A 115,343-nucleotide genomic window follows, 5' to 3' on the forward strand; every position below is an offset into this window, starting at 1 on the left:
CCGCCTGTCGCGCAATCTGCTCTTGCCACGTACTCGCACCTACGGCCACACGAACTACCAGCGCGGCGCAATCGAAGCGCTGATCGACACGCCGCTCGGACCCATCCGCTTCTATTCCACCCATCTCGACCACCGCAGCCCCGAAGAACGGCTGGCGCAAATCCGCTTCCTGCGCGAGCGGATGCTGAACTACCCGCTGGAAGGCGGTGCGCTGAGCGGGCTCTCGGAAATGGGATTTCCCGAGCCGCCGCATGCCGAAGCGTTCGTCGCCATGGGCGACTTCAACATGCTTGCAGGCACACCCGAATATCTCGAGATGACCGGCCGCCCCGATCATGAATTCGGCATGCCGCTTCTCGCCACCCATCCCGCCGACGCGGCAGCGCGGGTCTGGGAAGGCGAGCCGGCGACGACCTGGGTCGACCCGAAGCGCCCGCAGGATGAGAGCCGCTGGAAGCGCATCGACTATGCCTTCGTCAGCGCCGGCCTGATGGCAGGCGTGCGCCGCAGCTGGGTGGACGCTGCTGCGACCGGTTCCGATCATCTGCCGCTTTGGATCGAGATGGAGTGAGCGGCCGGCGCGATCACGCCGGCCGTAACGCCGCTCACCGGCCCCACGTCCGCAGGCTGACCCAGGTCTTGCGGTCGAGCCGATAGCGCTCGACCGGCACCTGACCGGCGACGATCGAGTTCAGCATGCCCTGGCCGGAATACTGGAACCCGCATTTATGGATGACGCGGCGCGATGCCGGATTGATGACCCGGCACGAGACGTGCAGCACGTTGATCGGCGTGGCGCGGAAGGCGAGATCGACCAGCGCGTGCGCCGCCTCGGTCGCATAGCCGCGCTTCCAGTACGGCTCACCGATCCAGTAGCCGAGTTCGAGGCCGCGTTCGGTGCTGTTCAGGCCGGCGCAGCCGATGAACGCGCCGCTGTCGGCGAGCGTCACCGCATAGACGGCGCCCGCCGGCTGCTTCTCCCCGGACCTGGCGATGAAGGCGCGCGCCTCCGTCTCGCCATAGGGATGCGGCATGCGCCCCAGCATCTCGGCGATGCGGCGGTTGTCGGCGAGCACGGCGAGTTCGGCCGCGTCGTCGGCATGCGGCGGGCGCAGCACCAGCCTCTCGGTGACCAGGACAGGGCAGTCTATCGACAGACTTTCGCCTTCGAAGTCTTCACTTTCGGCAACCATTTCAGTCCTCCAGAAAAAACATAGAAAAAGGGGAGATGGCGGCCCATCTCCCCTGATCCTTTTTCTGGACTGTCCAGACACCGGTCCCCGAGATGGGTCGCCGGTGTTCTAGTCGCGGAACCGGCTACTCCGCTGCCTTGGTCATCGGGTTCACCGATACGTACGTACGGCCATTGGCTTTCTTTCGGAACGCGACTGCGCCTGCTTCGAGCGCAAAGAGGGTGTGGTCCGTGCCAATGCCGACATTCGTGCCGGGATGCCACTTGGTGCCGCGTTGACGAATAATGATGTTGCCCGGAATGACGGCTTCGCCACCGAACTTCTTCACGCCGAGGCGCTTGGATTCCAGAATCGCGACCGTTGCGCGACGAACCGCCAGCTTTCTTATGTGCCATTGCTGTTCTCCTTCAGTCCCGAGCTTATTCTTTTTCCGCCGAAGCTGCAGCCTTTTTCGGCGCAGCCTTCTTGGCGGGCTTTTCGGCGGCTTCCGTTTCCGGAGCCGCTTCCTTCTTGGCGGCGGCCTTCTTGGCCGGCTTGGCGCCACCGGTCAGGATCTCGGCGATCCGGATGGTGGTTTCATGCTGGCGATGGCCGTGCTTGCGGCGCGAATTCTGGCGGCGGCGCTTCTTGAAGGCGATGACGGTCTTGGCGCGGCCCTGCTCGACCACTTCCGCCGTGACAACAGCACCTTCGACGAACGGCGCGCCGAACGTCGCATTCTCGCCTTCGCCGAAAGCCAGGACTTCGCCGAATTCGATGATGTCGCCGGCATTGCCGGCAAGTTTCTCGACCTTGATAAGGTCGTTGGCGGCGACGCGATACTGCTTGCCGCCCGTTTTGATGACTGCGAACATTTTTTGCCTTTCGCTGTTCGGTCCGGCTTTTCGAGCGCGCAAAGGCGATCTGGCCGTCTTTTTGTCAGTCTGCGGGGTTCAAAGTACAACCGGCGCGGAGAGGTCCCCACGCCGGAATGTAAGTGTGCGTAACCGAAGGCTCCGGCGAAGTCAAGGCGAGCGGCAAATTTGCAACCGATTGGGCCTTGTATCGGCAGTCTCCAGCCGTTATCTAGTGCGCCGCGCCGGCAACGGCCGACCATCACCCGGAGAGGTGGCAGAGTGGTCGAATGCACCGCACTCGAAATGCGGCATGGGTGCAAGCCCATCGGGGGTTCGAATCCCTCCCTCTCCGCCAGTTTTTCGTTTGCCGGACCTTCCCCGAACCCGCCTGATCTCCCGCGTGCGCCGGTGAAGGGCGCCTGCAGCGAGAAGAAGGACACCATCTGCGAGACGGGTTAGAGCACCAAAGCGCAACCAGCCCGAACGCACACTTCTTCATCGCCACGCCCGGCTTTCGCCGTCTGGCCTCTGAGAAAAAACCTGCCCTTCCTTCGACCATTCGACACGCTCATGGCTCAGGATGATGGGCAGTCGGGAAGCGGGGCGCGAGGCCGAGCCTCCGAAACTAAAATACGTGGCGCAAACCCCGCGCCCCGCCGGCGATTTCTGTCCCCGCCCGTTCCGCTGCGCGTGACCGGCTGCAACGGCGCTCTGCCTTTCGGCTTCACCACCGCCGTCACCGGTCCCGCCTGTGTGCTCCTCCAGCACGCCGGGACCGTAGTGTCCCGAGGGGAACCCTTGGACGGAGCCTCCCCGGCCCCACGGCTTCGTCGGCCATGGAACGGAGGCGCCGGTTCCTCCCCGCTTTCGAACGACTCCGGAAGCGTTCCCGGCGGGAGAAACTGATGGGGATTATGCGGGAGGGGCAGAGGGTGGGGATAAAGAAAATTACTGGCATAGGCCAAGTTCTTGAATAAGCTCGATCGCAAGAACACAACAGCGCGGCTTATCCACGATCGGATGGGCCGCGCGACTGGGGGTATGTTGACTGTCAAGACAGTTGCCGGCGCCATATCGGCGTTTGGCGCGAGCCTCAAACCGAAACTATCGAACGCCGCTATCGTCGGAGCACCGGAAGACCAGCTTCGCGGGCCGCTCGAAACGCTCGTGCGGGACTTGGCAATAGGAGCGGCCGGCAGAATGCGTTCAGACTACCGATATGACATCGACGGGCTTCGCGCGGTCGCAGTCCTGCTCGTGGTGATCTTCCACATTGACGAAAGACTCGTCCCGGCGGGGTTCGTGGGGGTTGATATATTCTTCGTGATCTCTGGCTTCCTGATCACGGGGAACATCTTGCGCGACCGCGATGCGGGGACGTTCTCATATGCGGAATTCTATCGCCGACGGATCAAGCGCATCTTTCCGGCAATGTTCCTGGTGACGGGCGCTACCCTGCTGGCAGGTGCTGTTTTGATGCTTCCGTCAGATCTGGTGGCGCTTTCTGCCACGGCTTTGGCAACGTCCCTATCCGCAGCCAACATCTATTTCGCGTTGTTTCTCGATACCGGGTACTTTGCCGACGACAGCCGCATGGTGCCGCTGCTTCACATGTGGTCTCTGGGCGTCGAAGAGCAGTTCTATGTGATATGGCCTGCCATGCTCCTGCTCGTGGCAAAGTGGCCAAGAGCCGTGCTGCCTGCGCTGTTTTCGATAATTCTCGCCAGTATCCTGCTCGGGGAATGGTGGCTTCGGATCGGCTGGGATTCTGCCGCCTACTACCTGTTGCCGACTCGGGCATTCCAACTGGCCGCGGGCGGCGTGTGCGCGCTGCTCCTGGTTCGGTTGTCGGCTTCAATAGGCAGCAGCACCATAGCGGCGGCAGTAGGGGCAACTCTCGTCGGTGCGAGCGCTTTTTTCCTGGACGGCGTCAGCCTTTTCCCTGGGCTCCAGGCGATTCCTGTAACGGCAGGTGCAGCGCTGTTGCTGATGTCTGGGCAAACCGCCAATCCCGTTTCACGCATTCTTTATTTCGCGCCATTGCGTGCCATCGGCATCATTTCTTACTCGCTGTACCTATGGCATTGGCCGGTACTCGCCTTCGCGCGGTATTTTTATGGCGGTGAGCTTTCTCCGTCGCTTCAGGCAGGCACTGCCCTGACGATGTTCGTGCTGTCGGTACTGTCGTGGAAATACGTCGAAGTGCCGGCGAGGGTGACCAGGCTCGGTTTCGTTCCGGTGGCCATTCGAGCATTTGTCGCTCCGGTCGCCGTCTTATCCGTCGTCGCGTCAGTTCTGATCCTTTCAAGAGGCATGCTCTTCCATAATCCATCCTACGCGGCGGCAATCGCTCAGGCCAGCCGAAGGGATGCACCAAGCTTTCTGTTGCCGTTCGTGTGCCAAAAACCGGAAGTGGGAATTTCTGATATCCAAAACCCTGCTTGCATCATCGGATCGACAGAGGAGCCCGCGATCTTGTTATGGGGGGACCCCACGCCGCCCATTTCGTCGGAACGATCGGCGAGATCGCAGGAACGGTTGGTTTCGACTTCCGCAACATCGCACACTCGGCTTGCCCGCCGGTTTTCGACTCCCCGAAAAATATGTATCGGGGAAAGGAGAGGCCGAATGCAAAGCTTCGTCAGAAGCCGTGAAGGCGGAGATCGGGAAGTATTCAACGGTTATCATCGCCGCCTCGTGGGGGAACGAGGCATACCAAACGAGCGCGTTCAGGGCCGACTTGCGATCAACAGTAAGGCAGTTGACGTCTGCGGGGGCCAGCGTTGTTTTGGTCGCTGATATACCGCGGATTCCGAACTTTGACGCACGATGTGAGGCGAAAGCTATCAAGTTCCCATGGTGGGATTGCACCGACCGTCTGCGCCCCCGCTTGGCTATGGTGGACAAAGCAAACGCCTCTATCAGGTCTACCGCTGTAGAATTCGGTGCGGCATTTGTCGATTTTTCCAACTTCATTTGCACGAAGGGCCTCTGCTCCAATCGAATAGGCGGGGAACCCGCATATTATGACGGAAGGCATCTAAGCTTTGACGGATCTGTCGCCCTCGGCAAACTTGCCGCTCAAGACCCTGCGATTCAGGATGCATTCGCACAATTCCGGTCGTCGACAACGGCAACTTCGCAGCAGGCACTGCCATGGCGAACCGATCCGACCGGGGTGTTCGAACGCATGACATCGATATCGGAGATCGTTGCATCGGCTGACGCGATGCTCGTCGACAGATGGGTAGGTAGAACCAGGGCAACCCCTTCGGAAGCACGCTGTTGTTTAGCGATACCAATGATTCGGCATACGCCAGTTGGTCTCTCCAGCTGACGCAAGCGGAAATGGCGGCCCTAGTAGAAGGCGGCACTCATGTGGTGATCGAGTTCACTCTGCGCGCGGATGAGAACTCAATTCCCATGCTGAAGGTCACTGGCGGGACCGAAGCTTATCCAGTCAACTATGATATTCTCGCTTGGCCAACAGCTGGCGTTGCCCGGGTTGTGAACTCGACGAGGCAGCCAGCCCTCGACGTTACCCCCCAACTTGCAGGCGGCGCTCGCTATCGGGTCGCAATACCCATTGAAGGACTTAGCCTTCCTCGCATCATGCTCCTGCCAGCCGCGGGTCACTCTGAAAAATTGGTTGACTCAAAGGCGACAGGCTCCATGGAATTGCTGTCGATGCGCATCTTTTCAGCGACAATGGGGGGCGAGTTGGAAAGCGCCAAAGAAGAAGGGCCTTCCGATGGAGGCTAGTCCGCCTTCGCCACCTCATGCCGTTTCTGACGGCTAGTGACGCTCCGCATATGCTGCGGCCAACAATGCAAAGCCGTCCGGGTCGGACGCTCTGGCCTTAGCGAGATAGTAAAGCTCATCGCCTTGCGGTGGGCACTTCAAATCCGGTGCGCACACGATGAGGGCGCTTGGCGAGCCAGCACCCCCTCTGTCCTGCTGGACATCTCCCCCTCAGGTAGGGGATTGGCCTTCGCAACCGTCCGGCGCCCTCTTCGGTGTGCATCCTTCGACAAGCTCAGGATGAGGGCGGGTGCGGAGGATGAGGGCGCTTGGCGCGACCCTCACCCCGCCGTCAGCACGACCTTGACGCTCTGCGAGCGGTCGGCGGCGAGGCGGAAGGCGTCGGGCGCGGAGGACAGTGTGCGTTCGGCCGTCACCAGCCTTAGCACGTCCACCTTGCCACCGACGATGAGGTCGACCGCCTGGTCGAACTCGGCGCCGAAGCGGAAGGTGCCTTTGAGGTCGATCTCCTTGGCCATGACGGCATTGGCCGGAACCGGGATCTGGCCGCCCGGGAGGTTGCCGACCTGGACGACCGTGCCGCCGCGCCGGACACTGGCGATCGCGGCGGCGAGGCCTGCCGCCGTGCCGGAAATCTCGAAGGCGACATCGAGGGGTTTTTCGGCCGCGAGCGCCTTCAGTTCGGCGTCGCCGCCGGAGAGGTCGATCGTCCGGTCCGCGCCGAGTTTTTTCGCGAAGGCGAGCGGCGCGGCGGCGATGTCCGCCATGGTGATCTCGCCGCAGCCGGCAAGCCTTGCGGCGAGCATGGTCAGCAGCCCGATCGGACCCGCCCCGAACAGGATGACGCTGCGTCCCGCGATATCGCCGGCCCGCGCCGCCGCGTGCAGGCTGACGGCGAGCGGTTCGGCAAGCGCCACCGCCTGGTACGGCACGTGAGACGGAACCTTGACGCATTGCGCCGGCGTTGCGTCGAACACGCTGGCGAAACCGCCCTGCATGTGCGGCGTCTTGGAGGCCGAGCCCATGAAATAGATGTTTTCGCAGAGATTGGCGCGGCCTTCGACGCAGCGGGCGCAATGTCCGCACCAGCGCGACGGATTGACCGCGACGCGATCGCCGACGCTCAAGCCGGGCGCCTTCCCGTTGATCTCGACGATCTCGCCTGAAATCTCGTGGCCGAGGATCAGCGGCGAGGTGACGACGAAATCGCCGGTGCGGGCATGGCGGAAATAGTGCAGGTCGGAGCCGCAAATGCCCCCTGCGCCGAAGCGCACCCGCACCATGCCCGGCGCGAGCGGCCCGAGCGGATGCTCGACGATCCGAAGATCTTCAGGGCCGAACAGTGTTGCGGCGGTGGCGCTTTCGGTCATCGGATAAGTCCCATTTGCGTCGGCAGCCACAGCGTGATGGCCGGAATGAAGGTGATGAGGATCAGCGCGACGAGCAGCGGCACGAGCCAGGGCAGGATCGCCATGGTGGTGCGCTCGACCGACAGTTTTGCTACCCGCGACAGCACGAACAGCACCATGCCGAGCGGCGGGTGAAGCAGGCCGATCATCAGGTTGAGCGTCATGATCAGGCCGAAATGCACCGGGTCGATGTTGTAGAGGATGACGATGGGCAACAGTATCGGCACGAGGATGGTGATCGCCGCGATGGTGTCGAGGAAGCAGCCGACCACCAGCATCAGGATGTTCACCAAGATGAGAAAAACCCATTTGTTTTCGGTGAGCGAGGTGATGAAGGTGGAGAAAAGCTGCGCGGCCTGGCTGACGGTGAGCAGCCAGGCGAAGATCGACGCGGCGGTGACGATGAAGAGCACCGACGCCGTGGTCTCGATGGTGTCGAAGCTCGCCTTGGCGAGAGTGGCGAAGGTCATCGTGCGGTAGCGCACGAGGCCGAGGAACAGCGACCAGATGACGGCGGCCATGGCCGCTTCTGTCGGCGTGAACCAGCCCATTGTCATGCCGCCGATCAGGATGATCGGCGTCATCAGCGCCATGACGGCGGAGAAGTCGAAATACCAGTCGCAGGCGATCAGGATGATGAGGCAGATGCCGACCGCTATGTTGAGCGACAGGCCGGCGCCGACCAGGATATAGACGAGGACCGGAAAGCAGGCGACGACCAGAACCTCAAGCGACGCGGCGCCGAGCTTGCGCAATTCGAACGGCGTGTCCGAGCCCCAGCCGCGGCGGTAAGCGAAGATGGCGACCGTCACCATCATCAGCACCGTCATGACGACGCCAGGCAGGATGCCGGCCATGAACAGCGCGCCGATCGAGACGTTGGCCATCATGCCGTAGATGACGAAGGGCAGCGACGGCGGGAAGATCGGCCCGAGCGTCGAGGACGCCGCGGTGACGCCGACGGCCGCCTCGACGGGGTAGCCGTGGTCCTTCATCGCCTTGATCTCGATGGTGCCGATGCCGGCGGCGTCGGCAAGGGCCGCCCCCGACATGCCGGCGAAGACCACCGACCCGATGATGTTGACCTGCGCGAGGCCGCCCTTCATCCAGCCGACGAGCGCCAGCGCGAAGGAATAGATGCGCCCGGTGACGCCGGCGATGTTCATGAGATTGCCGGCGAAGATGAAGAACGGCACGGCGAGCAGCGGAAAGCTCTCGACACCGGCGATCATGCGCTGCGCCGCAATGATGTCGGGCGCGACACCGTAGAAGACGAGGTAGAGCAGCGAGGAAACCGCCATCGATACGGCGACTGGCACGCCGATCAGCATCAGGACGAGAAAGGCTCCGATCAGAAGCAGCATGGCCTACTCTCCCAGCCCGTCGAAGGCGGCGGGGCGCTCGAGCGCCGAGTACCCGCGGCGGACGTTACCGACGAATACCTGGATCTGGCGCAGCATCATCAGCACGAAACCAGCGAAGACTGCATAGAAGACGACGTTGCGCGGCAGGTCGATGGTGACCATGCGCTCGCGCGCGACGATCCCGACATAGCGCCACAGCAGCCAGGACATGTAGGCGAAGAAGCCGATGGTGATGAGGTTTACCGCGAGCGCCAGATAGCGCCCCACCCCGGCCGGGAGGTAGTGATAGAGCACGTCGACATGGATGTGGCGGGTCATGCGCGTGCACATGACCGATCCCAGGAAGACCACCACGACCAGGCAGTTGATCGCGATCTCCTCGGTCCAGGCGAGGCTGTTGTTCAGGACGTAGCGCGTGAAGAACTGCAGGAAGACGCAGAGCGACATGCCCCAGAACACCGCGAGTGTCACCCAATCCTCCACCGCGTAGCGCGACAGATCGACGGGCGCGACCTCTTCCTCGAAGGCATGCGTCAGTTCTTCGGCGGTAACCGGTGTGTGGATTTCCTGGATCATCGGCGTGGCTCCGGCAAGGGCAATGCGACAGCGGGTAAAGCAGGCCCGGCGCATCCACGCCGGGCCTGCACTCGATGCGGGTTACTTGACGGCGCGGATCGCCTCCCAGTCTTCCTTGCGGTAGCCGAATTCCTCGAACGTCACCTTCTCCATCACGTTCTTCTCGAAGTCGGCGCGGTCGACTTCGGTGACGGTGAGACCGCGTTCCTTGAAGGTTTCGACGAGCGCTTTTTCGCGGTCGACGATAATCTTGGTCGCGCGAGCGGCTGCTTCCTGCATCACCTCGGTGAAGATCGCCTTATCTTCGTCGGACAGTTGCGACCAGCGCGACTGCGACACGATCGTGTTGAGGTGGTCGACGATGTGTCCGGTCAGGACGATGTGCTTCTGCACCTCGTAGAACTTCTTGGCGTCGATCGTGGTCAGCGGGTTTTCCTGCGCCTCGACCGTTCCCTGCTGAAGGGCAAGATAGACTTCGGCAAAGGCAATCGGCGCTGTGTTGGCGCCGCACGCGCGCGGCATTGCAAGGTATGCCGGCACGTCGGGCACGCGGATCTTCAGGCCCTGCATGTCGGCGCATTTCTCGATCGGCCGGTTGGAAGTGGTGTGGCGCGTGCCGTAGTAGGTGGTCGCCGTGATGTGGTGGCCGGACGCCTCTTCGTAGCCGGCGGTCAGCTCCTTGTATTTGTCGCTCTTGGTGTAGGCCAGCAGATGGTCGGCGTCGCGGAAAGTGAACGGGAAATAGGTCACGCCGATCGGCGGGAATTCGCGCGCCGCGAAGCTCGATCCGGAGATGATGATGTCGACCGTGCCGAGGGTCAGCCCCTGGTTGATGTCGGCTTCCTTGCCGAGCTGCGAAGCCGGAAACACATCGATCGTGTAGCGGCCGTCGGTGCGTTTCTTGATCTCTTCCGCCGCCCAGATCGACTCCGTGTGGAAGGGCTCGGACGTTTCGTAGACATGCGCCCATTTCAGCGCGGTTTGCGCCGAGGCCGAAGCCATGGGCATGGCGATTGCGGCAATCGTGCCGAGCAGAACTGCGTATTTTCTCAACATCATAATACCTCCCAGTGGATGAACTTGACTTGATCCGGCCAGATCTCCTCCTGGCCGGCCGGCTTCTATTCCGCAACCTCCCTGGCTGCGGATCTCTCACCGAAATTACGTGAGAATCTCAATTGCGACAGCCGCAAATGCTCCTGCATTGCGGTTTTCGCCCGTTCGGCGTCGCGCGCCGCGATGGCATCGCGCACCGCGCGGTGTTCCGCGGCGGCGGCGCGCCAGGAGTCACGGTTCTCGAAATAGCTCGACAGGAGCTCGAAGTAGGGATTCATGCGCTGGTCGAACAATTCGCCGATGAAGCGTACCAGCACGGCGTTTCCGAGAATGCCGGCCACTGTCGTATGGAACTCGCGGTCGAGGGCAATTGTCACTTTGGTCGGATGGCTCGTGTCTTCCATCCGGCCAAGCACATCGTCGAGAAGTTCGATGTCGGCGGGCTGGACGTGGAGTGCGGCTTCGGCGGCGATCGCCCCTTCGATGAATTCGCGGGCGCGCAAAAGTTCGAACGGACCCTCGTCCGTATCAGTGGCCGTTGCGGCGGCGCGTGGCGGCTCGGTGACGTAGATGCCGGAGCCGACGCGGATGCGTATCCGCCCCTCCACCTCGAGCGCAATCAGTGCTTCGCGGACGGTCGGGCGGGAGATGCCAAGCTGGTCGGCCAGTTCGCGCTCGGTCGGCAGGCGGTCGCCGACGGCAAACTCGCCGGCGTCGATCAGCTGCCTGAGCTGATCGGCGATCTGGCGGTAAAGCCGGCGCGGTTCGACAGCCTGGATCGGCATGGCCGCTCTCTTCTCCCTTGGTAGATCATCGACCTCACCTTGGATCGGTAAATTGGTCTGACCTATTGGCTGAAAAGTTGCGGCAGAATGATTGGCGAGTCAAGCGTGAAAATTCCGCGTTGGTGTGCGGGTGCGGCAAAGCTGGGCGAGACAGCAAGTCCGCCTCGTGTCTGCGGGGTCAACCAACGGCCCGCGCGGTGGCCCGTTCCTCGCCCGGCATGTTCCGGGCATGGCCTGCGGCAAAGCGGCCGGCTTCATTCCGAACGCGATGCGCGCGAGAGGCGGCGCGGACCTTCGCGACTGACACGCCGGGCACGATATCGAAAGCTATGCCTTCCGCGCGCAGTCTTGAGATTTCCCCGTTCCCGAAATTCGCCTTGCTGGGCTTCAGCCGCACGACATGCCGGCCGGATCGCGCGAGCGATACCAGCGTGTCACCGGCCTTCTCCCGGCCGCCGCACGTTCCAGCGGCAACGCGTGTCGCCTCCCGGCGCGCAAGTTCGAGCACGTCGCCGGATACCTCGTCGTCGAAAAGGATGACGTCGGCGGCCTGAAGCGCGCGAACGGCCTTCAGCGTCAGCAGTTCGGCGTCGCCCGGACCGGCGTCGACGAACGTCACCCGCCCGCAAGCCAGGGCGGCATCGGCGGCGATCTCAGCCACCTGACTGGAAAGACGAAGTGCCTCGCCCGGCAACGGAGCTCTGCCGAAGGCGCGATCGGCGAACGTCTCCCAGAACGCCCTGCGGCGCGACGCGGCCGGCAGCAGCTTCATCACCGTCTCCCGCAGCCTTTGGGCGAGATCGGCCCATTCAGCGAGCGACGGCGGCAGCAGCGCCTCAACCCGCCGCCGGATCGCCTGAGCGAGGATAGGGGCGGCGCCGGAAGTGGATATTCCTATGACCACCGGCGAGCGGTTCACGATCGATCCGAACTGGAAGACGCAGTGATCCGGCCGGTCGATGACATTGCACGGCACTCCCGCGGAGCGGGCGGCGGCATGGAATGCCGTCGCCTCCTCGTTCGACCCGGCATCGGCCACCGCAAGCACAGCGCCGGCAAGGTTTTCCGCGCTCCACTCCTGATCGTGATGCACGTAGCTGGGCGAAGCACCGCCGGCTGCCAGTAGCAGCGCCATTTCATCGCTGATCGCTTCGCTTGGCGCATAAACGTGCACCCTGGCGCCGGCGGCCGCGAGAAGTTCGGCCTTCCAGGCCGCCGCGTCCGATCCGCCGGCCACCACGACCCTCTTTCCGTGTAGATCCAAAAACACCGGCAGAACGGAAAGCGGCGCAACGCGCGCCGGCGCACGGTTACTCGGCTGCCTGGAGACGATGCGCATCGACAATTCCCCTGATTTCGGCCCGGCAGGAGCCGCAATTCGTGCCGGCCTGCAACACCTTGCCGATAGCCTCGACCGTAGCGCAGCCGTTCGCGGCGGCGGCGGCGATCTGGTTTGCTCCGATGCCGAAGCAGGAGCACACGGTCGCACCGCGATCGACAACACCTTGGCCGGGGCGCGCGGCCATGATGGACAAGCGGGCGCGCCGGCCTTCATGTCTCGCCGCAAGCTGTTCGACCGCCCAGTTGCGCGGCGCTGCAACCGGTTCGCGGTCGAGGAAAAGAGCGCCGACGAGCCTGTCGCCTTCGAAGCAGGCATAGCGGCGCTGCCCGCCGGAAAGATCGTGATAGGAAAGCGATTCGGCGGAAGACGAGGCGCCAAACAGCGTGTCGGCGAAGAGCGTCCAGTCGCGGGCGGCGTCAGTGAAGGCGAGTTCCACCCGCCAGCCCTCGGCGCAGCGCGCCACCGCCCAATACTCCGCATCGATCGTTTCCGGGCGACTCGCGAGCACTGCGAAGCCGTAGGCCGCTGCTTGGAACCGCTCGATGGCCACCGGCACGTGCTTCGAGGCCGGTTGGCCGGATGACGGATCGGTCAGCGCCGGGACGAGGCGGTCGACACGCGCGCCGGATGCGAACTGGTCGGTCCAGTGCATCGGCACGAAGACGGCCCCTTCGCGCTGCCGCGACGACAGAAGCGCCCGCACCAGGATGTATCCTGCGGATGAGGCGACGCGCACGACGTCGGCGTCGCGGATACCGTGGCGGGCAGCGTCGGCGGGGTGAAGCTCGGCGAAGGGTTCGGCCAGATGCTGCGACAGCCTCTGGCTCCTGGCCGTGCGCGTCATCGTGTGCCAGTGGTCGCGCACGCGGCCGGTGTTGAGAACCAGCGGGAAGGCAGCGCCCGTGCGATCTGGAGCGACCGATCTGATCGCCACGAACCGCGCCTTGCGATCCGGCGTGAAGTAGCCTCCATCGCCGAAGAAGCGCGTGTCGCCCATGTCGCCGCCCGCGGGAGCCGGCCACTGGAACGGCTTCAAATTCTGATACGACTGCCGATCGAGATGTTCATGAGCGCCGATATCGAAGTCTCGCTCGCCGGCGTTTTCGAACGCCGACAGCGCAGCATGCTCAGCGAAGATCTCGGCCGGAGAATCATATGCGAATGCCGCGCCAAAACCCATCCGTTTCGCCACCTCGCCGATGATCCACCAGTCCGGCCGCGCCTCTCCCGGCGCCCTGAGGAAGGGCCTCTGGCGCGAGATCCGGCGTTCGGAATTGGTGACGGTGCCGTCCTTCTCGCCCCAGGCCGCTGCCGGCAGCTTCACATGGGCGTGGCGCAACGTGTCGGTTTCGCCTTCGACTTCGGAGACGACGACGAATGGACAGGCGGCGATCGCCGCCTCCACCGCATCCCCCTCCGGCAGCGAATCCACTGGGTTGGTCGCCATGATCCACAGCGCCTTGACGCGCCCGTCGGCGACGGCGCGGAACATGTCGACGGCCTTCAGGCCCGGGCGGATCGCGACGTTCGGCGCCTGCCAGAAGCGGCGCACACGGTCCCGATGCACCGGATTCTCAATATCCATATGCGCGGCGAGCATGTTGGCCAGGCCGCCGACCTCGCGGCCGCCCATCGCGTTGGGCTGGCCGGTGACGGAGAACGGCCCTATGCCCGGCCTGCCGATGCGGCCCGTTGCCAGATGGCAGTTTATGATCGCATTGACCTTGTCGGTGCCAACCGAGGACTGATTGACGCCCTGGCTGTAGACGGTGACCGTCCTTTCGGTCGCGGCAAACAGAGCGAAGAACTCCGCCAGCGCCGCTCCGTCGATGCCGGCGGCCTCGGCGATCGCCGCAAGGTCCGGCGCGCCCGCGGCGGCGATCGCCTCATCGAGGCCCGTCGTGTGCGTCTCGGCATAGGCGTGGTCGATCGCGCCCGCTTGCGCAAGGTGGGCCAGCAGGCCGTTGAACAGGGCGATGTCGCCGTCGGCCCTGACGGGCAGGTGAAGATCAGCGATGTCGGCCGTCATTGTGCGGCGCGGGTCGACCAGCACGACCCTCATGGCCGGACGCGCGGCTTTCGCCGCCGCGATGCGCTGGTAGAGCACAGGATGGCACCACGCGAGATTGGAGCCTACCAGCACGACGAGATCGGCCAGTTCCAGGTCCTCATAGGTGCCCGGCACAGTGTCGGAACCGAAGGCGCGGCGATGGCCGGCAACCGACGAGGCCATGCAGAGCCGCGAGTTCGTGTCGATGTTGGCCGACCCGACAAAACCCTTCATCAGCTTGTTGGCGACGTAATAATCCTCGGTGAGAAGCTGGCCCGACACGTAGAGGGCCACGGAGTCCGGGCCGTGCTCGGCAATCGTTTCGGAGAATTTCGAAGCGACGAGATCGAGCGCCTCGTCCCAATCCGCGCGGCGGCCATGGATCTCGGGATGGAGCAGCCGGCCTTCAGCGCCTATCGTTTCGGCGAGCGCCGAGCCCTTGGAGCAAAGCCGGCCGAAATTGGCCGGATGCTCCGGGTCGCCGCGAACCGATACGCTGCCGTCTGCCCCGATTTTGGCCAGTACGCCGCAACCCACGCCGCAATAGGGACAGGTGGTTTTCACCTCGCCGGCTTCGCGGACCATCTCCATGGTCAGGCGGCCTTCGACGCGAGCGCCTCGAGCGCGATGTACAGGCTCTCGCCCTCGACCTTGACCGGAATCGTCCGCACCGCTCCCTCGTCCGCGCCGAGCGCCTTGCCGGTTTCGAGCGAGATCACCCAGTTGTGCAGCGGGCAGGTCACCGCCGCGCCATGCACGATGCCCTGGCTCAGCGGTCCGCCCTTGTGCGGGCAATGATCGTCGATTGCAAAAACCTGGTCGTCTGCGGTGCGGAACACGGCGATCTTGCCCTGCGGAGTTTTCACGCAGCGCGCGCCACGGCGGGGAATGTCGGCGATGGAGCCGATTGCGATCCAGTTCATGGCGTTCACTCTGCTGCTTCCTTGAACCCGACCGTGGCCATCGGCCGGAACTCGTGCTTGTCCTTGCCCGAGACGCGCTCGGACCACGGATCGACCTGGGCGAATTTCTGGGAAAAGACGAAGCGGTCGAAATAGGCCCGGCGCTTGTCCGCATCGTCCATGATCTGGCGCTTGATCTCGGCGATGCCGACCCTCTTGGCCCATTTGTAGATGCGCTCGAGATAGCGGCCCTGCTCGCGATACATCTGGGTCAGCGCAACGATGTGCTCGAGTGCCTCGTCCTCCGTCTTCACGAGGCCGAGCACCTCGGTTCCCTTGATGTCGAGGCCGGCCGCGCCCGCGAAATGGATCTCGAAGCCGGAATCCACGCAGATCACGCCGACATCCTTGCAGGTCGCCTCGGCGCAGTTTCTTGGACATCCCGAGACTGCCATCTTGACCTTTGCCGGCGTCCACGAGCCCCACATGAACTTCTCGATGCGGATGCCCAGGCCGGTCAGATCCTGCGTGCCGAAGCGGCACCAGTCGGAGCCGACGCAGGTCTTCACCGTGCGCAAGCCCTTTGCGTAGGCATGCCCGGACACAAAGCCGGCCTTGCCGAGGTCGGCCCAGACGGCGGGCAAATCCTCCTTCCTGATGCCGAGCATGTCGATGCGCTGGCCACCGGTGACCTTGACCATCGGGATCTCGAACTTGTCGACCACGTCGGCGATGGCGCGCAGTTCGCCCGAAGACGTGACGCCGCCCCACATGCGCGGCACCACCGAATAGGTGCCGTCCTTCTGGATGTTGGCGTGGACGCGCTCGTTGATGAACCGTGACTGGTAGTCGTCGGCGTAAAGGTCCGGCCAGTCGGCCACGAGATAGTAGTTGAGCGCCGGGCGGCACTTGGCGCAGCCGCAGGAACTCTTCCACTCGAGTTCCTGCATGACCGCCGGAATGGTCTTGAGGCCCTTGGCCTTGATCAGGCGGCGAACGTCGTCGTGGCCGAGCCCGGTGCAGGAGCACATCGGCTGCACCGCCGTGGGATTGTAGGCGTCGCCGAGCGTCAGCGACATCAGTTGCTCGACCAGCCCGGTGCAGGAGCCGCAGGAGGCGGACGCCTTCGTGTGGGCGCGGACATCGTCGAGCGAAGTCAGCCCCTTTGCCGCAATGGCGCCGGTTATCTTTCCCTTGCATACGCCGTTGCAGCCGCAGATTTCTGCATCATCCGGCAAGGCTGCAACGGCCGCCATAGGGTCCAGCGGGGACCCTCCCTGGTAGGCCTGACCGAAGATGAGCGTGTCGCGCATCTCCGAAATGTCGATCTGCTTCTTCTTCAGGTCGTTGAACCACGCTCCGTCGGCCGTCTCGCCGTAGAGCACGGTGCCGATGATGCGGTTGTCCTTCAGCACCAGCCGCTTGTAGATGCCGGCGGATGCATCGCGCAGCACGATCTCCTGGCGGTCGTCGCCGTCGGCGAAGTCGCCGAGCGAGAACAGGTCGATGCCGGTGACCTTGAGCTTGGTCGGGGTGTCGTTGTGTACGAAGCGGGCGCTGTCGTCACCGGTAAGGTGCGCGGCCGCAACCCGCGCCATCTCGTAAAGCGGGGCGACGAGGCCGTAGACATGGCCGCCCACTTCGGCGCATTCGCCGAGCGCGTAGATCGCCGGATCGCTGGTGCGCATGCCGGCATCGACGACTATGCCCCTGTTGACCGCGAGGCCGGCATCCTTCGCCAGACCGGAATTCGGCCGGATGCCCACCGCCATGATGACCAGGGTGGCCGGAATGACGGTTCCATCGGCGAGTTCGACCGCCTCGACCCGGCCGTTGCCGGTGATCGCCTTGGTGTTCGCCTTCGTCATGACCTTGATGCCGCGCTCCTCGACGGCGCGCTGGAGCAGATAGCCGGCCGCGGGGTCGAGCTGGCGCTCCATCAGCGTCGGCATGACGTGAAGCACGGTCACGTCCATGTCGCGCATGCGCAGGCCAGCCGCCGCCTCCAGGCCCAGCAACCCGCCGCCGATGACCACTGCCTTCGCCCGGGACTGCGCCGCCAGCAGCATGGCGTTGACGTCGTCGAGATCGCGATAGGTCAGTACGCCCGGCATGTCATGGCCGGGCACCGGGATGATGAAGGGCGCGGAACCCGTGGCGACGACGAGCTTGTCGTAGGGTTCGGTGACGCCGTGATCGGACGTGACGGTCTTGGCCGCGCGGTCGATCGCGACGATCTTGTGACCCTTGTAGAGCGTTATGCCGTTCCTGATGTACCAGCCATCGCCGTGGATGACGATTTCCTCGAAATCCTTCTCACCGGAGAGAACCGGCGACAGCATGATGCGGTCGTAGTTCACGCGCGGCTCGGCGTTGAAGATGGTGACCTGGTAGCGGCCGGGCGCGGCTTCCAGCAGGTGCTCCAGCATCCTGCCAGGCGCCATGCCGTTGCCGATGATGACGAGTTTTTCGGTCATGCCGTTTGCCTTCCCTTCACTGCGCAGCGTATGCGAGTTGATCGGCGTCGCTCGCCTTGCGCTCCATCTTGCGGATGGCGAAATGCATCCAGGCAAGCGACACCACGACCAGCACGAAAAGCAGCATGAAGCAGCTCGTCCAAAGCCCGGTGAGATCGTTGAGCACGCCGAAGAGGATCGGCAGGATGAAACCGCCGAGCCCGCCAATCATGCCGACCAGGCCGCCCACGGCACCGACGTTCTGCGGGTAGTAGGCCGGAATGTGCTTGTACACGGCGGCCTTGCCGAGGCTCATGAAGAAGCCCAGCACGAACATGACCGCTATGAAGGCTACGGGGCCGACGGCAAGGTGAAAAACCATCCGGCCGTCGATGCCGTGCACGACATAATCGGTCGGCGGCAGCGACAGGATCAGCGTCGCGACAGCCGAGACGGCGAACGTCCAATACATGATCGTGCGCGCGCCGATGCGGTCGGACAGCACGCCGCCATAGGCTCGAAAGATGCTGGCGGGCACCGAATAGGCCGCGCCGATCATGCCGGCGGTGGCGATGTCGAAGCCGTAGACGCCGATCAGGTAGCGCGGCAGCCAGAGCGCCAGCGCCACAAAGGCACCGAAAGCGAAGAAATAGTAGAGCGCGAAGCGCCAGACCTGGACGTTCTTCAGCGGTGCGAATTCGTCGCGCAGGCTCTTTGGCTTGGCGCCGCCGACGCGGCGCTCGCGGATGACCGGGTCGTCGCCGGTGGTGAACCAGAACACCAGCGCCATGACGACGAGCGCGGCCGACCAGAGCAGCGCAACCGACTGCCAGCCCCAGGCGAGCAGGGCGAACGGCGCGATGAACTTGGTCACGGCGGCCCCAACGTTGCCGACGCCGAATATGCCGAGGGCGGTGCCCTGTCTTTCGGCCGGAAAGAAGCGCGAGACATAGGCGACGCCGACTGCGAAGGAGCCGCCAGCCAGCCCGACGCCGAGCGCCGCGACCAGCATCTGCACGTAGGTCTCGGCGAAGGCCAGCAGGAAGGTGGCGACGGCCGCCGCCAGCATGGTGGCGGTGTAGACCAGCCGGCCGCCATAGCGATCCGTCCAGATGCCGAGAGCGACACGGACGAGGGAGCCGGTGAGGATCGGGGTGCCGACCAGAAGCCCGAATTGGGTTTCGCTCAGGCCGAGCTCTTCCTTGATGCGCACGCCAATGATGGAAAATATCGTCCATACGGCGAAGCAGACCGTGAAGGCGATGGTGGACATGAGCAGCGCCCGCGCCGGTGCTTTATCCGGGCTGGCGTCTGCTGGCAGGATTTTGGTCATCGTCTGCTCCGTTGAGCGGCATGGGAGGCTGCCGCGCTGGTTCGCTAAAACAAAAAAGCTGCCGGCCAAGTTTTCGCGTCCGTTCATCCGGGATCGCGAATACCTGATCGGCAGCTTTGCCTGGGGCGCCCGTCACTGGACGCCTGTTTCGTGGCCCGAAGGCCCTGCTATTGGTAAAGCAGGAAGCGTGCCAACTTTGCGTCAGCAAGAAAAGTCAATTAGAAACAACCACTTGACGGCTCCCGTCCGGATCGGTCAAGTCTTGCCACTTGACCGGATATTGATTATTCCGAATCCATCGTCGCACAGTTTTTGTGCAGTGCACAAGAAATGCGCAGTGCCGGATCAGCCAATAAGCTCGGTCTTCTGGCTCGCGATATAGGCGTCGAGTTCGTCGGGATCGAACAGCGCGCCGCCGAAGAATCCGTCGGGTCCGAGGGTCAGGCTTGCGCCGGCCGAGCCGACCGGCGTGGCGATTTTGAGGGCGCCTTCGACCTTGGCGTTCGCGCCCGGAAGCGCGACGCCGAGCGGCTGCAGCGCTGCGCGGTAAAGGTCCGGCCGGTAGGTATCGCGCGCGATCGCCGCATTGGCGGCATTGTGCGGAACTTGGCCCCAACGCGCCATCTGGCTGTAGAACCAGAGTGCATGGCTTTTCCACGGAAAGGTCGCCGCCCTCGCCACGGGCACGAAGAAGTCCTCGACCACGACCGTTTCGCCCGGCGCGGCGCGCATCCGCCCTGAAAGGGCCGGCATCATCCAGCCTCGCGGCCGGCCGACATAGCCCGAATCCGACAGAAGCCCGGCGAGTTCCTCATGGTTTGCAGTATCCCCGCACCACTGCGCCGCGCGGTAGACGGCACGCAACAGGGCTGCGAGCACGTCCGGATTGGCTTCGGCCCAGCGCGCCTCGGCGCCCAGAACCTTTTCCGGGCTCGAGCGCCAGATAGCGGCTTTGACGGTCGCGATCCGCCCGCTGCCGAGTTCCACCGCCGCCGTGTTCCACGGCTCGCCGACGCAGTAGCCGTCGATCGCTCCCGATCCGAGCGCGTCCGCCATCAGCGGCGGCGGCACGATGACGATCTCGAAATCGCGGTCCGGATCCATGCCGCAGGCCGCCAGCCAGTAGCGAAGCTCGTAATTGTGCCCCGAGTGCGGATGGACCACCGCGAAGCGGAATGGCGCCAGCCCCTTCTTGCCGCGTTCGGCGACCATCGCCCTCAGCGCTTCCCCCGTCGACAGCGGGTCGAAGTCGGGCTTGGCGCCATGCGCCTCCATCGCCTTCCACAGCGCGTTGGACACGGTGACCGCGTTGCCGCCGAGACCGAGCGCCATCGGCGCGATGGTTCTCGCCGCCAGCGGCGTCAGCCCGAGATTGCAGGCGATCGGCATCGGCGCCAGCATATGCGCGACCTGGAAGTGGCCGACGGCGAGGCGGTCGCGGATGTTGGCCCAGGAGGTTTCGCGCGCGAGCGTCAGGTCCACGCCCTCCGCCTCCGCAAATCCCTTCTCCCTGGCCGCGACCAGCAGGGCGCTGTCGAGCAGCGGCATGAAGCCGACCGTGATCTGGTGACGATCGGCTCGGGTCATGGCTCCTCCTCCGGTCCCAGCAGCCCGGCCGCGGTGACCAGGCTTTGTGCGATGTCGGCGATCTTGCGGTTCTGGTTCATCGCCGTCTTGCGCAAGAGCGCGTAGGCGGCCTCTTCCGACAGGCCTTTCGACCTGACCAGTATGCCTTTTGCGCGTTCGATGACCTTGCGCCCTTCGAGTTCGCTGCGGGCCTCTTCCAGCTCGCGCGACAGCCGGGCGAACGCGTTGAAGCGGCTTACCGCCATGTCGAGGATCGGCTTCACCCGTTCCTGCTTCAGCCCGTCGACGACATAGGCCGACACGCCGGCGTCGACCGCGGCCTCGATCGATGCCTGGTCGGAGCGGTCGACGAACATGGCGATCGGCCGCTTCACCGCGCGCGAAAGCTGGAACATGTTCTCCAGCATGTCGCGGTTCGGGTTCTCCAGGTCGATGACGATCACGTCCGGATTTATCTCGGCGATCCGCCGCGCGATCCCGGCAACGCTGTGCACCAGCGTCACGTTTTCATGGCCCGCCGCACGCAATCCCGCCTCTATGATCGAGGCGCGGATGCGGTTTTCGTCGATAACCAGGATGGCTAGCGTCGTGGGGGCCATGGCGCACATATCGCGCGACGCCGCTCATTGTGCAATGCGGCAGCCGCATTCATCCAGACGCCCGAAGGCGAGTTGCCGAACTTCCGTGATCGATTTGAGAACGAATCATGTTACGCTGTCTTAAAAAAGGGCAATAAAAGGGCAATGGGTTGGGGAACGTCGTAATTCGGGATGCCGGATCACGTCCGGCTTTTACAATCAGGTGGCACTGGGGCGCGGCAAGACCTCCCCCCTGACGCCGGTCTCCTCGATGCGCCGATTCTGGGGCCTGATGCGGGCCTACTGGTTCTCGGATCGCTGGAAGGAAGCCTGGGGTCTGACTTTAGTCATCACCCTCCTAACCGCACTGTCCAGCAAGACCAGCGTCTGGATGGCCGAAGCTTCCGGTGAACTGGTCAACTCGATAGCCTTCTTCCACGACCCGGGAAATTCGACGCCGATGGCGTCTCTACTGGCAGCGGCGGGCGCGCTCCTTCTTCTCGTGCTCGTCAAGGACATCGGTTTCATCGGCGTCCGTCACTTTTTCTCCGCCACCTTGCACCGCAAGTGGCGCGGCTGGCTGAACAACCGGTTCAACGAAGCCCTGCTCGACGGCAACCACACACATTTGCATGTCCAGCACAGCGCCTCAGACGGCGCGGACCCCGGCACGGCCGCGCCCGACAATATCGATCAGCGCGTCCAGGAATCGATCAAGGGAATGACCGGAGGCGCCATCGGCCTCGCCATGGGCATAATGGGCGTCGTCGCCTCGCTTTATTTCGTCGGCCGGAAGCTCATCGAGACGTCGACCGAGGTGAGCGGGCTCGAATATCTGGGCAGCTACGGCAGCGCGGTCCTGGCTTTCGCCGCTGTCGCCATCTACGTCCCGCTCAACACCTATATCGCGGTCAAGGTCGGCGGCCTCTTGGAAAGGCTCACCGTACGCATGCAGCAGGCCGAAGGCAGCTATCGCGGCGAACTCACGACCCTGCTCCGCCGCAGCTTCCACGTCGCCGCGTCACATGGCGAGGGCGTCCAGAAGGAGATGCACGGCCGGCTTTACCGCGACATCGACCGCACCTGGGCGAGCTTGAACAAGGTGCACGCGGGCTATATGTCGTTCGAGCTCATCTACAATTTCGTCGCCGCCCGCATCATCGCCTACGGACCCGGCCTGCTCCCCTACACCCAAGGCACGATCAGCCTCAAAAGCTACATAACCGGCGCCGAACTGGTCAATTCGCTCATCAGCCAGTGCTCCTGGTTCATCCATGTCATGCCGTCCATCGCCACGCTGAAAGCCAACAGCCGGCGAGTGACGGACCTTGCCAACGCAATCGAGAACGTGCAGCGGCCGCGGGAATTCTACGGCCAGACCGGCCGCTCCGAGTTTCGCTATGGCGGCCAGCATGCCGTATTCGGCTTGGCCCTACGCAACCTGGAACTGATGCATCAGGGCCAGGACGCCGTACCGTTCCTGAAGGTTTCGGACATGCGTTTCCGGCGCGGTGAATGGACCTTCATGCGCGGCGAATCCGGCTGCGGCAAGACCAGCCTGGTCAAGGCGATCAATGGCCTCTGGCCGTATGGCCGCGGCGACATCGTCTTTCCCGAAGGCGTAAGGTCCTTCTACGCCGCGCAGGAAGTAAAGCTGCCGCACATTTCCCTGAAGCGGCTGGTATGCCTGCCTGGCTGCGCCGGGGAGTATTCCGACGCCGCGGTCGCGTCGGCGCTGCACAAGTCCGGCCTCGGCGATTTCATCGCGCATCTCGGCGATGAAACCAGCGACGGCAATATCTGGGACCAGGTGTTTTCCGGCGGCCAGAAACAGAAGCTGGTGCTCGCGCGCATCCTCCTGCTGCAGCCGGGCCTGCTCTTCCTGGATGAAGCGAGTTCGGCTCTCGACCCGGAGGCAAAGACGGCTTTCCACCAGGCGATCAAGGACAATTGTCCCGGCGTCACCGTGATCAGCATCATGCACGAGGCCACGCCGCCGAAATCGGCCGCCGGCGTCGAATTCTACACCAGCGTCCTGAGCATCGCCGACGGCGTTGCTTCGAAGAAGCCGCTCGTCCACACTCTCCCGATCGAGCTCACGTCGGCTCTCGTGCAGCCGCCGCCCAAGAAAGCCGACACCCGCTCTCCGGCGGAACTAGCGTCCCTGTTCAAGGGAAATTCGAGACGCTGAGCCGGCGCGGCAAAAGCTTGACTCTTCCGGAAATCGGCACCTTCTGGAAGGAGGCGACGGCGTTTGCCGTTGCGTTCGCTCGCGCCGGGGCAAACAATGATCCTGACGGTGAGATCGGGCAGGGGGAGTATCGATGCGGGCGATGAAATCGACGAGAACAGGAGCGGCGGAGGCGTCCCCGGCTTCCACGCCAAAGGCCGCGGCCGCTCCGTCGAACCGGTCGAGGCCGCCGGGCGTCAGCGTGCACGCCTCCGTCGCCAACGAGATCGGCCTCCGCATCGTGCGCGGCGACTATCCGCCTGGCGCGATTCTGCCCAACGAGGCGAAATGGGCCGAGACGTTCCAGGTCAGCCGCTCGGCCGTGCGCGAGGCGATCAAGATGCTGATGGCCAAGGGCCTGCTCAGTTCCCGGCCCAAGATCGGCAGTTGGGTCGAGCCGCGCGACCGCTGGAACCTGCTCGACCGCGATGTGCTCACCTGGTACGCGACCTCGCCGACGCGCGAATCGTTTCTGAAGACGGTCCAGGAATTCCGCCACATCATCGAGCCGGAAGCCACCGCGCTCGCCGCCGAGCGGCGCACTGACGAGCAGATGGCCGAGATCAGCGCCGCCTGCCGCGAGATGGGCGAGGCCACGTCCCTGACCCAGCGCACCCAGGCCGACACGCGCTTTCACTTGGCAATACTGCACGCCTCCGGCAACGAGCTTCTGGTGCCGCTCGGCGTGCTCATCGAATCGGCGCTCGCGCATCTCTTCGTTTTCGTCACGCGCGAGGCAAACGACCTCCGGCATGCGCAGACGCTGCACGAAAACATCGAGAAGGCGATCCGGCTGCGCCGCCCGGGGGCGGCGCGCACGGCTGTGAGGGAGCTTCTCGCCAACACCGACGAGATCATCACGCGGGTCTGAGGCGACCGGCAGGCAATCGCCTCCCGGTCGATGCTCCTCGCCTTACGCTGCGGTGTAGGCCGTCTTCACCGTGGTATAGAACTCGGCCGCATAGCGGCCTTGTTCCTTCGGACCGTAGCTCGAACCCTTGCTTCCTCCGAACGGCACGTGGAAATCGACGCCGGCGGTCGGCACGTTGACCATCACCATGCCGGCCTGCGCATTGCGCTTGTAGTGCGTGGCGTGCTTCAGGCTGGTGGTGACGATGCCCGAGGAAAGACCGAACGGCGTGTCGTTGGCCGTATGCAGCGCCTCCTCGTAGTCCTTGACCCGGATCACCGAAGCCACCGGGCCGAAAATCTCCTCGCGCGAGATCCGCATCTGGTTCGTCGCTTCCGTGAACAGCGCCGGCTGCAGGTAGAAGCCGGGCGTTTCGCGGGTAAGGCGTTCGCCGCCGAAGGCGAGCTTCGCGCCCTCTTCGCGGCCGATCGCCAGGTACTTCTCGTCCTGGCCCATCTGGCTCTCGTCGACCACCGGGCCGATATGCGTGCCGGCTTTCAGCGCATTGTCGACGACAAGGCCCTTCAGCCGCGCCGTCACCGCCTCCACGAACCGGTCATGGATGCCTTCCGTCACGATCAGCCGGGACGACGCCGTGCAGCGTTGCCCGGTCGAGAAGAATGCGCCGTTGACGGCGCATTCGACCGCGATGTCGAGATTGGCGTCGTCGAGTACGACCAGCGGGTTCTTGCCGCCCATTTCGAGCTGGAACTTGCGCATGTGCTCGACGCTCGCCGCCGCGACCCGCTTGCCCGTGCCGACCGAGCCGGTGAAAGTGATCGCGTCGATGTCCGGGCTGTCGAGCATCGCCTGCCCGACCACGGAGCCCTGGCCCATGATCAGGTTCATCACGCCTTTCGGCAGGCCGGCGCGGTGGAGGATGTCGACGATCGCCCACGAGCAGCCGGGCACCAGGTCCGCCGGCTTGAACACGACCGTGTTGCCGTAGCAGAGCGCCGGCGCGATCTTCCAGGCCGGGATCGCGATCGGGAAATTCCATGGCGTGATGATACCAACCACGCCGACAGCTTCGCGCGTTACCTCGACGCTGACGCCCGGCCTGACGCTGGGCAGTATCTCGCCGGCCAGCCTGAGCGCCTCGCCGGCGAAGAAATCGAATATCTGGGCGGCCCGCACCGTCTCGCCGATGCCCTCGGCCAGCGTCTTGCCTTCCTCGCGCGACAAGAGCCGCCCGAGTTCGTCCTTACGCGCGGTGATCTCGTCCGCCGTCTTGCGCAGCACCGCATGGCGCTCGAGCAGGCCCGAGCGCGACCAGGCCGGAAAGGCTGCCTTGGCCGCAGCGATCGCCGCCTGTGCGTCCGCCTTTGTGGCGCGGGCATATTCGCCGATCACGTCATTCGTGTCCGACGGGTTGATGTTCGGCACGGCCTCGCCGTCGACCCATTCGCCCCCGATCAGGTTCCTGAACAATTCGCTCATATCGATTTCCTTGCTTGGTGATGGCCTGCGCCGGCGGCGTGCGATGCATGCCGCGGTTCGAACGCAGGCTGGTTAGCGAGTTTCGCCCGTCAAGTCACGTCCGGATGCAACGGAACCGTGAAGCAGGCGCGAGAGTTCCGCTCAGACCCAGCCGCCGTCGACGATGAAATTCTGGGCCGAACACATCCTGGAATCGCTGGATCCCAGGAACAGGGCCATTCGCGCTATATCCTCCGGCATCACCCGGCCCGCCAGGCATTGGCTCTTGTCGATCAGTTCGTTGGCGGCGTCATCGACCCAGAGTTCTAGCTGGCGGCTGGTCATCACCCAGCCCGGAACCAGCGTGTTGACGCGTATGCCGTGTCTGCCCAAGTCGCGGGCGAACGACCGCGTCATGCCGTGGACCGCCGCCTTGGAGGCGGCGTAGATCGGATACCCGCCGCTTGCCATCATCCAGCCGACCGAGCCGAAATTGATGATCGAACCGCCGCCCGCCGCGATCATGCCTGGCGCGACCGCCTGTATGGCGAAGAACATGTGCTTCAGATTGACGGCGATGCGGCTGTCGAAATAGGCGGGCGTGACCTCGTCCCATTTGTGCCTGGTGTCGTTGGCGGCGTTGTTGACCAGCACCTGCGTCGGGCCCTGCACACCCTCGATCTCGCGCAGCGCCGCCCTGTAGCCGTCGGCGTCCGTGATGTCGCAGCGCCGGAAGGTCACCGATCCGCCGGCGGCGTTGAGTTCGGCGGCCAGCGCCTCGCCTTCCGCCTCCGCCAGATCGACGAAGCCGATCTTGGCGCCTTCTCCGGCATAGGCGCGTACGATCGCCTCGCCTATGCCGCTTGCGCCGCCCGAGATCACGACGGCCGCACCGGAGAGGCCCGGATAGCGGGCGAAGCTGGATTGCGTGCTCATATCGGAACCCTCACAGCGCCCGTACCTGGATCGAAACCGGCCGATCCACCACGAGCGGGTTGCGCAGCGGCAGGCCGAATGCCGGCGCTTCGATTTCGAAGACGTCGCCCGGCTCGGTCCTGACCCCGTCCGCGAAGGACAGCGTCGCCGTTCCGAACATGTGCACATGGATGTCGCCCGGCTGCCGGAACACCGGATACTTGAAATGGTGATGCTCCAGATTGGCGATCGAGTGCGACATGTTGCTCTCGCCCGACAGGAACGGCTTTTCCCAGAGGGTGCTTCCGTTGCGGATGATGCGCGACGAGCCGCGCGTGTCGGCCGGCAGTTCGCCGATCAGGATCTCGGGTCCGAACGATGCGTTGCGGAGCTTGGAATGGGCGAGATAGAGATAGTTCACCCGCTCGGTGACATGGTCTGAAAATTCGTTCGACAGCGCGAAGCCGACGCGAAACGGCGTGCCGTCGTCGCCGATGACGTAGATACCGGCGATTTCCGGCTCCTCGCCCGCGTCGCTCGCGAAATGCGGCGAGACCAGCGGCGCGCCGGGCGCCACCGCCATCGTGCCGTTGCCCTTGTAGAACCATTCGGGCTGCACGCCGATCTGACCCTTGGCGGGCTTGCCGCTCTCGATGCCCATGCGGAACATCTTCATCGAATCTGTCAGCGTCTCTTCGCCGTTCAGCTTCTGATGCATGGCGTCTCGCGCCGCGGCCGAGCCTAGATGGGTGAGGCCGGTGCCGGTTATGTGCAAGTGTGCGGGATCGGCGTGGCTGATCGGCGAGCGCAGCAGGCCCTTGCGGTACGCCGCTTCGAGATCGATCGTCTCGCCCAACCCTCGCGTTTCGATAAGCGCCGCGAGGCTAGAGCCGCTGCGCGCCGCTTCGAGAGCCAGAGAATAAACGCTCTTGGCGCTCCGCACGATCCGCGCCGGCCCGCCATTGCGGACGGCGACCTTGATGATCCCGGCCTCGTCCATCACTTCGGATATCAGCATCTCAACCTCCTTGAATCCGCCTCGGCCATCGGTCCGGCCCGAAAATTCGGCAAGCATTCCCGCCCGCCGGACGGCGATCCTCCGCCCGGCGAATGAAAGGCCCGTCCTGGTGTCGATCACGATCGTTCCGACCGGAACTACGGAACATGCCGCCGACATGCGCCGTCAATGATCGTATTCCGTTCGTTCCGGCCTTCAGGCCTTGTTCTTGTTGTAGACGTCGAACACCACCGCGCCGAGCAGCACCAGGCCCTTGATGACCTGCTGCCAGTCGATGTTGACGCCCATGATCGACATGCCGTTGTTCATGACACCCATGATGAAGGCGCCGATGACCGCGCCCGCGACCTGGCCGACGCCGCCCATGGCCGAAGCGCCGCCGATGAACACCGCCGCGATCACGTCGAGTTCGAAGCCGAGACCGGCTTTCGGCGTCGCCGTGTTGAGGCGTGCCGCAAAGATCAGGCCGGCAAGCGCCGACAGAACGCCCATGATGATGAAGATGTAGAAGGTCAGGCGTTCGGTCTTGATGCCCGAGAGCGCCGCCGCCTTGACGTTGCCGCCCATGGCGTAGACGCGCCGCCCGAACGTCATGCGCTTGGTGATGAAGACGAACAGCGCGATCAGCACGCCCATGACGATCAGCACGTTCGGCAGGCCGCGATAGGAGGCCATCATGTAGATCAGGAAGAGCACGATCGCCGAGATCACCGCATTCTTGATGACGAACAGCGCGAACGGTTCGGCTTCGTAGCCGTGGCTCTCGCGGTTCGCCCGGCTGCGCAGGCTGGACCAGAGCATGAGCGCGACAATGACGACGCCGATCAGAAGCGTGGTCGAGTGCAGCACCACGGCGCTTCCGGCAACAGGTTTTCCGGCGGCGTCGAGCGTTGGCTGGACGAGCGTCAACGGGCCGATCACGTCGGGAATGAAGCCGGCGGAGAGAAGCTGGAATTCCGGCGGGAACGGCCCGACCGACATGCCGCCCAGCAGCGCCAGCGACAGACCCTTGAAGACCAGCATGCCCGCCAGCGTGACGATGAAGGACGGGATCTTCATGTAGGCGATCCAGTAGCCCTGGCTGGCGCCGATCAGGCCGCCGACGAAAAGGCAGATCAACGTCGTCAGGATCGGATCGAGCTTGTATTGCACCATCAAGATCGCCGCGACCGCGCCGACGAAGCCCGAGACCGAGCCGACGGAAAGGTCGATATGCCCGGCGACGATGACCAGCAGCATGCCGAGCGCCATGATGATGATGTAGCTGTTCTGCAGCACCAGATTGGTCAGGTTCACCGGCTTGAACAGCACGCCATTGGTCTGCCACTGGAAGAACACCATGATCGCGATGAGCGCCAGCACCAGGCCGTAGTCGCGCAGATTGTCCTTGAGCGCCATCTGCGCCGAGGCCTTGGCGTTTCGTTCGGCATTGGTGAGCGTTTCGGTGCTCATGATGCTTTTCCTTCCCCGCGCACGATGGCGCGCATGATCTTCTCCTGGGACGCTTCGCTGCCGGCCATTTCGCCGACGATGCGCCCCTCGTTCATGACATAGATGCGGTCGCAGATGCCGAGCAGTTCGGGCATTTCGGAGGAGATGACAAGAATGCCTTTGCCTTCATCCGCGAGCTTGTTGATGATCGTATAGACCTCGTATTTGGCGCCGACATCGATGCCGCGCGTCGGCTCGTCGAGGATCAGCACTTCGGGGTCCGAAAACAGCCACTTCGACAGCACCACCTTTTGCTGGTTGCCGCCGGAGAGATTGCCGGTGGTCTGATAGACGCTCGAAGAGCGGATGTTGGTGCGCTTGCGATAATCGTTGGCGATGTTCAGCTCGCGCATGTCGTCGATGACGCCATTGTTCGCCACGCCCTTGAGATTGGCGATCGTGATGTTGTGCTTGATGTGGTCGATCAGGTTGAGGCCGAAGGTCTTGCGGTCCTCCGTCGCGTAAGCCAGGCCATGGGCCACCGCCTTGCCGACGGTCGAAGCGTCGATCTTCTTGCCGTGCAGGACGATTTCGCCGCTGACCCGCTGCCCGTAGCTCTTGCCGAAGACGCTCATCGCGAACTCGGTCCGCCCGGCGCCCATCAGCCCCGCAATGCCGACGACCTCGCCCTTGCGGACGCTGATGTCGACGCCCTTGATGACCTGCCGGTCGGCGTGGAGCGGGTGGTGGACGACCCAGTTCTTGACCTCGAAGATGGTCTCGCCGATCTTCGGCGTGCGCGTCGGAAAGCGGTCTTCCAGCGTGCGCCCCACCATCGAAGTGATGATGCGGTCTTCGCTGATGTCGTGCCGGTCGAGCGTCTCGATGGTGCGGCCGTCGCGCAGGATGGTGATGCGGTCGGCGACCTTGCCGACCTCGTTGAGCTTGTGGGAAATCAGGATGGAGGCGATGCCCTGCTTCTTGAACTCGACAAGCAGGTTGAGCAGCGCGTCGCTGTCCTTCTCGCTCAGGGATGCCGTCGGCTCGTCGAGGATGAGCAGCTTCACTTCCTTCGACAGCGCCTTGGCGATCTCGACGAGCTGCTGCTTGCCGACCCCGATATTGGTGATCAGCGTATCGGGATCTTCCTTCAGCCCGACCTTGGCCAGCAGCCCCGCCGCGCCGCGGCGGACCGCGTTCCAGTCGATGACGCCGTATGTGGCCCGCTCGTTGCCTAGATAGATGTTTTCTGCGATCGACAGCAGCGGAACCAGCGCCAGTTCCTGGTGGATGATGACGATGCCCTGCCGTTCGCTGTCATGGATGCCCTTGAAGTGGCATTCCTGGCCTTCGTAGTGGATTTCGCCTGTATAGCTGCCATGCGGATAAACGCCGGACAGCACTTTCATCAGCGTCGATTTTCCGGCGCCGTTCTCGCCGACGATGGCGTGGATTTCGCCGGCGCGGACATTGAGATTGACGTCCTGCAGCGCCTTGACACCGGGAAACGTCTTGGTGATGCCGCGCATCTCCAGAATGGTTTTTTCCATTGCTGAACTCTTGGCTTTCGGACGGCTGCGGCTGCCGCAACAATTGGGCGACCGGGGCCGCGCTATATAAAAGGACGTCAGTGCCCGAAGCCCCGCGAACGTGCGGGGCCTCGGTACTGGAGAGCTTACTTCAGCTCTTCGGCCTTGATGTAGCCGGAGCCGACCACGATCTCTTCGTAGTTCGACTTGTCGACCGACACGGGAACGAGGAGGTAGGACGGAACCACCTTCACGCCGTTGTTGTAGGTCTTGGTGTCGTTGATCTCCGGCGTGCCGCCGGACAGGACGGCGTCAACGAGGTTCGCCGTGACCTTGGCCAGTTCGCGCGTGTCCTTGAACACGGTCGAATACTGCTCGCCGGCGATGATGCCCTTCACGGACGGAACTTCGGCGTCCTGTCCGGTGACGACCGGCCAGGGCTGGTCTGCCGTGCCGTAGCCTACGCCGCGCAGCGACGAGATGATGCCGCGCGAGAGACCGTCATAGGGCGCGAGAACGCCGTCGACGCGGCTGCCGTCCGAGTAGTTGGCCGACAGGATGTTGTCCATGCGGGCCTGCGCGACGGCGCCGTCCCAGCGCAGCGTGCCGACTTTTTCCATGCCCATCTGGCCCGACTTCACGACGAGAACGCCCTTGTCGATCAGCGGCTGGAGTACGGACATCGCGCCGTCATAGAAGAAGAAGGCGTTGTTGTCGTCCGGCGAACCGCCGAACAGTTCGACGTTGAACGGACCCTGCTTCTCGGGATAGCCGAGGCCCTTGAGCATGGATTCGGCCTGGAGCACGCCGACCTTGAAGTTGTCGAACGTGGTGTAATAGTCGACATTGCCGCTGTCGCGGATCAGTCGGTCATAGGCGATGACCTTGACGCCCTTGTCGGCGGCCTGCTGCAGGACGGCCGAGAGCGTGGTGCCGTCGATCGAGGCGACGATCAGCGCCTTGACGTCCTTGGTGACCATATTCTCGATCTGCGCGAGCTGGTTCGGAATGTCGTCCTCGGCGTACTGCAGGTCGGTGCCGTAGCCCTTCTCCTTCAGCGCCGCAACGAGCGCATCGCCATCGCTGATCCAGCGCAGCGAGGATTTCGTCGGCATCGCGATGCCGACCGTGCCCTTGTCCTGGGCCTGTGCGGTGAACGTCATGGCTGCTAGGCCAAGCGCCAGCGCGCCAACCAACGTCTTGATGATCTTCACTGTATTCTCCCTTGTAATGGATGTTTGCCGCCGGCGATCCGGCGGTGCGCAAGTCTCCCGGTCGCGCAAAGGCGATCAGGCGCATAATCTAATTCGGTAGTCCTCCCATTGCGGTCTGCGGGCAGTGCTCCCTCACCGTGTGCGCGACAGGACGTCGCCACCGGTGTGCCCGCGACCGGCGCAAATTGGATTCTGATCGGTATAACTGTCAAATGCATTGTCTGCGCAATGATATGCTGATTTTGATATACCGGACACAGGAGAGGCGGAATGGCGAACGACGCGACCGGATCGATAATGCCCGAATGGGACGCCGGCGCCCTGTCGGAGGAGGGCGACAGGCTGCTGCGCAGCGGCCTCAAGCTGCAGCACATGCGCATGATCCTGGCCCTCGACGAACATGGCCAGATCAGCGCCGCCGCCAATGTGCTCAACGTCTCGCAGCCGGCGGCCTCGCGCATGATCGCGGAGATGGAGGACATTCTCGCCGTTCCGCTGTGCGAAAGGCTGCCGCGCGGCATCAGGCTCACGCCCTACGGCAACGCGCTGGCGCGGCGGGCGCGCGCGGTGCTGCTCGAAATGCGCGAGGTCGACCGCGAAATCTCGGACCTGAAGTCAGGCAAGGGCGGCTCCGTCTTCCTCGGCGCGGTCACCGCGCCCGCGATCGAACTGGCGGTTCCTGCGATCCGCAAGATCCGCACGCTCTATCCGCGCATCGAGATCAACGTGCAGATTGAGACCAGCAGCATGCTGGCGCGCGAGCTTCTCGCCTCGCGCCACGACTTCATCATCTCCCGCATACCCGACGAATTGAACCCGCGGCTGTTCGAAAGCCGGGTCATCGGCATCGAGAAGGCCTGCCTGATGGTGCGCCGTGGCCACCCGCTGGTGGCTGCCGCCGATCTCCGCCTCGAGCAGATGAACGGCTACGAATGGGTGTTTCAGCCAAGCGGATCGCTGCTGCGCCGCACCATCGAGAGCATTTTCATGAGCCACAACGTTCCCCTGCCGGACCGCGTGCTCAACACCAGTTCGGTGCTCCTGACCCTCGTCATGATCGCACAGTCCGACGCCATCGCGCCGATCGCGCTTGAAGTGGCGAAGTTCATCCGCAGTAGTGAAGGCCTCGGCGGCGCCATCGAGATCCTGCCTGTCCCGTTCGAAATCAACGTTCAGCCCTACAGCATGATCCGCGCCCGCAACCGGGCGCTCTCCGCCTCGGCGCAATTGCTGTATGATTATATTTTGCGCGAGATTCGCTGAACGATTCAGCCGGCATCGCGCTCAACGCCGGAATCCTGCATGCAAGTCCAACCGCTTCCCGAGGTTTTCGCGGCCACCGCCACGCCTCTGAATCTCGAACAGCGCCGCCGCCTGCGGCTGGGCTCGCTCCTGGCCAAGGCCGAGCGCGAAGGCGCCCGGCTGCAATTCTGGGCGCGCACCGCGGCATTGCTGGCGGTGGAGCTGTTCTTCGCCGTGTTCGGCAAATGGGACCCGGCGTCGGCCTTCACCTTCTCCACGATATTCGTCTTCTTCCTGATCGGACTCGTTTATTACCGGCTCGTGCAGAAAGGCTTCAGCCCGGTGTGGACAGGCGTCGTCTTCGGCACGCTCGACATGGTTCTGCTGACGCTCCTGCTCGTCGGCCCCAACCCGTTCGCCGAATTCGCGATGCCGCCGGCCATGAACATGCGCGAAGCCGGTTTCCAGTACCTGCTGATCTTCGTCTGTCTCGGCGCCCTGACGCTTTCCCCGCGGCTTGCAGCCTGGCTCGGCATCGCCGCGGCGATCTGCTGGACTGCGGCTATCGTCTGGGTGGTGATGCAGCCTAGCACCATCATCGCCCAGACCGCGCCGGAGAACATGCTGCTCGGCGAGCAGCTGCGGCTTTATTTCAATCCCAATTTCGTCGATGTGGTCGACCAGCTCACCCATGTGGTGGTCATCCTGATCATCACCGGGATCCTGGCAACCGTGGTTTCACGTTCGCGCAAGATGGCGGACGATTACACGACGGCCGAACGCGCCCGCTCCAACCTTGCCCGCCATTTCTCGCCCAATGTCGTCGACGAGCTGGCCTCGAACGACGAGCCGTTCGGCCCCGTCCGCCGCCAGGACGTCGCGGTGCTGTTTGCCGACATTGTCGGCTTCACCGCCTATTCGGAGGATCACCCTGCCGAGGAGGTGTTCGAGCTGCTGCGCACTTTCCACCGCCGCATGGAACAGGTGGTGTTCGACCACGGCGGCACCGTAGACAATTATATCGGCGACTGCATCATGGCGACATTCGGCGTGCCCCGTCCGGCGGAAGATGACGCGGTGCGCGCGCTGCGCTGCGCCCAGGCCATGGCCGCGGCGGTCGAGGAGTGGAACAGCAGCAGCCGCGCCAAAGGCAGGGCGCCGATCGACGTCCGCATCGGCTGCCAGTACGGACCGGTCGTGCTCGGCGCCATCGGCAGCGAGCGCAACCTATCGGTGGCCGTGGTCGGCGACACCTGCAACGTGGCAAGCCGGCTGCAGGCCATGTGCCGTGAACTCGACGCCGAAGTCTGCGTCGGCGCCGACCTTATCGAGGCGGTGAAGCAGGCCGGGGCGGAAGACGCGCTCGCCGGCATGGTCGAGCACGGCCCCATCCACGTCCGCGGCCGCGACCACGAGGTCGAGGTCTGGATCGCGCCGAAGCCGGTATTGGAAAATTCAGGCGTATTAATCGCGAGTTGACGCGCCGGAGAGCGATTGCCGAGCCGAATAGTCAATTCCTCTGGAATTCCAGAACAGGCGCACAGCCCGGCCGACCAGGTTCTCGTATGGAACCGTCCCTACATTGAATCGGCTGTCCATTGAGTTGTCGCGATTATCGCCCAGCATGAAGTAATGCCGGGCCGGCACGGTAAAAGGCCGGGTATCGTCTCCGATAGAACCGTCGGCGAAGTTTATGATTTCATATGAGATGCCATTCGGCAGAGTTTCCCGCTGCAATTTTGCGGAATTGACTTCGATTTCCTCCGCTGTGTAGCGCCCGATCTCATCTAGCGGGACCGCCACATCATCGATGTGGAGTACGCCGCCCATCATCTGAATTTTTTCGCCCGGAAGGCCAACGATCCTCTTGATGTAGTCGATGCCCGGATCCTGAGGGAGCTTGAAAACAGCGATGTCGCCTCTCTCTGGTTCTTTGCCGAAGAGACGTCCTTCGATCGGCAACAACCCGAAAGGGACGCTGTAGCGGCTATAGCCGTACGCCACCTTGGAGACGAAGAGATGATCGCCTTCCATAAGCGTAGGATTCATACTTCCGGCTGGGATCGAAAATGGCTGGACCAGGGCCGATCGGATGCCAAACGCCACCAGCCACGTCACAAGGCCGGCTAAAACCAGCACGGACAACCCATGGGAATACCATCGGGTTGGCTTGGACCGTCCCGCCAGTGGAACAACAAGGAACACGGATAAAATGCCGGCGCCAATGTCGGATAGGGCCACTGCGGATTGAATGTCCAAATCCAGGCCCGGGAGTATCGGCAGGCCGGAATAGCACAGATACAGGCCTGCCAACGAGATCGCGGCCAGGCTGAACAGCGCCAGCGCACCGCGGCCTATCCATAGAAATCCACCGAATGGACCGGCAAAAAACGAGACAAGCGCGGTCGACCACCATGACCGCGATGTTGTCTTACTCGGCATTCGTCCAGACCCCGTGATTCAGAGCCAAGTTCTTTCATCCGCCCAACAAAAAAGCGAGGCCTGGCCTCGCTCTTTTCCGCAACAATGCTTTTCAAGGCCAGGTTGGGCTACACCGCGTCCTGCAGCGTCGTCAGCTGAGCGAGGAATGCCTCGGCCCTGGTGCGCTCTTCGTCGCTCTTGGCGTCGGCGGCATCCTCGCGCGCCTCCTGGATGCGGCGGGCGAGATCGTCGCGATCGATTTCCGCGACCCGCACCGCCGATTCGGCGAGCAGCGTGCAGCCTTCCGGCAGTATGTCGGCGAAGCCGCCGAACACCACGTAGCGCTCCTCCCCGCCGCCTGCCGATTTCACGGTCACGACGCCGGGCTTGACCGTGGTCATCACCGGGGAGTGGTTGGCCAGAACCGTCATCTCGCCTTCCGCACCCGGAATGACGACATGCTCGACCTGTTCCGAAACGAGCAGCCGTTCGGGGGAGACCAGTTCGAATTTGAAAGCTTCAGCCATGTCATTTTAGCGAATAGGGAGTAGCGAATAGCGAATAGAAATTCGCCGCTGCTCTGATCCCTATTCGCTACTCCCTATTCGCTATTCGCTTGTCTTACGCCGCTTCCGCAGCCAGCCGCCGTGCCTTCTCGACCGCCATGTCGATGCCGCCGACCATGTAGAACGCCGCTTCCGGCAGATGGTCGTATTCGCCGTCGACCAGGCCCTTGAAGCTCTTGATCGTGTCTTCGAGCGGCACGAGCTGGCCCGGCGAGCCGGTGAACACTTCGGCCACGAAGAAGGGCTGCGACAGGAAGCGCTCGATCTTGCGGGCGCGGGCGACCGTCACCTTGTCCTCTTCCGACAGCTCGTCCATGCCCAGGATGGCGATGATGTCCTGCAGCGACTTGTAGCGCTGCAGGATTTCCTGGACGCGGCGGGCGACCTGATAGTGCTCCTCGCCGACGATCAGCGGGTCGAGCATGCGCGAGGTCGAGTCGAGCGGGTCGACGGCCGGGTAGATGCCCTTTTCCGAGATCGCGCGGTTGAGCACGGTCGTCGCGTCGAGGTGGGCGAACGAGGTCGCCGGCGCCGGGTCGGTCAGATCGTCGGCCGGCACGTAGATCGCCTGCACCGAAGTGATCGAGCCCTTGTGGGTGGTGGTGATGCGTTCCTGCATCTGGCCCATGTCGGTCGACAGCGTCGGCTGGTAGCCCACCGCCGAGGGAATGCGGCCGAGCAGCGCCGACACTTCCGAACCCGCCTGGGTGAAGCGGAAGATGTTGTCGACGAAGAACAGCACGTCCTGGCCCTGGTCGCGGAAATGCTCGGCGATGGTCAGGCCGGACAGCGCGACGCGGGCGCGCGCGCCGGGCGGCTCGTTCATCTGGCCGAACACCAGGGCGCATTTCGAGCCTTCGGTCGAGCCGTTGTTCTCGTGCGGGTCCTTGTTGACGCCCGACTCGATCATCTCGTGATAGAGGTCGTTGCCCTCGCGGGTGCGCTCGCCGACGCCTGCGAACACCGAATAGCCGCCATGCGCCTTCGCGACGTTGTTGATGAGTTCCTGGATGAGAACCGTCTTGCCGACGCCGGCGCCGCCGAACAGGCCGATCTTGCCGCCGCGGGCATAAGGCGCGAGCAGGTCGACGACCTTGATGCCGGTGACGAGGATCTGTGCTTCCGTCGACTGGTCGACATAGGCCGGCGCATCCTGGTGGATCGCGCGGCGCTGCTTTGTCACGACCGGGCCGGCTTCGTCGACCGGCTCGCCGATGACGTTCATGATGCGGCCGAGCGTCTCGTCGCCGACCGGAACGGTGATCGGCGAGCCCGTGTCATAGACGGCCTGGCCGCGCACGAGGCCTTCGGACGTATCCATGGCGATGCAGCGGATGGTGTTTTCGCCGAGGTGCTGCGCCACTTCGAGAACGAGCCGGTTGCCGCCGTTCATCGTCTCCAGCGCATTCAGGATCGGCGGCAGATCGCCGTCGAACTGCACGTCGACGACGGCGCCGATAACCTGCGACACGCGGCCGGCCGGGCCTTTGGCCATCATCGCAGTTGCGCCGGATTTTGCCGCCGCCGGCTTTGCAGCGGCAGCCTTTGCCGGGGCTGCCTTGGCGGCCGCGGCAGGAACCTTCACGGCCGCTGTCTTGACCGGCGCCGCCTTCTTTGCCGCGGGGGCCTTCGCCGCCGGAGCCGCTTTCGGAGTAGCTGCTTTAGCCATGGTGATAACCTCTGTGTCCGTTCCCTGTTTCACATGATCGCGTCCGCAACGATTTGCGGGCCTCCGCGATCATGTGGCTAGAGCGCTTCCGCGCCCGAAATGATTTCGATCAGTTCCTTGGTGATCTGCGCCTGCCGCTGGCGGTTGTAGGTGATCGTCAGCTTGTTGATCATGTCGCCGGCGTTGCGCGTCGCGTTGTCCATGGCACTCATCTTGGCGCCCATCTCGCCGGCCGCATTTTCGAGCAGGGCGCGAAAAATCTGCACCGAGATGTTGCGCGGGATGAGGTCGGAAAGGATTTCGCCCGGTTCCGGCTCGTATTCGTAGACCGCATTGCCCCCTGCCGTCTCCGGCTCCGTGGCGGCGACGATCGCCCCGGCTGGGATGATCTGCTGTGCCGTCGGAACCTGGCTGATCACCGACTTGAATTCGGAATAGAACAGCGTGCAGATGTCGAAGGCGCCTTCGTTGAACAGCGCTATCACCTTCTTGGCGATGGCGTCCGCGTTGACGAAGCCGAGCGTCTTGACCTCGCGCAGGTCGACGCGCTCGATGATCAGCGCGCCATATTCGCGGCGCAGGATGTCGTAGCCTTTTTTGCCGACGGTGATGATCTTCACCGTTTTGCCGTCTGCCAGAAGCTTGCGGACATGCTCGCGGGCAAAGCGCGCGATCTGGGAGTTGAAGCCGCCGCAGAGGCCGCGCTCCGCCGTGCAGACGACCAGCAGATGCGTGTCGTCGCTGCCGGTGCCGCTCATCAACTGCGGCGCATCGCTGCCGCCGGCGCTGCTGACGGCCTGCGCGATGTTGGCCAGCACCGCGCCCATGCGCTGCGAATAGGGACGCGCGGCTTCCGCGGCTTCCTGCGCGCGGCGCAGCTTCGCCGCGGCGACCATCTGCATCGCCTTGGTGATCTTCTGCGTCGCCTTGACCGAGGCGATACGGTTGCGAAGGTCTTTTAAGGAAGCCATGCCCTATCCGTGCAATCAGGCGAAGTTTTTCGCGTAGGCGTCGATATGGCTCTTGAGCTGCGTGCGCAGCTCGTCCGACAGCGCCTTCTCCTTGCGGATGCCGTCGAGCACTTCCTTGCCGTCCGAGCGCATATGCGCCAGCAGGCCCTGCTCGAACTTGCCGACCTGGTTCAAGGCGAGCTTGTCGAGATAGCCGTTGACGCCGGCGAAGATCACCGCGACCTGCTCTTCCGTCTTCAGCGGCGAGAACTGCGGCTGCTTCAGGAGTTCCGTCAGACGCGCGCCGCGGTTGAGCAGGCGCTGCGTGGCGGCGTCGAGGTCGGAGCCGAACTGCGCGAAGGCCGCCATTTCACGGTACTGCGCGAGTTCGCCCTTGATCGAGCCGGCGACCTGCTTCATCGCCTTGATCTGCGCCGACGAACCGACGCGCGACACCGACAGGCCGACGTTCACCGCCGGGCGGATGCCCTGGAAGAACAGGTTGGTCTCGAGGAAGATCTGGCCGTCGGTGATCGAGATCACGTTGGTCGGAATATAGGCCGACACGTCGTTGGCCTGCGTCTCGATGACAGGCAACGCCGTCAGCGAACCGCCGCCATTGTCGTCGTTCAGCTTGGCGGCGCGCTCCAAGAGGCGCGAATGCAGGTAGAAAACGTCGCCCGGATAGGCTTCGCGGCCCGGCGGGCGGCGCAGCAGCAGCGACATCTGGCGATAGGCCACGGCCTGCTTCGACAAATCGTCGTAGCTGATCAGCGCATGCATACCGTTGTCGCGGAAATATTCGCCCATGGCGCAGCCGGCGAAGGGCGCCAGGAACTGCATCGGCGCCGGATCGGAAGCGGTGGCGGCGACAATGATCGAATATTCGAGCGCGCCGCGCTCTTCCAGAACCTTCACGAACTGCGCGACGGTCGAGCGCTTCTGGCCGACGGCGACATAGACGCAGTAGAGCTTTTCCTTCTCCGGGCCGGTCTGGTGGATGGCCTTCTGGTTCAGGATCGTATCGAGGATGATCGCGGTCTTGCCGGTCTGGCGATCGCCGATGACCAGCTCGCGCTGGCCGCGGCCGACGGGGATCAGCGCGTCGATAGCCTTGAGGCCGGTCGACATCGGCTCGTTGACCGACTTGCGTGGGATGATGCCGGGCGCTTTCACGTCGACGCGGCGGCGTTCGGTGGCGACGATCGGACCCTTGCCGTCGATCGGGTTGCCGAGCGCGTCGACAACGCGGCCGAGCAGGCCGGGGCCGACGGGCACGTCGACGATCGAGCCGGTGCGCTTGACGGTATCGCCTTCCTTGATGTCGCGGTCGTTGCCGAAGATGACGACGCCGACATTGTCGCTTTCGAGGTTCAGCGCCATGCCGCGGATGCCGCCCGGGAACTCGACCATCTCGCCGGCCTGGACGTTGTCGAGGCCGTAGACGCGAGCAATGCCGTCGCCGACGGACAGAACCTGGCCGACTTCGGAGACTTCCGCCTCCTTGCCGAAGTTCTTGATCTGGTCTTTCAGAATTGCGGAAATTTCCGCGGCGCGGATGTCCATCAGCCGACCTCTTTCAGTGCGAGCTTGAGCGAATTGAGTTTGGTTTTGAGCGAGGTGTCGATCTGGCGCGAGCCGATCTTGACGATGATGCCGCCGAGCAGCGAGGGATCGACGGTGACTGCGATCGAGATTTCCTTGCCGGCGACGCCCTTGAGCGCGGCCTTGAGTTCCTTCTCCTGCGCCGGCGTCAGCGCATGGGCCGAAGTCACTTCGGCCGAAACCTCGCCGCGTTCGGCGGCGGCGATCTGGCGGAATGCCTTGATCATTGCCGGCACCGCGAAAAGGCGGCGGTTCTTCGCCACGACCCGCAGGAAATTGCCGACCAGGCCGGTGATCTTCGCCTTGGCGGCGATGGCCGCGATCGCCTTGAACTGTTCATCCGATGAAAACACCGGGCTGCGGATCATCCGGGTCAGATCGGCACTGCCGGCCAGCAATGCCTCGAACCGGCCGAGGTCGGCTTCGACCTGGGAAACCGCCTTCGCCTGGGCCGCGAGTTCGTAGAGCGAACCCGCATAGCGTTCGGCAACTCCGGAGATTGGCGAGCTAGACTGTGCCACGGACCGTCTTTTCTCTTGTCTGACAGGCCGCAAGATTGTTGGCGCGAGTCTGGAACTCTGGCTAAATCTTTGACCTTACTGCGATTTTTTTCTCAGCGGGCATGCGCGCAGCGCGTCCCCGAGCGAAAGTCGATTGCCGTCTAGCACAGGCCTTTACCGACCGCAACACGTTGCCGGACGGGCATTTGGGCAGTTTTGTCGCAGCCCTGCGAAGACCGCGCGGAGACGCGCTGGATTCATTGCAGGAGGCCGAAGGCGAAGCCCAGCGGAAGCGCCGCAAGCACGAAGTCGACGAGCACGAAAATCCAATTGTAGAGCGTGTTGCCGCGGTCCGACAGAATCGACACCAGCCGCCCGAACGCGGTGAACAGCCACGAAAAACCGAGCGCCATGTAGAGCAGCGGCTGCGCCAGGAGGATGCAGCACAGGCCGACGCCGAGATAGAAGCCCGACATTGTGGCGCGCCCTTCCGCCACCGCTTCGGGGTGCGCCTCGGTCGTCTGCAGCCGCAACGCCCTGAACGACAGGCGCGGCGCGAAAAAGAACATCAAGCCGAGCAGCACGGTCACGGCCGCCGAAGACCACGCCAGCCACTCGCCTTGGCTCACCGGCCACGGAAATGCGAATTCCATCGTCGTCCCCTCCAGAATCGCTCGAACCGCTGCCATACTATCGATCGGCAGCGACTTCGCCAGATGGCTCGGAGCGCGATGGAGGAACCATGGTGGCCCAAAAGATTCCGGAGAGGCTGAGCTGGGCGGTCGAGGAACTGAAAATCGCCGGCCACGAGCGGTTGCTGGAGATCGGCTGCGGCCGCGGCGTGGCCGTTTCCCTCATCTGTCCCCTGCTGTCCTCCGGAACGATCACGGCAATAGACAGGTCGGCAACCGCCATCGACGCCGCCCGGCTCAGGAACGAAGATCACGCCGCCGCCGGCAAGGCTTCCTTCCGGCACATCGCCTTGGAGGATATGACAGACCCGGCGCAATCCTTCGACAAGATCTTCGCCGTCAACGTCAATCTGTTCTGGCTCGACGCCGAGATGGGCCTCGATGTCGTGCGGAAGCTGCTCGCGCCGGGCGGAACGCTCTTCCTCTTCTACGAACCGCCATCGCTAGCGGGACGCAAGCAGGCCGAGGCGAAGCTCCTCGCCAACCTCGAAGCCAACCGCTTCGAGGTGCCGGAGGTGATCGAGTCGGATGCCAGTCGTTCAAGCCTGTTCGGCGTCATCGCGAGGCCGGTCAGAAACAGCGCATAGTCACAAAAAGCTCTGCGGATCGATGTCCACCTGAACCCGCACCGAGCCGCGCAGCTTCGGTCCGTTGGCCAGCATGACGCGCAGAAAACCCTGCATATCCGAGCGGCGTTCGCCCTGCACCAGAAGCCGGAACCGATGGCGTCCGCCGATCAGCGCCAGCGGCGCCTCCGCCGGCCCAAGCACATGGATGTCGCTAGCCGCCGGCGCGGCCCGCCTCAATTGCCGCGCATGCGCTTCGGCCTCGGCCCGCGTGGCGGCGCTGACTATGATGCCGGCCAGCCGGCCAAAGGGCGGCAGCCCGGCCTTTTCGCGCTCCGCAATCTCGCGCTCGTAAAATGCTTCGGCATCGCCCGACACGATCGCCCGCATCACCGGGTGATCGGGCTGGAACGTCTGCAGCAGCCCGAGGCTTTTCTTGCCGGTCCGCCCGGCTCGGCCCGTGACCTGGCTCAGCAGTTGAAAGGTCCGCTCGGCGGCGCGCGGATCGCCATTGGCGAGGCCGAGATCGGCGTCGACCACCCCGACCAGCGTCATGTTGGGAAAATTGTGCCCCTTGGCCACCAGTTGCGTGCCGATGACGATGTCGGCCTCGCCCTTGGCGATCGCTTCCAGTTCGAGCCTGAGCCGCTTCACCCCGCCCATGATGTCGGATGACAGCACGATCGTGCGCGCATCGGGAAAATGCCCGACCACCTCCTCGGCGATCCGCTCCACCCCCGGCCCGCAGGCGACGAGATGGTCGAGCGCGCCGCATTCCGGGCAGGCCTCCGGCCGCTTTTCATTGTGTCCGCAATGGTGGCAGACGAGCTGTCCGCGAAAGCGGTGCTCGACCAGCCAGGCAGAACAATCCGGGCACTGGAAGCGATGGCCGCAGACCCGGCAGAGCGTCAGCGGCGCATAGCCGCGACGGTTGAGGAAAAGCAGCGACTGCTCGCCCCGGCTAAGCGTCTCGCGCACATGGCCGATGAGGATCGGCGACAAATAGCCGCCCCGCGCCGGCGGAGCGCGGCGCATGTCGATCGCCTTGATGTCGGGAAGTGCTGCTTCCGCGAAACGCGCCGGCAGCGCCACGCGGGCGTAGCGGCCCTGGCTCGCATTGACCCTGCTTTCGATGGACGGCGTCGCCGAGGCCAGCACCACCGGAAAATCGCCGATATGCGCCCTCACCACCGCCATGTCGCGCGCATTATAGAAGACGCGATCCTCCTGCTTGTAGGCAGGGTCGTGCTCCTCGTCGACGACGATCAGCCCGAGATCCCTGAACGGCAGGAACAGCGCCGAGCGCGCGCCCGCCACCACCCTGACGCCGCCTTCCGCCACTTGCCGCCAGACCTTTTCGCGCATGCGTGGCGCGAGGTCGGAGTGCCACTCGGCCGGCTTCGCGCCAAACCTGTCCTGGAACCGCTCGAGGAATGCCTGGGTCAGCGCGATTTCCGGCAGCAGGATCAGCACCTGCTTGCCTTTTAACAGCGCCGCCGCAACCGCCTCGAAATAGACTTCGGTCTTGCCCGAACCGGTCACGCCGTCGATCAGCGTCACGCCGAATGCGCCCTTTGCGCCGGATTCGCGCAAGGACGCTGCCGCCTTCTCCTGATCGCCGGTCAAAGCGGCCGCCGCAAAGCCCGGGTCGGGTGCGGCGACGATCGGCCGCGGCGGGATCATCGCCGTCTCGAACACCCCCTGCGCCTTCAGGCCGTCGATTACCGTCGACGAAACGCCGGCCGCATGCGCCAGCCCGGAGCGGGTCCAGGCCAACCCGTCGGCGGCCATCTCCAGGACACGTAAGCGAGCGGCGGTCATCCTGTCGGGCTCGGCGTCGGTCCTTATCAGCCCTTCGATCCACGGTTCCGGGTCGAAAGCCTCCGGCGCGCGCAAGATCATCCGCGCCACCATTCCGGGCGCCGAAAGCGTATAGGTCGCGATCCAGTCGACGAAACGGCGCATCTCCCTGCTGATCGGCGGGCAGTCGAACGCCTGCTCGATCGGCCGAAGCTTCCTCGCGTCGACCGTCTCGCATGCCGAATCCCAGACGATGCCCGCCACCTGCCGCGGTCCGAGCGGCACGCGCACGATCGAGCCCGGCTCGACATGCATCCCGGCCGGCACCGCATAGGTGTAGGGCCGCTCGGCCGGCATCGGCACGAGAACGGGTACGGCAAGCAGTGGGTGCGAATCTTGTTTCATTGCGCGTGACCTTGCCCGGACTTTCGGCTAGAGCAAAGTCCAACCCGCCCGGCGCCCTCGTGCGGCGCATGTCAATTTGCCAGGGAGACTGCCATGAAATTCTTCGTCGACACCGCCGACGTGAAGGAAATCCGCGAACTCAACGATCTGGGGCTGCTCGACGGCGTCACCACCAATCCATCGCTGATCCTGAAATCCGGCGGCAACATCACCGAAGTCACTCGGGAGATTTGCAGCATCGTCGAAGGTCCGGTCTCGGCCGAAGTCGTCGCCACCGAATACAAGGAGATGATGCGCGAAGCCGAGGTGCTGTCGAGGATCGCCGACAATATCTGCATCAAGGTGCCGCTTACACTCGACGGCCTGAAAGCCTGCAAGGCGATCACCGGCGACGGCCGCAAGGTCAATGTCACGCTCTGCTTTTCGGCCACCCAGGCGCTGCTCGCCGCCAAGGCCGGCGCCACCTTCATCTCGCCCTTCATCGGCCGCATCGACGACATGGGCGTCGATGGCATGGAACTGATCGGTGAGATCAAGATGATCTACGACAATTACAATTTCGATACGGAAATCCTCGCCGCGTCGATTCGTACGGTCAATCATGTCAAGCAAGCAGCAATGATCGGAGCTCACGTCGCCACCGTTCCGCCTGCGACGTTGAAGGCTCTGGTCAAGCATCCGCTGACCGACAAGGGGCTGGAAGCCTTCCTCTCCGACTGGGCCAAGACCGGCCAGAAGATCGGCTGATTCAGCCCTAAACGCGGCGCGGTTTTCCGCGCCGCGCCTGCCTCGCAGTTGTGCCCGCCGGCACTCAGGCGACGACGTTGACGATCCGCTGCGGCACCACGATCACCTTGCGCGGCGCCTTGCCCTCGAGCGCCTTCTGCACGAAATCGAGCGCCAGCGCCGCCTTCTCCACCGCGCCTTGGTCAGCGTCGCGGGCGATCGTCAGGTCGCCGCGCTTCTTGCCGTTGATCTGCACGGGATAGACCACGTCGTTGTCGACCGTCAGCGCAGGATCGAATTCCGGCCATGGCCGGTTCGCCACGAAACCTTCGCCGCCAAGTGCTGCCCAGCACTCCTCGGCCAGATGCGGCATCATCGGCGCGATCATCACGACCAGCATCTCCAGCGCCTGCCGGGCGGCCGCAGCCATCGCCGGCGACGCCTTGCCCGCCGCCACTTCGGCCAATGGCCCTTGCAGCGTGTTGGACAGTTCATAAATGCGCGCGACCGCCTTGTTGAATCCGAGCCTGTCGATCTCTTCGCCGACAGCCTTCACCGTCCTGTGCGCAGCCTTGGAAACCGCCCCGGCCTCGCCTTCGCCTGCGGATTCCGGCGCAACTCCGGCAAGCGCCGGCGCGGCTTCTGAAACCAGCCGCCAGATGCGCTGCACGAAGCGATGCGCCCCTTCCACGCCGGCTTCCGTCCAGATCACATCGCGCTCCGGCGGCGAATCCGACAGCATGAACCAGCGCGCCGTGTCGGCGCCGTAGCTGGCGATGATGTCGTCGGGATCGACGACGTTTTTCTTCGACTTCGACATCTTCTCGATCGCGCCGATCTCGATCTCTGCGCCGGTCGCAAGCAGCGTCGCGCGGCGCTTTCCGTCCGTCTCCTCGATCTTGACCTCGGCTGGCTGCACCCAGCCCTTCGGGCCCTTGTAGGTTTCGTGCACCACCATGCCTTGGGTGAACATGCCCGCGAACGGCTCCTTCACCTGGTTCAGATGGCCGGTGATCCGCATCGCCCGCGTGAAGAAGCGCGAGTAGAGCAGATGCAGGATCGCGTGCTCGACGCCGCCGATGTACTGGTCGACCGGCAGCCAGCCGTTCTTGCCGTCGACGGCCGACAGTGTGGTCGGCGCCTCGTCGTTCCACGGATCGGTGAAGCGCGCGAAATACCACGATGAATCGACGAACGTATCCATCGTATCGGTGTCGCGCCGGGCCGGCTTGCCGCATTCCGGGCAGTCGACATGTTTCCAGGTCGGATGGTGGTCAAGCGGGTTGCCCGGCTTTTCGAACGACAGATCGTGCGGCAGTTCGACAGGCAGCGCCTTGGCCGGCACCGCGCCGCAAGCGTCGCAATAGATCACCGGGATAGGCGCACCCCAGCAGCGCTGGCGCGAGATCAGCCAGTCGCGCAGCCGGAACTGCACCTTGCGTTCGCCCTGCGGCCGGTTGCCGACGGTCACGCCGGACAGCCGCGTCGCCACCTCCTCGAATGCCCTTTCCGGCGTCATGCCGTCGAGAAAGCGCGAATTGATCATCACGCCGTCGTCGACATAGGACTCATCGATGATCTGGAAGGTTTTCGCGTCAGCGTCGGCCGGCATCACCACCGGAACCACCGGCAGGCCATATTTGTTGGCGAAGTCGAGGTCGCGCTGATCGCCGGACGGGCAGCCGAATATGGCGCCGGTGCCGTAGTCCATCAGCACGAAATTCGCGACATAGACCGGCAGCGTCCATTCCGGATCGAAAGGGTGAACGACGCGAATGCCCGTGTCGAAGCCCCTCTTCTCGGCAGTTGCGATCTCAGCCGTCGACGTGCCGCCGCGCTTGATCTCCTTGATGAAGGCGGCCAGTTCGATATCGCCATCCGCGGCCTTCTTCGCCAGCGGATGGTCGGCGGCGATCGCCATGAACGAGGCGCCGAAAATCGTATCCGGACGCGTCGTATAGACTTCGAGCTCGGTCTCGCCTGCCGGCGCTGTTTCCTTCGCCAGCGGCCAGCGGATCAGCATGCCTTCCGAGCGGCCGATCCAGTTCGCCTGCATCAGCTTGACCTTTTCCGGCCACTTGTCGAGCGTGTCGAGGCCTTCGAGCAGTTCCTGCGACATCGACGTGATCTTGAAGAACCATTGCGTCAGGTCGCGCTGCTCGACCAGCGCGCCGGAGCGCCAGCCGCGGCCGTCTATGACCTGCTCGTTGGCGAGCACGGTCATGTCCTCCGGGTCCCAGTTGACCTTGGCGGATCTGCGCTCGGCCAGCCCGGCCTTCCAGAAATCCAGGAACATGCGCTGCTGGTGCTTGTAATAGGACGGATCGCAGGTGGCGAACTCGCGCGACCAATCCCACGACAGGCCCATCGTCTTCAGCTGGCCTTTCATCGTCTCGATGTTGGCGTAGGTCCAGTCGCGCGGATTGACCTTGTTGTCGCGCGCCGCGTTCTCCGCCGGCAGGCCGAAGGCATCCCAGCCTATCGGGTGCAGCACGTTGAATCCCTTGGCGCGGCGATAACGCGCCACCACGTCGCCCATCGCGTAGTTGCGGACGTGGCCCATATGGATGCGCCCGGACGGATAGGGAAACATCTCCAGCATATAATATTTCGGGCGCGGGTCGTCGTTCTTCGTCTCGAACAGCTTTTCCCCGTTCCAGGCCTTCTGCCATTTGGGTTCGGACGCGCGCGGATTGTATCGTTCGGTTGCCATGACCGGTTTTTCACTTAAAAGACGTGCGGATTGACGGACGGGCGGACCTTCACCACGGTTTGCCGGACCCGTCAACACCATGGCCCACTACGGCGGCGGACGACAACCGGGATATATGGACATGGCGGATGCGGTCGAACAGCTTGCCGCGGTAAGGACGAAAATCGCCGCCGCCGAGCGGCAGGCCGGCCGCGAGCCCGGTTCGGTGACGCTGGTCGCCGTGACGAAGACCTTCGGCGCGCCCGACATAAACCCCGTTCTTTTGGCCGGCCAGCGCGTCTTCGGCGAGAACCGGGTCCAGGAAGCGCAGGGCAAATGGCCGGCGCTGAAGGTCGAATTCCCCGATGTGGAGCTTCATCTCATCGGCCCGCTCCAGTCGAACAAGGCGAAGGAGGCCGTGGCGCTGTTCGATGTCATCGAGACGGTCGATCGCGAGAAGATCGCGGCAGCACTTGCCGCCGAAATCCGCAAGCAGGCCAAGGCGCCGCGGCTTTTCGTCCAGGTCAACACCGGCTCCGAACCGCAGAAGGCCGGCATAGAACCGCGCGAGGCGGTCGCGTTCGTCGGCCGCTGCCGCAATGTCCACGGCCTCGCCGTCGAGGGGCTGATGTGCATTCCGCCGCTGGACGAGAACCCCGGCCCGCATTTCGCGCTCCTTGAAAAACTGGCGCGTGAAGCCGGCGTCAAGAAGTTGTCGATGGGCATGTCCGGCGACTACGAACTCGCCATTGCCTTCGGCGCGACGAGCGTGCGGGTAGGCAGCGCGATCTTCGGAAGCCGCTAGACGCCTGATCCGTACTCTCGGGGCGGCAGCGCCGCCTATAACCGCACGTTCTCGACCAGGAAATCGAGGAAGGCACGGACCCGCGCCGGCAGGTGCTTGCCCTGGCCGACATAGACGGCGTGGACCGGCTCGTCGTCGCCGGGATTGAACTCTTCGAGCAAGGGAACCAGCCGCCCCGCCGCGATGTCAGGGCCGACGTGCCAGAGAGCGTGCCGGGCGATGCCGCCGCCGGCGAGCGCCATTAGCCGCATCGATTCGCCGTCGCTTACCAGCGACTTGCCGGACGGCATGACGCTGACCGGCCGGCCTTGGCGGTCGTGGAAATGCCAGCCCTCGACGAGACGCGAAAAGCAGAAGCCCAGCACGTTGTGACGGTGAAGATCGGCCGGCGTTTCCGGCCTGCCATGCTTTTCGAGGTAGGAGGGTGACGCGACCACCACCATACGGCTCTGGCCGAGCTTGCGGGCGACGAGGCTCGACTCGGCGAGCGGGCCGGCGCGGATCGCCAGGTCGGCGCGCTCCTCGAGCAGATCGACGACGCGATCGGTGAGCGACAGGTCGATCGAGATTTCCGGGTTGAGCTCCAGGAATTTCGGGATCAGCGGGACCAGTTTGTGCTGGCCGAACGGCACCAGGCAATTGACGCGCAAGCGTCCGCGCGGCGCTGCCCCCGCCGCTGCCTCGCGCTCCGCCGCCGCGATCTCGGCCAGGATGCGCAGCCCGCTCTCATAGAAGGCGACGCCTTCCGGCGTAACCTGCAATTTGCGGGTCGAGCGGCGCACCAGGCGGGCGCCGAGCCTGTTCTCCAGCCGCGCGATCAGCTTGCTGACCGCCGAAGGCGTCATCCGCAATTCGCGCGCCGCAGCGGAGAAGCTCTGCTCCTCGACGACACGCACAAAAACTTCGATCTCGCCGGAACGGTTTATTTCGGGCCTCGCCATTCGTGAATTTATTTCACAGAAAATGTGCCTTGATCAAGGCTGGTTCACAGCCGGCAGGGTCACGATCTTTCGAAAACGGCGCGGGGGGACGCGGCGCCTACGAAAAGGAAGGGACCCGCCAGATGCCTCTCGCTCTCTACGCCCTCACTGCCGGCGCCTTCGGCATCGGCGTTACCGAATTCGTCATCATGGGCCTGCTGCTCGATGTCAGCGCCGATCTCGGCGTCTCGATCTCGGCGGCCGGCATGCTGATTTCCGGCTATGCGCTCGGTGTCGTGGTCGGCGCCCCGCTGCTCGGCGCCATCTCCGGCCGCTGGTCGAAGAAGACGCTGCTGACGAGCCTGATGGTCGTCTTCACCGTCGGCAATCTCGCCTGCGCGCTGGCGCCCGACTACTGGACGCTGATGGCCGCCCGCGTGCTCACCGCGTTCGCCCATGCTTCGTTCTTCGGCGTCGGCTCGGTCGTCGCCACCGGTCTGGTGCCGGCCAACAAGAAGGCCTCGGCCATCGCCGTGATGTTCACCGGACTGACCGTCGCCAACATCCTCGGCGTGCCGTTCGGCACCTGGCTCGGCCAGGCCTATGGCTGGCGTTCGACATTCTTGGCCGTCACGCTGGTCGGGGTGATCGCCATCGCGGTCATCGCGCTTCTGGTTCCGCGCGACAATCCGGCTGGCGGTTCGGAAGAGAGTTCGGAAGGAGTGCTCCCCGTGCTCGGCCGCCGCGCCGTGCTGCTCGGCCTCGCAACCACCGTGCTTTCCTGGGTCGGCGTCTTCGCCGGCTTCACCTACATCGCGCCGATCCTGACCCGGATCACCGGTTTCTCCGAGGCCGGCGTGTCGCCGATCCTGCTGGTCTTCGGCGGCGGCCTCGTCATCGGCAATCTGCTCGGCGGGCGGTTTGCCGACCAGAGGCTGGTGCCGACGATGCTGGGCAGCCTCGCCGCGCTGTCGGTCGTGCTGTTCGCCATGACCTTCGCCATCCACAGCCAGGTGCTGGCGGTCGTCGCGATCGGGTTGTTCGGCGCCGCCGCCTTCGCCACCGTCGCGCCGCTGCAGATGTGGGTGCTGGACAAGGCCGAGGGCGCCGGCCAGGGCCTCGCCTCGTCGTTCAACATCGCCGCCTTCAACCTCGGCAACGCCATCGGCGCCTGGCTCGGCGGTTTCGTCATCGACCATGGTCCAGGCCTCGGCGCGGTCACCTGGGTTGCAGGGCTGGTCCCGCTCGCAGCGATCGCCGTCGCGCTCGCTGCCCTGCGCCTTGAGGCACGCGACGAACGCCTAGTTCCCGCCGCCGCCTGCCCCGACGCTGCGGAATGATTGCAACGCACCGGCCCGAACGGACGCCGGCGAGAATCGCTGCTACTGAACCACCTCCGAAACGAAAAGGAATTTTACCATGGAATACAGACGTCTTGGCGCATCCGGCCTCAAGGTGCCGGCCCTCAGCTTCGGTGCAGGAACCTTCGGCGGTTCGGGACCGCTTTTCGGCGCCTGGGGCACCAGCGACGCCAGGGAGGCGCGGCGGCTGATCGATATCTGCCTCGAAGCGGGCGTCAACCTCTTCGACACCGCCGATGTCTATTCAAACGGCGCCTCGGAAGAGGTGCTCGGCGAGGCCATCAAGGGACGCCGCGACGCCGTGCTCATCTCTACCAAGACCTCGCTGCCGATGGGCGACGGGCCAAACGATGCTGGCTCTTCCCGCTCCCGCCTCATCAAGGCAGTCGAGGACGCGCTGCGGCGGTTGGGCACTGGCTATATCGACCTCCTGCAACTGCATGCCTTCGACGCTGGGACGCCGATCGAGGAGGTTCTGTCGACGCTTGACGGTCTCGTGCGTGCCGGCAAGCTCCGCTATATCGGCGTATCCAATTTCTCCGGCTGGCAGGTGATGAAATCGCTCGGACTGGCCGACAGGCACGGCTGGCCGCGCTACGTAGCGCATCAGGTCTACTATTCGCTGCTCGGCCGCGACTACGAATGGGAATTGATGCCGCTCGGGCTCGACCAGGGCGTGGGCGCGCTGGTGTGGAGCCCGCTCGGCTGGGGACGCCTGACCGGCAAGATTCGCCGCGGCCAGCCGCTGCCGGAAGGAAGCCGGCTGCACGAGACGGCAAGTTACGGGCCGCCGGTCGACGACGATCATCTGTTCCGGATCGTGGACGCGCTCGACGCGGTGGCCGAGGAAACCGGCAAGACGGTGCCGCAGATCGCCATCAACTGGCTGCTTCAGCGCCCGACCGTGTCGTCGGTCATCATCGGCGCCCGCAACGAGGAGCAGCTTCGCCAGAATTTGGGTGCAGTCGGCTGGGCGCTGACGCCCGCGCAGATCAAGACGCTTGATGAGGCGAGCGCCGTCACCGCGCCCTATCCGTATTTCCCCTACCGCCGGCAGGAGGGTTTTGCGCGGCTCAGCCCGCCCGCGGTCTGACGAGGCCGGCAAATGCGCGGTAGGGACGGCGGGGACGGCTAATGCAGCACGAATTCCCCGTCGACCTTGCGCCATTCGTTCGGCGCGATCAGCTTCTGGTGGGTATAGGTCACCGAATGCAGCGGCCCGTCGAGTTTCGTCCGCCAGAAGTCGATGAACTTCACCAGCACCGGAAACTTCGGCGCGATGTCGTATTCCTGCCAGACGAAGGTCTGCAGCAGATGCGGGTGGTCAGGGAGATGATAGAGGAACTGCGCCGTGGTCAGCCCATATCCCATCAGCATCAGTTCCATTTCCGATGTGTCGCGCATGGCGTCCTTCGAGCCTCTCAGACAAGTCCTCCACCGCCAGAGTGTGCGGCGCGATGGTTAACCGTCTATTGACAACGCAATGTAGCCGATCCGGTTTCATCCACGAAATCAAAAGCTTGGCAGCAACAGCCGGCGAGTGCTGACAGGCCTCGCCCATGGTTCGGCGGCGCAGGTGCGGCATGCCGCCGCGGCGAATCCAACGTCTAATATTGTGGCAAGCGGCCAAATGATAATAAATGCCCGCAAATCCGCCCTTGCGGCGGAGATGCCGGCGCGTTCGACGCCAGCTTCATTTCGGGAGGGAGACAGAATGTCCGAGGCAAAAATCCACCGCGTCAAGCCGGAGTGGAAGAAGAACGCGCTCATCGACAACGAGACGTACCTGAAATGGTACGCCGAGAGCGTCAAGAACCCGGACAGGTTCTGGGGCAAGCACGGCAAGCGCATCGACTGGTTCAAGCCCTACACCAAGGTCAAGAACACCTCCTTCACCGGCAAGGTCTCGATCAAGTGGTTTGAGGACGGGCTGACCAACGTCTCGTACAATTGCATCGACCGCCATCTGAAGAAGCGCGGCAACCAGACCGCGATCATCTGGGAGGGCGACAATCCGTACGACGACAAGAAGATCACCTACAATGAGCTGCACGAGCATGTCTGCCGCCTCGCCAATGCGCTGAGGAAGCACGGCGTCAAGAAGGGCGACCGCGTCACCATCTACATGCCGATGATTCCCGAGGCCGCCTATGCGATGCTCGCCTGCACCCGCATCGGCGCCATCCATTCCGTCGTCTTCGGCGGCTTTTCGCCGGATTCGCTCGCCGGCCGTATCGAGGATTGCCGCTCGACTTTCGTCATCACCGCCGACGAAGGCCTGCGGGGCGGCAAGACTGTTCCGCTGAAGGACAACACCGACAAGGCGATCGAGATCGCCGCGCGTGACGGTGCCAAAGTCGAGAAGGTTCTGGTGGTGCGCCGCACGGGTGGCAAAATCGCCTGGGTGGAAGGCCGCGATCTCTGGTACCACGACGAGGTCGCCTCGGTGAAACCCGACTGCAAGCCCGAGAAGATGAAGGCCGAGGATCCGCTGTTCATCCTCTACACCTCGGGCTCGACCGGCAAGCCGAAGGGCGTGCTCCACACCACGGGCGGCTATCTCGTCTACGTCTCGATGACCCACCAATATGTCTTCGACTACCATGACAAGGACATCTACTGGTGCACCGCCGATGTCGGCTGGGTCACCGGCCACAGCTACATCGTCTACGGGCCGCTCTCCAACGGCGCCACGACGCTGATGTTCGAAGGCGTGCCCAACTACCCTTCGCCCTCGCGCTTCTGGGAAGTCATCGACAAGCACAAGGTCAATATCTTCTACACCGCGCCGACCGCCATCCGCGCGCTGATGGGCGCCGGCAACAGCCATGTGAAGAAGACTTCGCGCAAGTCGCTGCGGGTGCTTGGCACCGTCGGCGAGCCGATCAACCCGGAAGCCTGGGAATGGTATTTCAACACCGTCGGCAACGGGAAGGTGCCAGTCGTCGACACGTGGTGGCAGACCGAGACCGGCGGCATTCTGATCACGCCGCTGCCCGGCGCGACGGACCTGAAACCTGGCTCGGCGACGCGGCCGTTCTTCGGAGTGCAACCTGAACTTGTCGACAATGACGGCAAGGTTCTGGAAGGCACGGCCAGTGGCAACCTTTGCATCACCGATTCCTGGCCCGGCATGATGCGCACCGTCTATGGCGACCACGACCGTTTCATCCAGACCTATTTTTCGAACTACAAAGGCAAATATTTCACCGGCGACGGCTGCCGCCGCGACGAGGACGGCTATTACTGGATCACCGGCCGCGTCGACGACGTCATCAACGTTTCCGGCCACCGCATGGGCACCGCCGAAGTGGAATCGGCGCTGGTCAGCCATGAAAAGGTTTCGGAAGCCGCGGTCGTCGGCTACCCGCACGACATCAAGGGCCAGGGCATCTACTGCTACGTCACCCTGATGGCTGGCGAACAATGGTCGGACGACCTCCGCAAGGAGCTTGTCGCCCACGTCCGCAAGGAGATCGGCGCCATCGCCTCGCCCGACAAGATCCAGTTCGCGCCGGGCCTGCCGAAAACCCGCTCGGGCAAGATCATGCGGCGCATCCTGCGGAAAATCGCCGAGAACGATTTTGGCGCGCTCGGCGACACCTCGACACTCGCCGATCCCGCCGTCGTCGACGATCTCGTCGCGAACAGGCAGAACAAGAGGGCGTAGCACAGTGCGTTCCGCTCCCTGAGGGGAGGAGAACTGCACATGCGCGATCGGCTGTGACGCGACAGCTTTCGACGATCGTCCGATCCGATGCTGATTACTGCTGAAATCGGGGCAAACAAGAAATTATCAGCTCCCCTCGGATACTGCCCATATCCGGTTCCCATCGCTCCGATGCACGGAACCCCTTTCCCCCTCACGGGCAGGATCGAAACTTCAGGTTGCAGTTTTAGTCAATTCTGATACAACCGTAGCGAGCGCCGATTCCCGGCGCTTGATGGCGGGAGCCCGTGATGAAATATCGCAAGCGGAATGGGAAGGACACCTGGCACTTCTGCACCAATTGCCAGAACTGGCCCACCTCAGACTATGATGAGCGCGAAACGAAGCCGACTTATGGCGAGTTCTGCAACGAGTGCCTGGCAAAAAACACGAACGGCACCTGCACCAAGAAGCAGTAACGCCACGCCGTTGAAATCAGACAGCTACCTGTACAAATCGGCCCGCGTCGGCGGCAGCCCGCTAGGGCCGCGCGCGCGCCGCGTCGCCACCGTCTGATAGATCAGCACCGAGCCGCCGTTGAAACCGAGCGAGCAGCCGGTGAGATAGAGCAGCCATAGCCGCGCCTTGGCCTCGCCGACCTCGGCGATCGCCTCGTCGAAGCGGGCATGCAGCCGTTCCGCCCACAACCTGCACGTGCGGGCGTAGTGCTCGCGCAAATTCTCGACGTCGTGCACCTCGAAGCCGTAGGCTTCCAGGTTTTCCACCGTCATGCCGATATGATCGACCTCGCCGCCCGGGAAAATATACTTGATCAGCGCCTTGTAGCTTGGAGCCTTGCGCTTCCAGGCCTTGCGGTCCCGCTTCATGCGCCTCGTGATCGCGTGATGCAGATAGATGCCGCCGGGCTTGAGCAACCGGTGGACGGCGAGGAAATAGGCCTCGTGGTTGGCCAGCCCGAGATGCTCGAACATGCCGATCGACGAGATCTTGTCGAATTTCCCGGTCAGTTCGGAATAAGGCTTCACCTCGATGGTGATGCGGTCCTCCAGCCCTTCCGCGCGGATGCGCTCGCGGGCGAGCGCGGTCTGCGCCTCCGACAGCGAGACGCCGTGGCCGGTAACGCCATAATGCTTGGCGGCATGGATCAGCATCGCACCCCACCCGCAGCCGATGTCCAGCAGGGTCTCGCCGGGCTTCAGCCGCAGCTTGCGGCAGATATGGTCGAGCTTGTCGGCCTGCGCCTGGTCGATGCCGTTGGAAAAATCTTTGAAGTAGCCGCAGCTGTAGACCATCCGCTCGTCGAGGAAGAGCCGGTAGAAGGCGTTCGAGATGTCGTAGTGGTGGGTGATCGCCTCCTTGTTGGAGCCGCTGACAAAGGGGGTGCGGCCGGCCAGCCGGTCGAGCGCCGCGTCGCGCCCGCTCGAAAGCATCAGCGCCGGCAGGTCGCGCAGCAGCTGAAGCTTGGGAATCTGGCGCAGCATGGCCTTCAATTTTACCTGCGGGCGGCGCGCGACGATGTCGAACAGCGAGCCGTTTTCGACATCGATGGCTTTGGAGACCCAGAGTTCGACCAGCGTCGCGAACACCGGACGCCATATGACGCGGCCAACGATGCGGCTGTCGTTGATCGCCACCACCGGCCCGCCGGCCGGCCCGATGCGCTCGCCGTTCCAGAGCCGCACCGCGAAGTCCGGCTTCAGTTCGTCGACCATTGTCCGGATGATCCGGGCTGCCCTGGCTGCGCTGTCCATCCTCTCCGTGCCGCCGGATCTGGAGTCCGGCGTCCCCTTGGCGGGCACATGATGGCCGCTCGGCCGCGCCGTCACAATGGTTTTGTTGCTTTCGGAACACGCTCCCGGCGAATTTTCCGCTCGCGCTTGCCATTTCCAAACGAACACCCCATCCTTAGCGGGTGTTCAACAAATCGAAAGGAGGTGATCCGATGTCGAGTGATTTCGTTTTCCAGAACGTGGCCTCAGCGGATTGCCCTTTCGGGAAGCAGCCTTCCCGTTAACGGCGCAAGATGCGCGGCTTGTGACCTCGAGCACGATCTGAAAAGCTCATGCTCTGACAGATGAGGTTACGGCCAGGGGCCGCGCCACGGACGGAAACACGGAAGGCCGCCTGCTTCGAAAGAAGCGGCGGCCTTTTCCTTTGCCCGAACGCTGCGGCACTACTTGGTCAGCGCCAGCCCTTCGATGTTGCGCGCTATTTCCTGGAAGGCTTTGTCGAGTTCGGCTCCGGTCGAAGTCTGGTAATAGTGCTTGACGCTGCCGGTATCGGGGGTGGCGCAATCCTTCATCACGTCTTTCGCGTAGCTGTTTTCGAGCTTGAAACCCACGCTGAAGATTTCAATGTTCTGCGCGCGCATGGCCGCGCAGAGTTTCTTCGCAGCGGTTCGGGTCGGCTCCTTGCCCGCGCCGTTATAGACCTCGGATGATTCGCTTGCGTCGAAGTAGGATAGGTTGAATTCGCCGTCGGTCATGAGGATCGCGTATTTGCCAATCTTTTTTGGGTCGAACTTCGTCGGTCGCGCACTTTCTTCGAGAACGCCCGACCACCGTTCCGAAAGCATATACCAGGCCCACTGGATGCCAATGTGGCCGCCGGTGCCGCCCTCGGCCACGAAATCCTTGATTGTGGCCTTCAGAGCGGCGGCGTCGGCTGTTAGAGGCGTCAGAGCGGCAACCGGACATGCGCGGGTTCGGGATTCCTTGGAGAACTCGGTCAGGAGCAGATCGCGGTTGACCATCGAGACATCCGGACCGGCATCCGTATACTGCTCGCTGCCTTTGCGCTCGGTGGCGCAATTGTCCAAGCGGGTCGCGCTGCCGGAAACGGCGATCGGATCGTCCGAGCCAGGCGCCTGCTTGCGGTCGGAGGTTTTCCGCTCGACGAACACGCTGGCACCTGCGAGGCTGCCGGCATTGACCGAATTGGCGTAAGGCACGATCGCCACGCGGACGCGCGGCTTCTTCGGATCCTGACCGTCAAGGAACGCGTCGACTGCGTTTTTCGCCGCCGTTTTCAGATCGTTGATCTTATGGCCGCCCATCGACCCGGTCACATCCAGCATCATCGCCACCTCGATCGTCTTGTCGGAATAGACGGCGGCCGAGGTGATTGAAACACGGGGGTCCTTGGTCGAGAATATGGGGAATGCCAGGTTCACATTTGCGTAGGCCGTCGCCTCGATGGTCTTCGCCATGCGGTCGATCACCAGCTGTTCCAGCACGAACTGTTCCGTCGTCGCGAATTTAGGATCGCTGTTGACGCCCAGAAACGCCTCGACCATCTTGCGCGCCTCTTCCGGCTCGATCGCGCCTGTCGTCAGGTCGCGCGCGGTCGAGGTCACCGCAGCGTCGAGCGCATTTTGCAGGCTGGATTTGAGCTGGTACGACTGCGCCACATTGACGCCGAGGCCAACCGACAGCATCAGCATCGAGGCTATCACACCCGTCAGAATCGCGAAATTGCCGCGCCTATCGCCGGTGAAGCTGCCCGCGACCTGTCTCGCTTTGTCGAAAATCCGCATCGTTCCCGCCTCCGTTTCGGCGGATTGCGCCGCCTGAACGGGACAATGCAGGAATCCGGCCGGAACCGCCCCTCTATACGGCCGAACTGGTACATGAAAGTGCTAATGGATTGTTTTTACGGAACATTGCCCGGCATGGTGGTAAACCGCCGGTAAACAGCTCCGCCGGCATTTCCTTTCCGGCCGGGCGCCGCCGCGGGCTCGGGAAATCAGCTTGACAAGCTGTCCCTCAGTGGCACAGTTGCCCGTGCCATACTGGTTCAGTCGCACCAGCTCCGCCGTTTTCCACCCCCGTATGGGCGCACGATGTTCCGCTCGATCATGATTTTCGATACGGCTGCGCCCTCTTGCGTGGCGACGTCGGCCAGCACGCGGCCGTAATATTTCGCGCCGCCGATATTGGAGATCGAGATCGCGCCGCCGCCGATCAGTTCGGCCAGCACCGCGCGGGCGTGCATCGCCGCGACGCGCTCGCTCTCGCAGCGGCTCTTCATCTCCGGCGCGTCTATGCCGCGAACACGGATGTTCACGCGGACGGACTGCCCCGGCCAGATATGCGCTTCGGCCAGGAACGTGTCGCCGTCGATGACCTCGACGACGGTAGCCTCGACCGGCCCCCTGAAGCTCTTCGCCGCATAGGCCGGCTCCGCGGCAAACAGCACCACGCCCGCCAGCATCGCTGCATAGCCGGGAATCGATTTTCGTTCGTGAAAAGACCGCGAATCCATGACAAGGCATTTATTCCTATTTCCGGGAACGATGCAATGCCGATCTGGGATCAGATATGTTGAGGTTCGGGTCAGGCAATCATATGCGCGCCGATGGTGCGATCGACGCCATGGTAGGGCGGCTTGGAGGGATGGTTCTCCTGCTCGTAGGTCCATACCTTGAAGGTGGTCAGGCTGTGCGGCCCGAAGCTGTGCAGCAGCGGCACATCGGTTGCGTCGCGGCCGCGCGCGACGGCGACGCGACCGATGCGCCGCATATTATGGCGAGCGTCGAATGTGTACCACTTCCCGTCGAGGAACGCCTCGAACCAGGCGTTGAAATCCATCGGCGCCGGGTCCGGCGGCACGCCGATATCGCCCAGATAACCGTTCACGTAGCGGGCGGGGATGTTCATGCACCGGCAAAGCGTGATCGCCAGATGCGCGAAGTCGCGGCAGACGCCGACCCGTTCCTCGTGCGCCTGGGCGGCCGTGCGGGTGTGACGCGCATAGCCGTAGCCGAAGGACAGCCGGTTATGCACGTAATCGGTGATCGCCTGAACGCGCGCCCAACCCGGCGGCTCTTGCCCGAACAGGTTCCACGCAAGATTGCCCAGATGGTCGGTCTCGCAATAGCGGCTGCCGAGCAGATAGCCGATCGCATCGTCGGGGAGCTCCTCTATGGGCGTCTCACCGGCCTGCGTATTTGTCTCGTCGGGCTCGCCGCTGTCCTCGACCACCGCATCGTACAGGATGCGGAATCCGCCCGCCGGCGCCACGAAACGGCGGCAGCTGTTGCCGTAGCGATCTTCATAGACCCGGCTCGGCGTCTTCGGCGAGGTGATGACGCGGGTCTGCCTCTTTATGTCCTTCTGCCGGTCCTTGTGGATTTCCAGGACCGATATCACTGGCGTCGGCTGCGGGCACTCGATCGCGATTTCATAGCCTAGCCTGATGAGCATGTGTGGGCCCCGGAGGAAGGAGAGAAGACAGTTTGTCGTTCAACGCGCCATGGTACCTCTTGTTCCGCAAAAGCCGCCGGCAAATCGGCCGGAAGACCCGCTTCGCCCGGCCGGGCGAAGCCTCAGAAGTCGCTGGCCAGGCCCTTGACCTCCCAGTCGCCATAACGCCCCGGATCGGCGCCTCCGCGCCCGCCTATTTCTTTCGGCAGCGACGCCTCGCGGTCGTTATAGACCCGGCGGCGTTCCTCCGCCTCCTTGAGCGCGCGTTCCGCCGCCGGGCTCAGGCGCTTGGCGGCCGTGGAGGCCTTGTCGGCATTGGCTGGCCGGGTGTCGGACATCGGCGCTCCTCATGGCAGGCAATTGAAACCGGACGGCAGGTTCACCATCATATAGTCGGGCCGGCACTGCGGTTCGAGCCTTTCTTCCGCAGCCGGCCGGATGGAGTCGACGATGAACATGATACGCACCGCAATGCTGCTGGCCTTCATGACCGCGCTCTTCATGGGCGTCGGCTACCTGATTGGCGGCGGCGGCGGCATGATGATCGCCTTTCTCATTGCCGCGGGCATGAACCTCTTCAGCTACTGGAATGCCGACAAGATGGTGCTCAGGATGCACCACGCCGTCGAGGTCGACGAGCGCAATGCGCCGGAATATTTCGGTATCGTCCGCGACCTTGCCGCCAGCGCCGGCCTGCCCATGCCGAAGGTCTACCTGATCGACAATCCGCAGCCCAACGCCTTCGCCACCGGCCGAAACCCTCAAAATGCAGCCGTGGCGGCCACGACGGGCCTGCTCGACCGCCTCTCCCACGAAGAGGTAGCCGCGGTCATGGCGCACGAACTCGCCCATGTGCAGAACCGCGACACACTGACGATGACGATCACCGCGACGCTCGCCGGTGCGATCTCCATGCTCGGCAACTTCGCTTTCTTCTTCGGCGGCAACCGCGATAACAACAATCCGCTCGGCATCATCGGCGTGCTGGTCGCGATGATCGTTGCGCCCCTGGCAGCCGCATTGGTGCAGATGGCGATCAGCCGCACGCGCGAATATTCCGCCGACCGCCGCGGCGCGGAAATCTGCGGCAACCCGCTCTGGCTTGCATCCGCCCTTGACAAGATCGCCCGCAACGCCGAACGCATCCACAACCCCGATGCCGAGCGCAATCCGGCAACGGCGCATCTTTTCATCATCAATCCCCTTTCCGGCGAGCGCATGGACAATCTTTTCTCGACCCATCCCAACACCGAGAACCGCATCGCCGCGCTCGAAGCCATGGCGCAGGATGGCGCTCGCCGTAGCGCTCCCGCTGAACGCACGGCGCAGCCGTGGGGCGCTCCCGCGGAACGCCCGGTCGAGCCGAAGGCCGAGACCGAAACCCAATCCGTGGGGCCGCAACCCGACCGGGCCGAAGGGCCCGTGGTCGTGACGGCCGAAAAAGGCCTGCACCGCAGCCGCAGATCGCCCGAAAGCGCCGCCCCTGCCCGCGCTAACGATGCACCCGGCCTCGCCGCCCGCAAGGCGGCCGCGAAACTCCTCGCAGCCGTTGTCGACGCGAAGACCTCGGCCGACGGGCTGACTGACCATGAGCACGGCCATCCGCAATACCGGGCGCTCGACATGCGCGACCGCTCGCTGGTGCGGGCGATCCTCGTCACTGCGCTGCGCTTTCGTCGCACCATCGACAATTTGATCTCGGCCCGGCTGGAAAAGCCGCTGCCCGCCAACGCCACGGCGCTGTCGCACCTCCTGCACGTCGCCGCCGCGCAGATCCTGTTCCTCGATATTCCCGACAGCGCCGCCGTCGATCTCGCCGTCACCCACGCCAAGTCCGATTCGCGCACCACGCGCTTTTCCGGCCTGGTCAACGGCGTGCTGCGCTCGCTGGCGCGCGGCAAGGCCGAGGAACTGCCGGCCATGCTGGCCGACACGCAGGATGCGCCCGAATGGTTCCGCAGCCGGCTCATCGCCGCTTACGGCGCCGACACCGCCAAAAAGATCATCGCTGCTCACCGCGTCGAAGCCCCGGTCGACTTCACCGTCAAATCCGATCCGGAACGCTGGGCCACGGAACTCGGCGGCATCGTCTTGCCGACGGGCTCGGTGCGGGTTGTCCGGCTTGCCGCGCCGGTCGCGGAATTGCCTGGCTATTCCGAAGGTGCATGGTGGGTCCAGGACGCCGCCGCCAGCCTGCCGGCGCGCCTGTTCGGCGATATCGCCGGCCTGCGCGTCGCCGACCTCTGCGCCGCACCGGGTGGCAAGACCGCGCAACTGGCTGCGGCCGGCGCACATGTCATCGCCATCGACAGTTCGAAGAACCGCCTGGCCCGGCTGGAAACGAACCTCCAGCGCCTCGGCTTGGCCGCAACCACCGTCCAGGCCGACATTTTGCAGTTCGAGCCGGAACAGCTTTTCGACGCCGTCCTGCTCGACGCGCCCTGCTCCTCGACTGGCACGGTGCGCCGCCATCCGGACGTGCCCTGGACCAAGTCGCCGGCCGACATCGAGAAACTCGCCGACCTGCAGCGCCGCATGCTCGAACGGGCGATTGGCTACGCAAAACCCGGCGGCCGCATTGTATTCTCCAATTGCTCGCTCGACCCGCTTGAGGGCGAGGCGCTCATCGCCGCATTCCTCGAAGCACAGCCCGGCGTCGCCGCCGATCAATTTTGCCCGGCGAGTTCGCAGATCTCGACCAGTTCCTCGACGCCCATGGCTCGCTCCGCACCACTCCCGCCGACATGGCGCTCGGCGACCCCGCTGTTTCGGGGATGGACGGCTTCTTCGCCGCGCGCCTCCGCCGCCTCGGCTAGTAGTTCTACGGGGGACATCCCGCCGGGCGGGGCAATTTCGTCTTCGCGTTAAGCCTTGAATCATCTGGACTCTTTTCGGCGGGGAACGTCCGGAGGGTGACTTTTTGGCAGTGGCTGCAGGCAATACGACGCGTCTCTGGGCGCTCGTTGCCAGGGAGTATTGGCGCCGGGCCCGCCGTCGCCTGCGCGCCGGCCCGGTCTATCGCTGGCGCTATACCGGCCGCACGCCCGAGCGGGTGCTGATCGCGCCGCCGGATCTGCGCCTGGCCGATCCGCAGATCGCGCTTGAAATCTACTATGGCCGCTTTCCGTTTTCCGGCCACATGGTCGAGACCGGCGGCCGCTCACCCTTCCAGATGGAGGTGGCCAATCGCGGCTGGCAGAAATCGCTGCACGGCTTCCGCTGGCTGCGCCACATGCGCGCTGCCGGCACCGAACTCGCCGCCGCCAACGCCCGCGCGCTGGTTTCCGACTGGATCGCGATCCATGGCGGCCGCATCTCCGGCGTCGCCTGGGAGCCGGCGACCACCGCCAAGCGCATCATCGCCTGGCTGCAGCATTCCTCCGTGGTACTGCAGGGCGCGGAACTGCCCTTCTACCGTGCCTTCCTGAAATCGCTGGCATTGCAGATCCGCTACCTGCGGTCGATGGCGCGTGAATTGCCCGACGGCAAGGCGCGGCTGCGCACACGCATAGCGCTCGCTTTCGCCGCCCTGTCGCTGCCCGCACCGTCATCGGCGCTGCGCAGCGCAACGCGCAATCTCGCCGAAGAACTCGAACGCCAGATCCTCCCCGATGGCGGCCACATCTCGCGCAATCCGATCGTGGTGCTGGAGCTTCTGTCGGACCTCCTGCCGCTGCGCCAGACCTACGCCAACCAGGCCGAATCGCCCCCGGCAGCCCTTATCGGCGCGGTCGAGCGCATGCTGCCGGCGCTGCGCTTCTTTCGCCATCAGGACGGCAGCATCGCACGCTTCAACGGCATGGGCGCGACCATCCAGGACCGCATAGCCGCGATATTGCGCCACGACGACACGGTCGGCGCGCCACTGCTGCACGCCCCGCATTCCGGCTACGAACGCCTCTCGATGGGCGAAACCACGGTCATCGCCGATACCGGCCTGCCGCCGCCCATCGACGTCTCGGTTGCTGCCCATGCCGGCTGCCTGTCCTTCGAGATGTCGTCGGGGCGGCATAATTTCATCGTCAATGCCGGCGTCGACACCTATGGCGCGGCGGATTTCCGGCCGCTGGCGCGCGCCACCGCGGCGCATTCGACTGCCACGATCAATGATACCTCCTCGGCGCGCTTCACCCATTCCCCGCGTTTCGACCTGCTAGGCTCGCCGCTCATCGGCGGCCCACGCCATGTCCCCTGCGAGCGCATGGATTCGAAGGGCATACAAGGCTTCGTCGCCAGCCATGACGGCTATGTGCCGGCCTTCGGTATCTATCACGAGCGCGAGCTTTCGCTTTCCAGTCAGGGCGATGTCCTCACCGGCACGGACCGTTTCCTGCGCTCCGGCGGCGCGCCCGTGCGCGACAACGGCCGCGATCAGGTGGCTATCCGTTTCCACATCCACCCGGATATCGAGCTTTTCCGCAACCGCGATGGCCGCTTCGTCCTCGCCGCGCCGCGCGCCGACCGCTGGACGCTGACCTGCAACGAGGTCGAGCCGCAGGTCGAGGAATCGATCTTCTTCGCCGGTCTCGGCGGGCCGCGCCGCAGCCGGCAGATCGTGCTCGCCTTCAAGGCCTCGCAATTCGGCGAAGTGCGCTGGCAGCTGACGCGAACCCGCCCCCCGGCAGACTGACCGAGCGAAGCATCTCCGCGATTGACGTTCCTCTTCCATCCGTCGTTTGATTTCCGGTAACGTTATGCTACGGGCCCGCGACAGCGCTTTCGATCCGGAAGGACCCCCGCCATGGCCGTCGCCTCGAAAAAGATTCCCGCCCCCGATCTCGTGCCGGTCCGTCGCGCGCTGCTGTCGGTTTCGGACAAGACCGGGCTGGTCGATTTCGCCGCCGCGCTGGCGCATTCCGGCGTCGAGCTGGTTTCCACCGGCGGCACCGCCAAGGCGATCGCGGCTGCCGGCATTCCGGTGCGCGACGTTTCCGACCTCACCGGCTTTCCAGAGATTATGGACGGGCGCGTGAAGACGCTGCACCCGGCCGTGCACGGCGCGCTGCTCGGCATACGCGACGACCCCGAGCACCAGGACGCGATGCGCGAACACGGCATCGAGCCGATCGACCTCGTCGTCGTCAACCTCTACCCGTTCGAGGATGTCCGCCGTTCCGGCGCAGACTACGCGTCGATCGTGGAAAACGTCGACATCGGTGGCCCGGCAATGGTCCGCGCCTCGGCCAAGAACCACGCCTATGTCGCCATCGTCACCGACCCGGAAGATTACGCACCGCTCCTCAGCGCGCTGGAGATGAATATCGGCAGCCTGTCGCTGGAATTCCGCCAGAAGCTCGCCGCCAAGGCCTTTGCCCGCACGGCGGCCTACGATGCGGCGATCTCCGCCTGGTTCGCCGAGGCGCTGGAGATAGAAAACCCGGCCTGGCGCGCCTTCGGCGGCAAGCTCGAAAGCGTCATGCGCTACGGCGAGAACCCGCACCAGCAGGCCGGCTTCTATCTGACCGGCGACCGCCGCCCGGGCGTCGCTACCGCGCGCCAGCTCCAGGGCAAGCAGCTTTCCTACAACAACATCAACGACACCGACGCCGCCTTCGAACTCGTCGGCGAATTCGATCCCTCGCGGTCGGCTGCGGTCGCCATTATCAAGCACGCCAACCCCTGCGGCGTTGCGGAAGGAAAGTCGCTGAAGGAAGCCTATCTGAAGGCGCTGGCCTGCGACCCCGTCTCGGCCTTCGGCGGCATCGTCGCCATGAACCGCCCGCTCGATGCCGAGGCCGCCGAGGAGATCGTCAAGACCTTCACCGAGGTCATCATCGCCCCCGACGCCAGCCACGACGCGAAGGCGATCGTGGCGTCGAAGAAGAATTTGCGGCTGTTGGTGGCCGGCGGCCTCCCGGACCCGCACTCACCCGGCATCACAGTCAAGTCCGTCGCCGGCGGCCTGCTCGTGCAGGGCAGGGACAATGCGGTGATCGCCGCCCGCGACCTGAAGGTCGTCACCAAACGCACGCCGACACCGCAGGAAATAGCCGATCTGCAATTCGCCTTCCGCGTCGCCAAGCACGTCAAGTCCAACGCCATCGTCTATGCAAAGGACGGCGCGACCGTCGGCATCGGCGCCGGCCAGATGAGCCGGGTGGATTCCTCGCGCATCGCAGCGCGCAAGGCGCTCGACGCCGCCGATGCGGCAGGCCTGGCCGAGCCGCTGACCCAAGGCTCCGTCGTCGCCTCCGACGCTTTTTTCCCCTTTGCCGACGGGCTTCTGTCCGCCATCGAGGCCGGCGCCACGGCGGTCATCCAGCCCGGCGGTTCCATGCGCGACCACGACGTGATAGCCGCCGCCGACGAGCACGGCATCGCCATGGTGTTCACCGGCGTGAGGCATTTCAGGCATTGAGGCGCGGCGCCTAACCCTCCCCGCAACGCAAGGGGAGGGTATTCACGCCCGCGCCACCTCATATTGCCTGCTCTTCACCCAAGGCAGCAGCACCAGCCCGACCATGAAAAGCGCGATGATCGGCGTGACGCCAAGGCGCTGCGCATCCTGGTTCGACAGGTCGAGCGCTTCCGACGCGAAGAAGGCGGTCGCGAACGCGATCGCCAGCGGCCCGATGAAGCTGGTCGCGCGGCCCGACAGCGCGTAGAGGCCGAACGCTTCGGTCACCTTGTCCTTTTCGACCTGATCCACCAGCAGCGTGCGTGACGCCGCCTGGATCGAGCCGCCGGCAGCGCCTATGAACGCGCCGGCGATGTAGAACATGATGTCTGGCACGTTGGTCTGGCTGCCCTCGGCCGCGACTGTCATGAACAGAACCTCGGTACGGGTCGTCGAGATCACCAGGATGCAGCAGATCGTCAGGATCACGATCGAGCCGCTGACCACCGCCTTCGGCCCGAACGCCTGGTCTGCGCGGCCCCCGAGCCAAGCTCCGATCGCGCCCGTCAGATTGGCGATGATGCCGAATATGCCGATCTGCACGATCGACCAGCCGAGCACGCCCGCCGCGTAGATGCCGCCGAACGAATAGAGCGCGTTGAGCGCGTCGCGGTAGAACATCGACGACATCAGGAAGCTGAAGTAGCTGCGCTCCGAAGGCAGGCGGCGCATTGTCTTGCCGAGTTCGGCCAAGCCGCGCGACACCGCGCCTTTCACAGCCGCCTTGCGCTTGACATCTGGTGTCCACAAGAACATCGGCAGCACGAAGATGACGTACCAGATTGCGGTGAGCGGGCCAGAAGCGCGATCGCCCTCGCGAGTGGCGGCGTCAAGCCCGAACAACGGCTCCAGTCCAATCAGCGTCTTGCCGGTGACGGGCTGCCCGGCCAGGAAGCCGAGGACGATGATCAGCGAGACCAGCCCGCCGAGATAGCCCAGCGCCCAGGCCGAGCCCGACAGCCGGCCGAGCTCGGCGCGCGGCACCAGGTCGGCCATCATGCCGTTGTTGAACACCGCCGCGAATTCCATCCCCACCAGCGCCAGCACGATGGCGACCATGATCAACGCTGTGCTTTCCATGCCCGGCACGGCATACCAGAGCAGCCAGCAGCCTATGACGCCGATGACTGAGAAGCCGAATACCCAGGGCTTGCGCGGGCCGGATGCATCGGCGATCGCGCCTAGAACCGGCGACGAGAAGGCGATCAGCATCCCGCCTATGCCGGCTGCGTAGCCCCAGAGTTCCTGGCCCCGCGCCGCATCCGAGGCGACCGCGGAGGCGAAATACGGCGCGAACACGAAGGTGATGATCAGCGTGTGGTAGGGCTGCTGCGCCCAGTCGAACAGCATCCAGCCCCATATGCCGCGCCGCGTCGCCGCGTCCCGCTTTACCTCGACCATTTCGGCTTTTCCTCCAGGAGTCTGTTGGTTCGCACTGCCGAAGCATGTGGCGTGGTTTGTCCAGAACGAAGCGGAGCGTACTACAACAGGCGAGCATCGGAAGCGGCCCAACCCGCACCGGATGACCGGCAGGAGAGATGCAATCGACTCTAGATCCCCGTCAGGTCACCCATCAGCCCGGACGCCACCGACAGGCGCGACACGGTGATGTCGCCGCCCTCGGTCAGCGCCTGCAGCCGCTCGCGGGTGCGCGCGATCCGCTCGCCTCCGGCTTCGAGCCAGCGCGCGACCGGGTCGTCGGACTTGCCGAAAGCCGTCAGCGCCGCCACCGCGATTCCGCGCCTTGCCGCGCCGATCATGTCGGTCGCGCGCGACAGCGCCAGCCCGTCATAATACTCAGGCGGCGAGATCGAGCGCGCGGCCTCCTCGATGCGGGCAATGCGGAACGCCTCGCTCACCGCAAAGAACGCCCGCGCCGCCGCCACTATATCGGCCTTGGCCGTCCTGGAAACCAGCGCGATATCGGGGATCAGCGCCGCCACGTCGATCAGCGCCAGCCTGTCGGCAAGCATTTCCGGCGCGCCAGCCACGACAAAGCCCAACCGGCGCTCGGCCAGCTTCGCCGCCGTGAAGGACGGCATCAGCTCGGCGAATTTCGGCTCCAGCGCCTTGCGCGCTTCCTGCAGCTCGCCGATGCGCTGGCCGAGCGGCGCGGTTCCCGTGTCGTTCTTCAACAGCCAGGCGCTCGTATTGTAGATCAGCCGGCCTACCGTCTGGTAGAGGTCGAGCTGCACCTGCCCGTCAATCTTGTTGTCGAGCGCATCGATTTCGCCGTAGAGCGACGCCAGCGAAAACCCGTCCCGCACCACCGCGAAGGCGCGCACCACATCGTCGGCCTGGCGTCCAGTCATATCTTGCAGCCGGCTAACGAAGGACGGGCCGCCGCGATTGACCAGATCGTTGGCGACGACGCGTGTGATGATCTCGCGGCGCAGCCTGTGGCCGCGTATCTCGGCCGTGTATTTCTTGTCCATGCGGTCGGGGAAATACGCCATCAGGTCGCGGTCGAAATGCGGGTCGTCCGGCACGGAGCTCGCCACGATGTCGGAAAACAGCACGATCTTGGCGTAGGCGAGCAGCACGCCGAGTTCCGCCCGGGTCAGCGGCTCGCCGCGCGCCTCGCGCTCGGCCAGCACGGCGGGCGACGGCAGCGTCTCGACCGCCCGGTCGAGCAGCCCGCGCGCCTCCAGCGCGGTCATGAAGCGGGCCTGGTGCGCGAGGTCGGCGAGGCCGCGCCTGCGCTGCAGCGACAGCGCCAGCGTCTGCTGGTAATTATTGGCCAGCACCAGCCGGCCGACTTCCGCCGTCATTTCGGCGAGCAGCTTGTTGCGCGCCGGCCGCGTCAGCGACCCCTTGCGCATGGCCGCGGCCAGCGCGATCTTGATATTGACCTCGACGTCCGACGAGTTGACGCCGCCCGAATTGTCGATCGCATCGGAGTTGCAGGCGCCGCCGCGCAGGCCGAACTCGATGCGTCCGCGCTGGGTCACGCCTAGATTGGCGCCCTCGCCGATCACCTTGGCGCGCAATTCCGCCGCGGTGACGCGGATGGCGTCGTTGGCGCGGTCGCCGACCTCCTGGTTGCTTTCGCCGGTGGCTTTCACATAGGTGCCGATCCCGCCGAACCAGAGAAGGTCGACATCCGCCTTCAGGATCGCGTTCATGATCTCGGCGGGCGAGGCGACGGTCTTTTCCAATCCAATCGCTGCGGCCGCCTGCGGCGGCAGCGTCACCGACTTCTGCGCCCGCGAAACAATGATGCCGCCGGGTGAAAGCTTCGACTTGTCGTAATCCTGCCAGCTCGAGCGCGGCAGGTCGAACATGCGCTTGCGCTCCGCCATCGATGCGACCGGATCGGGATTCGGGTCGATGAAGATGTCGCGATGGTCGAAGGCGGCGATCAGCCGCGTCTGGTCGGAGAGCAGCATGCCGTTGCCGAACACGTCGCCCGACATGTCGCCGACGCCGACGGTCGTGAAGGGCTGCGTCTGGATGTCCCGGTTCATCTCGCGGAAATGCCGCTTCACCGCCTCCCATGCGCCCTTGGCGGTGATGCCCATCTTCTTGTGGTCGTAGCCGGCCGAGCCGCCGGAGGCGAAGGCGTCGTCGAGCCAGAAGCCGTGCTCCTGGCTGATCGCGTTCGCCGTGTCGGAGAAGGTCGCCGTGCCCTTGTCGGCGGCGACGACGAAATACGGATCGTCGCTGTCGCGCCGCACCACGCCTTCGGGCGGAACCACCTTGTCGCCGTCGAGATTGTCGGTAATCGAGAGCAGGCTGGAGACGAAGTTGATGTAGGCCTTCTTGCCGGCCTCGAACGCCGCCTCGCGGGTTCCGACTATCGGCGAGCGCTTCGGGAAGAAACCGCCCTTGGCCCCGACGGGCACGATCACCGCGTTCTTCACCTGCTGCGCCTTCACCAGGCCCAGCACCTCGGTGCGGTAATCCTGCGCCCGGTCCGACCAGCGCAAGCCGCCGCGCGCCACCGGCCCGAAGCGCAGATGGACGCCCTCTACCTCCGGCCCGTACACGAAAATCTCGCGCCACGGCCGCGGCTCCGGCAGCCCGTCGATCGCCCGCGAATCCAGCTTGATAGCCAGCGACTGTCCCTTTTCTTTCGTTTCGGGAACGAAATGATTGCTGCGCAACGAGGATTCAACGAGATTGAGGTAGCGCCTGATGATGGTGTCGTCGTCGATATTGGGCACATCCTCCAGCGCATCCTTGATCTTGGCCTTGAGGTGCCGCGCCGTCACAACACCGTCGCGCTGCGCAGCCGGGTCGAACAGCGCCGCAAACATCGAATAGAGCCCGCGCGCGATATCGGGATAGCGGTTGAGCACGGCCGCGATGAAACCCTGGCTCTGCGGGATTCCGGCCTGCTGCAGGTAGCGGCCATAGGCTCGCAGGATCGCGATCTCGTTCGACCACAGGCCGGCCGTCTGGGCGAGACCGTTAAAGCCGTCATTATCGGCGTCGCCGCGCCACACCGACAGGAACACGTCCTCGAACAGCTTCCCGCCGTCCTTGAGGTCTATCGCCTGCCCGAAGGCGTTCTCCAGGTCCATGTCGTGCACGAACACCAGGCCGGTTTCGCGTTCGCCCACCTCGAAGGTGCGCTCGCTGATCACCCTGAAGCCGATATTCTCCAGCACCGGCACGCGGCGCGACAACGCCACCGGCGAGCCGAAATGGTAGATCTTCAGCGCCGCCTGTTCGGGCTTCTGGTCGCCGTGCCGGTAATAGTCGATGGCGATCGGATTGGCCTCGTCGAGCGCGGCGATGCGGCGGGCGTCGACCAGCGCCTCGGCCGCCGAGAAGCTGCCGCGATAACTTTCCGGAAATTTCGCGGCGATGGCCGACAGTTCCGGCCCTGCGCCCGAAGCGTCCGCCGCATCCCGCAACGCGTCCTCCCAGGTGCGGACGATGTCGCGGACTTCCGCTTCGATCTTCTTGGGGTCGACCTTCGGCGTCTTGCCTCCGGAGCGGCCGATGATGAAATGCACCCGCGCCAGGCCGCCTTCCGGGAAGGCGGGATAGTAGGCCGACAGCCTCCCCTCGAACACGTTCTTCAGGTAGTCGCCGATGCGTACCCGCGCGCGGCTGTCGTAGCGGTCGCGCGGCACGAACGCCAGGATCGAGACGAAGCGGTCGAACTGGTCGACCCGTACCAGGGCCCGCACGCGCGGCCGCTCCACCAGCCCGAGGATCGCTTCGGCATGCTTGCGCAGCGTCGGCACCGTGATCTGGAAAAGTTCGTCGCGCGGATAGGATTCGAGCACGTTGATCAGCGCCTTGCCCGAGTGGTCGCCCGGGTCGAAGCCGGATTTGGCGATCACCTTCTGCGCCTTGGATCGAAGATAGGGGATCTTCATCACCGAGCGCGTATAGGCGGTCGACGTGAACAGGCCGACTATGCGCAGTTCCCCCGAAAGCGCGCCCTTCTTGTCGTAAGTCTTGACCCCGATGTAGTCGAGATAGATGCGGCGGTGGACGACCGACTTGGCATTGGCCTTGGTCACGATCAGCGGATCGGGCCCGTGCAGGAAGGCGCGGATTTCGGGCGTCGTCGTCGCGCCTTCGATCTCACGCCGCAGCACCATCACGTTGGGATCGTGCAATATGCCCAAGCCGGGGCTGGATGCGCGCTCCAGCGTGCCGCTCTTCTCGCCGCCCTTGTAGGCAAACTCGCGCATGCCGAGAAAGGTGAAATTGTCGTCGCGCAGCCATTCCAGGAACGCTATCGCCTCCGTCACCGCGTCCTTGTCGAGCGGTATCGGGGCATAGCGAAATTCCAGGATCGCCTGGTCGAGCCGCGCCAGCATCGGCTTCCAGTCGCTGACCGCGTGGCGGACCTGCCCGAGCACGCGCGCCAGCCTGTCGCGCAGCGCATGGGCCTCTTCTGTGGAAAGCCTGCCTATATGGACGTGGATGACGCTCAGGCGATCGGCGTCGTGGTCCTTGGCAAAGCCGCCGTCGCCGAGGATCTCCTCGACGCCATGCTTCCCGTGCCTGACCACGATCACCGGATGCGTGACCAGCGCCGGCTCGCCCGCCGTGTCGGTGATCTCGCCCAGCACCGAATCGAACAGGAAGGGCATGTTGTCGTTGACTACGGTGATAACCGTCACCGGCCGCCCGTCGCGCACCATGCCGGCGGCGCTGTCGATTGCGATGACGCTCTCGCCCTTGTGGTGCTTCGTGACCGCGCGATAGGCAAGTTCGGCGGCCTTGGCGAGAACGGCAGGCTCATAGGCGGCGACGTCTTCGGCGGGCGTGCGCGCATGCAGGTATTCCGCCAGCCGCGCCGGCCCGTCTATTGCTTTAGGTGTGGGGAGTCTCGGTGCCGCCGCTTTGGCCTTGGCGCTGGATGCCATGATGCTTAAACCTCCCCCGGTCCCATGCTTTTGCGTCTATCGTAGCAGATGAACCGCATTTGGCGACACGCGCATTGGCGCAAAATGCAAACTTCTGATGAAAGGGAGATGACGGCCATGAACGAGCGCATCCATGCACTGGAGCTTCCCGCCGCCGGGTTGAGCGAGGCCACGCAGGCCTATTTCGCCAAATGCGAGGAGAAGCTCGGGATCGTCCCGAACGTCCTCCTCTCCTACGCTTTCGACGAAAAGAAGCTGCGCGCCTTCACCGACACCTACAACGACCTGATGCTCGGCGATTCCGGCCTGTCCAAGCTCGAGCGCGAGATGATCGCGGTCGTCGTCTCCTCGATCAACCACTGCTACTACTGCCTCACCGCGCATGGCGCGGCGGTGCGCCAGCTGTCCGGCGATCCGGAGCTGGGCGAGATGATGGTGATGAATTACCGCGCGGCAGCGCTTTCGCCGCGCCACAAGGCGATGCTGGATTTTTCCGCCAAGCTCACGGAAGAGCCTGCGAAGATCGAGGAGAGCGACCGCGCAGCGTTGCGCGAGGCCGGCTTTTCCGACCGCGACATCTGGGACATCGCCTCCACGGCCGCCTTCTTCAACATGTCGAACCGCCTCGCCGCTGCGATCGATATGCGGCCCAACGCCGAATATCACGCAATGGCGCGGTGACGCTTCTCCCCGTCGCTATAGGGAGAAGATTTCGGCAGGCAGGGCGGCATGCGCTTATGCCCGCAGCCACTCTCACCGCGTCGCGATAGCCGCCGCCGCACCCGCCATGGTGGTTGCGCTGACCCGGTTGGCGATCTTCATGGCCCGTTGGCTCTTGAGCAGTTTTCGCGCCTGCGCGGCAGCGATCACCCAGACGGCGTCGATGGCGATGAGCACGACGGCCATGGTCAGCGTCAGCTCCAGCCAGCCGACCAGCGTCACCGAAGCGAGGTCGATGATGGTCGGCAGCAGCGCCAGGTAGAACATCATGATCTTGGGATTGCCGAGCGTCACCGCCATGCCGGCGAAGAACAGCCTGAAGGGCGTATCTTCGCGCGGCATGTCGCCGTCGCGGACCGCGACCGGCGCGGTCCACATTTTCCAGGCGAGATAAGCCAGGTAGGCGACGCCGGCCCATTTCACGATGACGAATGCAACATGAAAGGTCTGCGCCACGAAGGCCAGGCCGAACACGGCCAGCGACAGCCAGATCGCCTCGCCGATCCACATCGCCGCAAGGAAGGGCAGCACGTCGCGGAACCCTTTGGAAATCACCCGCGCGACCAGCGCGGCGATGCTTGGTCCTGGCGACCCCGCGGCGACAAACAGCGCGCCCGCGAAGATGAGAAGCGAGGTGAGTTCCATTGCGATGCTCCGTTGACAAGCTGCCTCATGATAACCTGACGGTTGGCCTGAGGGAATTGCCCCCGTGCCGGCAAGTCGCAACGGCTGCGATTGGCGCGATTGTGTTGAAGAAGTCGCCGCGTTTTTTCAACAGAATCGGCGCGAAACTGGCTATCCATTCGTCATCCTCGGGCGGAGCAGGAGCAAAGCGACGCAGCGGAGAGACAAGGATCCATGCTGTATCGTCGCGGCAGTGCTCCGGCAGTCCAGAACGCGATTTCCCGAAAGCGGCAACGACACCCACTCACGAAGTGTGGACAAAGCCAGTCCGCTCCTGGTCGATTTTCGCCGCTGCCGAAGTTTCCTTGCAACGATTTCAAGCGCTTGGCGATTTGGCAAAGGAATCTTTTATCCACACCCCCTGCCACTTCCACCATACTGCATCCCGGCAGCTTGCTGGTGGGAACGGGTGTGCACGACCGGCATCCAGGCAAGTGTGGCGCCGGAGATGATCCCCGCATGGTCGTGCGGGGCGCTCCGGCCCCGGGTCGAACCTGTGCGCCCGCTCCTTGTCCCAGAATACCGGGACAGGGCATGGGCCGGGAGCGGTCAGGGGAGAAAACGCCGGCGGCGCATGGCAGCGCGTCACTAAATTAAATTGATTAGGCGTCGCTGCCATGCGCCGCTTCCCACAAATGGCCAGACGCGAAAGCGGGCGTGGCGACGGCGAAGCGCGCCTCTCCCTTCTCCCCTTGTGGGAGAAGGTGCCTGAACGAAGTGAGGGCGGATGAGGGGTGTTGGCAGAAACGAGGCGGAGAAAAATGGGACATATACAAAGCGATACGCAGACAATCGCCTCTGTTGTTGCTCCACGCAACACCCCTCATCCGACCTCGCTCCGCCCGGCCACCTTCTCCCACAACAAGGGGAGAAGGGAGAGATGTCGATCACGTCCACAACGATCCCATCCGGATCCGCTGCGCGGATCGACCCTCCGACGGGATCGGCTAGCGGCGCTGCGCCTACGCCGCGCCGACGACCTTTGCCGACTTCTCGAAGCGCTTGCGCTCGTTCGGGTCGAGATAGAGCTTGCGCAGCCGGATGGTCTTCGGCGTCACCTCGACCAGCTCGTCGTCCTGGATCCAGGCCAGCGCCCGCTCCAGCGTCATGCGGATCGGCGGCGTCAGCTTGACAGCCTCGTCCTTGCCAGCGGCGCGGATGTTGGTCAGCTTCTTGCCTTTCAGCACGTTCACTTCGAGGTCGTTGTCCCGGCTGTGGATGCCGATGATCATGCCCTGGTAGACCTTTACGCCGGCGTCGATGACCATCGGGCCGCGATCTTCCAGGTTCCACATCGCGAACGCCACCGACTCCCCGGAATCGTTGGAGATCAGCACGCCGTTGGTGCGCTGGGCGATGTCGCCCTTGTAGGGTTCGTAGGCGTGGAACAGCCGGTTCATCACCGCCGTGCCGCGCGTATCGGTCAGAAGCTCGGACTGGTAGCCGATCAGGCCCCGCGTCGGCGCATGGAAGACGATGCGCTGGCGGTTGCCCCCGGACGGGCGCAGTTCGACCATCTCGGCTTTGCGCTCCGACATTTTTTGCACGACGACGCCGGCATGCTCCTCGTCGACGTCGATCACGACCTCTTCGACCGGCTCCAGCAATTCGCCGTTCTCGCCCTTCTGCATGACGACGCGCGGACGCGACACCGCGAGTTCAAAACCTTCGCGGCGCATCGTCTCGATCAGCACCGCGAGCTGCAATTCGCCGCGGCCCGAAACGAAGAACGATCCTTGTCCGGCGATTCCTCGATCTTCAGCGCGACATTGCCTTCCGCTTCGCGCAGCAGGCGGTCGCGGATGACGCGGGAGGTCACCTTGTCGCCTTCGGTGCCGGCCAGCGGACTGTCGTTGACGATGAACGACATGGTGACGGTCGGCGGATCGATCGGCTGCGCGTGCAGCGGCTCGGTCACGGCCGGGTCGCAGAACGTGTCGGCGACGGTGCCCTTGGACAGGCCGGCGATCGCGACGATATCTCCGGCCTGCGCCTCGTCGATCGGCTGGCGCTCGAGTCCGCGGAAGGCGAGAATTTTCGAAACGCGCCCGGTCTCGACGACCGACCCGTCATGGTGAAGTACCTTCACCGGCTGGTTCGATTTCAGCGTGCCGGATTCGATGCGGCCGGTGATGATGCGTCCGAGAAACGGATTGGCTTCCAGCAGCGTGCCGATCATGCGGAACGGGCCGGGATGAACGGTCGGCGCCGGCACATGCTTGACGATGAGGTCGAACAGCGGCCCCAGGCCGTCATCCTTGGGGCCTTCCGGGTTCTCCGACACCCAGCCGTCACGGCCCGAGCCGTAGAGGATCGGGAAGTCGAGCTGTTCGTCTGTCGCGTCGAGCGCCGCGAACAGGTCGAACACCTCGTTGACCACCTCGACATGGCGCGCATCGGGACGGTCGATCTTGTTGATCACCACGATCGGCTTCAGCCCGACCTTCAGCGCCTTGCCGACGACGAATTTGGTCTGCGGCATCGGCCCTTCGGCGGCGTCGACCAGAACGATGGCCGAATCCACCATCGACAGGATGCGCTCGACCTCGCCGCCGAAATCGGCGTGGCCCGGCGTGTCGACGATGTTGATGCGGGTGTTCTTCCAGTCGACCGAGGTCGCCTTGGCAAGGATGGTGATGCCGCGTTCCTTTTCCAGATCGTTCAGATCCATTGCGCGCTCGGCGACGCGCTGGTTTTCGCGGAACGAGCCCGACTGCTTCAGAAGCTGGTCGACGAGAGTGGTTTTGCCATGGTCGACGTGCGCGATGATCGCGATATTGCGGATGTTCATGAATCTGTCTCAGGGGTGCTTGGGCGCACAATTGTCGGCGCCGCCTTTTCGGTTGGCGGGCTCATACATGTTTTTTCGCAGATGCGAAAGGCCCCGATGGTTACCGAAAATTAGGCATCGGGATGCGACAATAAAATCTTAACCAAAACGGATCGTTTTGGCGTCAGAACGGTTCAAGTGGTATGGCAATCAGCAAAATCAAGCTCCTTGGTATCTTTGTCGCAGCCTCCGCCTCCGCGGCCGGCGCAATCGGCGTGGCGCATTCGATGGGCACGCGGGACGTGGAACGCCCTGCCGCGCAGTCGTCAGAAACTCCGGCGGAGCAGGCCTTCCCCGATGCGCCGGACGGCGTCGATCCGATGGTCACCGGCCCGGCGAGCGCATCGTTTGAGGAGCGGCAGGCCGCAACCCGGTGTGCCGAAGCCGTCTGGCCAAGTATTCCGCTCGACTGCTATCCCAATCGCTAGAGCATCGTGCCGAAAAGTGGATGCCGGTTTTCGGCAAAAAACGATGCGAAAACAAAAGCTAGAGCGAGGTGCCCGATTCTGAAATCGGGCGGCTTGCTCTAGTGCGCCGATCCGCCCGGAAGGCGGACCGGCAGCCGTGAAGCCCGCTCAGGCCGAATGAACGGGATCGAGCGTGACCTTGTAGAGTTCGTTGTCGTCGCGATCCATCAGCCGCACCGTCATTTGCTCACTTGCTCCGTCAATGTCGACGAGCCCGAAGAACTGCAGTCCCGCCGAAGGAGGCAGGTTCTGGCCCTGCTCGGCAGTCGGCGCCTTCACATATTTCAGCTCGGGGCCGAACGTCATGTCGAGATCCCCGGGCCCGAAGGTGCCGGCATGGAGCGGCCCTGAGACAAACTCCCAGAACGGGTTGAAGTCCTGGAACGCCGCTTTCTCGGGATTGTAGTAATGCGCGGCGGTGTAGTGGACGTCCGCAGTCAGCCAGACCGTATTGTCGATGCCGGCGTTCTTGATGTAGCGCAGCAGATCGGCGACCTCCAGCTCGCGGCCGCTAGCCGCACCTGGCTGCCCGTTGGCGACGGCCTCCGCGCCTTTCTTGTTCTTCGCGTCGTTCCAGACAATGATGCCGAGCGGCATATCCGAAGCGATGACCTTCCAGGTCGCTTTCGAGTTCGCCAGCTCGCGCTTCAGCCACTTTAGCTGTTCCTCGCCGATAATGCGCGACTGCGGCGTCATCTCGGTTTCGACGGCATCGCCATTCGGTCCGCGATAGGAACGGAGGTCGAGGAAGAAGACATCGAGCAGGGGACCATAGGCGATCTTGCGGTAGACGCGGCCCGGCTCGGCCGGCGTGAAGCGGATCGGCGTCATTTCGTGAAACGCGCGGGCCGCGCGCGATGTCAACAGCGCCACCGATTTTTCCGTGTAGCGGTCGTCCTTGGACAGGTCCTTCGAACCCGACCAGTTGTTCACCACCTCATGGTCGTCCCACTGGAAGAATGTCGGGCAGACCGCATTCATGGCGCGGCAATGCTCGTCCAGCATGTTGTATTTCCACTGGCCGCGATATTCGGCGAGCGTCTCGGCGACTTTGCTCTTTTCGTCGGTCAGCACCTTGTTGATCCACTTGGTGCCGTCCTTCAGCTCGACTTCGCCCAGAATCGGGCCGTCGGCATAGATCGTGTCGCCGGAATGCAGGAAGAAATCCGGCGTGTGCCTGGCCATGGTCGCATAGGTGTACATGCCCTTGTCGTCGATGCCCCAGCCCTGGCCCACCGTATCTCCGGACCAGGTGAAGCGGATGTTGCGCTTCGAGGCGGGTGCGGTCTTGAAGCGGCCGACGATCGGTTCGGAAACGGCGTTGACATCCGAAAGGTCGACCGCGGTCATGCGGTAGAAAATGTCCTGGTCCGAGGCGAGGTCGGTCAAAAGCCGCTTCACGGCAAAATCGCTTTCGGGCGTCGCGTCGAGCGGCGGCAGTTTCACGGCGTTCGAGAAGCTTTCGGTGGCCGACACTTCGAACATGACGCGCGAGGGGCGGTCGACGCGGGTCCAGACCATTCCGGAGACGGTGTCGACGTCGCCGGACTGGACGCCATGGGTGAAGCCTGGCCGCGTATTGGCGCGGGAATAATAGGGGAGCGCGAGCCCCGAAGCGCCGACGAGGCCCAAGGCGCTGGCCGACGTTACAAAGGCGCGCCTGGAAAGATTTTTGTTCATGGCTGTCTCCTGGATGGCTGAACATGCAGGACGAGCCTTCGCCCCGCTGTATTGCAGGACGATTGCGAATGGATGAATTTTACATGACGGTCCCGAAGTCTGTTCGGTGTTACGATCAGAGCTCTTCGCCCGCCATCATCGGGAGGAGCCCGCGTTTTTTCAGCATCGCGTCGGGCGTCGGCATTTTGCCCCGGAACGCGGTGTAGAGTTCCTCCGGATCGGCCGAGCCGCCGGACGCATAGATATTCCGGCGCAGCTTTTCTGCGAGTTCGGGATTGAACGGGTCGCCCGTCTCCTCGAACGCAGCAAAGGCGTCGGCGTCAAGCACTTCCGACCACAGGTATGAATAATAGCCGGCCGAGTAGCCGTCGCCGGAGAAGATGTGCTGGAAGTGCGGCGTGCGGTGACGCATGGCGATCGCGTCGGGCATGCCGATCCTTTCCAGCGTCTGCGCTTCGAAGGCGAGCGGGTTCTCCGGCGCATCCGAACGCGAGTGATAGGCCATGTCGACCAGCGCCGACGAGGTGAATTCGACCGTGGCGAAACCCGCGCCGAATGTGCGGGCCGCGAGCATCTTGTCGAGCAATTCCTTCGGCATCGGCTTGCCGGTCTCGTAGTGCAGCGCGTGCTTTTCGAGCACTTCCGGCACGGTCAGCCAATGCTCGTAGAGCTGCGACGGCAGCTCGACGAAATCGCGCGGCACGGAGGTTCCAGCGACCGACGGCCAGGTCACGTTGGTCAGCATGCCGTGCAGAGCATGGCCGAATTCGTGGAAAAGCGTCTTTGCCTCGTCCAGCGACAGCAGGCACGGCTTGCCCTCGGCCGCCTTGGCGAAGTTCATGATGTTATAGATCACCGGCGTCGAGCCCTCGCCGAGCTTGTAGCCCGACTTGAGCGCGCTCATCCAGGCGCCCGAGCGCTTCGAGGGTCGCGCGAAATAGTCGGCCATGAACAGGCCGCGATAGCTGCCGTCGGCATTCCTGATCTCGAAGACGCGCACGTCGGAGTGCCAGGCCGCTATGCCCTTCTTTTCCACGAAAGACAGGCCGAACAGCCGTCCGGCAACGTCGAAGCAGGCTTCGATGATGCGCTCGAGTTGGAGGTAGGGTTTCAGCTCGGCTTCGTCGAAGGCGAATTTTTCGGCGCGCAGCTTTTCCTGGTAGTGGCGCCAGTCCCAGGCCGCGAGCGGGGTGTTGCTGCCTTCGGCTGCGGCGAGCCGCTCCAGTTCGACCTGGTCGATCGCCGCTTTCTCTCGCGCCTTTTTCCACACCGGTCCAAGCAGTTCGAGCACCGTAGGCGGATTTTTGGCCATGGTGTCGTCGAGCTTCAGGTCGGCATAGCTGTCATAGCCGACGAGCTTCGCCTTCTCGGCGCGCAGGCGCAGCGTGTCCTTGACCACCTGGCCGTTGTCGGTCGGCCCACTGGTCTCGCCGCGGCCGACAAACGCACGGAACGCCTTTTTCGCGCAGGTCGCGCCGCTCGGAATAGGTGGTGAAGGGCTCGTAGATCGAGCGCGACAGCGTGACCGCGAACCGGCCCTTCTGGCCGCGCATCTCGGCTGCCTCTGCCATCGCGTTCTTCAGGAACTCCGGCAGGCCGGCGAGGTCTCCTTCGTCCAGGAACAGCACCCAGTCGCGTTCGTCGGCGAGCACGTTCTGGCCGAATTTCGCGCCGAGCGACGCAAGTTCCTCGTTGATCGCCGCAAGGCGCTTCTTTCCGGTCTCGTCGAGCTTCGCGCCGGCCTTCACGAAGCGCTTCCAGGTCAGTTCGAGAACCCGCAGAGTCTCGGGGTCGAGGCCGAGCGACGCCCGGCGCTGGTAGAGATCGTCGATGCGCGCGAACAGCTTCGCGTTCATCGAGATCGCGGAGAAATGCCGCGCCATTTTCGGCGAAATCTCGCGTTCCATCGCCTGGATGGCGTCGTTGGTGTTGGCTCCGGCCATGCACCAGAAGATCGCCGAGACGCGGTCGAGCGGCTCGCCGGCAAGCTCCAGTGCGGCCAGCGTGTTTTCGACCGTGGGCGCATCCGCGCTGCCGGCGATCGCATCGACCTCTTGCGCATGGGTAGCAAGGGCGGCGTCGAATACCGGCCCGAAATCGCCGCTGCCGATGCGGGAGAAATCAGGCAGGCCGAGCGGTCCGTTCCACAGGGTGAGCGGATTGTTGTTCAGGTCGACGGCGATTTCGGACGGCATGGGCGCTCTCACAGGTTGATGCTGCATCGTGGGCGGGGCCGGTCGGATGTAAGACTGTCGCCTGCTCCGCGCAACACTTGACCTTTCGCGCGTACATCGTTTGGCGCTGGGTCGGCCTGCTTCCGGCTGAGCGATCAGCTTGATCGCCCGCCCTTTCGCTACGCCGCTGAACTCAATCGAGGATCGCGTCTGGCGCTGAGCCGGTTGATCCTTATATGAGGGCCGATGTCACCACCCTACGAGGAACCGATGCGGCTATCCAGCACGACCCGATTTGCCACGCTGTTTGCAGGATTGTTCCTGGCATTCTCGATGATTGCCGTCGATCACGCAGATGCGCGCCGTGGCGGCAGCTTCGGCAGCCGTGGCATGCGCACCTTCCAATCGGCTCCGCCAACCCGGACGGCGCCACAGCCGGCCGCACCGGTCGAGCGCTCGATGACGCCCAACACGGCACCGACCAACGCCGCGCGCCAGACGCAAATGTCCCAGCGCCCCGGTTTCATGAACGGTTTCGGCGGCTCGATGCTGCGCGGTCTGATGCTCGGCGGCCTTATCGGCCTGCTGCTCGGCCATGGCTTCGGCGGCCTCGCCGGCATGTTCGGCTTCCTGCTGCAAGCGCTCCTGATCGGCGGCGCGATCTGGCTGGTAATCCGTCTGTTTCGTTCGCAGCCGGCGCGTTCGCGCGAGCCGGCCATGGCCGGCGCTTCCGGCCGCGGCGGATTCTCCTATCGGGATGCGTCGCCACGCGACAACGGCAACGGCCGATCATTCGGCATCCCGAACATCGGTTCGAATTCGCAGGCAACATCCCAGGTTTCGAGCGAGGAAATCACCCTGCAGCAGGATGACCTCGACACCTTCCAGCGGCGCCTGACCGAAGTGCAGGAAGCCTTCGGCCGTGAGGACCATGCCACGCTGCGCCGGCTGGTGACGCCCGAGATGGTGTCCTATCTTTCCGAAGAGCTGGCCGACAACGCCCAGAAGGGCTTGCGCAACGAAGTTTCGGACGTTCAGCTCCACCAGGCCGACATCGCGGAAAGCTGGCGCGAGGGCGAAAGCGAGTATGCCACGGCGGCGCTGCAGTATTCGTCGCGCGACGTAACAGTGGATCGCGCGAGTGGCAGGACCGTCGAGGGCAAGGCCGACGAGCCTACGGAGACGACAGAACTCTGGACCTTCGTACGGGAGAAGGGCGGCGACTGGAAGCTTTCGGCAATTCAGCAAGCTTAGGCGCCGAGCCCCTCAGTTGCGGGCCAGGTTCGACCAGTATTTCAGGCCCGCCGGTCGCGGCCGGGATGCAGCAGATGACGCAACTGGACCATGGCCATCGGATGCGACAGGCTTTGCGCATCCGTTTCGAGCTGCAGTTCGTCGCCGCCCCGTTTCGCCGTGCGCGCCAGTATCTCGTAGACCGCGGCGGTCGTCGATTGCAGCGCCTTGGCCGCCGGCTGCCCGTCGAGCAGCCGCGCCAGGAATACGGCGGCCGTGAGATCGCCGAGCCCGTTTGGCGGCCGCTCGATGATCCGGTGCTCGGCAAGCAGCGCCGCTGACTGGGTCAGGAGCAAATTGCCCGTGCCGCCTGCCATCATTGCCGGCGCGGACGTGACCAGCATCGTCGCCGGCCCGGCTTCACCAGCAGCCGCGATCACCGAGCGCATGTCGTCGAGTTTGGCCCCCGCCATCCATTCGAGTTCGTAGCGATTTGGCGTCGCGATGTCGGCGATCGGCATCAGCACGTCACGCAACGCCCGGGCAAGTGGCTCGGCGACATAGAGCCCGCCTGCATCGCCCATCACCGGGTCGCAAATATAGGTGGCGCGGGGGTTCCGCTCGCGCACCGCCGCGACAAGCGAAGCGACCGCATCCGCCTGTTCGGCGTTGCCCAGATAGCCCGACAGCACGCCGGCGACTTCGCCCAGCCATGGCGCGCGCTCCAGATCCTTCATGAGCGCCGCGAATTGTTCCGTTTCCGGCACGATCCTTGTGGCGCGGCCATGCCCAGGATGCCAGGGCAGGATGACGGTGGGCACCGCCCAAACCGGGTAGCCAAGCGTTTCGAGCGCGAATACCGCGGCGCGGTTGCCCACGGAACCGCGCGCGACATGGCTGGAAATGACAATGACCGCGCGCGGCGCGTCGGCTTCTTCCGCATTCATCTGAGCTATCCGCGCACCACGAGAATCACCAGCCAGACAATGAGGCCGACTGTCACGATCAGCCCCATAGCACGGCCGATGCGCGTTCCCCAATATTCGATCGCATCGCTTTGGTCCGCATCCGCGGCCGACAAATGATCGCGTGCGCGCTTGGTGGTGCGCGAGACGGCGGACGAACCGCTGGAATCGGCCTCGCGCGCCACGCGATCGAGAATGCGCCGCGATTCTGCGCTCGCCGCCAGTTTCCTTGCCTGCCGCCATGGAACAAATCCTTCGTGCTCGCTGGACTTTACCGCCTCGGCGCCCGCAAGCACAGTAGCGAACGGCGGGCAAACCACGTTCGGTTGCAGGCCCGTTCCCTTCGCTCGCTATTGTGATACTTGTCTTGGCCACCTGAGATGATCCGAGGTAACCCAAATGCTCGCCCAGCCGTTTCCACTCCCGGCCTTCCGCCACTTCTGGACCATGGCAATATTCGCCATCATGCTGCCCGTCCTGGCGGGCTGCGGCTTCAACACGATCCCGACGGCCGAAGAACAGGCAAAGGCTGCGTGGAGCGAGGTGCTCAACCAGTATCAGCGGCGCGCCGATCTCATCCCGAACCTGGTCGAGACGGTAAAGGGCTACGCCGCACACGAAAGAGAAGTGCTGCAATCGGTTGTCGAGGCGCGGGCCAAGGCCACCCAGACGACACTGTCGCCTGAAGCGCTCGAGGATCCCGCGGCGTTCAAGGCTTTCCAGGAAAGCCAGGCAGGCCTGACCGGCGCTCTGTCGCGGCTGCTCGCCGTGGTCGAGAACTATCCCGACCTGAAGGCCAACCAGAACTTCCTGGCTTTGCAGGCGCAGCTTGAGGGCACCGAAAACCGCATCGCGGTCGCCCGCCGCGACTACATCGAGGCGGTCCGGGTCTACAACACCTCGCTTCGAACGTTCCCTTCCCTGCTCTGGGCGAACTTCTGGTTCACCGACAACGAGCCGTTCCAGAACTTCACAGTGGCCGAAGACAAGATCGAGGTGCCAAACGTGAATTTCGGTACGCAGCAGCAGGGCGGCTGACTGGTGTAGAAAGCTCTCCGTGATGATTGCGGGATGCGACGGCCTGTCCCCCCTCCTTGAGGGGAGGGCGGACAGCCGCCGAAGGCGGATGGACGGGTGGGGCGGCAGCGTGCGGCCTCTGCCTATGCCGCCCGCCGCGCTCGCTTTTTTTCCTCGCAATCACATTTCTCCTGACCTTCGCCGCCATCGCCGCCGAACTGCCGGCGCTCACGGGCCGCGTGGTCGACAATGCCGGGCTGATGACAGCGTCGGAGCGGGCGGAACTAGAGGAGAAGCTTGCTGCCTTCGAGGAAAAATCCTCCGACCAGATCGTCGTCGCCACCATCGACAGCCTCGACGGCGAGGCGATCGAGCCCTTCGCCAACCGGCTGTTTCGCGCCTGGGGGCTGGGTCAGGCCGGCGAGGACAACGGCATATTGCTCCTCGTCGCGCAATCGGACCGCCGTATGCGCATCGAAGTCGGCTATGGCCTGGAAGGGACGCTGACGGACCTGCACTCGAAGCTCATCATCGAGAACACGATGGTGCCGGCGTTCCGCGCCGGCAACTTTTCCGGAGGCATCAGCCAGGCCGTCGACGACATCATCATAGTGCTGGAAGGCAACGGCGAAGAATTGGAGGCCCGGGCCGAACGCAATCGGGAAACCGGGTCCGATATGCCCGATCTCGCCGTTACGCTGTTCCTGATCGTCTGGTGCACCTTGTTTTTCGGCGGTTTCGCCATGGCATTCCTCGCGCCGGTGTTCGGCAAGAAGATCGGACCGGGCCGCTACCGCTGGCTCGGCATGGACATCGCCTTCGGCGGCGGTTCGGGTGGCGGCTATTCGGGCGGCTCGTCCGGTGGCGGCTGGTCGTCGGGCGGCAGCGGAGGCGGCGGGTTTTCCGGCGGCGGCGGATCGTCGGGTGGCGGCGGATCGTCGGGAAGCTGGTGATGCGGGAGGCGATGCACCGATGACCCCAGAGGAACACGCCCGCGTCACGGAGGCGATCCGGACCGCCGAACAAGGCACGTCCGGCGAAATCTACTGCGTCGTCGCGCGTTCGAGCGACAGCTACTTCTTTCCGGCCGCCTTCGCATTGATAGTGGCGATGCTTATAGCCAGCCTAGTTGCCGCTTTCGCGCTCGAATATTGGTGGCTGACGCTGCGCGCGCCGCTGTTTGTCGCCGCGCAGATGCTGGCGCTGGTTTGCGCTTTGGTTCTGCTGTGGCTGTTTCCGCCGCTGCGCCTTTTCCTGGTGCCGCGCCAATTGCTCTACCGCCGGGCGCACGAAAACGCGCTGAAGCAGTTCCTCTCCCGCAACGTACACATCACCACGGCGCGCACCGGCGTACTGATCTTCGTTTCGCTGGCCGAACGCTACGCCGAGATCGTTGCCGACAGCGCCATAAACAGCCGTGTCGGGCAACCGGTCTGGGACAACGTGGTCGGCCGCCTCGTCGCCGATGCGCGGGAGGGACGCCTGGCAGACGGCTTCGTCGCGGCAGTGGGAACGGTGGGGCAGTTGCTCGGCGAACATTTTCCGCTGGCGGCCGGCGACGTCAACGAACTCGACGACCACCTGGTCGAGATCTAGAGTCAAATCGATCAGGACGGGGACTGTGTACGGCCGCGACGAGGCGTTCTTGACCCTTGCGCTCCCCGACCCGGCGCGTTTATGGTTAACCAGTCATGAACACTGTAACCATCGACATACGCAGGGCAGAGCCGCGCGACGCGCCGGCCATAGCCGATGTGCATCACGAGGCCTGGCGGGGCGCCTACGCCGGCATCATTCCGCACCGCGCCCTGAATGCGATGATCAACAGGCGCGGCAGCGAATGGTGGGCGAATGCGATTCAGCGCGCCGCCACCGTGCTGGTCGTGGAGATCGGCGGCAAGGTCGCCGGCTACACAACGGTCGGGCGCAATCGCGCCCGCGAACTGCCGCAGCAGGGCGAAATCTACGAACTCTACCTTCGGCCCGAATACCAGGGCGTCGGCCTTGGCACCCGGCTCTTTGCCGCTGCACGGCAGAAGCTGGCGGACCACGGGTTGAAGGGCATGGTCGTGTGGGCCCTGGAAGACAACACGAATGCGCTATCTTTCTATACCGGCGCGGGCGGCCGCGATGTCGCCGAAGGCGTCGAAATCTTCGACCAGAAGGCCCTCAGGAAAGTAGCATTCGTCTGGGACTGAGCCCGGAATTTCAAACCTGCGACCTTTGAACTCCCTGTCGGCGGTTGCGCTTGCAGCCCGCGGCCGCTATCGAACCGCGCGGGGGCACAACGGGAAACCATCCATGCGCATCGAAGCCATCTCCATCGGAAAGAATCCGCCGGATGACGTCAATGTCATCATTGAGGTCCCGGTCGGCGGCCAGCCGATCAAGTACGAAATGGACAAGGAGGCCGGGACGCTGTTCGTCGACCGCTTCCTCTACACACCGATGACCTATCCGGGCAATTACGGGTTCGTTCCGCACACGCTCTCGGGCGACGGCGATCCGATCGATGTGCTCGTCTGCAATACCCGCGAACTGATCCCGGGCTGCGTCATCAATGTCCGTCCGATCGGCGTGCTGATCATGGAAGACAATGCCGGCCAGGACGAGAAGGTGATCGCCGTTCCCTCGCCAAAGCTTACGCGCCGCTACGAGAACATTTTCGAGTACAATCAGCTGCCGGAAATCACGCTGCAGCAGGTCGAGCATTTCTTCGAACACTACAAGGATCTGGAGCCCGGCAAATGGGTCAAGATCGGCGGCTGGCACGATGCGGCGCGCGCCAAGCAGATGATCGTTGAAGCGATCGAGCGGGCGAACAAGGCTAAATAATCAGTTTTCGGCGCGGCTGAATTCCGGCAGCGGCGCATCGCCGCTGACCAGCACCCGTTCGTCGGCCCCGCAGGCGAAATCGCGCGCCTGCTCGTCGGCGATCTTGCGCGCCATTTCGTTGGCTTTCGGATTTCCGGTGGCCGCGACCAGCCCGACGGAGCAGCCGTCGCGCTCGGCGATCTGGCCGACCTTGGAGACCACCAGCACTTCGACCTGCTTGTCAGGGTTTTCCGGATCGCTGACGGACCAGCGGTGTATGGCTGCGAATGGCATCGCCCGGCCGTCTTCGGTCTCGATGCGCCATTCGATTTTCGGGCCTGTCGAATTGAATGCTGCGAAGCTTTCCCAGGTCGGGGCAAGGTCGCCGGCCGGAGGAAAGCCGTAGAATACCGATTCCCGCAAGTCGGCCGCGTAGATGATCACCGGATAACCGCGGAAGCCTGAGCAGACCATATTGGCCCAGTCGCCGTCGCCCTCTTCGGCGGTGGCAAAGACCGTGCAGTCCTTCTCCGTGTTGATGTCCGTGTAGGCGCTGGAAACCTCGGCCGCATGCGCCAACTGGCAAAAGCCTGTCAGGGCGACCAGGCAACAAAAGGCTTTTCTCACCGCGAACCTCCGCAAATCCAATGCGAAAACCTAACGCGGATTTCCATTTCGGCCTAGCCGGCCCGATCCGTGAACAGCCGGAAATGCGGCAGAGCGGTCATCGGGGTGGAGCGAACTTTTCCGCCTGTGCCTCCAGTTCCCGCGGATCGCCGCCAATCCGTACGGTCTTGAGCCGGGAGGTGCCGCCCGAAGCGACGGACACGCTGCTGCGCGAAACGCCCATAAACGATGCAACCAGCTTTTCCAGCGCGGCGTTGGCCGCACCCTTTTCAGGCACGGCACGAACACGCGCGGTGATGTGGGAACGCCCGTTCGCCGTGCGCTCGACGCCGCCGACGGCATCGCTGGACGCGCGCGGAGTCAGCCGGACAAAAACGTCAATCCCATCCTCCCGCATGCGCCAGAAGCCGGCCATGAGGACCGCTCTCAGATGACGAGCGGCGCGACAGTGGTCAAGAGGAACTGCCGGATGAAGAAGATGAGCAGCAGAACGATGATCGGCGAAATGTCGATGCCGCCGAGGTCGGGCAGAAACCGGCGCACCGGCGCCAGTACCGGCTCGGTGATGCGGAACAGGAAATTGCCGATGGTCCCGACAAACTGGTTGCGGGAATTGACGACATTGAAAGCGTAGAGCCATGAGAAAATCGCCGAAGCGATGAGGAGCCACCAGTAAATGTCCAGCGCCAGAACCACAGTCTGAATGAGGGCGATCATGCCGTTCTCCAATTGATCGCCGACATGTAGCCATTGCTCGCCTAAGCGGCAAGTCCCGGGGTATTTCGGGAGGTCCGCGCGACGCCGCTCTTTGCTTGACAGGGCAGAGCGCCGAACATAAATACGGCCATCCGCTGGACGGGGCTGTAGCTCAGCTGGGAGAGCGCGTCGTTCGCAATGACGAGGTCAGGAGTTCGATCCTCCTCAGCTCCACCAGCGGATCTACTTATCCACTTGGAATAAAAGGTGGATTTCAAGAAGACAGTTTCTTTCCCCACCTTCTTCCCCATTCATATGTTTCGCATAGACCGGTTTTTAACCGTCAATTCGGTAGTGGCTGTCCTCGAACACCCTGAGGCGCTTCTGCGGCAGGTTCCACTGTTTCACGATGTGGTCGATGAAGGCTCGGTCATTCAGTTTTGGGTCCAGAAGCAGCAGCCAGGCATCATCCTCGCATCTCCAATTCACGCGACCGCGCGGGAAATGCTCGTACTCAAAATTCCTGAGTGTCGTGTCTCGCCGCTGTATTTCCGGCCAAACGTCGATGTGACCCTTATCGTACGTCTTGAACCCGCCAATCTCCTCGACCGCGCTCCATGGTAGTGAGGCTGAGGCAAAGCGGCCTAGGCCGCGTCCGAGTGTGATGAACCAAAACAGGCCGATGCGTGAGGTGGCAAATTCCGTCATGGAGTCTCTCGTTGAAACGCGACAAAATCAGGAGTTGAGCGCTCCTCGCGAAGCGCTCAACTCCTACGATGTGCCCGCTAATCAGCCATCGGTTGGGCGTTCAAAATGGCGTGCGGCGTCCAGTCATCAATGAGTTCATGGACAGGGCCGAAGTCGAGGTAGCGTTCGGTGATCTGCTTCGCCAACTCCGCCTCTCCGGCCTTGCCAATGGCGCTGGCAAAGTCTTCGACGCTCACCGTTCCGAAGGGAAGAACCTGAGCTTGTTCAGCCGAGAGATGCAAACGATACGCTTCGACCGCCGAAGCAATCTCCGCATTTTGATTAGGCGCAATCACGATGAACTGGCCGCGATCAAATAACCGCCGCTCGTGCACCATGCTGTAGCAGAGCGCGTGTTCGGCGAAGAACTGCCTCAACGGCGCTTGCTGGAGTTTGGGAGCGGTCGCATCGATGAAAAGGTTCGATCGTCCGGCCATGTCCATGTGTCGGGCCTTGACCGGCGTGGCATTTGCCGGCTGGCTCTCAGCGTACTTCACCTCAATGCCGACGAAGCCCGTTTTGCCGTCCTTACCCGTATACGCGATCAAGGCGTCAAGCGCGGTATGGTCCCCAGTATAGGCTTCATTGCCGCGTCCCGGAGAAGTTTCGAAAAAGACGCCATCGACCTGCTTCACGTCGATGGAAAAGAGCAACTTCATGATCGACTTGGCGAGGGTCGGATTCAGCTTGAGCGGGGCGAGCAGATTGAAGGCCAGCGCCGTGCTGCTCAAAAGGTTTTCCCAAGCCCGCGCCTCGTCGATGAGGGCGCCCTGTTCGCGATATGCGATTTCCATGCGAACGAGCTTCGCGATTGCAGGATTGAGATAGTTGAACCCGGCGCGTGCGGCTGTGCTGTCTAGTCGACTTCCGAGCGACATCGGCTCGCGATTGGCACGGGCATAGCTTCCCATAGTCCATCCGCGCCGCTCCCGCCATATGGCCTGGAGGAGCCGCGCACAGGATCGGAAGCGGGTATCGAGTGGCTCGTGCACAGAGAATCTCTCAAGAACGTCGATTGGCGGAATTGGCAGAGCCTTGTTCCGGGTTGAGACGTACATGGGCATTAATCCTCTACTCTCGGGGGAATTGAGGGTATTCGTGCAACCCATGCTGGTTTTTACCGATGAAAGCGCAAGAGATGTCTCCCAATAAATAGCGGAAGGGGCCTCTCAACCCTACACAGTACAGTCAAGCGTTGCGCTCGACATCAACCGGACCTTGTCCGCTGTCGTGCGCGTTCACTCAGCGGTCAGTGTCCTAATTCAGAGGTTAGGAGCTTACCATGAGTGTTTCCGCCCACCCCCTCAACTCCACTCCAGGAATCACTGACTGCAGTCTGGATGATCTTCCCCAGTGGTCGACGGCAAATTACTGTCCAGAATTGCCGGTCATCGATGAAGGCGACGATGACACCGAGGGATTTTCGCACCCGCTTCAGAAGGGTCCGAGCTGCCGCTTTCCACCTGAAGCCTTTGGCGTGCTATGGCTCCCGGTTCTGGGCGCTCCGGCAATTCAGCCCGGCAACTCGAGAAAGAAGGTAGCTACTGGAGCCTTTGGCCCCTCTCCCATCTCGGGGGCACAGTTGACGAACATCTACGACGGCCTGAACTTAGCCAACCAACTGGGAATGGTGATGAACTGTGAGTTCACGCTGGTCTTCGGCAAACTAGGCTGCCTGAGCGACGGCGACAGCCGTCGAGCTTTCAACCGCCTCCTCGATAGACTCAGAAGTTGGTGCCGGGAACGGGGGGCAACACCGGCGCACTGGTTCTGTTGGGAACGTTCGAAGCTTCAAGGGCTACATGTCCACATGCAGTTGCATGTGCCCCCTGAGCACCAAGTGGCATTCCGGGCGTGGGCGAAAGAAACTGCCAAGACGCTGCACTCACAGGAACCGGTCGAGTCCGATCAACCCTTTATAAAGTTACGGCGCGATGCGGAGCCCGGCAATCAATGGGCCTGGACGCGTTACATGCTCAAGGCGATGGACCCGGATTTGATATTTGTGAGCACGGGTATGTCGGCCAATCATGCCCTGGGCATCAAGGTGAGGCCAACAGGGCACATTCCTTGGAAGCAGGTTGGTATGTCGAGGTCGCTTGGCAACCATGCGCGGCAACGGCATCAATATGTGCGCCCCGAGTGGAGGGAAGATGATTATTTCCGCTCTGCGTGGTCCCGATGGTCGTTCGACCGCTACAAGGAGGCCATGGAAGGCAAAGGAATGTCTGACCTGATGAAGCTCATAAAAAATGGCGGCGGGGTCATATAGGTATCGCTCGAAAGACCGCCTCTGGCTTGGCTTTCCAGAGGCGGTTTCGCGTCGTTCTGAAGATAGAGGAGTCACAAGCCTTTGATTGTTCAGTCCTTTCAATGGCCCTTTGTGGTTGTGGTTAACGCGCTTTGGAGCGGATCTGGCGGGCTAATGGCAATTCGACCCACAAAGCGGCCCTTATTCTTGGTCGTAGTCCCCCGCGGCAGGGGGAGGTGACTCGGAGGTTGACCAGTATTTTTGTCTACGAGGTCTTGGATGAGAGATGAGGGGGATCGTAGGGAGATGAGGTTCTATTGGTACGATTGGTTTTCAGTGGCGACCTAGAGAGGTTTGGAGCCCAGATCGTCGTCAGGAAATTTATGACGAGATTTTGTTTCGTCAGGAAAGCGCTTGAAGCCATTCCAACGCGTCAGCAAGCTTGATAAGCCGCCGTTTTCCGACCTTGACGGACCTGAGCCGGCCAGCGGCAATCTCTTTATAGGTGAGAGATCGCCCGATACCTGCCCATCGGCAAAAGCCATCTATTGTCATGGCGGCAGGTCGTTCGAATTTCGGTTCGGCTTTCATTGTCTGATCCGTTCGGCTGTTGTTGCCTCCGGGTGTGATCGCCCAACCGCCAACGAAGAAATTAACAGTGACTTAGTCGCGTTCACGTCGATTGCATACGGCTTGCAGCCGCATAGCAATCATTCACCGCACTTCGCGCGTGGCCGCAATAATCCTACCTTGCAAGACGCCTGGTGGAGGAGGTCTCGGAAGGTAAAAAGGGCAGGCCCCGGTCGTGTCCCATGAGGTGGTGTAGCTCGGCGGTTTTGAGCCGCTCGCGAGCGCGCCGTTGATAGTGCTGTAGCGAGCGAGCGGCATCGAGGTGGTCATCGGCGCTTTCCGGTAGGGTCTGGTTGTTGACGCCAACCCAATTCGGAAGGACCACCGATGACCGACGACATGATGAACCTGCGCACGCTCGTGGAGAAGACCCCTGATGCCGATCTCTTGCGCGAGATGATCGGCTTTGCCGCCGAGCGGCTGATGGAGCTGGAGGTGGGTGCGGCCACCGGCGCCGCCTATGGCGAGAAGAGCCCGCTGCGGACCGCCCAGCGCAACGGCTACCGGGAACGCGACTGGGAGACGCGGGCCGGGACGGTCGAGCTGCGCATCCCGAAGCTCAGGAAGGGCAGCTACTTTCCGGGTTTCCTCGAACCGCGCCGCATGGCCGAGAAGGCGCTGACCGCCGTCATCCAGGAAGCCTACGTCCAGGGCATCTCGACGCGCTCGGTCGACGATCTGGTCAAGGCGATGGGCATGAGCGGCATCTCCAAGAGCCAGGTCTCGCGGCTGTGCGAAGAGATCGACGGCAAGGTAAAGGCCTTCCTCGAACGGCCAATCGAGGGCGACTGGCCATACCTGTGGATCGATGCCACCTATCTGAAGGTGCGCCGCGGCGGGCGTATCGTCTCGGTCGCCGTCATCATTGCCGTCGGCGTCAACGCAGACGGCCGGCGCGAGGTGCTGGGCATGGAGATCGGCACCTCGGAGGCCGAACCGATCTGGACGGAGTTCCTGCGCAAGCTGACCCGGCGCGGCCTGCGCGGCGTCAAGCTCGTCGTCTCGGATGCCCACGAGGGCCTCAAGAGCGCCGTCACCAAGGTGCTGTCGGCGACATGGCAGCGCTGTCGCGTTCACTTCATGAGGAACGTGCTGGCCATGCCGGCAAGAGCGGCCGCAGGGTTGTCTCGGCCTTCATCGCTACCGCTTTCGCTCAGGAGACCGCCGAGGCGGCGAGCGTGCAATGGCGCGCAGTCGCCGACCAGATCCGGCCCAAGGTGCCGAAGCTGGCTACGATCATGGATGACGCCGAGCCTGATGTGCTCGCCTACATGACCTTCCCGAAGGAGCATCGCGCCAAGCTCCACTCGACAAATCCCATCGAGCGTCTCAACGGCGAGATCAAGCGACGCACAGAGGTCGTCGGAATCTTCCCCAACGACGACGCCATCGTGCGCCTCGTCGGCGCAATCCTGCTCGAACAAAACGATGAATGGGCCGTGCAGCGGGCCAGATACATGACGCTGGAAACCATCAACCCGATGAGCGATGATCCCCTGATCAGCCTGCCAGCCGTGGCGCGCTGATCAGCCCGGCCAATGCCGGACAGCACGGCGACCAATGCCGGCAGCTACACCACGCCACGGGACACGATCCAGGCCCCTGACTCCCGACCGACGCCTTAGGGCTCCCCCACTATGTTTCGCGGCATGATTCGACAGCGCCACATGAGGACGCTAACCGTTGCTAGTGGTGAAAGCCTGACGCTTGGCACCCCTCGGAACGCCAAGGTTGGGTGGTGAGCAGTCGCCCGTTCTAACCAGCACGAACGAGCATCTTGCGCCAGAAGCCGTCACTCCGTAGCGAGCCCTTGAATGACCGCAATGGGGCCGGGAGCAGTAGGTCGGGTTGTGGTGCAGGGAAGAACGATAGCGGACGTCGATGCAGAGGAGCCTACCCCTTTGCCGTGGCGTCATTCGCAGCAGGATCTAAATTCGGCCGCTCGATCCCTTGCGTCTCAACATTGTAGACGCGAACGTGCCCTTCGAGGCCTTTGAACTGGCGAGTACCGAGGTCAACGATCGGCATGTTGCCAGGCAAAAGGCGCGTCACGGAATAATCGATAAGGATTTGTCGATCTTCAGCGGACGAACACAGCCTCGATGCCAAGTTCACGACATTGCCAATTGCGGTGTAGTCAGCGCGGGCCTCATAGCCAATTCGACCCACCGTTGCCCACCCCATAGCGAGCCCCATGCCGAAGCCAATCTCATAACCACGCTGCCGCCAGCCAGATATGAGCTCTTGTGTGGAATCCTGCATGTCGACAGCCATTTTTACGGCATGAAGCGCCGGCTCTTCACATGGAACCGGGGCGTTGACGAGGATCATCAATCCATCCGCCGAAAAACTGGTCAGCGTCACCTCATACCGGGTGATGATCGCGCCGAGCGCCTCGTAGTACTCACGCAAGAGCTGCATGATGTCCTCAGGCTCAGCGTGCGCCGAAAATGCGGTGAAGCCACGCAAATCGCAAAAAACAGCGACCACTTCCGCGCGCTGTCCGGCGAGCATTCTCTCGTCGCCAGCCTTTTCTACGAGCTCCGCCACCTGTGGTGCCAGGAAGCGCTTCAAACGCATCATTCGCTCAGCGCGGTCCCGCGATATGGCGAGTTCCTGCGCCATTTGGTTGAACCGCGCAGCCAGCCGCTCAAGTTCGTCTCCAGTGACAATGTTGATCCGGTGATCGAACTGTCCGGCACCGATCTTGAGGGCGCCTTCTTCCAGCAATCGGATGGGCCCGCTCATCCGTCTGGCAAGCCAATATGCGAGTACCGCCGCAAGGACTGTGGCGGGGAGCAACAACCAGCAGGTCCGCCACAATGAAGCGTATAGGGGTGCAAAAGCCTCTGCCTGAGACTGCTCGACAAATACCGTCCAGCCCGCCGCGGCAACCGGCGCGCCAGCGGTCACAACGCGTTCATTCTCGGCGTTGCGGCTTGCAATCGCAGTGCCGCCCGCGGCGGCGATCGCATCCCGCAATCCGCGCAGGGCCAACGCTGCTTTCTCGTCGGCGCCCTGCATCACTTTGCTGATCGCGGGGTGAGCGATGAGGTGGCCGGTCTGGTCGACGACAAATGCCTGGCCGCTGCGGCCCACGCGGATTTCGGACACGATGAGCCAGATAGGCTTCAGACTGATTTCGGCGATGACCGAGTTGACGACGACTGTATCGTCGTAATTGGCCATCGCCATGGTTATGGATGGTTCGGAACCCTGGCGATAAATGACTGGGCCGTACCAGACCTTCGCTGTCCTGGCGCCCACGACAGCGGGATCGCCTGAGCGATCCGCCCCGCCTTCCGTCCTGTTTGAGCCAGTGCGAGAGATGTGCAGCCGCTCCGCGCCGGTACCGTCGACAAGACTGATGCTGAGAATTCCCGGGACCTGGTGCATCGCTCGTACGACAAGGAGCCGAAGCTGTTTCACGCTGGCCTCGGTCGACCCGTCCTGGGGGATCGTGGAGCCGAGCGGAACGTTGATGCCGTCAAGAAAGCTCTCAATTTTATCGGCCGCCGATGTTGCCTCGGACCGCAGCAGGGCACTGAGGATCGCACGCTGGTCGACATAGCTGAACCACGTGTTGCTGATGCCACCGGCAGCCATTGGAAAAATGGCCGCCGCGAACAAGACTAGAAAATACTTCTGAAATAGCGATCGACGCATGGAAGCGGCTTTGAGATTGGAGAAAGGTCTCCCACATGATGCGACCCGACCATAAGTCGCGACAGCTCAGTCTCAGAAAGGTAACCTAAATTCTTGCGTCTTGGTATGGGCTGAGCCGTTCCCACTCATGGTCGAGTCTCGTGCCTTCCAAGGGGCTTGGATAGACGGGAATGTTTCCCTGATCGGGGAGAGTCGCAACCACGACCCTCAGCTTAATGGTGTCCGCTTCAGGGCAACGACGAACTTTGCCTGTTAGGCCGAAATGAGGCGCAAAGTGGACACACTCCAAGCGGGGACACACTTGTGTCGCCGACTGGCGCTGTGCAAAATTTAGAGCAGATGCGAGAATCCCGCCGCGCTGCCGGGTTTTCATTGCTTCGCCTTCATCGTTGCGATGAAGTTCAGCTCGTCTTCGATCGCCTCCTCGATGCCATGAATGCCTCAGCGGCTTCATTCATTTGTGACGTGTCCTGCGCGCTACGTCCCTTCGCGGCGGATAACGTACTTGGCCGACAAAAGATGCGAAGAAAAGTCCCGGTGGAGAGTTGGGCGTTGGCTTGAACTAGACTAACGATTTCGGCGGCGCAGCATTAACGAGCTCATCAACGCCGTCGCCCACGCGACTGCTACAAGAGACAAGACTATCAGACCATTTGTCGTGACGATTGTCCCTTTCGATTGAGTAGGAAGAGAGCGGGCTGGGCTCGACGCGCCAACCAAACTGGCCAAATCAGACCGACTGCCATATCGCACGGAATAGGCCCGAGTAAATTCTGCACCAAGCAGAAAAATTACCGATGAATAATACACCCAGAGCAGGATCACGAGCAGTCCGCCGGCCGCCCCGTATGAGGACGCAATCGCACTCGTCCCAATATACCAGCCGATGAGTGACTTGCCGAGCGTGAACAATGCCGCCGTCACCAAGGCACCGATCGCAACATCGCGCCATTTCAGGGTTCGGTCGGGTAGAACCTTATAGATGGCCGCAAACATCATAGAGATCAGACTAAAAGAAATGACGGTGTTGATGACGCTGAGGACAATTTCGCCGAACGGCAAATAAGTGTTGATACGGTCGCCCAACGCCGAGATCGCCGCACTCGCAATCAATGACACCAGCAACATGAAGCCCAGCGCCGCGACCAAACCCAGGCTAGCCGCACGGGCCCTCAGCAAATTTGAGACCGAACTAGAATTACTCTCTACCTTCCATATCGTGTTCAGCGACTGCTGCATTTCGCCGAAGACGCCGGAGGCGGTGACTAGTAGTGTGATCAATCCAATGAGTGTCGCCAGAGTCCCTGTTGATTTTCGCGACGCGCTCTCGATCGCCACCTGCAGAAGGTCTGCGCTTTGAGATCCCATGAGTCCGGAAATCTGGGCAGAGAGAGCCACTTGAGCGGCGTCATTGCCGAAAACAAGACCTGCGACCGCGATGACGATCAAGAGAATCGGCGCTAACGACGTAGCGGCATAGAACGCCATCGCCGCGCCATGACTGAGAGCATTGTCGTTGATAAAGCCGAGGACGCTTTCCCGCAGCAATTGCCAAGCGTCGTTCAGCGTGAGTGGCACCAGTCATCATCCGGTTTGATGCGCTCAGATATCTGCCGAACGGCAGGCGCGGAAAGAAGTTCCGGTCTGGCCTTAGCAGCACATCCCTGGCCACCGTCTTGGCTGCAGGATCGCTCTTGATCCAGCTCGGGACGAAAGGCTCCCCAACCAGTGCATTCCTATGCAACAGTCCCAAGGCGACCGGCGAAAAGGGCAAGGTGGGCAAAGCGCGCCATCGCAATCAGAGGCTCCTCCAGAGCGGGGCGGCCGAGCGTAAGCGACCGCAATCGAGTTCGATACGCCTATCCTTTAGGGAAGAGGATATCCTCAAATATGATCACACCAACAAACTCACCTTTGGCGGAACGGAACAAAGCTCGTTCTCGCCGGAGGCGCCCCAGTGAGCGCCCACTCGCGCAGGTCGATGTCTGCCACCGAAGGGCGAAGGAATAGTAGAGGGTCACAGCGTCACGTTGATCGCCGCTTGGCAAAGGCCTGCTTCGGATCCGACTCCAGCCGCTCCGCAAATGTCAGCTCAGGAGAAGCGCTGAGAATGTCAAGAAATGGCGCAAATACGTCGGCCAGCGTGGTCGCCTGGGAAGTCGGCTTTCAGGAAGCGTCAAAGGCACCCTCAATGGGCGCTATGGGGCGCTTTGCAGACCAGCGGCCTCGGGGACTTTCGTACGCCTGCCGGCGCCTGTTTTGATGCATGTCGTTATCCCAAAACCGCTGCGCACTTTTGGCGACATGCATTATGCCGTCGGCGCATCGGCGCGCATCAGCCCTTCCTTCTTGAGATCGGCCCAGAGTGCTGATGGCAGCTTCGCGTCGAGCAACGACCGGTTGCTTTCGACTTCGCTCGGCCGTTGGCCGCCCGGAATCACCGACACGACCGAAGGGTGCAGCAGCGGAAACTGCAGTGCCGCCTCGATCAGGCGTACGCCGTGACGTTTGCAGACGGCCTCGATGCGCGTGACGCGGTCGATGATGTCCTGCGGCGCTTCGGAATAATTGTAGTAGGCGCCGGGCTTGGGCCAGGTTGCTAGGATGCCGGAATTGTACGGCCCGCCGAGAACGATGCCGATGCCGCGCTTCTGGCACAGCGGCAGGAAGGATTGCAGCGCTTCCTGCTCCAGCAGCGTGTACCGCCCGGCAAGCAGGAAAAGGTCGAAGTCGCCACGCTCGGCAAGTGTCTGGGCAACTGGCCATTCGTTGATGCCGCCGCCGAACGCCTTGATGACGCCTTGGTCGCGCAGTGCGAGCAGCCCGTAATAGCCCGAGCGCATGAATTCGTCGATGCGTTGGTCCGAGGCCTCCTTGCTGCCATGGGTGAAGATGTCGACGTCATGCACGAAAAGGATGTCGATGCGGTCGACGCCAAGGCGTTCCAGCGAGGCTTCGAAGGAGCGCATGACGCCATCATAGCTGTAGTCATAGACCTCGCGGCGCGACGGCGTGTCGAAGAATTTGCCGATACCGGTGCGCTGATCCGGCGGGCAGGCGCGCATGATGCGGCCGACCTTGCTCGACAGCACATAGTCGTCGCGCTTTTTCGAGCGCAGGAACGGATTGAGCCGCGTTTCCGACAGGCCGAGCCCGTAGAGCGGCGCGGTGTCGTAGTAACGGCAGCCGACCTGCCATGCCGCCTCCAGCGTGGCATTGGCATCGTCGTCGGAGACGGCGCAGTAGAGGTTGCCGAGCGGCGCCGCGCCGAAGCCGAGTTCGGTGAACGCGATGCCGCCATTGCCGATGCGGTCGAAATGCCGTGTCTTCATGTCCTGCTGTTTCCTCACCTAGCAATTTGCCCCGACACTATCATGCCTGTGGCACTGCAAAAGCAGTTCGAGCCGTTGGATACGGATTTTCGCGGTGATAGCATGAGCAAAAACAAGCTGTTCGGGGAAAACGTGACCAAACAATCCAGACGGGTTTTTGACACCGGCAAGCTGGTGGGCCCGTCATGACGAATACTGGCACAAATCTGTTCGGTATCGCGCTCGACGAGCTTGGGAACGTGCTGGCGCGGATCGACGAGAGCCGCATCGACGCTGCCTGCGCCATGCTGGCCGGCGCGAACAAGATCGTCGTCTATGGCTGCGGCCGCGATGCGCTGCAGGTCAAGGGTTTTGCCATGCGGCTCTACCATCTCGGCCTGCCAGTGTCGGTGGTCGGCGACATGACCACGCCGCCGCTGGGCTCGGGCGATGTCTTTCTCGCCAGCTCCGGCCCGGGTGAGACCTCGACCGTGCTCATTTTGATGCAAGTCGCCCGCGATACGGGTGCGGCCGTGCTGCTGCTGACCGCGCAGGGCGAGAGCAGCGCCGCAAGGCTTGCCGACTTCACCTTGCTCATCCCGGCTCAGACCATGGCCGACGACCAAGGGCCGGAAAAGACGTCCGTCCTGCCGATGGGCTCGGTGTTCGAAGGCGCGCTGTTCGTTCTGTTCGAGGTAATGGTGCTGAAACTCAAGACATCGATTGGCATGTCGCCCGAAGCGATGCGCGCCCGCCACACCAACATGGAGTAGGCGCCATGCGCTACGAACTGATGCTGCCGCACCAGATCCGCAAGGCGATCGCCGAAAACTGGCCGGTCGCGCTCCCGCTCGGCGTGCTCGAATACCATGGCGAACACATGGCCGTCGGCATGGATACGCTGGCGGTGGTCAAGATGCTGGAGCTGTTCGAAAAGGAAGCCGACATCGTCATCCTGCCGCCCTTCTACTACGGCGCGGCGAGCTATGCGGTGGCGCCGCCGGAGGGCAATGGCTCGGTTCAGGTCGGCGGCAATGCGTTGGCGCCGTTCGGCGAAGAGCTGTTCTACAGCCTGCTGCGCATCGGCTTTCGGAACATCCACGCCATCATCCACCACCAGACCGAGAACTTTGCCGCCGGCATGCCGACCGATCTCGCCTTCAAAACCGCCGGCCGGCAGGCGATCTTCCGCTTCCTCGAGAAGGAGCGCGGCGAGGGCTGGTGGGGCTCGGAGACGATGGCAGGCTATTATGCGGAACAGGGCGCCAATTTCTTCAACTGGGTGCAGGTGCATCCGCTGATGCCGGCCACGATGAGCGGCCAATACCCGTTCGATCATGCCGGCATCGGCGAGACGTCGCTGATGCTGGCGCTATGCCCGGAAGCGGTCGACGCCGGCCACTTCGCCGACAATACGGGTTGGTACACGGCGACCGCCGCCGACGCCTCGGCGGAACTGGGGCAAAAGGGCGTTGCCATGATCCTCGATCATCTGCGGGCGATATTTTTAGCCTAATTTGGCATTACGCTCTGCCACGGATTGCCTCTGACTTACCGCCCGCTGCAAAATGTGCCATCTGGCCGTCATAGGCTCTTTTGAAAGCGGGAAGCGCTGCTCGATCGACGTAGGATCGTATTGCCGGAAAACTGCCGGCAGCCATAACCTTGGGTACCCGAAGTACGTCCGTCATCAAGATATCGGCGACGGAAAACTGTCCAGCGGCAAGCCACTCACGCTGCGCCAGCACAGCCTCCATCCTGAGCTGATGTCTGCTGACGGTTGACCAAGCTGCCACTGCGCGCTTCGAGACGCGCTCAATCGACTTTGTCACAAGCTTGGGTAGGAGGGCTCGCGCCTGCACCCCGGATACGAGGGTGAACAGATAACGAGCCTTGATCTCACCCACCGGCGCGCTGGAACACCGAACTTTCCTCCTTCCCTGTGGCTTCGTGTTATCATGACGACTGGGGAGATGGCTCGATGAGCGAGAACCGCAAGCTTGCCGCGATCCTGGCTGCCGACGTGGTCGGGTACAGCCGGCTGGCCGGCGCAGACGAAGATCGTACTTTGGCGAGGTTGCGGGCACTGCGCAGCGACCTGATCGATCCGACCATCGCCGTGCACAACGGACGCGTGATAAAGCGCACAGGGGATGGGGCGCTGGTCGAGTTCCGCAGTGTGGTAGACGCCGTGCGCTGCGCCATGGAAGTGCAGAATGGCATGGTCGAGCGCAATGCCGGCGTGCCGCAGGACCGCCGCATCGAGTTCCGGATCGGAATTCATCTCGGCGACGTGGTCGAGGAAAGCGACGGCGACCTGATGGGCGACGGCGTCAACATCGCCTCGCGTTTGGAGGGTGTTGCGGAACCCGGCGCCATCTGCCTATCCGAGGATGCCTATCGCCAGGTCAAGGCGCGGCTTGACCTCTCAGTCAGCGATCTCGGCAACACGCAGCTCAAGAACATCGCCGAGCCGATCCGGGTGTATTCGTTGCGTGTCGGCACCGCCGAGGCAAAGGCAACCGCGGCCTCACAGCCCGTGACGAGCCGGCTGGCGACGGAACTGCCGCCGAAGCTGTCGATCGCTGTGCTGCCCTTCGCCAACATGAGCGGTGATGTCGAGCAGGAGTATTTCGCCGATGGAATCACGGAAGACATCATCACGGCTCTCTCAAAACTGCCGCAGCTCTTCGTCATCGCCCGCAATTCATCATTCACCTTCAAGGGCAAGAACGTCCACGTGCAGGAGGTCGGTAGAAACCTCGGCGTACGCTACGTGCTGGAAGGCAGCGTCCGCAAATCCGGCAACAGGGTACGGGTCACCGCGCAGCTTATCGACGCAGCCTCGGGTGGCCATCTGTGGGCGGAGCGCTTCGATCGCGACCTGACCGACATATTCGCGGTGCAGGACGATGTCACTCAGCAGATCGTGGATGCGCTGGCCATCAACCTGACGGACGGCGACCGGCAGCGGCTGGCGCCCGAGCACACCGGCAATATTGAGGCGTATGACTATTTCCTGCGCGGCCGAGAGCTGTGGCACCGGCTGACGAAGGAGACGAACGTCGCCGCCCGGGACCTTTTGCAACGTGCAATCAAACTGGACCCGAATTTCGCCTCGGCCCACGCGTTCCTGGCCCTCACCCACGTACTCGACTACTTGAACGGATGGAGCCCGTCACCGCCGAATTCGCGCGAGCAAGCGGAAGAGCTTGCGACGCGGGCGGTAGCGCTGGATGATCGCGATCCTAGGGCGCACTGGGCGCTGAGCATCGTCGAATTGTATTCGCGACGGCACGACGTGGCCATCAGCGAGGCCCAGCGTGCGATAATCCTCAATCCGAACTTCGCTGAAGGGCACGTCAGCCTAGGCGAGGCACTGTATTACTCGGCCAGGGCCGGCGAGGCACTCAAGTATTTCGATCGGGCGAAGGTCTTGAACCCATATTTTCCGGATGTGCTATTGCACTTCCAAGCCTTGGCGTCGTTTCAACTGGGAAGGTACGAACAGGCAGTTGGCTTGCTGAAAGAGCGGCTGACCCGCAATCTCGTTACCGATGTCTCTCGCGCGCTTCTGGCTTCCAGTTACGGCCATCTGGGCCGTTTCGACGAGGCCCGGGCGGCTTGGCAGGAGATGTTGCGGGTCAATCCCAACTACTCCCTGGAATACCGTCGCAAAGTGCTGCCCTACAAGAACCCCGAGGATTTCGAGTTGGTGGTAGACGGGCTTCGCAAGGCCGGCTTGGTGTAATTGCGGACCAGGGCAATGCCCGGTTTCAACCCTCTGCAGCCACTCGCTCAAACGACCCGACTGCACTACCTTCCGGTCCTTCCGTGACAGTGTCTGAGCGAACCGAGGTTTTCGACAGCCACGTTGTGAGCCTCCAATTTGGGGAAGCGTTACCCTCGCTCCACTCTGCTAAACTGCGCTGCCACCGGAGGAAAAAGGCCATGCCCAGCCCGTCGCAACAGATCATAAGGCTAGGATTCGGGTTCGCCGTGTCACAGGCGCTGCGCGTCATGATCGAACTTGGCGTCCCCGATCTCGTGGCCGCCGGCGAGCAGTCGGTGGATGAACTGGCGGCTGCCACTCGGTCAGATGCTGACGCGCTTTATCGTGTCATGCGACTTCTCGCGGCTGAAGGGATCTTTAGGGAAGTATTGCCCCGTCATTTCGAGTTGACCGAGGTTGGCGCCGTGCTGCGCTCCGATCGACCGGGTCCCCGTGACTTCGTGCGTATGATCAACAGCGAGGCTTATCTTGCCTTCGAGCAGCTTCGGTATTCTGTCCGCACAGGAATGCCAGCCTTCGACAAGGTGTTCGGCAGCCCAAGGTTTGACTGGCTGTCGGAACACCCGGAGCAGGCTGCCTTGTTTCAGCGTGCCATGGTCGCCTTGAGCCAAGGCAGCAACGAGGCTGTTGCCGAAGCCTATGACTTCGGGCCGTTCACGCGGATCATCGACGTTGGCGGCGGACATGGTCAGCTTCTCTCGGCGATCCTGGCCCGCAACCCCCATTTGAGCGGCGTGCTTTTCGATCTGCCTTCGGGCGTCGCGGCAGCACAGCAGGGTGCCGGGGGCGACCTGCCGCGCACCGAATTTGTCGCCGGTGATTTCTTTGAGAGCGTTCCCAGTGGGGACGTCTACGTCATCAAGAAGGTCGTTCACGATTGGGACGATGGGCGTGCTGCAGCGATCCTGCGAAATTGCCGCAAGGCTATGCTGCCGAACGGGAGGGTGCTCGTGGCCGAGACGCTCGTGCCGCCGGGTGACGAACCGGACCTGATTAAAGAAATCGACGTGGTCATGCTCGCCGTCACCGGCGGCCTCGAGAGGACGGAGGCACAATATGCCAGCCTGTTCGACGCCGCCGGGCTACGGCTTGAACAAGTGATTCAGACCCAAGGACCCATTTCCATCCTTGAGGCGTCTCCGGCCTAAGACTGGATTGCTGTCGGGCAACCCTTGGGGAAGGCGAAGTCGAGCCACGGCCCCGACGTTCCAAGTTCCTTTCGGGAAGGACTGTGTTGGGTTGGCTCCTGATCCAGCGCGAACGGCCGCTATTGAGCGAATGACCATTAATGGCGCGACCACGACCTCCAGAAGGGTCGTCAACAATGTCCGCTTCCAGGCGGTGGCAAAGCTGCCCTCAACGGCCGAGATGGGCGCATTGCCGCCCGGCAGAATGGGCAATCGGTCGGTAGTGGCTCTGATCGCATTTCTGCTAAAGCTGGGAAGTAAATCGCCCGCGATGTCACCAACTGCCGAAAGTGTGAGGGCGCAATGGGCTGATGGGCCTCTCGCTCATCGGGCCTCTTGTCTCGAAGGAGGAGCGCTAGGATGAGCACCGACCGCGACACCGTGCAGTCCTATGATACGGTAGCGGCGGAGTACGCTGCCGAGGCCGCGGCGATGCCCGAATGGGTTGCGACAGAGATCGATGCGTTCGTGACCGAGCTGGGTGGCTCGGGCAGGGTGCTGGAGATCGGAAGCGGTGGCGGGCGAGATGCACTTGAGCTTGAGAAGCGGGGGATTAGCGTGCGGCGCACCGACATTTCGAAGGGTTTCGTCGAACTGCTTCGCGAGAGTGGCTTCGAGGCCGACCTGTTGGACCCACTGACCGAAGACCTGGCCGACCCGCAGCGTCCCGGCACGCCTTACGACGGGATCTGGGCCTGTGCCTGCCTGATTCACGTCGCGCGCGAGGATTTCGGCACGGTGCTTGGACGGCTTGCCGGGGCGACCCGGACCGGTGGCCGACTGCACGCCTCGGTTAGAGAGGGCGATGGCGAGGATGTGTCCACACACGGCAGCGCTGCAGCGCCTCGGCACTACGTCGAGACGTACTGGCGCGAGTCTGCCCTTCGGTCTGCACTCACAGACGCCGGCTGGATCGTCAGCGAAGTACGTCGGTGCATCGGAAAGCCCAATGATCGGTGGCTGAGCGTTCGGGCGAGTCGGGCGTGACGCACACAGACCTTGCGGAGAATGTCAGCATTCGGGATGCCTCCATGTTGTGCTACATCGAGACTCGCCGGCGGCGGCGACAGCGACAACGGTGGTAAGGCATGCTGGACATCGAGAAGGACACTGCGAAGAGGATCATCGACGCGCTGGCGGTCGCCATCGACGGCAAGCCCTCTTCGGCGAAGAGTTTCAATCAATTCCCCTACGAGGACCTCGCCGACTACGGCAACTGGGGTCAGGACAACAATGACTCGAAGAGGGACACACCGCGCACGCGGGCGCTGTTCATGGCCTACCTCGTCTTCTCCGGCGGACGTATCCCGCTGCGCGGCATCGAGATGCACGGGACCTATTTCCGGCCGGACGTCTGGGTCGCGGGTGCGCTCGTCAAGAAGGGCTACCTGATCGTCGACGAGAGCGCGCAGGAATTCGTGGTCACGCAGGACGGCTGGAGCTTCGTCGCTGACACGCTGGAAGTCCTCGGGAAATAGCCGCCATGCAATACGCCCTGGTCGATAGGGAACGGCGCGAGCCCTTTCCGGGCGGCAGAGGCGTCTGTACGACATGCGGATCGGCGATGATTTCCAAGTGCGGTCCGCGCATCATGCATCACTGGGCGCACTTCGGCCGCAGGATCTGCGATCCATGGTGGGAGAACGAGACCCCGTGGCACCGCGAATGGAAGAACAGGTTTCCCGAGGAATGCAGGGAGATCTCTCATATTGCGCCCGACGGGGAAATCCACCGTGCCGACATAAAGACCCCGTCCGGGATCGTTATCGAGGTGCAGCACTCGGCGATGACGGATGCGGAACGGCTGTCGCGGGAAGCCTTCTACGGGAACCTGGTGTGGGTGGTCGACGGTAGCGTCTTCAAGCAGAACTTCGACGTCTATCACGAACTTCCGGCTCCGGAGTCCGAGCTGGGTCAGGACCTAGTGTGGGAGAAAGCCGAGCGGCACATGCACGGCACGATCGTCGGGATGTGCGTACGGCTTTCCGAGTGCAGGCTTGAGAACCCGGAGGCGACGAAGACGCGCGGCCGGGGCGGGACCTGGCTCTTCATGCACGAGATCAGGCAGCAGGTGATCGAATCCTATCGAGGGCATCATCAATACGACTGGGTCCGCCCGCGCCGGACATGGCTGGATGCGACCTGTCCGGTCTACATCGACCTCGGCGGTGACTCCATGGCCCGGCTCGAGACCTATGACGAGTCCGGCCTCCCGTGCATCTACTGGGTGTGCAAGCGCAGGTTCGTCCGCGACGTGATGGCGAAGGCCGACGCACGAGCCGTTGCGGTCAGGGTCTTGCCCATTCCGGCCACTACCGACCGAACGTAGCCTCGAACGCGTCCGCGATCTGCTTCGGCAGCTCCTTCTCCACGATTGCGGGGACTTCCCCGCCAAAGTCCGCCTTCTTGTCGTAACCGACCCGGTTCACCTCGATGGCGATGGCCTCGATCCTGCCGTAGGCGTTGCGCGTGATCAGGCCCTGCGTTTCCGCGCAGGTGGTCATCAACCAGCCGCCGTTGGCCTCGATCAGCCGTTCAGTCTCGTGAGGGCGAAAGAGAGGCGTCGGACTAAGCGGTACCTAGGGGAGAACGATCTCAGGTGCCTGCCAAGTCTCGTTGGGGCCGCAAACGGACCGTCTGCTTTCGGCTCCCACACCGACGAAAATGACCTTCAGCTTTACCGGCTGAGGTCTTGAGCTGGGGGCCCAAAGCGGACGCTCGCTAGCAGCGAGTCTCGGGCGTATGGCAAAGATAGTTTATGTTCTAGCTTTGACGCCGCGCCCAACCCTCGCCCCCATCTTGCGCGGCATTGCTCTGCACTAATGACGGCGCAGGGCGGCGATCTGATCAAACAGCTTCACCACTTCCTCGACATCGTCGGGACTTCCGTCCCACACCTTTAGAGCGCTGCCAATTATGCGTGTAACGCTTTCGGTGCACTGTTCCCCCGGGAGCGCTACGCCCAGGAACGTGCATATTTGCACTACATTTGGATTTAGTGTTGCGAAGTTCCCGCCTAGTATGCGGCTGAGACGGCTGGGTTCGATTCCACTTAGACGTGCCACATTTGCAGCAGACAGGCACCGATCGGCCAGCGCAATTTTGAGGTCTCTCGCGATTCTTGATGCTTCTGCAGTTGTCAGCCTCATCCGTTTCGCATAGGGTAAAACTTGCAAATTTGCAAGTTTCATTGATCTGTGATGGCAGATCGTTAGTTTAGGGGTGTGGGCATGGCGTGGAGCAGGCAGCAGGTAACAGCGGTGAAGATTGATGTCGGGCCCTCGATCATGTTGCACAGCGGCGCCTGGCTGGACCTGCTCTCGCCCCATACCAGCGACTTTACCATCGAGGATATCGCCCACGGCCTGGCGCTTCAGTGCCGTTATGCGGGCCAGTGTCTCGACTTTTACTCTGTGGCCGAGCACAGCCTGCTGGTTAGCGACCTCGTGGAAGAGGATCCCTTGGCCGCTTTGCTGCACGATGCGGCGGAAGCTTTCCTTGGCGATATCACGCGGCCCCTCAAGCAGATGCTTCCGGACTACAGGCAGATTGAAACTGAGATGCAGCGCGCGATAGCTGAGCGGTTTGGCATTAGCACTCAGCCAAGTCCGGCAATCAAGCGGGCCGATCTGCGTGTGCTAGCCGCCGAGCAGGCTCAGATCATGCCGGCAGGCACGGACGAATGGGCTAAGCGCGATCGGATCGCACCCGCCTTAGTAAAGGTACGCTTCCTGTCACCCCGCGAAGCCAAGAGAGCGTTCCTTCGTCGATATCAAGCCTTGCAATAGACTGGCAGCAAAAAAACCGACTCAATCCGGCATCTCTCAGGGAAAAACCTTCGCGAGCTATGGATTGATTTGAAATCGGTGCGTATCTCTTCGACATGGAGAATCTGAGTCCTGGATCCGATCGGAGGCGGGGAAGGACTAAGACTGTTAATGGCGGGAGGTTGCACTGAATCCAATTTTCTTGGTGTCCGGTCCGCTTGCGGCCGGCAAGTCGATGTTTACCGAGCAATTGACGTCACGTTTCGACGCGAAACGCGTGTCCACACGGGCACTATTGCTACGCGCCAGCGACACCGATGATCGTGACGCACTGATCAAGCTTGGCGACAAGCTCGACATTGAGACCAACGGACAGTGGGTCCTTGATCAGTTTCTGGCTGAAACGAACGGGGCCCCGGCGGATCGGATCTGGCTGGTGGATGCGGTCCGGACGCTGGACCAGGTTAAACACTTCCGCGACAAATTCGGCGACAGAGTAGTTCACGTCCACCTCACTGCTCCCATTGGTGTGTTGCGCGAGAGGTACCTGGCACGCAAGGCGGAGATCCGGGAATTCAACAGCTACGACGAGGCACGCGAGCACGGGGCGACGGAAAGCAAGATCGAGGCGCTCGCGGAAGTCGCCAACGTGGTTTTGGAAACCCACCGTTCGAGTCCCCGATCGTTGCTGGCCCAGGCAACTGCGGGACTTGGGCTGTTTCCCCGGGAGGTTGCTCGGTGTGTCGACGTTCTGGTCGGCGCACAGTACGGAAGCGAGGGCAAGGGCAATATCTGCGCCTTTATCGCCAAGAACTACGATGTTCTCATGCGGGTGGGTGGACCCAATGCCGGGCATAAGGTCGCCGATCCCAAGTACGACTACATCCAGCTGCCCTCGGGCACGCAAAGTAATCCTGACGCAAAGATCCTGATCGGCGCCGGCGCAACCCTCTCAGTCAAACAGGTGCTCAAGGAGATCTCTGACCTCAAGCTCACGGAAGAGAGGCTGTCGATCGATCCGCAGGCCATCATCATCGAGGACAGCGACATCGAATGGGAAGCAGGCACCCTCGAGGTCATCGGCTCGACGAAAAAGGGCGTCGGAGCTGCTACGGCGCGAAAAATCCTGGGGCGAGACAGCAACGAGTACTGGGGCAGTAAGGTCCGCCTCGCCAAACACGTCGCGGAATTCAAGCCCTTCATCCGTGACACCAAAGTCGAGCTCGAGAAGGCTTATGCTGCCGGCAAGTCGGTGCTCCTCGAGGGCACCCAGGGAACCGATCTCAGCCTGCATCACGGTGAGTACCCTTTTGTAACCTCGCGCGAGACAACGGCATCCGGTTGCCTCGCCGATGCCGGCATCGCACCAATTAGGGTCCGACGGGTGATCATGGTCATGCGGACCTATCCCATCCGCGTCGGCGGTACGTCCGGGCCAATGATGCATGAGATTACGGTCGATGACATTGCCGCGCGGAGCGATATTCCTGCGGCGGACCTACACAAGATCGAAGTTGGCACTGTTTCCGGAAAGGAACGCCGCATCGCCGAGTTTGACTGGGAGCAGGTGCGACGCGCCGCCAGCATCAACGGGGTCACGGATATCGCGCTGACCTTCGCCGACTATCTCGGAATCGACAATCGCAAGGCGAAGACCTTCGACGAGCTCAACGCGACCACTAGGGACTTCATCGAGCGGGTGGAGAAGGTCACCAACGCCCGCGTGTCGCTGATTTCCAAGGACTTCGGGAAGGACGCCGTCATCATTGACCGGCGGCAGTGGAACTGAGGAGCTGCGGTGCAGGAAAACGAGCTGATCAGCCTCTATCCGCGGCTGTACCACATGGCGGAGGACGGTTCGTTCCCGTCGATCCGTGATCACGGACTGATGAGCGCGACAGCGCTCCTCGATGCCTACGGGATGTCTGGCGACCAGCGACTTGCCATTGAGGAGAGGCGTCGGCCCGAGAGCGTCGATATCGCAAAGGATGGGCTGCCCAACGCCGTCATCCGCGACAACAAGCCGATGAGCGACAGGGCGCTGCAGAAGTGCCTTCAGGACGGGCTGACACCATTTCAGTGGTACAAGATACTCAATGGCAAAACCTTCTTTTGGCTGCACAAGAAGCGGCTGCACAGGCTTCTGGCAGCCGAGGCGTATCGGGATCGACCGCACACAATTCTGACGTTTGACACTGCGTCCTTGGTCGCCGCCCACCGCGACAACATCCTCCTCAGCCCGATAAACAGCGGGTCCACGATCATGAATCCTCAACCGAGAGGGAAGGGCACGTTCATGAAGATTGCCGACTATCCGTTTGCCGAGCGAAGGAAAACAAGACCCCTGCAAAATGCCTTGGTCGAGCTGACCGTCGCCTACAGCGTCCCGGACGCCGCCAGTCACCTTCTAGCAGCGCAAAGCGTCAACGGCGATGAAATCGAGGACCTGTGGCGGAGGCCAGGCAGCCATCCGCACGAGGGCTTCTAGGCTGGTACTGCCAACCTGGCTGGTCGATTGGCCTTCCGGACGAGGTCGGCCAAATGACTGGTAAGTCCGATCTCGCCTTCAATCTTTACTCCTGCATCGGCCGGCATGTCATGCAGGAATGTTCGCAGCGCCTCGAGCCCTTCGGCCGCTTCGAAGGTCAGCCAGTGGGTCGCCTCCCCCGGCACCAGGACGGTCTGTGATGTCTGGGTTGCACCGCGATGGAGCTGTACCACCCAGACCGTTTGACCGTCATAGACCCACTCGAAGCGTACGGCTCCAAGCGAGCGGGACAACCTGCCGTAAACCGCGTCGATCTGCTTGGCGACGGCAGATGGCAGCTCTTCAGGGTGATCGATACCCAGCATCAAACCATCGCCCTCACCCGAACGGCCTTCCACGAGCAGCGTCCCATCGATAGTTACAATGGCAGCGCCTGAATAGACCGCCGGCACCGCGGCCTGACAGATTACGGAAGCGATGGCAGTGTGGTTGGGATCCTCCACGGACATAAGCTTGAATGGGTCAGTCCAGCCCTTAAGGGTTGTATACTTTCCTGGCTCTGGCTCATGCGGACAGGTGCGGGTCCAGACCTCGTGACTTCCCGTTGGCTTTCCGAAGGTGAAAGGCGCAACGCGTCGCCCGAAGACAGTGGTAGCTGGCACATTTGCGCCTACGAGTTCGGCCATGAGCAGCCCGAACGCCTTATCGCCGATATGTCGGCTGAAGCGGTTAGGCCAGTTCATGCTGGCAGTCGCCGCCGCCGTATTTTCGGGCTCCCACTCCCAACATAGCGTGTGGCTGTTTTTCCAGCCGCGTGGCCGAGGATGAATGCTGAATTCGAGCCGTCCCTGGGCCTGCATCTCCAGCTCAGGTCGAAATCCATAGACCTTCGTGAGCAGGTCAAGCGCCCAAGGCAAGGGTAGGGAAGTCACCCCGGGCTTCTCGACGCACCGCGGTGTGTCATCAGGAGCGAATTCCATGATGCCGCCCTGGACCACGCCGGAAACCCCGCCATCATTGATGTCGATGGTCTCATTGGCAATCACGAACAGGCCCGACGAAATAAGCCGCTTCAGCCCGGCTAGGGCTTCCCGCACGTCGCGGATGCCGTAGACAAATTCTTTGCTCCGCGGACTGTCCGGGGCATAGCTGCGCAGATTTATCGAGGCATCCACACTCGCGGCCAGCAACGCGGCAAGTGCCTCTTGGGCGTCTGAGAAGTGGTGATTGGGGGCATAACCGAAGACGCGCGAGTAACTCTGAGAGAACGCGCCACCGGACGTGGGAAAGAAACTGATGAATTGCGCCACGTTCCCTGCCTGCGCCAACGCGTCTAGCGATTCATCCTTGCGAAAATTCAAAGCGATACCCAATCCGATTTCTTCATTGGCCGACAGCAAGCCGTCCGGCTAAAGGGCACATAGTGCCATTTAGCGCCACCTGGGCAAGCGAATATTCTCCGCTTTCCCGCCAGCTTTTGCACAGGCCACGAGTAACTAGGCCGGCGCACTCAAAAGTCCCACCTGGACGCGCGAGGGGACAAGCAGGTCGATCGGGATGAGGTTCAGGCCGCCGCCTTAGGCAAGATCGGCGAGATTTCCAAGTCGCCACTGAAGAGGGATGAACCCGCTTTGCCGTCAGCACGCAGCTCGCGCATCGTCAGGTGCATTTCCTTGTCACTCAAGCGGAAGACGCAGTAAGTGTTGCGTTCGTTGCCGGGACGCCGCACCGGCGAAACGCCGGTACTGCCGTTTGAAACCACATAAATCGCCGGCTGTTGCGGGGCACCGGCAAGCGACTGATTGCCGTATTTTACCACCCGTGGCATGTGCTCGTGACCGTGAACTGCCAGTTGAACTCCAGCCTGCTGAGCCGTGTCCAGAATTCGCGGGGCATCTACCGAAAGCGTTATGCCCTTTTTGTTCAACGTCGCGACGCAGGTCACCGGCAACAGATGGTGATGCAGGGCCATGATCTTGAATGTCGGTCGATCGATCCGCTCGGCGCCGAGTTCGCGCAAGGCGTCGACCCCACTGTCGCCGATGTAGCCGTACTCGCTCCATTCGGTTTGAACGATGGTGCATGAGTTCAGCACCCCGATCAGCACATCTACATCACCGAGCTGCAGGCGCCGAACATAGTTCAGCGTCTCCCTCCAACTGCGGCCTATCAGCTCCTCGCAGAAGACGCGGTACTGGAGCTCATGCTCGTATGTCGCCTGGTTGCTCACCGCCAGCTTGGCGGGATCGACGTTCGACGGATCCATCGCGCGGACAATGTCATGGTTTCCGGGAACGGCTACAATCTGGTCTCGCTCGAGACGGAGCGCTTTAGTCAGGCTCGCAAACTCGGCCAGGATGCTGCTGCGTCTGGCTTGGCTCCAGTCGCCCTTGGTAGTGAAGTCGCCGGTAACCAGGATCGTGCCGATATCGTTCTGGGCACCTATCCTGCCCAGGTCATCCATAAGGGCATCCGTGAGCGTCTTCTTCGTGTTGCCGATAGCCGGAGTTTCGCCCTGCAGGAGAAAGTCGTAGTCCGGTCCGAAATGAAGATCGGACAGGTGGAGGATCGCCGACCGGTTGGCGCGGGTCGTCGCGGCTACGCGATCGGGTTGACGGGGCGTCCCGTCGAGTGGCACCAGAGTGTGATCGCCAAACCTGTTTGCTACCTCGTCGAGATATTCGCATGCCTGGATCTCGGTCAGCTTGAACCAGCCGAAGATACGGTCACGCTCGTCGACATAATAGTTTGGCACGGCAGCCAGCTCTTCACCGTCCAGCAACCCGCGGCGCCAGACCTCAACCGTCGCAGTGAACATCCGCCTGGTGGAGCGGTCGACGATATAGGCGATCGTTGGGCTATTTATGGTGTCGAGCGCATCGAGGTGCTCGTCCTCGAACGTCTTCTTCCACCAGCCCCACCAGACGAAGCCCTTGGTCGAAATAATCTCACGGTGGGACTGAATGGTGTCGACGCCCGGCGTGGTGTCCCTGAACCTCAGCGCTATGACCGGTGTTGCCACTCTGCAGTTCTCCAAAAAGGTGGTTTCGGGATGCGCCACTGCTCAAGAGCCGGATACGCACGAAACAGTTCCGTCGGCGGTAGCTCCGAGGTCAGGTACGCCCTCAATGCCTGAATCAGATGATGGCCGTCGCTGACCACGGCGACTTCGTTCTGTGAACTCCACAAACCGATACTATCCCGGCCAAGCGCCCGCCGGCTTACATGAGGCCAGGTCCATCCCTCGGCTCCGAGGGTTTGTGCCACTGTCGACAGACCGGTGGAGTACGGCGCATCACGGACGGCGAGCTGATAGTCGTTGATCGTGAAGCGAATCCATCCCCCCGGCTCAATGTGGGGTGTCGGCATACTAGGTTCGCAGTTGACCGATATGCTGACAAGATCGCCACGTCGAGTCTCTCCATCGGAACTTATGCCCCCAGCCCTCCTGACGGCCGCCTGTTCGAACTCTGGCGAAAGGTATTCTACCGCGATGCCAGCATCATAGAGGTTCCCCCATTCACCGACCCACCTAGTGAGTTCTTCTCGTTCCACCCTCCCGGTTGGCCGCGTATGCTCTGGCCAAAGGGTTAGAAGGATTTGCCCTCCTTGGCCGACGACCGAAGCTGCCCAAGCCATCCATCGTTTCGCCTCAGCTGGATACCAAGGTGGATCCAGAATTGCTATCGATTGCTGGATCTTTAGCGTCACTTCTCCGACGTCGGCTACGATGTGTTTCCTGACGTTTTGAAAGGGCTGCCGATCGACCAGAATGGAATCCCTTGATGCTAGATCGAGGTAGCGAGAGATAGAGGGCGTGCCTACGGTGAGGACGGTTGCCTGAGGCGAGACCAAGCTACATATCGCCTGAACTGACGCGGCGGAGTATCGCCAGTCGAAGTCGAGGGGATGGGGTTGAGGTAGGCGCAGCGGTTGGCTCCACATTCCGAGATAGTGATCCAGAAGTAGCGCAGAAGTCTGCGTTGTTCACGCCTTCTTTCGTGTGAAACCGCTCGGCAGCAACTCACGGTCGACCGGTTTAGATATCTCGCGCTTGGCAAGACAACGCTAAAGGTCCAAGGGTCCAAGCCGCTGAGCATCGATATACGTATCAAAGATGATCCAGCCGGCGGTCCGAAAGCGACATGGGGAGGAACCGCGTCGCCTATCCAGAGCTCAATGTATCCAAGACATGGATTCATCATCTCGGGCAACGCCTCACCTACTGGATAGGATGGCCTCGGGTTAACACGGATGGCAGGTTCTCACCTACCGATCAGTGTCCACTGCTGGGCGCTCAGCAGCCAGATGCGGCTGACTCTCAACTTGGAGACGATCGTGTCCGCTCAGCAGACCGGCAGCTTTCGGGATCCCCGCCTGAGAGAGCGAACGACCGGAAACGGGGGCGCATTGCTGCCATTCGCATAGAGGAGAATGAAGGTCTCCGATGGGTCCAGAACTTCCGGTTCAGGCTGTGCGGCGGAAAGGCAGAGAGGGGTCGGTTCTCCTATGTCCGCAAGGTCTGCTGCCGCTAGCCGTCTGACCGGATTCGTCATTGCCATCCCTGGCCTGATCGAGTCTATTCGCGGGCGGCGACGTCGCGGAGTAGGAGTAGGAGTTTTGCGTTTGGGGAACGCTGTCCGTGTCGGGTATCCTCTTTGGTGAATTAGCATCCGAAAACCGCCAGCCAATAGTTTACTGGTCGTTCTCGAGGTGGTCGAAGCTGTCGGACTCGCTGATGCAGAACTGGTAGCGACCGTCTCGTGTGGTGAGGCATTCGGGGGTCAACTCGACTAGTTCGGTCTTGCCGACGTAGATCTTGCGACCCTTGTGACGGAACTCGATCTCGCCACCGTTGTGGAAGATCCACACGCGGAAGGAGCCGCTGTCGAGTACATCGCACCAACCGTCCTTGGTCAGTGCTCTGGACTTGTAGACTGAGCAGTGGAGGTTCTCGGCGGAGATGCCGCTCGTCTCGGCTGCGGCCGGGAGGATGAGAGCGGCGGCTACCACGAGTACTGATACTGGGCGGTTCATATTCAGAATCCTTTCTGAGGACCTATTCGCTACGATAATTGCAGATGTGTAGCCAAAGTGAATGTTTTCCTCGTGGAGGCCCAAAATATAGAAAGAAAGTCGCGAAGAACCCCAAAAGTCGGGGTGGTCCAACTGCCC

93 protein-coding genes, 2 tRNA genes and 6 pseudogenes (1 of these 101 only partly in view) are annotated in these 115,343 nt (G+C 63.1%); 43 read left to right on the top strand and 58 right to left on the bottom strand.

The genetic code is table 11. The features are described 5' to 3' along the window. Nucleotides 1–571 carry the 3' portion of an endonuclease/exonuclease/phosphatase family protein gene (locus ACG873_RS22790; protein ID WP_394887847.1) on the top strand. Its footprint begins 296 nt before the window's first position, so the window shows 571 of its 867 coding nt (coding positions 297–867); the start codon falls outside the window, past its left edge; its stop codon occupies nucleotides 569–571. Nucleotides 572–605: 34 nt separating this feature from the next. On the opposite strand, the gene ACG873_RS22795 is transcribed toward ACG873_RS22790, so the two are convergent. The 3 genes and pseudogenes from ACG873_RS22795 to rplU all read right to left on the bottom strand — a co-directional run bounded on the left by ACG873_RS22795 (nucleotide 606) and on the right by rplU (nucleotide 2,047). Then, nucleotides 606–1,193, bottom strand: a complete 588-nt coding sequence (locus ACG873_RS22795; RefSeq protein ID WP_394887848.1) for a GNAT family N-acetyltransferase — start codon at nucleotides 1,191–1,193, stop codon at nucleotides 606–608. Nucleotides 1,194–1,317: 124 nt separating this feature from the next. Next, a pseudogene (gene rpmA, locus ACG873_RS22800) lies at nucleotides 1,318–1,588 on the bottom strand (50S ribosomal protein L27). Between the two features lie 24 nt (nucleotides 1,589–1,612). After that, a complete protein-coding gene (gene rplU / locus ACG873_RS22805) occupies nucleotides 1,613–2,047 on the bottom strand; it encodes a 50S ribosomal protein L21 (RefSeq protein ID WP_394887851.1) in 435 nt (144 codons plus the stop codon). Nucleotides 2,048–2,294: 247 nt separating this feature from the next. Here rplU and ACG873_RS22810 point away from each other — a divergent pair. From ACG873_RS22810 to ACG873_RS22825, 4 genes and pseudogenes are all read left to right on the top strand, one after another. Next, a tRNA-Ser gene (locus tag ACG873_RS22810) sits at nucleotides 2,295–2,384 on the top strand. 845 nt (nucleotides 2,385–3,229) lie between these two features. Next, nucleotides 3,230–4,153: pseudogene (locus tag ACG873_RS22815) on the top strand (acyltransferase family protein); the annotation flags it as partial. Between the two features lie 244 nt (nucleotides 4,154–4,397). Then, nucleotides 4,398–5,366 carry an SGNH hydrolase domain-containing protein gene (locus ACG873_RS22820; protein ID WP_394893658.1) on the top strand — a complete coding sequence of 323 codons (969 nt, stop codon included), beginning with the start codon at nucleotides 4,398–4,400 and terminating at the stop codon, nucleotides 5,364–5,366. After that, nucleotides 5,315–5,791 (top strand): hypothetical protein, encoded by a 477-nt coding sequence (locus ACG873_RS22825; RefSeq protein ID WP_394887852.1) that lies wholly within the window; start codon nucleotides 5,315–5,317, stop codon nucleotides 5,789–5,791. The genes ACG873_RS22820 and ACG873_RS22825 overlap by 52 nt, the downstream gene beginning before the upstream one ends. A gap of 320 nt (nucleotides 5,792–6,111) precedes the next feature. On the opposite strand, the gene ACG873_RS22830 is transcribed toward ACG873_RS22825, so the two are convergent. From ACG873_RS22830 to ACG873_RS22875, 10 genes are all read right to left on the bottom strand, one after another. Continuing rightward, nucleotides 6,112–7,161: an L-idonate 5-dehydrogenase gene (locus ACG873_RS22830; protein ID WP_394887854.1), complete on the bottom strand. Its 1,050-nt coding sequence runs from the start codon at nucleotides 7,159–7,161 to the stop codon at nucleotides 6,112–6,114. Next, nucleotides 7,158–8,564: a TRAP transporter large permease gene (locus ACG873_RS22835; protein WP_394887856.1), complete on the bottom strand. Its 1,407-nt coding sequence runs from the start codon at nucleotides 8,562–8,564 to the stop codon at nucleotides 7,158–7,160. Before ACG873_RS22835 ends, ACG873_RS22830 begins: the two co-directional genes overlap by 4 nt. A gap of 3 nt (nucleotides 8,565–8,567) precedes the next feature. Continuing rightward, nucleotides 8,568–9,140 carry a TRAP transporter small permease gene (locus tag ACG873_RS22840; RefSeq protein ID WP_394887858.1) on the bottom strand — a complete coding sequence of 191 codons (573 nt, stop codon included), beginning with the start codon at nucleotides 9,138–9,140 and terminating at the stop codon, nucleotides 8,568–8,570. Nucleotides 9,141–9,221: 81 nt separating this feature from the next. After that, nucleotides 9,222–10,196, bottom strand: coding sequence for a sialic acid TRAP transporter substrate-binding protein SiaP (locus ACG873_RS22845; protein ID WP_394893660.1), 975 nt, complete (start codon nucleotides 10,194–10,196; stop codon nucleotides 9,222–9,224). Nucleotides 10,197–10,261: 65 nt separating this feature from the next. Further along, nucleotides 10,262–10,981, bottom strand: coding sequence for a FadR/GntR family transcriptional regulator (locus ACG873_RS22850; RefSeq protein WP_394887860.1), 720 nt, complete (start codon nucleotides 10,979–10,981; stop codon nucleotides 10,262–10,264). A gap of 178 nt (nucleotides 10,982–11,159) precedes the next feature. After that, entirely contained in the window at nucleotides 11,160–12,320 is a 1,161-nt protein-coding gene (locus tag ACG873_RS22855; RefSeq protein ID WP_394887863.1) for a siroheme synthase, read from the bottom strand. After that, nucleotides 12,292–14,964, bottom strand: coding sequence for a molybdopterin-dependent oxidoreductase (locus ACG873_RS22860; RefSeq protein ID WP_394887866.1), 2,673 nt, complete (start codon nucleotides 14,962–14,964; stop codon nucleotides 12,292–12,294). Before ACG873_RS22860 ends, ACG873_RS22855 begins: the two co-directional genes overlap by 29 nt. 2 nt (nucleotides 14,965–14,966) lie before the next feature. Continuing rightward, complete coding sequence (gene nirD / locus ACG873_RS22865) at nucleotides 14,967–15,296, bottom strand: nitrite reductase small subunit NirD (protein ID WP_394887868.1); 330 nt, start codon at nucleotides 15,294–15,296, stop codon at nucleotides 14,967–14,969. A gap of 5 nt (nucleotides 15,297–15,301) precedes the next feature. Next, on the bottom strand, nucleotides 15,302–17,752 hold the full coding sequence (gene nirB / locus ACG873_RS22870) for a nitrite reductase large subunit NirB (protein ID WP_394887870.1): 2,451 nt from the start codon (nucleotides 17,750–17,752) through the stop codon (nucleotides 15,302–15,304). A 16-nt stretch (nucleotides 17,753–17,768) separates the two neighbouring features. After that, on the bottom strand, nucleotides 17,769–19,064 hold the full coding sequence (locus ACG873_RS22875) for an MFS transporter (RefSeq protein ID WP_394887872.1): 1,296 nt from the start codon (nucleotides 19,062–19,064) through the stop codon (nucleotides 17,769–17,771). Between ACG873_RS22875 and ACG873_RS22880 the strand changes: the two genes are divergently transcribed. Next, complete coding sequence (locus ACG873_RS22880) at nucleotides 19,003–19,446, top strand: hypothetical protein (protein ID WP_394893822.1); 444 nt, start codon at nucleotides 19,003–19,005, stop codon at nucleotides 19,444–19,446. The two genes, ACG873_RS22875 and ACG873_RS22880, sit on opposite strands and share 62 nt — an antisense overlap. Here the strand turns inward: ACG873_RS22880 and ACG873_RS22885 are convergent. Next, a complete protein-coding gene (locus ACG873_RS22885; protein WP_394887874.1) occupies nucleotides 19,410–20,651 on the bottom strand; it encodes a CmpA/NrtA family ABC transporter substrate-binding protein in 1,242 nt (413 codons plus the stop codon). The genes ACG873_RS22880 and ACG873_RS22885 overlap by 37 nt on opposite strands. Then, a complete protein-coding gene (locus ACG873_RS22890; protein WP_394887876.1) occupies nucleotides 20,648–21,250 on the bottom strand; it encodes an ANTAR domain-containing response regulator in 603 nt (200 codons plus the stop codon). Before ACG873_RS22890 ends, ACG873_RS22885 begins: the two co-directional genes overlap by 4 nt. 250 nt (nucleotides 21,251–21,500) lie before the next feature. On the opposite strand from ACG873_RS22890, the gene ACG873_RS22895 reads away from it, so the two are divergent. Continuing rightward, on the top strand, nucleotides 21,501–23,420 hold the full coding sequence (locus ACG873_RS22895; RefSeq protein WP_394887879.1) for an ABC transporter ATP-binding protein/permease: 1,920 nt from the start codon (nucleotides 21,501–21,503) through the stop codon (nucleotides 23,418–23,420). Nucleotides 23,421–23,562: 142 nt separating this feature from the next. After that, the gene (locus ACG873_RS22900) at nucleotides 23,563–24,330 is read left to right on the top strand and encodes a FadR/GntR family transcriptional regulator (RefSeq protein ID WP_394887880.1); all 768 of its coding nucleotides are present in this window, start codon (nucleotides 23,563–23,565) and stop codon (nucleotides 24,328–24,330) included. A gap of 42 nt (nucleotides 24,331–24,372) precedes the next feature. Here the strand turns inward: ACG873_RS22900 and ACG873_RS22905 are convergent, their stop codons facing one another. The 6 genes from ACG873_RS22905 to chvE form a co-directional block, all read right to left on the bottom strand. After that, a complete protein-coding gene (locus ACG873_RS22905; RefSeq protein WP_394887881.1) occupies nucleotides 24,373–25,809 on the bottom strand; it encodes an aldehyde dehydrogenase family protein in 1,437 nt (478 codons plus the stop codon). A gap of 141 nt (nucleotides 25,810–25,950) precedes the next feature. Beyond that, the gene (locus ACG873_RS22910) at nucleotides 25,951–26,724 is read right to left on the bottom strand and encodes an SDR family NAD(P)-dependent oxidoreductase (RefSeq protein WP_394887883.1); all 774 of its coding nucleotides are present in this window, start codon (nucleotides 26,722–26,724) and stop codon (nucleotides 25,951–25,953) included. Between the two features lie 10 nt (nucleotides 26,725–26,734). Continuing rightward, entirely contained in the window at nucleotides 26,735–27,721 is a 987-nt protein-coding gene (araD1, locus tag ACG873_RS22915; protein ID WP_394887886.1) for an AraD1 family protein, read from the bottom strand. A gap of 195 nt (nucleotides 27,722–27,916) precedes the next feature. Continuing rightward, nucleotides 27,917–29,173 (bottom strand): multiple monosaccharide ABC transporter permease, encoded by a 1,257-nt coding sequence (gene mmsB, locus ACG873_RS22920; protein WP_394887888.1) that lies wholly within the window; start codon nucleotides 29,171–29,173, stop codon nucleotides 27,917–27,919. Then, nucleotides 29,170–30,702, bottom strand: a complete 1,533-nt coding sequence (mmsA, locus tag ACG873_RS22925; protein WP_394887891.1) for a multiple monosaccharide ABC transporter ATP-binding protein — start codon at nucleotides 30,700–30,702, stop codon at nucleotides 29,170–29,172. Before mmsA ends, mmsB begins: the two co-directional genes overlap by 4 nt. A gap of 125 nt (nucleotides 30,703–30,827) precedes the next feature. Continuing rightward, nucleotides 30,828–31,895 (bottom strand): multiple monosaccharide ABC transporter substrate-binding protein, encoded by a 1,068-nt coding sequence (gene chvE / locus ACG873_RS22930; RefSeq protein WP_394887893.1) that lies wholly within the window; start codon nucleotides 31,893–31,895, stop codon nucleotides 30,828–30,830. A gap of 270 nt (nucleotides 31,896–32,165) precedes the next feature. Between chvE and ACG873_RS22935 the strand changes: the two genes are divergently transcribed. Then, nucleotides 32,166–33,158 (top strand): LysR family transcriptional regulator, encoded by a 993-nt coding sequence (locus ACG873_RS22935; RefSeq protein ID WP_394887895.1) that lies wholly within the window; start codon nucleotides 32,166–32,168, stop codon nucleotides 33,156–33,158. Between the two features lie 39 nt (nucleotides 33,159–33,197). Further along, on the top strand, nucleotides 33,198–34,616 hold the full coding sequence (locus ACG873_RS22940; RefSeq protein ID WP_394887897.1) for an adenylate/guanylate cyclase domain-containing protein: 1,419 nt from the start codon (nucleotides 33,198–33,200) through the stop codon (nucleotides 34,614–34,616). On the opposite strand, the gene lepB is transcribed toward ACG873_RS22940, so the two are convergent. From lepB to ACG873_RS22975, 7 genes are all read right to left on the bottom strand, one after another. Continuing rightward, the gene (lepB, locus tag ACG873_RS22945; RefSeq protein WP_394887899.1) at nucleotides 34,602–35,579 is read right to left on the bottom strand and encodes a signal peptidase I; all 978 of its coding nucleotides are present in this window, start codon (nucleotides 35,577–35,579) and stop codon (nucleotides 34,602–34,604) included. The genes ACG873_RS22940 and lepB overlap by 15 nt on opposite strands. A gap of 107 nt (nucleotides 35,580–35,686) precedes the next feature. After that, a complete protein-coding gene (locus tag ACG873_RS22950; protein ID WP_394887902.1) occupies nucleotides 35,687–36,085 on the bottom strand; it encodes a F0F1 ATP synthase subunit epsilon in 399 nt (132 codons plus the stop codon). A gap of 94 nt (nucleotides 36,086–36,179) precedes the next feature. Continuing rightward, the gene (gene atpD, locus ACG873_RS22955) at nucleotides 36,180–37,793 is read right to left on the bottom strand and encodes a F0F1 ATP synthase subunit beta (protein WP_394887904.1); all 1,614 of its coding nucleotides are present in this window, start codon (nucleotides 37,791–37,793) and stop codon (nucleotides 36,180–36,182) included. A 77-nt stretch (nucleotides 37,794–37,870) separates the two neighbouring features. Next, a complete protein-coding gene (locus ACG873_RS22960) occupies nucleotides 37,871–38,764 on the bottom strand; it encodes a F0F1 ATP synthase subunit gamma (protein WP_394887906.1) in 894 nt (297 codons plus the stop codon). A 15-nt stretch (nucleotides 38,765–38,779) separates the two neighbouring features. Then, nucleotides 38,780–40,309: a F0F1 ATP synthase subunit alpha gene (gene atpA, locus ACG873_RS22965; RefSeq protein ID WP_394887908.1), complete on the bottom strand. Its 1,530-nt coding sequence runs from the start codon at nucleotides 40,307–40,309 to the stop codon at nucleotides 38,780–38,782. After that, nucleotides 40,309–40,869, bottom strand: a complete 561-nt coding sequence (locus ACG873_RS22970) for a F0F1 ATP synthase subunit delta (RefSeq protein WP_394887909.1) — start codon at nucleotides 40,867–40,869, stop codon at nucleotides 40,309–40,311. Before ACG873_RS22970 ends, atpA begins: the two co-directional genes overlap by 1 nt. A gap of 236 nt (nucleotides 40,870–41,105) precedes the next feature. After that, entirely contained in the window at nucleotides 41,106–41,501 is a 396-nt protein-coding gene (locus tag ACG873_RS22975; protein ID WP_394887911.1) for a DUF4345 family protein, read from the bottom strand. Nucleotides 41,502–41,590: 89 nt separating this feature from the next. Between ACG873_RS22975 and ACG873_RS22980 the strand changes: the two genes are divergently transcribed. Beyond that, nucleotides 41,591–42,127, top strand: a complete 537-nt coding sequence (locus ACG873_RS22980) for a class I SAM-dependent methyltransferase (RefSeq protein WP_394887914.1) — start codon at nucleotides 41,591–41,593, stop codon at nucleotides 42,125–42,127. Here ACG873_RS22980 and ACG873_RS22985 read toward each other — a convergent pair whose 3' ends face one another. Then, nucleotides 42,128–44,311: a primosomal protein N' gene (locus ACG873_RS22985; protein ID WP_394887915.1), complete on the bottom strand. Its 2,184-nt coding sequence runs from the start codon at nucleotides 44,309–44,311 to the stop codon at nucleotides 42,128–42,130. Nucleotides 44,312–44,404: 93 nt separating this feature from the next. On the opposite strand from ACG873_RS22985, the gene fsa reads away from it, so the two are divergent. Further along, nucleotides 44,405–45,058 carry a fructose-6-phosphate aldolase gene (fsa, locus tag ACG873_RS22990; RefSeq protein WP_394887917.1) on the top strand — a complete coding sequence of 218 codons (654 nt, stop codon included), beginning with the start codon at nucleotides 44,405–44,407 and terminating at the stop codon, nucleotides 45,056–45,058. A gap of 64 nt (nucleotides 45,059–45,122) precedes the next feature. Here the strand turns inward: fsa and leuS are convergent, their stop codons facing one another. Next, nucleotides 45,123–47,750 (bottom strand): leucine--tRNA ligase, encoded by a 2,628-nt coding sequence (gene leuS, locus ACG873_RS22995; RefSeq protein ID WP_394887919.1) that lies wholly within the window; start codon nucleotides 47,748–47,750, stop codon nucleotides 45,123–45,125. A gap of 121 nt (nucleotides 47,751–47,871) precedes the next feature. On the opposite strand from leuS, the gene ACG873_RS23000 reads away from it, so the two are divergent. Beyond that, entirely contained in the window at nucleotides 47,872–48,534 is a 663-nt protein-coding gene (locus tag ACG873_RS23000; RefSeq protein ID WP_394887920.1) for a YggS family pyridoxal phosphate-dependent enzyme, read from the top strand. A gap of 35 nt (nucleotides 48,535–48,569) precedes the next feature. On the opposite strand, the gene ACG873_RS23005 is transcribed toward ACG873_RS23000, so the two are convergent. Further along, nucleotides 48,570–49,475 carry a LysR family transcriptional regulator gene (locus ACG873_RS23005; protein WP_394887922.1) on the bottom strand — a complete coding sequence of 302 codons (906 nt, stop codon included), beginning with the start codon at nucleotides 49,473–49,475 and terminating at the stop codon, nucleotides 48,570–48,572. 122 nt (nucleotides 49,476–49,597) lie between these two features. On the opposite strand from ACG873_RS23005, the gene ACG873_RS23010 reads away from it, so the two are divergent. Both ACG873_RS23010 and ACG873_RS23015 read left to right on the top strand, forming a co-directional pair. After that, nucleotides 49,598–50,794 carry an MFS transporter gene (locus ACG873_RS23010; protein ID WP_394887924.1) on the top strand — a complete coding sequence of 399 codons (1,197 nt, stop codon included), beginning with the start codon at nucleotides 49,598–49,600 and terminating at the stop codon, nucleotides 50,792–50,794. Nucleotides 50,795–50,873: 79 nt separating this feature from the next. Further along, the gene (locus ACG873_RS23015; protein WP_394887926.1) at nucleotides 50,874–51,908 is read left to right on the top strand and encodes an aldo/keto reductase; all 1,035 of its coding nucleotides are present in this window, start codon (nucleotides 50,874–50,876) and stop codon (nucleotides 51,906–51,908) included. A 38-nt stretch (nucleotides 51,909–51,946) separates the two neighbouring features. On the opposite strand, the gene ACG873_RS23020 is transcribed toward ACG873_RS23015, so the two are convergent. Beyond that, nucleotides 51,947–52,219 (bottom strand): usg protein, encoded by a 273-nt coding sequence (locus ACG873_RS23020; RefSeq protein ID WP_394887927.1) that lies wholly within the window; start codon nucleotides 52,217–52,219, stop codon nucleotides 51,947–51,949. A 310-nt stretch (nucleotides 52,220–52,529) separates the two neighbouring features. Between ACG873_RS23020 and acs the strand changes: the two genes are divergently transcribed. Beyond that, nucleotides 52,530–54,485 (top strand): acetate--CoA ligase, encoded by a 1,956-nt coding sequence (gene acs / locus ACG873_RS23025; protein ID WP_394887928.1) that lies wholly within the window; start codon nucleotides 52,530–52,532, stop codon nucleotides 54,483–54,485. Between the two features lie 290 nt (nucleotides 54,486–54,775). Next, a complete protein-coding gene (locus tag ACG873_RS23030) occupies nucleotides 54,776–54,943 on the top strand; it encodes a hypothetical protein (protein ID WP_394887929.1) in 168 nt (55 codons plus the stop codon). 24 nt (nucleotides 54,944–54,967) lie between these two features. Here ACG873_RS23030 and ACG873_RS23035 read toward each other — a convergent pair whose 3' ends face one another. From ACG873_RS23035 to ACG873_RS23055, 5 genes are all read right to left on the bottom strand, one after another. After that, on the bottom strand, nucleotides 54,968–56,236 hold the full coding sequence (locus ACG873_RS23035) for a class I SAM-dependent methyltransferase (protein WP_394887931.1): 1,269 nt from the start codon (nucleotides 56,234–56,236) through the stop codon (nucleotides 54,968–54,970). A 422-nt stretch (nucleotides 56,237–56,658) separates the two neighbouring features. After that, nucleotides 56,659–58,020: a pilus assembly protein TadG-related protein gene (locus ACG873_RS23040; RefSeq protein WP_394887933.1), complete on the bottom strand. Its 1,362-nt coding sequence runs from the start codon at nucleotides 58,018–58,020 to the stop codon at nucleotides 56,659–56,661. Between the two features lie 260 nt (nucleotides 58,021–58,280). After that, entirely contained in the window at nucleotides 58,281–58,748 is a 468-nt protein-coding gene (locus ACG873_RS23045) for a thermonuclease family protein (protein ID WP_394887935.1), read from the bottom strand. Between the two features lie 71 nt (nucleotides 58,749–58,819). Then, nucleotides 58,820–59,689 carry a transglutaminase-like domain-containing protein gene (locus ACG873_RS23050; RefSeq protein ID WP_394887937.1) on the bottom strand — a complete coding sequence of 290 codons (870 nt, stop codon included), beginning with the start codon at nucleotides 59,687–59,689 and terminating at the stop codon, nucleotides 58,820–58,822. A gap of 122 nt (nucleotides 59,690–59,811) precedes the next feature. Further along, nucleotides 59,812–60,027 (bottom strand): DUF1674 domain-containing protein, encoded by a 216-nt coding sequence (locus ACG873_RS23055; protein ID WP_394887940.1) that lies wholly within the window; start codon nucleotides 60,025–60,027, stop codon nucleotides 59,812–59,814. 112 nt (nucleotides 60,028–60,139) lie between these two features. On the opposite strand from ACG873_RS23055, the pseudogene htpX reads away from it, so the two are divergent. The 4 genes and pseudogenes from htpX (at nucleotide 60,140) to purH (ending at nucleotide 66,047) form a co-directional block, all read left to right on the top strand. Then, nucleotides 60,140–61,121 (top strand): annotated as a pseudogene (htpX, locus tag ACG873_RS23060) (zinc metalloprotease HtpX). Beyond that, nucleotides 61,118–62,557: an RsmB/NOP family class I SAM-dependent RNA methyltransferase gene (locus ACG873_RS23065; protein WP_394887942.1), complete on the top strand. Its 1,440-nt coding sequence runs from the start codon at nucleotides 61,118–61,120 to the stop codon at nucleotides 62,555–62,557. Before htpX ends, ACG873_RS23065 begins: the two are co-directional and overlap by 4 nt. Before the next feature lie 52 nt (nucleotides 62,558–62,609). Continuing rightward, nucleotides 62,610–64,319: a heparinase II/III family protein gene (locus ACG873_RS23070; RefSeq protein ID WP_394887945.1), complete on the top strand. Its 1,710-nt coding sequence runs from the start codon at nucleotides 62,610–62,612 to the stop codon at nucleotides 64,317–64,319. Between the two features lie 111 nt (nucleotides 64,320–64,430). Then, nucleotides 64,431–66,047, top strand: coding sequence for a bifunctional phosphoribosylaminoimidazolecarboxamide formyltransferase/IMP cyclohydrolase (gene purH / locus ACG873_RS23075; RefSeq protein WP_394887947.1), 1,617 nt, complete (start codon nucleotides 64,431–64,433; stop codon nucleotides 66,045–66,047). Between the two features lie 42 nt (nucleotides 66,048–66,089). On the opposite strand, the gene ACG873_RS23080 is transcribed toward purH, so the two are convergent. Beyond that, nucleotides 66,090–67,487 carry an MFS transporter gene (locus ACG873_RS23080; protein WP_394887948.1) on the bottom strand — a complete coding sequence of 466 codons (1,398 nt, stop codon included), beginning with the start codon at nucleotides 67,485–67,487 and terminating at the stop codon, nucleotides 66,090–66,092. A gap of 149 nt (nucleotides 67,488–67,636) precedes the next feature. Beyond that, complete coding sequence (locus tag ACG873_RS23085; protein ID WP_394887950.1) at nucleotides 67,637–72,421, bottom strand: NAD-glutamate dehydrogenase; 4,785 nt, start codon at nucleotides 72,419–72,421, stop codon at nucleotides 67,637–67,639. A gap of 117 nt (nucleotides 72,422–72,538) precedes the next feature. Here ACG873_RS23085 and ACG873_RS23090 point away from each other — a divergent pair, with 117 nt between their 5' ends. Continuing rightward, nucleotides 72,539–73,102, top strand: coding sequence for a peroxidase-related enzyme (locus tag ACG873_RS23090; protein WP_394887951.1), 564 nt, complete (start codon nucleotides 72,539–72,541; stop codon nucleotides 73,100–73,102). Nucleotides 73,103–73,174: 72 nt separating this feature from the next. Here the strand turns inward: ACG873_RS23090 and ACG873_RS23095 are convergent, their stop codons facing one another. Next, entirely contained in the window at nucleotides 73,175–73,786 is a 612-nt protein-coding gene (locus ACG873_RS23095; RefSeq protein WP_394887953.1) for a LysE family translocator, read from the bottom strand. Nucleotides 73,787–74,787: 1,001 nt separating this feature from the next. Further along, nucleotides 74,788–76,616, bottom strand: a pseudogene (typA, locus tag ACG873_RS23100) (translational GTPase TypA). Nucleotides 76,617–76,798: 182 nt separating this feature from the next. Here typA and ACG873_RS23105 point away from each other — a divergent pair. Further along, complete coding sequence (locus ACG873_RS23105; protein ID WP_394887955.1) at nucleotides 76,799–77,083, top strand: hypothetical protein; 285 nt, start codon at nucleotides 76,799–76,801, stop codon at nucleotides 77,081–77,083. A gap of 147 nt (nucleotides 77,084–77,230) precedes the next feature. Here ACG873_RS23105 and ACG873_RS23110 read toward each other — a convergent pair whose 3' ends face one another. Together ACG873_RS23110 and ACG873_RS23115 are read right to left on the bottom strand one after the other, a co-directional pair. Further along, nucleotides 77,231–78,802 (bottom strand): alkaline phosphatase D family protein, encoded by a 1,572-nt coding sequence (locus tag ACG873_RS23110; RefSeq protein ID WP_394887957.1) that lies wholly within the window; start codon nucleotides 78,800–78,802, stop codon nucleotides 77,231–77,233. Between the two features lie 115 nt (nucleotides 78,803–78,917). Continuing rightward, nucleotides 78,918–80,997 (bottom strand): annotated as a pseudogene (locus ACG873_RS23115) (M3 family metallopeptidase). A gap of 249 nt (nucleotides 80,998–81,246) precedes the next feature. On the opposite strand from ACG873_RS23115, the gene ACG873_RS23120 reads away from it, so the two are divergent. Next, the gene (locus tag ACG873_RS23120; protein ID WP_394893661.1) at nucleotides 81,247–82,230 is read left to right on the top strand and encodes a TIM44-like domain-containing protein; all 984 of its coding nucleotides are present in this window, start codon (nucleotides 81,247–81,249) and stop codon (nucleotides 82,228–82,230) included. Nucleotides 82,231–82,271: 41 nt separating this feature from the next. On the opposite strand, the gene pdxY is transcribed toward ACG873_RS23120, so the two are convergent. Then, complete coding sequence (gene pdxY, locus ACG873_RS23125; protein ID WP_394887958.1) at nucleotides 82,272–83,156, bottom strand: pyridoxal kinase PdxY; 885 nt, start codon at nucleotides 83,154–83,156, stop codon at nucleotides 82,272–82,274. Between the two features lie 5 nt (nucleotides 83,157–83,161). Then, the gene (locus tag ACG873_RS23130) at nucleotides 83,162–83,359 is read right to left on the bottom strand and encodes a hypothetical protein (protein ID WP_394887960.1); all 198 of its coding nucleotides are present in this window, start codon (nucleotides 83,357–83,359) and stop codon (nucleotides 83,162–83,164) included. A gap of 214 nt (nucleotides 83,360–83,573) precedes the next feature. Between ACG873_RS23130 and ACG873_RS23135 the strand changes: the two genes are divergently transcribed. The 5 genes from ACG873_RS23135 to ppa all read left to right on the top strand — a co-directional run bounded on the left by ACG873_RS23135 (nucleotide 83,574) and on the right by ppa (nucleotide 87,026). Beyond that, a complete protein-coding gene (locus tag ACG873_RS23135) occupies nucleotides 83,574–84,212 on the top strand; it encodes a LemA family protein (RefSeq protein ID WP_394887962.1) in 639 nt (212 codons plus the stop codon). 158 nt (nucleotides 84,213–84,370) lie between these two features. Continuing rightward, nucleotides 84,371–85,144, top strand: coding sequence for a TPM domain-containing protein (locus tag ACG873_RS23140; RefSeq protein WP_394893663.1), 774 nt, complete (start codon nucleotides 84,371–84,373; stop codon nucleotides 85,142–85,144). Between the two features lie 19 nt (nucleotides 85,145–85,163). After that, a complete protein-coding gene (locus ACG873_RS23145) occupies nucleotides 85,164–85,787 on the top strand; it encodes a TPM domain-containing protein (RefSeq protein ID WP_394887964.1) in 624 nt (207 codons plus the stop codon). A 95-nt stretch (nucleotides 85,788–85,882) separates the two neighbouring features. Beyond that, a complete protein-coding gene (locus ACG873_RS23150; RefSeq protein WP_394887965.1) occupies nucleotides 85,883–86,389 on the top strand; it encodes a GNAT family N-acetyltransferase in 507 nt (168 codons plus the stop codon). A gap of 103 nt (nucleotides 86,390–86,492) precedes the next feature. Next, nucleotides 86,493–87,026 (top strand): inorganic diphosphatase, encoded by a 534-nt coding sequence (gene ppa, locus ACG873_RS23155; RefSeq protein WP_394887968.1) that lies wholly within the window; start codon nucleotides 86,493–86,495, stop codon nucleotides 87,024–87,026. Here the strand turns inward: ppa and ACG873_RS23160 are convergent, their stop codons facing one another. From ACG873_RS23160 to ACG873_RS23170, 3 genes are all read right to left on the bottom strand, one after another. Next, on the bottom strand, nucleotides 87,027–87,632 hold the full coding sequence (locus ACG873_RS23160) for a hypothetical protein (RefSeq protein ID WP_394887970.1): 606 nt from the start codon (nucleotides 87,630–87,632) through the stop codon (nucleotides 87,027–87,029). A gap of 97 nt (nucleotides 87,633–87,729) precedes the next feature. Then, nucleotides 87,730–88,047: a DUF167 family protein gene (locus ACG873_RS23165; protein WP_394887971.1), complete on the bottom strand. Its 318-nt coding sequence runs from the start codon at nucleotides 88,045–88,047 to the stop codon at nucleotides 87,730–87,732. 11 nt (nucleotides 88,048–88,058) lie between these two features. Then, nucleotides 88,059–88,349 carry a YggT family protein gene (locus ACG873_RS23170; RefSeq protein WP_394887972.1) on the bottom strand — a complete coding sequence of 97 codons (291 nt, stop codon included), beginning with the start codon at nucleotides 88,347–88,349 and terminating at the stop codon, nucleotides 88,059–88,061. Nucleotides 88,350–88,489: 140 nt separating this feature from the next. Here ACG873_RS23170 and ACG873_RS23175 point away from each other — a divergent pair. Beyond that, a tRNA-Ala gene (locus tag ACG873_RS23175) sits at nucleotides 88,490–88,565 on the top strand. Between the two features lie 99 nt (nucleotides 88,566–88,664). On the opposite strand, the gene ACG873_RS23180 is transcribed toward ACG873_RS23175, so the two are convergent. Continuing rightward, complete coding sequence (locus tag ACG873_RS23180; RefSeq protein WP_394887974.1) at nucleotides 88,665–89,036, bottom strand: hypothetical protein; 372 nt, start codon at nucleotides 89,034–89,036, stop codon at nucleotides 88,665–88,667. Between the two features lie 77 nt (nucleotides 89,037–89,113). Beyond that, nucleotides 89,114–90,184, bottom strand: coding sequence for a PGN_0703 family putative restriction endonuclease (locus ACG873_RS23185; protein ID WP_394887975.1), 1,071 nt, complete (start codon nucleotides 90,182–90,184; stop codon nucleotides 89,114–89,116). A 173-nt stretch (nucleotides 90,185–90,357) separates the two neighbouring features. On the opposite strand from ACG873_RS23185, the gene ACG873_RS23190 reads away from it, so the two are divergent. Continuing rightward, complete coding sequence (locus ACG873_RS23190) at nucleotides 90,358–91,347, top strand: hypothetical protein (RefSeq protein ID WP_394887977.1); 990 nt, start codon at nucleotides 90,358–90,360, stop codon at nucleotides 91,345–91,347. 381 nt (nucleotides 91,348–91,728) lie between these two features. Here the strand turns inward: ACG873_RS23190 and ACG873_RS23195 are convergent, their stop codons facing one another. Then, nucleotides 91,729–91,917 carry an excisionase family DNA-binding protein gene (locus ACG873_RS23195; RefSeq protein ID WP_394887978.1) on the bottom strand — a complete coding sequence of 63 codons (189 nt, stop codon included), beginning with the start codon at nucleotides 91,915–91,917 and terminating at the stop codon, nucleotides 91,729–91,731. 366 nt (nucleotides 91,918–92,283) lie between these two features. Here ACG873_RS23195 and ACG873_RS23200 point away from each other — a divergent pair. Further along, nucleotides 92,284–93,482 (top strand): annotated as a pseudogene (locus ACG873_RS23200) (IS256 family transposase). A 367-nt stretch (nucleotides 93,483–93,849) separates the two neighbouring features. Here ACG873_RS23200 and ACG873_RS23205 read toward each other — a convergent pair. From ACG873_RS23205 to ACG873_RS23215, 3 genes are all read right to left on the bottom strand, one after another. Continuing rightward, a complete protein-coding gene (locus tag ACG873_RS23205) occupies nucleotides 93,850–95,622 on the bottom strand; it encodes an adenylate/guanylate cyclase domain-containing protein (protein ID WP_394887980.1) in 1,773 nt (590 codons plus the stop codon). 567 nt (nucleotides 95,623–96,189) lie between these two features. Continuing rightward, on the bottom strand, nucleotides 96,190–97,200 hold the full coding sequence (locus ACG873_RS23210) for a YihY/virulence factor BrkB family protein (protein ID WP_394887982.1): 1,011 nt from the start codon (nucleotides 97,198–97,200) through the stop codon (nucleotides 96,190–96,192). Between the two features lie 731 nt (nucleotides 97,201–97,931). Further along, complete coding sequence (locus ACG873_RS23215) at nucleotides 97,932–98,954, bottom strand: aldo/keto reductase (protein ID WP_394887983.1); 1,023 nt, start codon at nucleotides 98,952–98,954, stop codon at nucleotides 97,932–97,934. Nucleotides 98,955–98,996: 42 nt separating this feature from the next. Between ACG873_RS23215 and ACG873_RS23220 the strand changes: the two genes are divergently transcribed. From ACG873_RS23220 to ACG873_RS23255, 8 genes are all read left to right on the top strand, one after another. Beyond that, the gene (locus ACG873_RS23220; RefSeq protein WP_394887985.1) at nucleotides 98,997–99,143 is read left to right on the top strand and encodes a hypothetical protein; all 147 of its coding nucleotides are present in this window, start codon (nucleotides 98,997–98,999) and stop codon (nucleotides 99,141–99,143) included. Beyond that, a complete protein-coding gene (hxlB, locus tag ACG873_RS23225; protein WP_394887987.1) occupies nucleotides 99,140–99,706 on the top strand; it encodes a 6-phospho-3-hexuloisomerase in 567 nt (188 codons plus the stop codon). The genes ACG873_RS23220 and hxlB overlap by 4 nt, the downstream gene beginning before the upstream one ends. A 5-nt stretch (nucleotides 99,707–99,711) precedes the next feature. Beyond that, entirely contained in the window at nucleotides 99,712–100,449 is a 738-nt protein-coding gene (locus ACG873_RS23230; protein WP_394887989.1) for a creatininase family protein, read from the top strand. Between the two features lie 465 nt (nucleotides 100,450–100,914). After that, nucleotides 100,915–102,684, top strand: a complete 1,770-nt coding sequence (locus ACG873_RS23235) for an adenylate/guanylate cyclase domain-containing protein (RefSeq protein WP_394887991.1) — start codon at nucleotides 100,915–100,917, stop codon at nucleotides 102,682–102,684. A 200-nt stretch (nucleotides 102,685–102,884) separates the two neighbouring features. Further along, on the top strand, nucleotides 102,885–103,874 hold the full coding sequence (locus tag ACG873_RS23240) for a methyltransferase (protein ID WP_394887993.1): 990 nt from the start codon (nucleotides 102,885–102,887) through the stop codon (nucleotides 103,872–103,874). Nucleotides 103,875–104,273: 399 nt separating this feature from the next. Further along, the gene (locus ACG873_RS23245) at nucleotides 104,274–104,900 is read left to right on the top strand and encodes a class I SAM-dependent methyltransferase (protein WP_394887994.1); all 627 of its coding nucleotides are present in this window, start codon (nucleotides 104,274–104,276) and stop codon (nucleotides 104,898–104,900) included. Nucleotides 104,901–105,001: 101 nt separating this feature from the next. Then, entirely contained in the window at nucleotides 105,002–105,391 is a 390-nt protein-coding gene (locus tag ACG873_RS23250; protein ID WP_394887996.1) for a hypothetical protein, read from the top strand. 5 nt (nucleotides 105,392–105,396) lie between these two features. Next, complete coding sequence (locus ACG873_RS23255; RefSeq protein WP_394887997.1) at nucleotides 105,397–106,242, top strand: competence protein CoiA; 846 nt, start codon at nucleotides 105,397–105,399, stop codon at nucleotides 106,240–106,242. On the opposite strand, the gene ACG873_RS23260 is transcribed toward ACG873_RS23255, so the two are convergent. After that, nucleotides 106,226–106,417: a hypothetical protein gene (locus tag ACG873_RS23260; RefSeq protein WP_394887999.1), complete on the bottom strand. Its 192-nt coding sequence runs from the start codon at nucleotides 106,415–106,417 to the stop codon at nucleotides 106,226–106,228. The genes ACG873_RS23255 and ACG873_RS23260 overlap by 17 nt on opposite strands. Nucleotides 106,418–107,143: 726 nt before the next feature. Here ACG873_RS23260 and ACG873_RS23265 point away from each other — a divergent pair. From ACG873_RS23265 to ACG873_RS23275, 3 genes are all read left to right on the top strand, one after another. Continuing rightward, a complete protein-coding gene (locus ACG873_RS23265) occupies nucleotides 107,144–107,701 on the top strand; it encodes a hypothetical protein (RefSeq protein WP_394888000.1) in 558 nt (185 codons plus the stop codon). Nucleotides 107,702–107,915: 214 nt separating this feature from the next. Beyond that, the gene (locus tag ACG873_RS23270) at nucleotides 107,916–109,469 is read left to right on the top strand and encodes an adenylosuccinate synthetase (RefSeq protein ID WP_394888002.1); all 1,554 of its coding nucleotides are present in this window, start codon (nucleotides 107,916–107,918) and stop codon (nucleotides 109,467–109,469) included. 9 nt (nucleotides 109,470–109,478) lie between these two features. Continuing rightward, nucleotides 109,479–110,168, top strand: coding sequence for a DUF7002 family protein (locus ACG873_RS23275; protein ID WP_394888004.1), 690 nt, complete (start codon nucleotides 109,479–109,481; stop codon nucleotides 110,166–110,168). On the opposite strand, the gene ACG873_RS23280 is transcribed toward ACG873_RS23275, so the two are convergent. From ACG873_RS23280 to ACG873_RS23290, 3 genes are all read right to left on the bottom strand, one after another. Beyond that, the gene (locus ACG873_RS23280; protein ID WP_394888006.1) at nucleotides 110,165–111,568 is read right to left on the bottom strand and encodes a hypothetical protein; all 1,404 of its coding nucleotides are present in this window, start codon (nucleotides 111,566–111,568) and stop codon (nucleotides 110,165–110,167) included. The two genes, ACG873_RS23275 and ACG873_RS23280, sit on opposite strands and share 4 nt — an antisense overlap. Before the next feature lie 164 nt (nucleotides 111,569–111,732). Next, the gene (locus ACG873_RS23285; protein ID WP_394888007.1) at nucleotides 111,733–113,190 is read right to left on the bottom strand and encodes a metallophosphoesterase family protein; all 1,458 of its coding nucleotides are present in this window, start codon (nucleotides 113,188–113,190) and stop codon (nucleotides 111,733–111,735) included. 1,673 nt (nucleotides 113,191–114,863) lie between these two features. Then, complete coding sequence (locus ACG873_RS23290) at nucleotides 114,864–115,205, bottom strand: hypothetical protein (protein ID WP_394888009.1); 342 nt, start codon at nucleotides 115,203–115,205, stop codon at nucleotides 114,864–114,866. Nucleotides 115,206–115,343: the final 138 nt, after the last annotated feature.

The organism is Allomesorhizobium aridi, from assembly GCF_043769475.1.
GTDB lineage: Bacteria > Pseudomonadota > Alphaproteobacteria > Rhizobiales > Rhizobiaceae > Allomesorhizobium.

Bases quoted from the DNA above. Each gene is read 5' to 3' on its own strand.
- ACG873_RS23290 (WP_394888009.1), bottom strand. From the start codon at position 115,205: ATGAACCGCCCAGTATCAGTACTCGTGGTAGCCGCCGCTCTCATCCTC.
- atpA (WP_394887908.1), bottom strand. From the start codon at position 40,309: ATGGACATCCGCGCCGCGGAAATTTCCGCAATTCTGAAAGACCAGATC.
- ACG873_RS23170 (WP_394887972.1), bottom strand. From the start codon at position 88,349: ATGATCGCCCTCATTCAGACTGTGGTTCTGGCGCTGGACATTTACTGG.
- ACG873_RS22880 (WP_394893822.1), top strand. From the start codon at position 19,003: ATGAGCAGCGCCCGCGCCGGTGCTTTATCCGGGCTGGCGTCTGCTGGC.
- ACG873_RS23010 (WP_394887924.1), top strand. From the start codon at position 49,598: ATGCCTCTCGCTCTCTACGCCCTCACTGCCGGCGCCTTCGGCATCGGC.
- ACG873_RS22885 (WP_394887874.1), bottom strand. From the start codon at position 20,651: ATGACCCGAGCCGATCGTCACCAGATCACGGTCGGCTTCATGCCGCTG.
- ACG873_RS23090 (WP_394887951.1), top strand. From the start codon at position 72,539: ATGAACGAGCGCATCCATGCACTGGAGCTTCCCGCCGCCGGGTTGAGC.
- ACG873_RS22860 (WP_394887866.1), bottom strand. From the start codon at position 14,964: ATGGAGATGGTCCGCGAAGCCGGCGAGGTGAAAACCACCTGTCCCTAT.
- ACG873_RS22820 (WP_394893658.1), top strand. From the start codon at position 4,398: ATGCACCAAGCTTTCTGTTGCCGTTCGTGTGCCAAAAACCGGAAGTGG.
- ACG873_RS22895 (WP_394887879.1), top strand. From the start codon at position 21,501: ATGCGCCGATTCTGGGGCCTGATGCGGGCCTACTGGTTCTCGGATCGC.
- ACG873_RS23035 (WP_394887931.1), bottom strand. From the start codon at position 56,236: ATGGACAGCGCAGCCAGGGCAGCCCGGATCATCCGGACAATGGTCGAC.
- ACG873_RS23030 (WP_394887929.1), top strand. From the start codon at position 54,776: ATGAAATATCGCAAGCGGAATGGGAAGGACACCTGGCACTTCTGCACC.
- ACG873_RS22985 (WP_394887915.1), bottom strand. From the start codon at position 44,311: ATGAAACAAGATTCGCACCCACTGCTTGCCGTACCCGTTCTCGTGCCG.
- mmsA (WP_394887891.1), bottom strand. From the start codon at position 30,702: ATGGAAAAAACCATTCTGGAGATGCGCGGCATCACCAAGACGTTTCCC.
- fsa (WP_394887917.1), top strand. From the start codon at position 44,405: ATGAAATTCTTCGTCGACACCGCCGACGTGAAGGAAATCCGCGAACTC.
- atpD (WP_394887904.1), bottom strand. From the start codon at position 37,793: ATGGCTAAAGCAGCTACTCCGAAAGCGGCTCCGGCGGCGAAGGCCCCC.
- nirB (WP_394887870.1), bottom strand. From the start codon at position 17,752: ATGACCGAAAAACTCGTCATCATCGGCAACGGCATGGCGCCTGGCAGG.
- ACG873_RS22980 (WP_394887914.1), top strand. From the start codon at position 41,591: ATGGTGGCCCAAAAGATTCCGGAGAGGCTGAGCTGGGCGGTCGAGGAA.
- ACG873_RS23135 (WP_394887962.1), top strand. From the start codon at position 83,574: ATGCTCGCCCAGCCGTTTCCACTCCCGGCCTTCCGCCACTTCTGGACC.
- ACG873_RS22875 (WP_394887872.1), bottom strand. From the start codon at position 19,064: ATGACCAAAATCCTGCCAGCAGACGCCAGCCCGGATAAAGCACCGGCG.
- ACG873_RS23265 (WP_394888000.1), top strand. From the start codon at position 107,144: ATGGCGTGGAGCAGGCAGCAGGTAACAGCGGTGAAGATTGATGTCGGG.
- ACG873_RS23220 (WP_394887985.1), top strand. From the start codon at position 98,997: ATGCCTGTGGCACTGCAAAAGCAGTTCGAGCCGTTGGATACGGATTTT.
- ACG873_RS23005 (WP_394887922.1), bottom strand. From the start codon at position 49,475: ATGGCGAGGCCCGAAATAAACCGTTCCGGCGAGATCGAAGTTTTTGTG.
- ACG873_RS23145 (WP_394887964.1), top strand. From the start codon at position 85,164: ATGACCCCAGAGGAACACGCCCGCGTCACGGAGGCGATCCGGACCGCC.
- ACG873_RS23050 (WP_394887937.1), bottom strand. From the start codon at position 59,689: ATGCTCATCAGGCTAGGCTATGAAATCGCGATCGAGTGCCCGCAGCCG.
- ACG873_RS23085 (WP_394887950.1), bottom strand. From the start codon at position 72,421: ATGGCATCCAGCGCCAAGGCCAAAGCGGCGGCACCGAGACTCCCCACA.
- ACG873_RS23245 (WP_394887994.1), top strand. From the start codon at position 104,274: ATGAGCACCGACCGCGACACCGTGCAGTCCTATGATACGGTAGCGGCG.
- ACG873_RS22840 (WP_394887858.1), bottom strand. From the start codon at position 9,140: ATGATCCAGGAAATCCACACACCGGTTACCGCCGAAGAACTGACGCAT.
- ACG873_RS23195 (WP_394887978.1), bottom strand. From the start codon at position 91,917: ATGAAAGCCGAACCGAAATTCGAACGACCTGCCGCCATGACAATAGAT.
- ACG873_RS23215 (WP_394887983.1), bottom strand. From the start codon at position 98,954: ATGAAGACACGGCATTTCGACCGCATCGGCAATGGCGGCATCGCGTTC.
- ACG873_RS23270 (WP_394888002.1), top strand. From the start codon at position 107,916: ATGTTTACCGAGCAATTGACGTCACGTTTCGACGCGAAACGCGTGTCC.
- ACG873_RS23190 (WP_394887977.1), top strand. From the start codon at position 90,358: ATGAGTGTTTCCGCCCACCCCCTCAACTCCACTCCAGGAATCACTGAC.
- ACG873_RS22795 (WP_394887848.1), bottom strand. From the start codon at position 1,193: ATGGTTGCCGAAAGTGAAGACTTCGAAGGCGAAAGTCTGTCGATAGAC.
- ACG873_RS22835 (WP_394887856.1), bottom strand. From the start codon at position 8,564: ATGCTGCTTCTGATCGGAGCCTTTCTCGTCCTGATGCTGATCGGCGTG.
- ACG873_RS22950 (WP_394887902.1), bottom strand. From the start codon at position 36,085: ATGGCTGAAGCTTTCAAATTCGAACTGGTCTCCCCCGAACGGCTGCTC.
- ACG873_RS23230 (WP_394887989.1), top strand. From the start codon at position 99,712: ATGCGCTACGAACTGATGCTGCCGCACCAGATCCGCAAGGCGATCGCC.
- ACG873_RS23105 (WP_394887955.1), top strand. From the start codon at position 76,799: ATGGCAATCAGCAAAATCAAGCTCCTTGGTATCTTTGTCGCAGCCTCC.
- purH (WP_394887947.1), top strand. From the start codon at position 64,431: ATGGCCGTCGCCTCGAAAAAGATTCCCGCCCCCGATCTCGTGCCGGTC.
- leuS (WP_394887919.1), bottom strand. From the start codon at position 47,750: ATGGCAACCGAACGATACAATCCGCGCGCGTCCGAACCCAAATGGCAG.
- ppa (WP_394887968.1), top strand. From the start codon at position 86,493: ATGCGCATCGAAGCCATCTCCATCGGAAAGAATCCGCCGGATGACGTC.
- ACG873_RS23255 (WP_394887997.1), top strand. From the start codon at position 105,397: ATGCAATACGCCCTGGTCGATAGGGAACGGCGCGAGCCCTTTCCGGGC.
- ACG873_RS22855 (WP_394887863.1), bottom strand. From the start codon at position 12,320: ATGCGCATCGTCTCCAGGCAGCCGAGTAACCGTGCGCCGGCGCGCGTT.
- pdxY (WP_394887958.1), bottom strand. From the start codon at position 83,156: ATGAATGCGGAAGAAGCCGACGCGCCGCGCGCGGTCATTGTCATTTCC.
- ACG873_RS22900 (WP_394887880.1), top strand. From the start codon at position 23,563: ATGAAATCGACGAGAACAGGAGCGGCGGAGGCGTCCCCGGCTTCCACG.
- ACG873_RS22830 (WP_394887854.1), bottom strand. From the start codon at position 7,161: ATGACCGAAAGCGCCACCGCCGCAACACTGTTCGGCCCTGAAGATCTT.
- rplU (WP_394887851.1), bottom strand. From the start codon at position 2,047: ATGTTCGCAGTCATCAAAACGGGCGGCAAGCAGTATCGCGTCGCCGCC.
- ACG873_RS22910 (WP_394887883.1), bottom strand. From the start codon at position 26,724: ATGAGCACGCAATCCAGCTTCGCCCGCTATCCGGGCCTCTCCGGTGCG.
- ACG873_RS23000 (WP_394887920.1), top strand. From the start codon at position 47,872: ATGGCGGATGCGGTCGAACAGCTTGCCGCGGTAAGGACGAAAATCGCC.
- ACG873_RS22850 (WP_394887860.1), bottom strand. From the start codon at position 10,981: ATGCCGATCCAGGCTGTCGAACCGCGCCGGCTTTACCGCCAGATCGCC.
- ACG873_RS23120 (WP_394893661.1), top strand. From the start codon at position 81,247: ATGCGGCTATCCAGCACGACCCGATTTGCCACGCTGTTTGCAGGATTG.
- ACG873_RS23055 (WP_394887940.1), bottom strand. From the start codon at position 60,027: ATGTCCGACACCCGGCCAGCCAATGCCGACAAGGCCTCCACGGCCGCC.
- ACG873_RS23240 (WP_394887993.1), top strand. From the start codon at position 102,885: ATGCCCAGCCCGTCGCAACAGATCATAAGGCTAGGATTCGGGTTCGCC.
- ACG873_RS22960 (WP_394887906.1), bottom strand. From the start codon at position 38,764: ATGGCTTCCTTAAAAGACCTTCGCAACCGTATCGCCTCGGTCAAGGCG.
- ACG873_RS23080 (WP_394887948.1), bottom strand. From the start codon at position 67,487: ATGGTCGAGGTAAAGCGGGACGCGGCGACGCGGCGCGGCATATGGGGC.
- ACG873_RS23110 (WP_394887957.1), bottom strand. From the start codon at position 78,802: ATGAACAAAAATCTTTCCAGGCGCGCCTTTGTAACGTCGGCCAGCGCC.
- ACG873_RS23235 (WP_394887991.1), top strand. From the start codon at position 100,915: ATGAGCGAGAACCGCAAGCTTGCCGCGATCCTGGCTGCCGACGTGGTC.
- ACG873_RS23015 (WP_394887926.1), top strand. From the start codon at position 50,874: ATGGAATACAGACGTCTTGGCGCATCCGGCCTCAAGGTGCCGGCCCTC.
- ACG873_RS23180 (WP_394887974.1), bottom strand. From the start codon at position 89,036: ATGACGGAATTTGCCACCTCACGCATCGGCCTGTTTTGGTTCATCACA.
- ACG873_RS23250 (WP_394887996.1), top strand. From the start codon at position 105,002: ATGCTGGACATCGAGAAGGACACTGCGAAGAGGATCATCGACGCGCTG.
- ACG873_RS23040 (WP_394887933.1), bottom strand. From the start codon at position 58,020: ATGCGGATTTTCGACAAAGCGAGACAGGTCGCGGGCAGCTTCACCGGC.
- ACG873_RS22845 (WP_394893660.1), bottom strand. From the start codon at position 10,196: ATGTTGAGAAAATACGCAGTTCTGCTCGGCACGATTGCCGCAATCGCC.
- ACG873_RS23260 (WP_394887999.1), bottom strand. From the start codon at position 106,417: ATGACCACCTGCGCGGAAACGCAGGGCCTGATCACGCGCAACGCCTAC.
- ACG873_RS22940 (WP_394887897.1), top strand. From the start codon at position 33,198: ATGCAAGTCCAACCGCTTCCCGAGGTTTTCGCGGCCACCGCCACGCCT.
- ACG873_RS23185 (WP_394887975.1), bottom strand. From the start codon at position 90,184: ATGGGTTGCACGAATACCCTCAATTCCCCCGAGAGTAGAGGATTAATG.
- ACG873_RS22935 (WP_394887895.1), top strand. From the start codon at position 32,166: ATGGCGAACGACGCGACCGGATCGATAATGCCCGAATGGGACGCCGGC.
- ACG873_RS23150 (WP_394887965.1), top strand. From the start codon at position 85,883: ATGAACACTGTAACCATCGACATACGCAGGGCAGAGCCGCGCGACGCG.
- araD1 (WP_394887886.1), bottom strand. From the start codon at position 27,721: ATGCTGATATCCGAAGTGATGGACGAGGCCGGGATCATCAAGGTCGCC.
- ACG873_RS23205 (WP_394887980.1), bottom strand. From the start codon at position 95,622: ATGCGTCGATCGCTATTTCAGAAGTATTTTCTAGTCTTGTTCGCGGCG.
- ACG873_RS23165 (WP_394887971.1), bottom strand. From the start codon at position 88,047: ATGGCCGGCTTCTGGCGCATGCGGGAGGATGGGATTGACGTTTTTGTC.
- ACG873_RS23045 (WP_394887935.1), bottom strand. From the start codon at position 58,748: ATGGATTCGCGGTCTTTTCACGAACGAAAATCGATTCCCGGCTATGCA.
- hxlB (WP_394887987.1), top strand. From the start codon at position 99,140: ATGACGAATACTGGCACAAATCTGTTCGGTATCGCGCTCGACGAGCTT.
- ACG873_RS22905 (WP_394887881.1), bottom strand. From the start codon at position 25,809: ATGAGCGAATTGTTCAGGAACCTGATCGGGGGCGAATGGGTCGACGGC.
- lepB (WP_394887899.1), bottom strand. From the start codon at position 35,579: ATGCCGAGTAAGACAACATCGCGGTCATGGTGGTCGACCGCGCTTGTC.
- nirD (WP_394887868.1), bottom strand. From the start codon at position 15,296: ATGAACTGGATCGCAATCGGCTCCATCGCCGACATTCCCCGCCGTGGC.
- ACG873_RS22975 (WP_394887911.1), bottom strand. From the start codon at position 41,501: ATGGAATTCGCATTTCCGTGGCCGGTGAGCCAAGGCGAGTGGCTGGCG.
- mmsB (WP_394887888.1), bottom strand. From the start codon at position 29,173: ATGAGCACCGAAACGCTCACCAATGCCGAACGAAACGCCAAGGCCTCG.
- ACG873_RS23020 (WP_394887927.1), bottom strand. From the start codon at position 52,219: ATGCGCGACACATCGGAAATGGAACTGATGCTGATGGGATATGGGCTG.
- ACG873_RS23095 (WP_394887953.1), bottom strand. From the start codon at position 73,786: ATGGAACTCACCTCGCTTCTCATCTTCGCGGGCGCGCTGTTTGTCGCC.
- ACG873_RS22890 (WP_394887876.1), bottom strand. From the start codon at position 21,250: ATGGCCCCCACGACGCTAGCCATCCTGGTTATCGACGAAAACCGCATC.
- acs (WP_394887928.1), top strand. From the start codon at position 52,530: ATGTCCGAGGCAAAAATCCACCGCGTCAAGCCGGAGTGGAAGAAGAAC.